Annotated in this window: 105 protein-coding genes and 1 riboswitch (2 of these 106 running past the window's edge); of the genes, 38 read left to right on the forward strand and 67 right to left on the reverse strand. The window is 72.4% G+C overall.

The annotated features are described in order from the left end of the window. From ACGFT2_RS32190 to ACGFT2_RS32205, 4 genes are all read right to left on the reverse strand, one after another. Positions 1–35, reverse strand: partial view of a vWA domain-containing protein gene (locus ACGFT2_RS32190; protein WP_393285269.1) — the 5' portion only. The gene continues 691 nt to the left of window position 1, outside the view; the window shows 35 of its 726 coding nt (coding positions 1–35); the start codon lies at positions 33–35; the stop codon falls past the left edge of the window. Between the two features lie 151 nt (positions 36–186). Beyond that, positions 187–1650, reverse strand: coding sequence for a glutamate synthase subunit beta (locus tag ACGFT2_RS32195; protein ID WP_393285272.1), 1464 nt, complete (start codon positions 1648–1650; stop codon positions 187–189). Beyond that, positions 1643–6241, reverse strand: coding sequence for a glutamate synthase large subunit (gene gltB, locus ACGFT2_RS32200; protein WP_393285275.1), 4599 nt, complete (start codon positions 6239–6241; stop codon positions 1643–1645). The genes ACGFT2_RS32195 and gltB overlap by 8 nt, the downstream gene beginning before the upstream one ends. 434 nt (positions 6242–6675) lie before the next feature. Beyond that, the gene (locus tag ACGFT2_RS32205; RefSeq protein ID WP_393285277.1) at positions 6676–7407 is read right to left on the reverse strand and encodes a VIT1/CCC1 transporter family protein; all 732 of its coding nucleotides are present in this window, start codon (positions 7405–7407) and stop codon (positions 6676–6678) included. A 293-nt stretch (positions 7408–7700) separates the two neighbouring features. Between ACGFT2_RS32205 and ACGFT2_RS32210 the strand changes: the two genes are divergently transcribed. From ACGFT2_RS32210 to ACGFT2_RS32240, 7 genes are read left to right on the forward strand one after another with little or no spacing between them, the layout of a single operon-like run. Next, positions 7701–9617, forward strand: a complete 1917-nt coding sequence (locus tag ACGFT2_RS32210) for an ADP-ribosylglycohydrolase family protein (RefSeq protein WP_393285280.1) — start codon at positions 7701–7703, stop codon at positions 9615–9617. Continuing rightward, positions 9614–10732: an ADP-ribosylglycohydrolase family protein gene (locus tag ACGFT2_RS32215; RefSeq protein WP_393285283.1), complete on the forward strand. Its 1119-nt coding sequence runs from the start codon at positions 9614–9616 to the stop codon at positions 10730–10732. Before ACGFT2_RS32210 ends, ACGFT2_RS32215 begins: the two co-directional genes overlap by 4 nt. Before the next feature lie 8 nt (positions 10733–10740). Next, positions 10741–11952, forward strand: a complete 1212-nt coding sequence (locus tag ACGFT2_RS32220; protein WP_393285286.1) for an ADP-ribosylglycohydrolase family protein — start codon at positions 10741–10743, stop codon at positions 11950–11952. Beyond that, entirely contained in the window at positions 11940–13301 is a 1362-nt protein-coding gene (locus ACGFT2_RS32225) for an ADP-ribosylglycohydrolase family protein (RefSeq protein ID WP_393285289.1), read from the forward strand. Before ACGFT2_RS32220 ends, ACGFT2_RS32225 begins: the two co-directional genes overlap by 13 nt. Then, on the forward strand, positions 13298–14191 hold the full coding sequence (gene rbsK / locus ACGFT2_RS32230; protein ID WP_393285292.1) for a ribokinase: 894 nt from the start codon (positions 13298–13300) through the stop codon (positions 14189–14191). The genes ACGFT2_RS32225 and rbsK overlap by 4 nt, the downstream gene beginning before the upstream one ends. Continuing rightward, the gene (locus ACGFT2_RS32235) at positions 14188–15393 is read left to right on the forward strand and encodes a CaiB/BaiF CoA transferase family protein (protein WP_393285295.1); all 1206 of its coding nucleotides are present in this window, start codon (positions 14188–14190) and stop codon (positions 15391–15393) included. The genes rbsK and ACGFT2_RS32235 overlap by 4 nt, the downstream gene beginning before the upstream one ends. Further along, positions 15390–16202, forward strand: coding sequence for an HpcH/HpaI aldolase/citrate lyase family protein (locus ACGFT2_RS32240; protein ID WP_393285298.1), 813 nt, complete (start codon positions 15390–15392; stop codon positions 16200–16202). Before ACGFT2_RS32235 ends, ACGFT2_RS32240 begins: the two co-directional genes overlap by 4 nt. A 76-nt stretch (positions 16203–16278) precedes the next feature. Here the strand turns inward: ACGFT2_RS32240 and lgt are convergent, their stop codons facing one another. The 11 genes from lgt to hisI form a co-directional block, all read right to left on the reverse strand. Further along, entirely contained in the window at positions 16279–17307 is a 1029-nt protein-coding gene (lgt, locus tag ACGFT2_RS32245) for a prolipoprotein diacylglyceryl transferase (protein WP_393285301.1), read from the reverse strand. 85 nt (positions 17308–17392) lie between these two features. Next, positions 17393–18166 carry a DsbA family protein gene (locus ACGFT2_RS32250; RefSeq protein ID WP_393285304.1) on the reverse strand — a complete coding sequence of 258 codons (774 nt, stop codon included), beginning with the start codon at positions 18164–18166 and terminating at the stop codon, positions 17393–17395. Positions 18167–18273: 107 nt separating this feature from the next. Then, entirely contained in the window at positions 18274–19092 is an 819-nt protein-coding gene (gene trpA / locus ACGFT2_RS32255; protein ID WP_393285307.1) for a tryptophan synthase subunit alpha, read from the reverse strand. Beyond that, complete coding sequence (gene trpB, locus ACGFT2_RS32260; protein WP_393285310.1) at positions 19089–20372, reverse strand: tryptophan synthase subunit beta; 1284 nt, start codon at positions 20370–20372, stop codon at positions 19089–19091. Before trpB ends, trpA begins: the two co-directional genes overlap by 4 nt. 68 nt (positions 20373–20440) lie before the next feature. Then, a complete protein-coding gene (gene trpM, locus ACGFT2_RS32265; protein ID WP_393285313.1) occupies positions 20441–20647 on the reverse strand; it encodes a tryptophan biosynthesis modulator TrpM in 207 nt (68 codons plus the stop codon). Between the two features lie 22 nt (positions 20648–20669). Beyond that, on the reverse strand, positions 20670–21479 hold the full coding sequence (gene trpC, locus ACGFT2_RS32270) for an indole-3-glycerol phosphate synthase TrpC (protein ID WP_393285315.1): 810 nt from the start codon (positions 21477–21479) through the stop codon (positions 20670–20672). Between the two features lie 136 nt (positions 21480–21615). Then, positions 21616–22068 carry a DUF2752 domain-containing protein gene (locus ACGFT2_RS32275; protein WP_393285318.1) on the reverse strand — a complete coding sequence of 151 codons (453 nt, stop codon included), beginning with the start codon at positions 22066–22068 and terminating at the stop codon, positions 21616–21618. A gap of 233 nt (positions 22069–22301) precedes the next feature. Then, positions 22302–22559 (reverse strand): HGxxPAAW family protein, encoded by a 258-nt coding sequence (locus ACGFT2_RS32280; RefSeq protein WP_393285321.1) that lies wholly within the window; start codon positions 22557–22559, stop codon positions 22302–22304. Between the two features lie 203 nt (positions 22560–22762). Further along, a complete protein-coding gene (locus ACGFT2_RS32285; protein WP_393285324.1) occupies positions 22763–23401 on the reverse strand; it encodes a TIGR02234 family membrane protein in 639 nt (212 codons plus the stop codon). A 52-nt stretch (positions 23402–23453) separates the two neighbouring features. Further along, positions 23454–24932, reverse strand: coding sequence for an anthranilate synthase component I (locus ACGFT2_RS32290; RefSeq protein WP_393285327.1), 1479 nt, complete (start codon positions 24930–24932; stop codon positions 23454–23456). Positions 24933–24943: 11 nt separating this feature from the next. After that, positions 24944–25345, reverse strand: a complete 402-nt coding sequence (hisI, locus tag ACGFT2_RS32295; RefSeq protein WP_393285330.1) for a phosphoribosyl-AMP cyclohydrolase — start codon at positions 25343–25345, stop codon at positions 24944–24946. 83 nt (positions 25346–25428) lie between these two features. On the opposite strand from hisI, the gene ACGFT2_RS32300 reads away from it, so the two are divergent. After that, positions 25429–26064, forward strand: coding sequence for a TIGR03085 family metal-binding protein (locus tag ACGFT2_RS32300; protein WP_393285332.1), 636 nt, complete (start codon positions 25429–25431; stop codon positions 26062–26064). 13 nt (positions 26065–26077) lie between these two features. Continuing rightward, the gene (locus ACGFT2_RS32305; RefSeq protein WP_393285334.1) at positions 26078–26473 is read left to right on the forward strand and encodes a VOC family protein; all 396 of its coding nucleotides are present in this window, start codon (positions 26078–26080) and stop codon (positions 26471–26473) included. A 167-nt stretch (positions 26474–26640) separates the two neighbouring features. Here ACGFT2_RS32305 and ACGFT2_RS32310 read toward each other — a convergent pair whose 3' ends face one another. The 10 genes from ACGFT2_RS32310 to hisD all read right to left on the reverse strand — a co-directional run bounded on the left by ACGFT2_RS32310 (position 26641) and on the right by hisD (position 34315). After that, a complete protein-coding gene (locus tag ACGFT2_RS32310) occupies positions 26641–27858 on the reverse strand; it encodes an MFS transporter (RefSeq protein WP_393285337.1) in 1218 nt (405 codons plus the stop codon). Positions 27859–27931: 73 nt separating this feature from the next. After that, positions 27932–28519: an ArsR/SmtB family transcription factor gene (locus ACGFT2_RS32315; protein ID WP_393285339.1), complete on the reverse strand. Its 588-nt coding sequence runs from the start codon at positions 28517–28519 to the stop codon at positions 27932–27934. Positions 28520–28605: 86 nt separating this feature from the next. Next, a complete protein-coding gene (hisF, locus tag ACGFT2_RS32320) occupies positions 28606–29361 on the reverse strand; it encodes an imidazole glycerol phosphate synthase subunit HisF (protein ID WP_393285342.1) in 756 nt (251 codons plus the stop codon). Continuing rightward, a complete protein-coding gene (locus tag ACGFT2_RS32325; protein WP_393285345.1) occupies positions 29358–29753 on the reverse strand; it encodes a RidA family protein in 396 nt (131 codons plus the stop codon). Before ACGFT2_RS32325 ends, hisF begins: the two co-directional genes overlap by 4 nt. Beyond that, positions 29750–30475, reverse strand: coding sequence for a bifunctional 1-(5-phosphoribosyl)-5-((5-phosphoribosylamino)methylideneamino)imidazole-4-carboxamide isomerase/phosphoribosylanthranilate isomerase PriA (gene priA / locus ACGFT2_RS32330; protein ID WP_393285348.1), 726 nt, complete (start codon positions 30473–30475; stop codon positions 29750–29752). Before priA ends, ACGFT2_RS32325 begins: the two co-directional genes overlap by 4 nt. A 3-nt stretch (positions 30476–30478) precedes the next feature. Next, positions 30479–31123 (reverse strand): imidazole glycerol phosphate synthase subunit HisH, encoded by a 645-nt coding sequence (hisH, locus tag ACGFT2_RS32335; protein WP_393285350.1) that lies wholly within the window; start codon positions 31121–31123, stop codon positions 30479–30481. After that, a complete protein-coding gene (locus ACGFT2_RS32340; protein WP_258780527.1) occupies positions 31114–31278 on the reverse strand; it encodes a hypothetical protein in 165 nt (54 codons plus the stop codon). The genes hisH and ACGFT2_RS32340 overlap by 10 nt, the downstream gene beginning before the upstream one ends. A gap of 3 nt (positions 31279–31281) precedes the next feature. Beyond that, positions 31282–31875: an imidazoleglycerol-phosphate dehydratase HisB gene (hisB, locus tag ACGFT2_RS32345; RefSeq protein WP_030743584.1), complete on the reverse strand. Its 594-nt coding sequence runs from the start codon at positions 31873–31875 to the stop codon at positions 31282–31284. Next, a complete protein-coding gene (locus tag ACGFT2_RS32350) occupies positions 31872–32993 on the reverse strand; it encodes a histidinol-phosphate transaminase (RefSeq protein WP_393285352.1) in 1122 nt (373 codons plus the stop codon). Before ACGFT2_RS32350 ends, hisB begins: the two co-directional genes overlap by 4 nt. Beyond that, the gene (gene hisD / locus ACGFT2_RS32355; protein WP_393285355.1) at positions 32990–34315 is read right to left on the reverse strand and encodes a histidinol dehydrogenase; all 1326 of its coding nucleotides are present in this window, start codon (positions 34313–34315) and stop codon (positions 32990–32992) included. Before hisD ends, ACGFT2_RS32350 begins: the two co-directional genes overlap by 4 nt. Before the next feature lie 211 nt (positions 34316–34526). On the opposite strand from hisD, the gene ACGFT2_RS32360 reads away from it, so the two are divergent. From ACGFT2_RS32360 to ybaK, 4 genes are all read left to right on the forward strand, one after another. Next, positions 34527–36104 (forward strand): oxidoreductase, encoded by a 1578-nt coding sequence (locus ACGFT2_RS32360; RefSeq protein ID WP_393285358.1) that lies wholly within the window; start codon positions 34527–34529, stop codon positions 36102–36104. A 473-nt stretch (positions 36105–36577) separates the two neighbouring features. Further along, a complete protein-coding gene (locus ACGFT2_RS32365) occupies positions 36578–37630 on the forward strand; it encodes a hypothetical protein (protein WP_393285361.1) in 1053 nt (350 codons plus the stop codon). Positions 37631–37641: 11 nt separating this feature from the next. Next, positions 37642–38382, forward strand: coding sequence for an LON peptidase substrate-binding domain-containing protein (locus ACGFT2_RS32370; protein ID WP_393285364.1), 741 nt, complete (start codon positions 37642–37644; stop codon positions 38380–38382). Positions 38383–38416: 34 nt separating this feature from the next. Then, positions 38417–38917, forward strand: coding sequence for a Cys-tRNA(Pro) deacylase (gene ybaK, locus ACGFT2_RS32375; protein WP_393285366.1), 501 nt, complete (start codon positions 38417–38419; stop codon positions 38915–38917). A gap of 202 nt (positions 38918–39119) precedes the next feature. On the opposite strand, the gene ACGFT2_RS32380 is transcribed toward ybaK, so the two are convergent. The 4 genes from ACGFT2_RS32380 to ACGFT2_RS32395 all read right to left on the reverse strand — a co-directional run bounded on the left by ACGFT2_RS32380 (position 39120) and on the right by ACGFT2_RS32395 (position 43052). Next, entirely contained in the window at positions 39120–39746 is a 627-nt protein-coding gene (locus ACGFT2_RS32380; RefSeq protein ID WP_393285369.1) for an AAA family ATPase, read from the reverse strand. A 34-nt stretch (positions 39747–39780) separates the two neighbouring features. Further along, positions 39781–40602, reverse strand: a complete 822-nt coding sequence (locus ACGFT2_RS32385; RefSeq protein ID WP_393285372.1) for an ABC transporter permease — start codon at positions 40600–40602, stop codon at positions 39781–39783. Positions 40603–40666: 64 nt separating this feature from the next. After that, the gene (locus ACGFT2_RS32390; RefSeq protein ID WP_393285374.1) at positions 40667–41680 is read right to left on the reverse strand and encodes an ABC transporter ATP-binding protein; all 1014 of its coding nucleotides are present in this window, start codon (positions 41678–41680) and stop codon (positions 40667–40669) included. Between the two features lie 148 nt (positions 41681–41828). Then, positions 41829–43052 (reverse strand): NYN domain-containing protein, encoded by a 1224-nt coding sequence (locus tag ACGFT2_RS32395; RefSeq protein ID WP_393285376.1) that lies wholly within the window; start codon positions 43050–43052, stop codon positions 41829–41831. A gap of 225 nt (positions 43053–43277) precedes the next feature. Between ACGFT2_RS32395 and ACGFT2_RS32400 the strand changes: the two genes are divergently transcribed. Continuing rightward, on the forward strand, positions 43278–43457 hold the full coding sequence (locus ACGFT2_RS32400; RefSeq protein ID WP_393285378.1) for a hypothetical protein: 180 nt from the start codon (positions 43278–43280) through the stop codon (positions 43455–43457). A gap of 94 nt (positions 43458–43551) precedes the next feature. Here ACGFT2_RS32400 and dnaE read toward each other — a convergent pair whose 3' ends face one another. Further along, positions 43552–47091 carry a DNA polymerase III subunit alpha gene (gene dnaE / locus ACGFT2_RS32405; RefSeq protein WP_393285380.1) on the reverse strand — a complete coding sequence of 1180 codons (3540 nt, stop codon included), beginning with the start codon at positions 47089–47091 and terminating at the stop codon, positions 43552–43554. Positions 47092–47395: 304 nt separating this feature from the next. On the opposite strand from dnaE, the gene ACGFT2_RS32410 reads away from it, so the two are divergent. The 4 genes from ACGFT2_RS32410 (at position 47396) to ACGFT2_RS32425 (ending at position 52170) form a co-directional block, all read left to right on the forward strand. Next, the gene (locus ACGFT2_RS32410) at positions 47396–48721 is read left to right on the forward strand and encodes a DUF2252 domain-containing protein (protein ID WP_393285382.1); all 1326 of its coding nucleotides are present in this window, start codon (positions 47396–47398) and stop codon (positions 48719–48721) included. Between the two features lie 68 nt (positions 48722–48789). Beyond that, positions 48790–49476 (forward strand): hypothetical protein, encoded by a 687-nt coding sequence (locus ACGFT2_RS32415; protein WP_393285385.1) that lies wholly within the window; start codon positions 48790–48792, stop codon positions 49474–49476. A gap of 87 nt (positions 49477–49563) precedes the next feature. Further along, entirely contained in the window at positions 49564–50406 is an 843-nt protein-coding gene (locus tag ACGFT2_RS32420; RefSeq protein WP_393285387.1) for a thioredoxin domain-containing protein, read from the forward strand. A 93-nt stretch (positions 50407–50499) separates the two neighbouring features. Then, complete coding sequence (locus ACGFT2_RS32425) at positions 50500–52170, forward strand: alkaline phosphatase D family protein (protein ID WP_393285389.1); 1671 nt, start codon at positions 50500–50502, stop codon at positions 52168–52170. 21 nt (positions 52171–52191) lie between these two features. On the opposite strand, the gene ACGFT2_RS32430 is transcribed toward ACGFT2_RS32425, so the two are convergent. After that, positions 52192–52764 (reverse strand): dienelactone hydrolase family protein, encoded by a 573-nt coding sequence (locus tag ACGFT2_RS32430; protein ID WP_393285392.1) that lies wholly within the window; start codon positions 52762–52764, stop codon positions 52192–52194. 119 nt (positions 52765–52883) lie between these two features. Between ACGFT2_RS32430 and ACGFT2_RS32435 the strand changes: the two genes are divergently transcribed. Then, positions 52884–53990, forward strand: coding sequence for a mechanosensitive ion channel family protein (locus ACGFT2_RS32435; RefSeq protein ID WP_393285395.1), 1107 nt, complete (start codon positions 52884–52886; stop codon positions 53988–53990). Positions 53991–54146: 156 nt separating this feature from the next. Here ACGFT2_RS32435 and ACGFT2_RS32440 read toward each other — a convergent pair whose 3' ends face one another. From ACGFT2_RS32440 to ACGFT2_RS32460, 5 genes are all read right to left on the reverse strand, one after another. Next, positions 54147–55733 carry a Na+/H+ antiporter gene (locus ACGFT2_RS32440; protein ID WP_393285397.1) on the reverse strand — a complete coding sequence of 529 codons (1587 nt, stop codon included), beginning with the start codon at positions 55731–55733 and terminating at the stop codon, positions 54147–54149. A 76-nt stretch (positions 55734–55809) separates the two neighbouring features. Beyond that, the gene (locus tag ACGFT2_RS32445) at positions 55810–56277 is read right to left on the reverse strand and encodes a GNAT family N-acetyltransferase (protein ID WP_393285399.1); all 468 of its coding nucleotides are present in this window, start codon (positions 56275–56277) and stop codon (positions 55810–55812) included. Next, positions 56274–57218, reverse strand: coding sequence for an RluA family pseudouridine synthase (locus tag ACGFT2_RS32450; protein WP_393285402.1), 945 nt, complete (start codon positions 57216–57218; stop codon positions 56274–56276). The genes ACGFT2_RS32445 and ACGFT2_RS32450 overlap by 4 nt, the downstream gene beginning before the upstream one ends. A 146-nt stretch (positions 57219–57364) precedes the next feature. Beyond that, the gene (gene lspA / locus ACGFT2_RS32455; protein ID WP_393285405.1) at positions 57365–58006 is read right to left on the reverse strand and encodes a signal peptidase II; all 642 of its coding nucleotides are present in this window, start codon (positions 58004–58006) and stop codon (positions 57365–57367) included. A gap of 67 nt (positions 58007–58073) precedes the next feature. Beyond that, on the reverse strand, positions 58074–59078 hold the full coding sequence (locus ACGFT2_RS32460) for a TraR/DksA family transcriptional regulator (RefSeq protein ID WP_393285408.1): 1005 nt from the start codon (positions 59076–59078) through the stop codon (positions 58074–58076). Positions 59079–59681: 603 nt separating this feature from the next. Here ACGFT2_RS32460 and ileS point away from each other — a divergent pair. After that, complete coding sequence (ileS, locus tag ACGFT2_RS32465; RefSeq protein ID WP_393285411.1) at positions 59682–62858, forward strand: isoleucine--tRNA ligase; 3177 nt, start codon at positions 59682–59684, stop codon at positions 62856–62858. A gap of 410 nt (positions 62859–63268) precedes the next feature. Here the strand turns inward: ileS and ACGFT2_RS32470 are convergent, their stop codons facing one another. The 16 genes from ACGFT2_RS32470 to rsmH form a co-directional block, all read right to left on the reverse strand. Continuing rightward, positions 63269–64405: a DivIVA domain-containing protein gene (locus ACGFT2_RS32470; protein ID WP_393285414.1), complete on the reverse strand. Its 1137-nt coding sequence runs from the start codon at positions 64403–64405 to the stop codon at positions 63269–63271. A 52-nt stretch (positions 64406–64457) separates the two neighbouring features. Continuing rightward, positions 64458–64745: a YggT family protein gene (locus ACGFT2_RS32475; protein WP_353600731.1), complete on the reverse strand. Its 288-nt coding sequence runs from the start codon at positions 64743–64745 to the stop codon at positions 64458–64460. Between the two features lie 60 nt (positions 64746–64805). After that, on the reverse strand, positions 64806–65447 hold the full coding sequence (locus tag ACGFT2_RS32480) for a cell division protein SepF (RefSeq protein ID WP_393285417.1): 642 nt from the start codon (positions 65445–65447) through the stop codon (positions 64806–64808). 128 nt (positions 65448–65575) lie between these two features. Beyond that, positions 65576–66295 (reverse strand): YggS family pyridoxal phosphate-dependent enzyme, encoded by a 720-nt coding sequence (locus ACGFT2_RS32485; RefSeq protein ID WP_393285420.1) that lies wholly within the window; start codon positions 66293–66295, stop codon positions 65576–65578. Between the two features lie 6 nt (positions 66296–66301). After that, on the reverse strand, positions 66302–67066 hold the full coding sequence (pgeF, locus tag ACGFT2_RS32490) for a peptidoglycan editing factor PgeF (RefSeq protein WP_393285423.1): 765 nt from the start codon (positions 67064–67066) through the stop codon (positions 66302–66304). After that, a complete protein-coding gene (gene ftsZ, locus ACGFT2_RS32495; protein ID WP_393285425.1) occupies positions 67063–68271 on the reverse strand; it encodes a cell division protein FtsZ in 1209 nt (402 codons plus the stop codon). The genes pgeF and ftsZ overlap by 4 nt, the downstream gene beginning before the upstream one ends. Before the next feature lie 279 nt (positions 68272–68550). Beyond that, entirely contained in the window at positions 68551–69345 is a 795-nt protein-coding gene (locus tag ACGFT2_RS32500; protein ID WP_393285428.1) for a cell division protein FtsQ/DivIB, read from the reverse strand. A gap of 26 nt (positions 69346–69371) precedes the next feature. Further along, positions 69372–70460, reverse strand: coding sequence for an undecaprenyldiphospho-muramoylpentapeptide beta-N-acetylglucosaminyltransferase (gene murG, locus ACGFT2_RS32505; protein ID WP_393285430.1), 1089 nt, complete (start codon positions 70458–70460; stop codon positions 69372–69374). 6 nt (positions 70461–70466) lie between these two features. After that, positions 70467–71828 carry a putative lipid II flippase FtsW gene (gene ftsW / locus ACGFT2_RS32510; RefSeq protein ID WP_393285432.1) on the reverse strand — a complete coding sequence of 454 codons (1362 nt, stop codon included), beginning with the start codon at positions 71826–71828 and terminating at the stop codon, positions 70467–70469. An 85-nt stretch (positions 71829–71913) separates the two neighbouring features. Beyond that, positions 71914–73365, reverse strand: a complete 1452-nt coding sequence (gene murD / locus ACGFT2_RS32515) for a UDP-N-acetylmuramoyl-L-alanine--D-glutamate ligase (protein ID WP_393285434.1) — start codon at positions 73363–73365, stop codon at positions 71914–71916. Next, positions 73347–74417, reverse strand: coding sequence for a phospho-N-acetylmuramoyl-pentapeptide-transferase (mraY, locus tag ACGFT2_RS32520; protein WP_393285624.1), 1071 nt, complete (start codon positions 74415–74417; stop codon positions 73347–73349). Before mraY ends, murD begins: the two co-directional genes overlap by 19 nt. Further along, on the reverse strand, positions 74417–75823 hold the full coding sequence (gene murF / locus ACGFT2_RS32525; protein WP_393285437.1) for a UDP-N-acetylmuramoyl-tripeptide--D-alanyl-D-alanine ligase: 1407 nt from the start codon (positions 75821–75823) through the stop codon (positions 74417–74419). Before murF ends, mraY begins: the two co-directional genes overlap by 1 nt. Before the next feature lie 4 nt (positions 75824–75827). Then, positions 75828–77483, reverse strand: coding sequence for a UDP-N-acetylmuramoyl-L-alanyl-D-glutamate--2,6-diaminopimelate ligase (locus ACGFT2_RS32530; protein WP_393285440.1), 1656 nt, complete (start codon positions 77481–77483; stop codon positions 75828–75830). Positions 77484–77526: 43 nt separating this feature from the next. Continuing rightward, complete coding sequence (locus ACGFT2_RS32535) at positions 77527–79491, reverse strand: penicillin-binding transpeptidase domain-containing protein (protein WP_393285442.1); 1965 nt, start codon at positions 79489–79491, stop codon at positions 77527–77529. 5 nt (positions 79492–79496) lie between these two features. Then, the gene (locus tag ACGFT2_RS32540; RefSeq protein WP_393285626.1) at positions 79497–80120 is read right to left on the reverse strand and encodes a septum formation initiator family protein; all 624 of its coding nucleotides are present in this window, start codon (positions 80118–80120) and stop codon (positions 79497–79499) included. A 60-nt stretch (positions 80121–80180) separates the two neighbouring features. Beyond that, positions 80181–81137 carry a 16S rRNA (cytosine(1402)-N(4))-methyltransferase RsmH gene (rsmH, locus tag ACGFT2_RS32545; protein WP_393285445.1) on the reverse strand — a complete coding sequence of 319 codons (957 nt, stop codon included), beginning with the start codon at positions 81135–81137 and terminating at the stop codon, positions 80181–80183. Positions 81138–81491: 354 nt separating this feature from the next. On the opposite strand from rsmH, the gene ACGFT2_RS32550 reads away from it, so the two are divergent. From ACGFT2_RS32550 to ACGFT2_RS32565, 4 genes are all read left to right on the forward strand, one after another. Further along, entirely contained in the window at positions 81492–82103 is a 612-nt protein-coding gene (locus ACGFT2_RS32550; RefSeq protein WP_393285448.1) for a beta-class carbonic anhydrase, read from the forward strand. Between the two features lie 246 nt (positions 82104–82349). Then, positions 82350–83390, forward strand: coding sequence for an AAA family ATPase (locus ACGFT2_RS32555; protein ID WP_393285451.1), 1041 nt, complete (start codon positions 82350–82352; stop codon positions 83388–83390). After that, positions 83390–84751, forward strand: coding sequence for a DUF58 domain-containing protein (locus tag ACGFT2_RS32560; RefSeq protein WP_393285454.1), 1362 nt, complete (start codon positions 83390–83392; stop codon positions 84749–84751). Before ACGFT2_RS32555 ends, ACGFT2_RS32560 begins: the two co-directional genes overlap by 1 nt. Next, positions 84748–87132: a DUF3488 and DUF4129 domain-containing transglutaminase family protein gene (locus ACGFT2_RS32565; protein WP_393285457.1), complete on the forward strand. Its 2385-nt coding sequence runs from the start codon at positions 84748–84750 to the stop codon at positions 87130–87132. Before ACGFT2_RS32560 ends, ACGFT2_RS32565 begins: the two co-directional genes overlap by 4 nt. A 537-nt stretch (positions 87133–87669) precedes the next feature. Here the strand turns inward: ACGFT2_RS32565 and ACGFT2_RS32570 are convergent. The 3 genes from ACGFT2_RS32570 to ACGFT2_RS32580 form a co-directional block, all read right to left on the reverse strand. Continuing rightward, on the reverse strand, positions 87670–88053 hold the full coding sequence (locus tag ACGFT2_RS32570) for a DUF3040 domain-containing protein (RefSeq protein ID WP_393285459.1): 384 nt from the start codon (positions 88051–88053) through the stop codon (positions 87670–87672). Between the two features lie 276 nt (positions 88054–88329). Then, positions 88330–89157 (reverse strand): class I SAM-dependent methyltransferase, encoded by an 828-nt coding sequence (locus ACGFT2_RS32575; protein ID WP_393285461.1) that lies wholly within the window; start codon positions 89155–89157, stop codon positions 88330–88332. 182 nt (positions 89158–89339) lie between these two features. Beyond that, positions 89340–89903 carry an SAV_6107 family HEPN domain-containing protein gene (locus ACGFT2_RS32580; RefSeq protein WP_393285464.1) on the reverse strand — a complete coding sequence of 188 codons (564 nt, stop codon included), beginning with the start codon at positions 89901–89903 and terminating at the stop codon, positions 89340–89342. Positions 89904–90064: 161 nt separating this feature from the next. Here ACGFT2_RS32580 and ACGFT2_RS32585 point away from each other — a divergent pair, with 161 nt between their 5' ends. From ACGFT2_RS32585 to ACGFT2_RS32605, 5 genes are all read left to right on the forward strand, one after another. Continuing rightward, positions 90065–90922 (forward strand): ATP-binding cassette domain-containing protein, encoded by an 858-nt coding sequence (locus ACGFT2_RS32585; RefSeq protein WP_393285466.1) that lies wholly within the window; start codon positions 90065–90067, stop codon positions 90920–90922. Beyond that, a complete protein-coding gene (locus tag ACGFT2_RS32590; RefSeq protein ID WP_393285468.1) occupies positions 90894–92978 on the forward strand; it encodes a YhgE/Pip family protein in 2085 nt (694 codons plus the stop codon). Before ACGFT2_RS32585 ends, ACGFT2_RS32590 begins: the two co-directional genes overlap by 29 nt. A gap of 47 nt (positions 92979–93025) precedes the next feature. Next, a complete protein-coding gene (locus ACGFT2_RS32595; protein ID WP_393285471.1) occupies positions 93026–93655 on the forward strand; it encodes a TetR/AcrR family transcriptional regulator in 630 nt (209 codons plus the stop codon). Between the two features lie 570 nt (positions 93656–94225). Then, positions 94226–94828 carry a DUF4126 domain-containing protein gene (locus ACGFT2_RS32600; RefSeq protein WP_393285474.1) on the forward strand — a complete coding sequence of 201 codons (603 nt, stop codon included), beginning with the start codon at positions 94226–94228 and terminating at the stop codon, positions 94826–94828. Between the two features lie 58 nt (positions 94829–94886). Beyond that, on the forward strand, positions 94887–96395 hold the full coding sequence (locus tag ACGFT2_RS32605) for a phytoene desaturase family protein (RefSeq protein ID WP_393285477.1): 1509 nt from the start codon (positions 94887–94889) through the stop codon (positions 96393–96395). 232 nt (positions 96396–96627) lie between these two features. Here ACGFT2_RS32605 and ACGFT2_RS32610 read toward each other — a convergent pair whose 3' ends face one another. The 6 genes from ACGFT2_RS32610 to ACGFT2_RS32635 all read right to left on the reverse strand — a co-directional run bounded on the left by ACGFT2_RS32610 (position 96628) and on the right by ACGFT2_RS32635 (position 101578). Continuing rightward, a complete protein-coding gene (locus ACGFT2_RS32610; protein ID WP_393285479.1) occupies positions 96628–97557 on the reverse strand; it encodes a hypothetical protein in 930 nt (309 codons plus the stop codon). A 56-nt stretch (positions 97558–97613) separates the two neighbouring features. Next, the gene (gene metF, locus ACGFT2_RS32615) at positions 97614–98537 is read right to left on the reverse strand and encodes a methylenetetrahydrofolate reductase [NAD(P)H] (RefSeq protein ID WP_393285482.1); all 924 of its coding nucleotides are present in this window, start codon (positions 98535–98537) and stop codon (positions 97614–97616) included. A gap of 194 nt (positions 98538–98731) precedes the next feature. Further along, on the reverse strand, positions 98732–99388 hold the full coding sequence (gene thiE, locus ACGFT2_RS32620) for a thiamine phosphate synthase (RefSeq protein WP_393285485.1): 657 nt from the start codon (positions 99386–99388) through the stop codon (positions 98732–98734). A gap of 88 nt (positions 99389–99476) precedes the next feature. Next, positions 99477–99842: an Rv2175c family DNA-binding protein gene (locus ACGFT2_RS32625; RefSeq protein ID WP_393285487.1), complete on the reverse strand. Its 366-nt coding sequence runs from the start codon at positions 99840–99842 to the stop codon at positions 99477–99479. Between the two features lie 105 nt (positions 99843–99947). Continuing rightward, positions 99948–101195 carry an NAD(P)/FAD-dependent oxidoreductase gene (locus ACGFT2_RS32630; RefSeq protein WP_393285490.1) on the reverse strand — a complete coding sequence of 416 codons (1248 nt, stop codon included), beginning with the start codon at positions 101193–101195 and terminating at the stop codon, positions 99948–99950. Positions 101196–101227: 32 nt separating this feature from the next. Next, positions 101228–101578 (reverse strand): hypothetical protein, encoded by a 351-nt coding sequence (locus ACGFT2_RS32635; RefSeq protein ID WP_393285493.1) that lies wholly within the window; start codon positions 101576–101578, stop codon positions 101228–101230. A gap of 52 nt (positions 101579–101630) precedes the next feature. Beyond that, positions 101631–101742: riboswitch (TPP riboswitch) on the forward strand. Here ACGFT2_RS32635 and thiO point away from each other — a divergent pair. The 6 genes from thiO to ACGFT2_RS32665 all read left to right on the forward strand — a co-directional run bounded on the left by thiO (position 101740) and on the right by ACGFT2_RS32665 (position 107625). Next, complete coding sequence (thiO, locus tag ACGFT2_RS32640; protein ID WP_393285496.1) at positions 101740–102900, forward strand: glycine oxidase ThiO; 1161 nt, start codon at positions 101740–101742, stop codon at positions 102898–102900. It overlaps the preceding riboswitch by 3 nt. After that, on the forward strand, positions 102897–103109 hold the full coding sequence (gene thiS, locus ACGFT2_RS32645) for a sulfur carrier protein ThiS (RefSeq protein ID WP_393285499.1): 213 nt from the start codon (positions 102897–102899) through the stop codon (positions 103107–103109). The genes thiO and thiS overlap by 4 nt, the downstream gene beginning before the upstream one ends. A gap of 2 nt (positions 103110–103111) precedes the next feature. Next, on the forward strand, positions 103112–103918 hold the full coding sequence (locus ACGFT2_RS32650) for a thiazole synthase (protein ID WP_393285502.1): 807 nt from the start codon (positions 103112–103114) through the stop codon (positions 103916–103918). A gap of 85 nt (positions 103919–104003) precedes the next feature. After that, positions 104004–105929: a Stk1 family PASTA domain-containing Ser/Thr kinase gene (gene pknB, locus ACGFT2_RS32655; RefSeq protein WP_393285505.1), complete on the forward strand. Its 1926-nt coding sequence runs from the start codon at positions 104004–104006 to the stop codon at positions 105927–105929. Between the two features lie 248 nt (positions 105930–106177). After that, positions 106178–107056: a deoxyribonuclease IV gene (locus tag ACGFT2_RS32660; RefSeq protein WP_393285507.1), complete on the forward strand. Its 879-nt coding sequence runs from the start codon at positions 106178–106180 to the stop codon at positions 107054–107056. Positions 107057–107133: 77 nt separating this feature from the next. Beyond that, entirely contained in the window at positions 107134–107625 is a 492-nt protein-coding gene (locus tag ACGFT2_RS32665) for a DUF4396 domain-containing protein (RefSeq protein ID WP_393285510.1), read from the forward strand. Positions 107626–107637: 12 nt separating this feature from the next. On the opposite strand, the gene ACGFT2_RS32670 is transcribed toward ACGFT2_RS32665, so the two are convergent. Beyond that, on the reverse strand, positions 107638–108270 hold the full coding sequence (locus tag ACGFT2_RS32670; RefSeq protein WP_393285512.1) for a sulfite oxidase-like oxidoreductase: 633 nt from the start codon (positions 108268–108270) through the stop codon (positions 107638–107640). Positions 108271–108444: 174 nt separating this feature from the next. Between ACGFT2_RS32670 and bfr the strand changes: the two genes are divergently transcribed. Beyond that, complete coding sequence (gene bfr / locus ACGFT2_RS32675; protein WP_393285515.1) at positions 108445–108930, forward strand: bacterioferritin; 486 nt, start codon at positions 108445–108447, stop codon at positions 108928–108930. 52 nt (positions 108931–108982) lie between these two features. Here the strand turns inward: bfr and ACGFT2_RS32680 are convergent, their stop codons facing one another. Together ACGFT2_RS32680 and ACGFT2_RS32685 are read right to left on the reverse strand one after the other, a co-directional pair. Further along, positions 108983–109207: a bacterioferritin-associated ferredoxin gene (locus tag ACGFT2_RS32680; RefSeq protein ID WP_393285518.1), complete on the reverse strand. Its 225-nt coding sequence runs from the start codon at positions 109205–109207 to the stop codon at positions 108983–108985. A 132-nt stretch (positions 109208–109339) separates the two neighbouring features. Beyond that, a complete protein-coding gene (locus tag ACGFT2_RS32685; protein WP_393285521.1) occupies positions 109340–110692 on the reverse strand; it encodes a class II 3-deoxy-7-phosphoheptulonate synthase in 1353 nt (450 codons plus the stop codon). Positions 110693–110799: 107 nt separating this feature from the next. Here ACGFT2_RS32685 and ACGFT2_RS32690 point away from each other — a divergent pair, with 107 nt between their 5' ends. Further along, positions 110800–110856, forward strand: a complete 57-nt coding sequence (locus ACGFT2_RS32690) for a trp operon leader peptide (protein ID WP_353600867.1) — start codon at positions 110800–110802, stop codon at positions 110854–110856. Positions 110857–110957: 101 nt separating this feature from the next. Beyond that, the gene (locus ACGFT2_RS32695; RefSeq protein WP_393285524.1) at positions 110958–112820 is read left to right on the forward strand and encodes an anthranilate synthase family protein; all 1863 of its coding nucleotides are present in this window, start codon (positions 110958–110960) and stop codon (positions 112818–112820) included. A gap of 56 nt (positions 112821–112876) precedes the next feature. Here the strand turns inward: ACGFT2_RS32695 and ACGFT2_RS32700 are convergent, their stop codons facing one another. The 3 genes from ACGFT2_RS32700 to macS all read right to left on the reverse strand — a co-directional run. Then, positions 112877–113905 carry a 6-phosphofructokinase gene (locus ACGFT2_RS32700; RefSeq protein ID WP_393285527.1) on the reverse strand — a complete coding sequence of 343 codons (1029 nt, stop codon included), beginning with the start codon at positions 113903–113905 and terminating at the stop codon, positions 112877–112879. A 111-nt stretch (positions 113906–114016) separates the two neighbouring features. Continuing rightward, complete coding sequence (locus ACGFT2_RS32705) at positions 114017–114694, reverse strand: response regulator (protein ID WP_393285530.1); 678 nt, start codon at positions 114692–114694, stop codon at positions 114017–114019. Next, positions 114691–115343, reverse strand: the 3' portion of a protein-coding gene (gene macS / locus ACGFT2_RS32710) for a MacS family sensor histidine kinase (protein ID WP_393285533.1). The gene runs 574 nt beyond the window's last position; the window shows 653 of its 1227 coding nt (coding positions 575–1227); its start codon lies off the right edge, out of view; it ends in the stop codon at positions 114691–114693. The genes ACGFT2_RS32705 and macS overlap by 4 nt, the downstream gene beginning before the upstream one ends.

The following is a 115343-nucleotide window of genomic DNA, read 5'->3' on the forward strand; positions in this document are numbered from 1 at the left end:
GTCTCCTCCAGCTTGCGCAGGCTGATCGCCGCCATGGTCCCCCCTGGGCCGTCCGGTGGCCGAGCCTACGGGATTACCGGCCGGGCGCGGACATGCAACGACGCCTGCCCGGTCGTCCGGTCGGGGACAGGAGGGCAGGCGCCGTCTGTGTTCCGTACGCCTTTGTACGGGACGTCTTCGGGGCCGTCAGACCGCCAGAGCGCGGTCCGTCGGGCGGATCGGGGCCGGCAGGTCGCTGGCTCCGGTCAGGTGGCGGTCGACGCCGCGGGCGGCCGAGCGGCCCTCCGCTATCGCCCACACGATCAGAGACTGGCCGCGGCCGGCGTCACCGGCGACGAACACCCCCGGCACGTTGGTCTGGTAGTCGGCGTCGCGAGCGATGTTACCGCGCTCGTCCAGCTCCAGGGCGAACTGGTCCACCAGGCCGTTCTCCCGGTCGGTGCCGGTGAAGCCCATGGCGAGGGTGACCAGCTGGGCCGGGATCTTGCGCTCGGTGCCCGGCTTCTGGGTCAGCTTGCCGTCGACGAACTCGACCTCGGCCAGGTGCAGCCACTGCACGTTGCCGTCCTCGTCGCCCTCGAAGTGGGTGGTGGAGGCGGAGTAGATCCGCTCGCCGCCCTCCTCGTGGGCCGAGGTGACCTTGTACAGGAGCGGGAAGGTCGGCCACGGCTGGCTGGCCGGGTGCCGCTCCTCGTTCGGGCGGGGCATGATCTCCAGCTGGGTGACGGAGGCCGCGCCCTGGCGGTGGGCGGTGCCCACGCAGTCCGCACCGGTGTCACCGCCGCCGATGACGACGACGTGCTTGCCCTCGGCCGAGAGCGGGGTGGTGACGTAGTCGCCCTCCTGGACCTTGTTGGCCAGCGGCAGGTACTCCATCGCCTGGTGGATGCCCTTCAGCTCCCGGCCGGGGACGGGCAGGTCACGGGCGGTGGTGGAACCGGCGGCGATCACGATCGCGTCGTACCGCTTCTTCAGGTCGCGCGCGTTGATGTCGCGGCCGACCTCGACACCGGTGCGGAAGCGGGTGCCCTCCGCGCGCATCTGCTCGATACGGCGGTTGATGTGCCGCTTCTCCATCTTGAACTCGGGGATGCCGTACCGCAGGAGGCCGCCGATGCGGTCCGCTCGCTCGTACACGGCGACCGTGTGGCCGGCCCGGGTCAGCTGCTGGGCGGCGGCGAGGCCCGCCGGGCCGGAGCCGATGACGGCGACCGTCTTGCCGGACAGCCGCTCGGGGATCTGCGGGGCGACGTCCCCGGTCTCCCACGCCTTGTCGATGATGGAGACCTCGACGTTCTTGATGGTGACCGGCGTCTGGTTGATGCCGAGCACACACGCCGACTCGCACGGGGCCGGGCAGAGGCGACCGGTGAACTCCGGGAAGTTGTTGGTCGCGTGCAGGCGCTCCTGGGCGGCCGCCCAGTCCTCGCGGTAGGCGTAGTCGTTCCACTCCGGGATCAGGTTCCCCAGCGGACAGCCGTTGTGGCAGAACGGGATGCCGCAGTCCATGCACCGGCTGGCCTGCTTGCTGATGATCGGCAGCAGGGAGCCGGGGACGTAGACCTCGTTCCAGTCCTTGACGCGCTCACCGACGGGACGGGACGCGGCGAGTTCGCGTCCGTGGTTGAGGAAGCCCTTCGGGTCAGCCATTGCTCGCCGCCTCCATCATCTTCTCGGTGATCTCGGTCTCGGAGAGACCGGCTCGCTCGGCGGCGTCCTTGGCGGCGAGCACTGCCTTGTACGTGCTGGGGATGATCTTGCTGAACCGCTCCGCTGCCGCGTCCCAGTCCGCGAGCAGCTTCCCGGCGACCGTCGAACCGGTCTCCTCGGCGTGGCGGCGCACCACGTCGTGCAGCCACTGCTTGTCCGTGTCGTCCAGCGCCTCGACCGCTCCGGCGTTGCCGGCGTTGACGTTGTCCCGGTCGAGGTCGATGACGTAGGCGATGCCACCGGACATGCCGGCCGCGAAGTTGCGGCCGGTCGGGCCGAGGACGACCGCGTGGCCACCGGTCATGTACTCGCAGCCGTGGTCGCCCACGCCCTCGGAGACCACCGTCGCGCCGGAGTTGCGGACGCAGAACCGCTCGCCGGTCCGGCCGCGCAGGAACAGCTCGCCGCCGGTGGCGCCGTAGCCGATGGTGTTGCCCGCGATGGTCGAGTACTCGGCGAGGTGGTCGGCCGCGCGGTCCGGGCGGACGACGACGCGGCCGCCGGACAGGCCCTTGCCGACGTAGTCGTTGGCGTCGCCCTCCAGGCGCAGCGTGACACCTCGCGGCAGGAAGGCGCCGAAGGACTGGCCGGCCGAGCCGGTGAAGGTGATGTCGATGGTGTCCTCGGGCAGGCCCGCACCACCGAACTTCTTCGTCACCTCGTGGCCGAGCATGGTGCCGACCGTGCGGTTGATGTTGCGGATGGCGACCTGGGCGCGCACCGGCTGGGCCTCGGTCGCGTCGGAGGCGGCCAGGGCGTCGGCGGCGAGCTTGATCAGCTCGTTGTCCAGCGCCTTCTGCAGCCCGTGGTCCTGGGCGATCACCTGGTGGCGGACGGCGCCGTCGGGCAGGTCGGGCACGTGGAACAGCGGCTCCAGGTCCAGGCCCTGGGCCTTCCAGTGGTCGACCGCGCGCTCGACGTCCAGCACCTCGGCGTGGCCGACGGCCTCCTCGATGGAGCGGAAGCCCAGCTCGGCGAGGAGCTCGCGGACCTCCTCCGCGATGAAGCGGAAGAAGTTCACCACGTACTCGGCCTTGCCGTTGAAGCGCTCGCGCAGCGTCGGGTTCTGCGTGGCGATGCCGACCGGGCAGGTGTCCAGGTGGCAGACGCGCATCATGATGCAGCCGGAGACGACGAGCGGAGCGGTCGCGAAACCGAACTCCTCGGCGCCGAGCAGCGCGGCGATGACGACGTCACGGCCGGTCTTGAGCTGGCCGTCGGTCTGGACGACGATCCGGTCGCGCAGGCCGTTGAGCAGCAGGGTCTGCTGGGTCTCGGCGAGGCCCAGCTCCCAGGGACCGCCCGCGTGCTTCAGGGAGGTCAGCGGGGAGGCACCCGTGCCGCCGTCGTGGCCGGAGATCAGCACGACGTCGGCGTGCGCCTTGGACACACCCGCGGCGACCGTGCCCACGCCGACCTCGGAGACCAGTTTGACGTGGATCCGCGCCTGCGGGTTCGCGTTCTTCAGGTCGTGGATCAGCTGCGCGAGGTCTTCGATGGAGTAGATGTCGTGGTGCGGCGGCGGCGAGATGAGGCCGACGCCGGGCGTCGAGTGACGCGTCTTCGCGACCCACGGGTAGACCTTGGGGCCGGGCAGCTGGCCGCCCTCGCCGGGCTTGGCGCCCTGGGCCATCTTGATCTGGATGTCGTCCGCGTTGACCAGGTACTCGGAGGTGACGCCGAAGCGGCCGGAGGCGACCTGCTTGATCGCCGAGCGGCGCGCCGGGTCGTACAGGCGATCCGAGTCCTCGCCGCCCTCACCGGTGTTGGACTTGCCGCCCAGCTGGTTCATGGCGATGGCGAGGGTCTCGTGCGCCTCCTTGGAGATGGAGCCGTACGACATCGCGCCCGTGGAGAAGCGCTTGACGATCTCGCTCGCCGGCTCGACCTCGTCGATGGAGATCGGCTGGCGGCCGGACTGGAAGCCGAACAGGCCGCGCAGCGTCATCAGGCGCTCGGACTGCTCGTTCACCCGGTCCGTGTACTTCTTGAAGATGTCGTACCGGCCGGTGCGCGTGGAGTGCTGGAGCCGGAAGACCGTGTCCGGGTCGAACAGGTGCGGCTCGCCCTCGCGGCGCCACTGGTACTCGCCGCCGATCTCCAGCGCGCGGTGCGCGGGAGCGATGCCGGAGGCCGGGTAGGCCTTGGCGTGGCGGGCGGCGACCTCCCGGGCGATGACGTCGATGCCGACGCCGCCGATCTTGGTGGCCGTGCCGTTGAAGTACTTCGTCACGAAGGTCTCGTCCAGGCCGACGGCCTCGAAGACCTGGGCGCCGCGGTAGGAGGCGACGGTGGAGATGCCCATCTTGGACATGACCTTCAGGACGCCCTTGCCGAGGGCGTAGATCAGGTTCTTGATGGCCTTCTCGGGCTCGAGGCCGTTCAGGAAGGTGCCCGCGCGCAGCAGGTCCTCGACGGACTCCATCGCCAGGTACGGGTTGACGGCGGCGGCGCCGAAGCCGATGAGCAGGGCGACGTGATGGACCTCGCGGACGTCGCCGGCCTCGACCAGCAGGCCCACGTGGGTGCGCTGCTTGGTGCGGATGAGGTGGTGATGGACGGCCGCGGTGAGCAGCAGCGACGGGATCGGCGCGTGCTCGGCGTCGGAGTGCCGGTCGGACAGGACGATCAGCCGGGCGCCGTTGTCGATGGCCGCGTCGGCCTCGGCGCAGATCTCCTCGATCCGCGCGGCGAGCGACTCGCCGCCGCCGGAGACCCGGTACAGGCCGGAGAGGGTTGCGGCCTTGAAGCCGGGCATGTCGCCGTCGGCGTTGATGTGGATGAGCTTGGCCAGCTCGTCGTTGTCGATGACCGGGAAGGGCAGCAGGACGGACCGGCAGGAGGCGGCGGTCGGGTCGAGCAGGTTGCCCTGCGGGCCCAGCGAGCTGCGCAGGGAGGTGACCAGCTCCTCGCGGATGGCGTCCAGCGGCGGGTTGGTCACCTGCGCGAACAGCTGGGTGAAGTAGTCGAAGAGCAGCCGCGGGCGCTCGGACAGGGCCGCGATCGGCGAGTCCGTGCCCATGGAGCCGATCGGCTCGGCGCCGGAGCGGGCCATCGGCGCGAGGAGGATGCGCAGCTCCTCCTCGGTGTAGCCGAAGGTCTGCTGGCGGCGGGTGACCGAGGCGTGGGTGTGGACGATGTGCTCGCGCTCGGGCAGGTCGCCCAGCTCGATCTCACCGGCCTCCATCCATTCGGCGTACGGCTTCTCGGCCGCGAGGGACGCCTTGATCTCGTCGTCCTCGATGATGCGGTGCTCGGCGGTGTCGACGAGGAACATGCGGCCGGGCTGCAGGCGGCCCTTGCGGACGACCTTGGCCGGGTCGATGTCGAGGACGCCGACCTCGGAGCCGAGGACGACGAGGCCGTCGTCGGTGACCCAGTAGCGGCCGGGGCGCAGACCGTTGCGGTCGAGCACGGCGCCGACCTGGGTGCCGTCGGTGAAGGTGACGCAGGCGGGGCCGTCCCAGGGCTCCATCATCGTGGAGTGGAACTGGTAGAAGGCGCGCCGGGCCGGGTCCATGGAGTCGTGGTTCTCCCACGCCTCCGGGATCATCATCAGCACGGAGTGCGGCAGCGAACGGCCGCCGAGGTGCAGCAGCTCCAGCACCTCGTCGAAGGAGGCCGAGTCGGAGGCGTCCGGCGTGCACACCGGGAAGATCCGCTCGAGGGCCTTGTCGTCCGAGCCGAGGAGGTCCGAGGCGAGCTGGGACTCGCGGGCGACCATCCAGTTGCGGTTGCCCTTGACGGTGTTGATCTCACCGTTGTGCGCGACGAAGCGGTACGGGTGCGCGAGCGGCCAGGACGGGAAGGTGTTCGTGGAGAAGCGCGAGTGGACGAGCGCGATCGCGGAGCCGAAGCGCCGGTCGGACAGGTCGGGGAAGAACGGTTCCAGCTGGCCGGTGGTCAGCATGCCCTTGTAGACGATGGTCCGGGCGGACAGCGAGGGGAAGTACACCCCCGCCTCGCGCTCGGCGCGCTTGCGCAGGACGAACGCCTTGCGGTCCAGCGCGATGCCCTCGCTGGCGTGGTCGGCGACGAAGACCTGACGGAAGACCGGCATGGTGGAGCGGGCGGTGGCACCCAGCAGCTCCGGGGCGACGGGGACCTCGCGCCACCCGAGGACGGTGAGGTCCTCCTCGGCCGCGATCGTCTCGATGCGTGAGACGGCGTCCTCGGTCCCCTCCCCCGGCAGGAAGGCGATGCCGACGGCGTAGGAGCCGGCGGCGGGCAGGTCGAATCCGGCCACCTCACGGAAGAAGGTGTCGGGAACCTGGGACAGGATGCCCGCGCCGTCGCCCGAGTCGGGCTCGGAGCCGGTGGCACCGCGGTGCTCCAGGTTGCGCAGCACGGTGAGCGCCTGCTCGACCAGCGTGTGGGACGCCTCGCCGGTAAGGGTGGCGACGAAACCGACACCACAGGCGTCGTGTTCGTTGCGGGGGTCGTACATACCCTGGGCAGCAGGGCGAGCATCCATGAACGACCAGTTTCGGCCGTTCGAGGAATGCTGGGACGGCTGGCGCGGCGTACGCATCGGCTCTCCCGTCGTCGTCATGTGGCATGTGGCAGGTGCCGAGGGACGACGTTGGCCCTCTGCGTGGAGTGCAAAATTTCGTGCAGGTTACATGATGGAGCGGTTCTCGGGAAGCGGATACTCCGTTCCAGCATGCGGACACCACGGGGGTCCATGGCGCTCTGCCGCACGGAGCGGCACTGTGCCCAGAGGGCGGTCAACGTACGAGGGGGGCCGGCACGGACGAGATCGATCGGATCGGTGTCCGTGGGCCCGGCGGCGGGGGGAGCGTCGTCGGCTCACCCCCACAGGAGGGTGCGTCGTCGGCTCACCCCACAGGGGGGTGCGGCAGGCGTCATTGCCCGCGGTGCTTACGGCTCATGCCCGGTGGTCATGCTTCTGAAACCAGCGGGTAACGGCTATTTATACAACGCATTGCATAAGTACCGCTTGCACTATCCTACGGCCGTTCCGAACAGATGCCCCAGGGCGTAGGTCACACCGGCCGCCGCGCCGCCGAGCGCCAGCTGCCGGAGGCCGCTGTACCACCAGCTGCGCGCGGTCACCTTGGCCACGACGGCGCCGCAGCCGAAGAGCCCGGCGAGGGCGAGGAGCACGGCGGGCCACAGCACCGCGGCCCCCAGCAGGTACGGCAGCAGCGGCAGCAGGGCGCCGAGTGCGAACGAGCCGAACGACGACACGGCGGCGACCAGCGGTGACGGCAGGTCGGAGGGGTCGATGCCCAGCTCCTCGCGCGCGTGTATCTCCAGGGCCTGCTCGGGATCCCGGGACAGCTGGCGGGCGACCTGCCGGGCCAGCTCGGGCTCGACACCGCGGGCCACGTAGAGCGCCGCCAGCTCGTCCTCCTCGTCCTGCGGATGCTTGCGCAGCTCGCGGCGCTCGACGTCGAGTTCGGCCTCGACCAGCTCACGCTGGGAGGCGACGGAGGTGTACTCCCCGGCCGCCATCGAGAAGGCGCCGGCGGCGAGGCCGGCGAGCCCGGTGACGACGATCGTCTGCTGGCCGACGGAGCCACCGGCCACACCGGTCATCAGGGCGAGGTTGGAGACCAGGCCGTCCATCGCGCCGAAGACGGCGGGGCGCAGCCAGCCGCCGTTCACGTCCCGGTGCGTGTGGTTGTCGCGGTGCGCCTCGTGCAGCGCGGCCTCGGTGTCGATGATGGCCATGCGGCCCCCCGGATTAGCTAAGCCAAAGCTAACTTTGGACGAGTTCTACTTTTTGACAACTAGAACTCTATGCCGATCATTCCCCGGCCGCCAGCAAGGAAAGGCTCGGCTAACCTGCGGCTTTACCTTCTTTGCTCATTCGTGCATTGATGAGCTCAAATGCCGAGCGGGTGACTACGGGCCGGCGAGGGCTGGAGGCGCCGCCTGCCGTGGCACACATCCGCAAAGGGTCCCGGGTTCCGCTGATCGAGGCCGCCCAGGGACCCGTGGTCCTTGTCCGAGGAGGCCGCCCCATGGCATCGATCGCCTGCACTCCCCCGGTCCCGGCGCCCGGGGACGCACCGGGGCTCCGTGACCGGGCCCGTGGAGCGCTGCTCGGCCTGGCGGTCGGGGACGCGCTGGGGGCCCCGGCGGAGAACCTCAGGCCCTCCGAGATCCGCGCGCGCTGGGGCCGGATCACCGGGTACGTGGCCGAGAAGCCGTCCGGTACGGACGACACCGAGTACGCGATCTTCTCCGGTCTCCTCCTGGCCCGGCACGGCTCGGCGCTGACCCCGGCCCACGTCGAGGCGGCCTGGCACGAGTGGATCGCGGACCGGGCCGAGGGGCCCTTCCGGGGCGCGGGCTTCAGCGAGCGCGGCACCCTCGAGAACCTCCGGCGGGGTCTGGCCGCGCCCATCTCGGCCCAGCACCGCCATGCCTGGAGTGACGGTCTGGCGATGCGCGCGGCGCCCTTCGGGGTGTTCGCCGCCGGGCGCCCCGGTGAGGCGGCCCGGCTGGTGGCGATCGACGGCTCCATCAGTCACGAGGGCGAGGGGATCTACGGCGGCCAGGCGGTCGCGGCGGGTGTGGCGGCGGCGATGGCGGGAGCGCCGGTGCCGGTGGTGGTCGCCGCCGCGCTCGCCGTCGTCCCCGACGACTCCTGGACGGCCCGCTCCCTGCGGCGCGCCGTGACGGTGGCCCACCGCGGCGAACGGGCGGTGCGCTCCGCTGTCGTCATCGGCGGCTACCCCTGGACCGACCTGGCCCCGGAGGCGGTCGCGCTCGCCTTCGGCGCGTACGCGGCGGCCGACGGCGACTTCCGTGAGGCGGTCCTGACGGCCGTCAACATGGGCCGCGACGCGGATACGACGGCGGCGGTGGCGGGCGCGCTGTCCGGTGCGGCCCAGGGGCTGTCGGCGATCCCGCCGGCCTGGGCGGCCGCGATCGGGCCGGCCCGCGGCCGATGCCTGCCGTCCATGGCGGGCCACCACGTCCTGGACGTGGCCGAACTGCTGGTACCGGGCGAGGGCGGAAAGTGGGGAGCGGACGTCGTACTACCGGAGTCCCTGCCGCCGGAACTGCTGACGCTCGTCGCGAGCGACCGGCGAGAGGCCCGCGCCGCACTACCGGAACCCCTGCCTACGCCACTGCCGACACCGGCCGCGGGCGAGATGCGGGGAAGTGAGGGCGCGTTGCCGGAAACCTCGCCCGCACGACCACCGACGCCGATCACGGACGAGATGCGGGAGACCGAGGGCGCGCTGGCGGAGGCCGTGTTCGCGGAGCCGGCGGTGCCGTACGACAGCGCGAGGCGCGGGACGGACGGCGCGGCGCCGGAGGACTCGCCTCCCCCGGCACTGACGCCCGCCCCCCAACCGCCTGAGCTGCCGCCGCCCCCGACGCCCACTTCCCTGCTCACCGAGCCACCCCCGTCCCCTACGCCCACTCCCCAACCCACCGAGCTATCCCCACCCCCGACGCCCACCCCCCAACCCCCTGAGCTGCTCCCAACCCCGACGCCCACTTCCTTGCTCACCGAGCCGGCCCCACCCGCGGCACCCGCCCCCCAGCCCACCGAGCTATCCCCACCTCCGACGCCCACCCGCCAGCCTCCCGAGCCACCCCCACTCCCGACGCCCACTTCCCAGCCCAGCGAGTCGGGTGGTGGGTGGGCGGAGGGGCGAACGGACAGCGGGCCGAGCCACCCCGCGCACGGCGAGAGCGGAAGGCGGACGGACAGCGGGCCGAGCCACCCCGCGCACGGCGAGAACAGAAGGCAGACGGACAGCGGGCCGAGCCTCCCCGCGCACGGCGAGAGCGGAAGGCAGACGGACAGCGGGCCGAGCCACCCCGCGCACGGCGAGAGCGGAAGGCGGACGGACGGCCGGCCGGGGCTCCTCGTGGGGGCCGGGGACCCCGGCGCGGCCGAGAGCGAGCCGGGGTCGTGACGCCACGCCGTATCGAGGGCCTGCTGCTCGGTCTCGCCGCGGGAGACGCCGCCGGCTGGCCCGCCGCCCGGCACCGCGCCGCCCGTATGCCCGAGTGGACCCGCCGCCTGACCCGGGAACTGGACACGTTCGCCGAGCAGAACGCCACCACCACCCTCCCCGTCCCGATCGCCCTGAACCAGCCCCCCGAGCCCCTCCGCCTCGGCCCTTCCGACGACGCCGAGTGGGCGGCCTTCGCCGCCGAGGCGGTCCTGCGCGCCGGCGACGACGACGTGCTCGGCGACCTCAGCCGGGAACGCCGTATGCGCGCCGCGATCGACCTCACCTGGACCGCCGTGGCCTCCGAGGTCGCCGCCGCGGCGGACCGCGCCCCCGAGATCGAGTCCGCCGTCCTCCCGCTGCGCGCCCGCATCTCCGTCCGGGCGGGCCTCGGCAACCTCGCCACCGGCCTGCGGCCGCCCGCCACCGGCCACGACAACCCGCACTACTTCGACGACGCGGCCTGTGTCCGCGCCTGCGTCCTCGCGGTGGCGCACCCGGGCGACCCCGCAGGCGCCGCCGACCTCGCCGAGTTCGACGCCCGCTACACCCAGGACGGCGACGGCGTGCACGGCGCCCGCGCGATGGCCGCGGCCCTGGCGCTGGCGCTGACCGGCGCGGACACCGGCACGTGCGTGACCGCCGCCCTCGCCGAACTCCCCGGGGACACGGAGATCGGCCGCAACGCCCGCCACGCACTCGCCCTGGCGCGGGACGGCGAGTCCGCCTTCGCCCTCGTCCCGCTCCTGGAACACCAGATCGTCGACCACGTCTACAGCTACGGCATCGCCGCAGCCGAGACCGTCCCCGTCGCCCTGGCCCTGGCCACCGCCGCCCGCGGCCGCATCGCCGAAGCCGTCCCCGCCGCCGCCTGCCTGTCCCGGGTCGCGGACTCCGCCCCCGCCCTCGCGGGCGCGCTGACCGGCGCCGTCGGCGGTGGCGAGGCGATTCCGGGGACGTGGCGGGACGCCTGCCGCACCCTGTCCGGCTGCACCCTGCCCCGCCTCACCGGCACGGACCTGGTGGAACTCGCCGGGCTCCTGGAAGCCGCACAACCGGCCTCCGCAGGAGGATGATTCGGGATATGACGCCCGAAGAACCCAAAGTGCCTGAAGAGGTCACGGGAGAAGAGAGCGGCGGCCCGCCTCCGCCCACGCTCGACGAGCGGATCACCGGCGCCCTGGTCGGGGCCGCCGTCGGCGACGCCCTCGGCGGCCCGGTCGAGGGCTACTCCCCCGACCAGATCGCGGAGCGCCACGGCGGCCGGATCCACGGCGTCGTCGGGCCCTGGCACGGCGACGACTGGCGCACCGCCCGCCCCATCGCGCCGTACCACAAGGGCGACGGACACGTCACCGACGACACGTTGATGACACACGCGCTGATCCGCGTCTACGAACGCGTCCGCGACCACCTCGACGCCTACGCGATCGCCGGCCACCTGGTCCCGGACCTGATGACCAACCCCCGCTGGATCCCGGAACTGCAGACCGAGACGCTGCCCCTGCACCGCGTCTTCCTCGCCGAGAAGTGGCTGGTTGCCCGGCTCGCCTACGGTCACGTCGACCCCCGGGAGGCGGGCGTCGGCAACATCGTCAACTGCGGCGCGGCGATGTACATGGCGCCCGTCGGCCTGGTCAACGCGGCCGGGCCGGCCGCCGCCTACGCCGAGGCGCTGGACGTCGCCGGTGCGCACCAGTCGTCGTACGGCCGCGAGGCGGCCGGTGTCTTCGCCGCGGCCGTGGCCGCCGCCGCCACCCCGGGTGCGACCCCGGACTCGGTCGTCACCGCCTGTCTGTCGCTGGCCAAGGACGGCACCCGCGCGGCGATCGAGGCGGTCTGCGAAGTCGCCGCGCGCCACCGGGACTTCGAATCGGCGCTCGGTCCGCTGCGCGCGGCGGTGGCCCCGTACGACACGGTCGGCCCGGACTACCGCTCCCCCTCGCTCGCCGCCCGCCGCCCCTCCCGTCTGCACTCCATCGAGGAACTCCCCATCGCCCTCGGCATGTTGCTGGTCGCCGGCGGCGACTTTCGGCACGCCGTCCTCGGTTCGGTCAACTACGGCCGTGACTGCGACTCGATCGCCACGATGGCCGGTGCCCTCGCCGGCGCCCTCGGCGCACCCGTGCCCGAGGACTGGGCGAAGACGGTCGCGGAGGCGAGCCGGCTGGACCTCTGGGAGCCGGCCCGCACGCTGGCCACGGTGACCCGCGAGATCTTCGAACGGGACGTGCGCCGCAGGCGCGCCCACGAGCGGGCGTTCAGCGCACTCGGAGGCCGCCCGTGCTCCGGCTGACCTGGGTCCAGCCGGAGGACCTCCTGGGCCACGAACTGCGCCAGGCCCGCCTGGACGGCCGGGAGCCCTCGGCGATCGAGGCGAGATGGCGGGCGGCGGGCGGCCCCGACGCCCCGCAGCGGGCGGGAGCCTCCGCCCACCGCGTGTCCCGCTACCTGCGCCTGCTGGCCGAGGACCTGCTGGACGAACTGGCCGACCTGCCCAGCGGGCTGGCCGAGGACGAGCCGACGGACCTGGCCCGGATCAGGGCCGCGTGTCCCGACTGGCCCACCGTACGGCTCGGCGCTCCGCTCGCCCCGGCCGCCCTGGAGGCCGCCTGGCTGGGCCGGGCCGTCGGCTGCCTGCTGGGCAAGCCGGTCGAGAAGCTCCCCCTGGAGGGCGTCCGTGCCCTCGCCCGGGCCACCGGCAACTGGCCCCTCACCACCTACTTCACCGCCAAGGGCGTCCCCGGGTCCCTCCTGGAGGAGTACCCGTGGAACCGCCGCTCGGCGCCGACCTCCCTCGCCGAGAACATCGACGGCATGCCGGAGGACGACGACCTGAACTACCCCCTGCTCAACCTCCTGCTCCTGCAGCGCCACGGAAGGTCCTTCACCACCACGGACGTGGCCCGCCTCTGGCTGGAGGAACTCCCGCCCGGCCGCACCTTCACCGCCGAGCGCATCGCCCAGCGCAACCTCCTCAACGGGGTCGAACCCCCGTACACGGCACGCCACCGCAACCCGTTCCGCGAGTGGATCGGCGCCCTGATCCGCGCCGACGTGCACGGCTGGACCAACCCGGGCGACCCGGGGACCGCCGCCGGCCAGGCGCACCGCGACGCCGTCCTGACCCACACCGCCAACGGCGTGTACGCGGCCATGTTCACGGCCGCCGTCATCGCCACCGCCGCCACCGGGACCCACGACGTCCACGCCTGCCTCCGCACCGGCAGCACGGTGCTCCCGCCCCGCTCCCGGCTGGCGAAGGCGGTCGACCACGCCGTCCGGCTTGCCCGGTCGACCGAGGACTTCGACGACGTCGTGGACACCCTGCACGCCCTCTACGAACCGGCCCACCACTGGGTCCACGCCGTCCCCAACACCGCCCTGATCGCCGCCGCCCTCACCCACGCGGACGGCGACTTCGCCGGCTCCGTCTGCCGTGCGGTGTCGGGCGGCTGGGACACCGACTCCAACGGCGCCACGGCCGGCAGCATCGCCGGCCTCCTCGCCGGCACGCCCCACGCGCTGCCCGACCACCTGCGGGCCCCGCTGAAGAACCGGCTCGCCAGCACCGTCGCCGACTTCGACGGCACCGGCTTCGACTCCCTCGCCCACCTCACCCACCTGGAGGCGACCCGCACATGACTCACATCGCCGTCCTCGGCAGCACCAACATGGACCTCGTCACCTACGTCGCGAAGGCCCCGCAGCGCGGCGAGACCGTGACCGGCCGGGAGTTCCGCACGATCCCCGGCGGCAAGGGCGCCAACCAGGCGATCGCCGCCGCCCGTGCCGGTGCGACCGTCTCGATGATCGGCGCGGTCGGCAACGACGCCTTCGGCGTGCGCCTGCGCGACACACTGGAACACTCCGGCGTGGACACCGACTTCCTGCGCACCGTCGAGGGCCCCTCCGGCACCGCGCACATCGTGGTGGACGACGAGGGCGGCAACTCCATCGTCGTCATCCCCGGCGCGAACGGCACGGTCGACCACCTCTCCCCCGGCGACGAGGGCCTGATCGCCTCCGCCGACGCCCTGCTGCTCCAGCTGGAGATCCCGCTCGCCGCGGTCGTCGCGGGCGCGGAGGCGGCCCGCCGGCACGGCATCCGTACGGTCCTCACCCCGGCCCCGGCGCGGCCGCTGCCGCCCGAACTGCTCGCCGCCACCGATCTGTTGCTGCCCAACGAGTACGAGGCGGTCACCCTCACCGGCCGCACCGACCCGCGCGAGGCGGCGGCGGCCCTGCTGGACCTGGTGCCGCAGGTCGTGGTCACCCTGGGCGCGACCGGCAGCCTGTACCTGGCCCGGGGCACCGAACCGCTCGTCGTCCCCGCCCCCCGGGTGACCGCCGTCGACTCCACGGGAGCGGGCGACACCTTCGCCGGGGCGCTGGCGGTGGCCCTGGCCGAGGAGAAACCGGTACGGGAGGCGCTGTCCTGGGCGTCCGCGGCGGCGGCGATCTCCGTGCAGCGGGCCGGGGCGTCGGTGTCGATGCCGTACCGCCCGGAGATCGACGACCAGTGCACCGCATGAGCACGCCGGCGGATACGCCCCCGGCCCTCGCCGGTCTGCGGGTGCTGGACCTCGCGACGCTGTTCGCGGGCCCGCTGTCCGCGACCCTGCTCGGCGACTTCGGCGCCGAGGTGATCAAGGTCGAGCATCCCCGCCGCCCCGATCCCTCGCGCGGCCACGGACCCGCCCGGCAGGGCGTCGGCCTGTGGTGGAAGGTGCTCGGCCGCAACAAGCGCACCATCACCCTCGACCTGTCCACGCCCGGCGGCCGCGGGACCCTCCTCCGGCTCGCCGCCACCGCCGACGTGGTGATCGAGAACTTCCGCCCCGGAACCCTGGAGAGATGGGACCTAGGCTGGGACGAACTGTCCGCGGCCAACCCGCGGCTGATCCTGGCCCGGGTCACCGCCTTCGGCCAGTTCGGTCCGTACGCCCACCGCCCGGGCTTCGGCACGCTCGCCGAGGCGATGAGCGGTTTCGCCGCCATGACCGGGGAGCCGGACGCGCCTCCGACGCTGCCGCCCTTCGGGCTCGCGGACTCCGTCGCGGGCCTGGCGACCGCCTACGCCGTGCTGACGGCACTGGCCGCGCGGGAGCGCACCGGCACCGGGCAGGTGGTCGACATGGCGATCATCGAGCCGATCCTGTCGGTGCTCGGCCCCCAGCCGACCTGGTACGACCAGCTCGGCCATGTGCAGGAGCGCACCGGCAACCGGTCCGCGAACAACGCCCCGCGCAACACCTACCGCACCGCCGACGGCGCCTGGATCGCCGTCTCGACCTCAGCTCAGTCGGTGGCCGAGCGGGTGATGCGGCTGGTGGGCCGCCCGGAACTGGCCGGGGAACCGTGGTTCGCCACGGGCGTGGAGCGGGCCGCGCACGCCGACGTGCTGGACGAGGCGGTCGGCTCCTGGATCGCCGCCCGCACCCGCGCCGAGGTGCTGGCGGCCTTCGAGAAGGCGGAGGCGGCCGCGGCCCCGGTGCAGGACGTCCGGGACGTCTTCGCGGACCCCCAGTACCAGGCCCTGGACACCGTCACCACCGTGAGCGATCCGGAGCTGGGACCGCTGCGCATGCAGAACGTCCTCTTCCGGCTCTCCGCCACGCCCGGCGCGATCCGCTGGGCCGGCCGCCCGCACGGCGCCGACACGGACGCCGTCCTGGGCGAACTGGGCCTCGGCCCGGCCGACATCGCCGCCCTGCGCGCGGAGGGCGCCCTGTGACCCGGTTCCCGCTGACCTGGCTCTACGCCCCCGGCGACCGGCCGCACGTGGTGGCCAAGGCGCTGGCCGCGGGCGCCGACACGGTGGTGATCGACCTGGAGGACGCGGTCGCCCCGGACCGCAAGGACTACGCCCGCACCGCCACGGCCGACCTGCTCCGCTCGCCCCAGCCGGTCCCGGTGCACGTCCGCGTCAACGCCCTGGACACCCCGTGGGCGGCCGCGGACCTCGCGGCACTGGCCACGCTGCCGGGCCTGTCCGGGCTACGGCTGCCGAAGGTGACCTCGCCCGGCCAGATCAGGCAGGTCGCGGTGGCCACCCCGCTCCCCCTGTACGCGCTGCTGGAGTCGGCTCTCGGCATCGAGCACGCCTATGCGATCGCCGGTGCCCACCCGTCGCTGCGGGGCATCTCCCTCGGCGAGGCGGACCTCAGGGCCGACCTGGGCCTGCGGGCCGACGCGGGGCTCGACGGGCCGCGCTCGCGGGTGGTCGTCGCCGCCCGCGCGGCGGGTCTCGCCCCGCCGTCCCAGTCCGTCCATCCCGACATCCGCGACCTGGACGGCCTCGCCGCGTCCTGCGCCCGCGGACGTGCCCTCGGCTTCCTGGGGCGTGCCGCGATCCATCCCCGGCAGCTTCCGGTCATCGAACGGGCCTATCTGCCCACCCCGGCGGAGATCGAGCAGGCCGAGACGATCATCAAGGCGGCGGCGGAGGAGCAGGGTGCCCAGGCCCTCCCCGACGGCCGCTTCGTCGACGCGGCGGTGGTCACGGCGGCCCGGCGGACCCTGTCACTGGCCCACCGGCGCTGACCGGTCGGGCGGTCGCCCCGGCACGACGAGGGCGCCCGGGTCGTCCCGGGCGCCCTCGGTGTCGCATCGGCGCAGGTCAGCTCCTCTTCGCAGCCGACTCGGCGGCCTCGTCCTCCACCTTCTCGGCGTTCTCCGGCTTCCCGGCGTCCTCCGGCTGCTCCGTCTTCTCGGCTGCGGACCCGTCCTCGGCCCTCGCCTCGGTGGCGCTCCCGGCGCTCCCGTCGCTCTCGGCGCCGTCGGCCGGGCCACCGGAGACCTCGTCGGCCGGACCGCCGGAAGTGGCGTCGGGCACTCCCCGCTCCACCACCGCTTCGCGTCCCGGCCGCTTCCCGGCGGAGACCACGATGTAGGTCACGGCGAGCAGGAAGACGATCAGCGCGGTCCAGTCGTTCAGCCGGAGACCGAGGATGTGGTGGGCGTCGTCCACGCGCATGTACTCGATCCAGCCGCGGCCCACGCAGTACGCGGCGACGTACAGGGCGAAGGCCCGGCCGTGGCCCAGCTCGAAGCGGCGGTCGGCCCAGATGACGAGGAGGCCGACACCGATGCACCACAGGGACTCGTAGAGGAACGTCGGGTGGTAGTAGCCCGGCACCCGGCCGCCCTCGGCGGAGGTGATGTGCAGCGCCCAGGGGACATGCGTCTCCCGGCCGTACAGCTCCTGGTTGAACCAGTTGCCCCACCGGCCGATGGCCTGCGCGAAGGCGATGCCCGGCGCGACGGCGTCGGCGTACGCGGGCATCGGGACGCCCCGGCGGCGCGCGCCGATCCAGGCGCCCAGGGCGCCGAGCGCGATGGCGCCCCAGATGCCCAGGCCGCCCTCCCATACCTTGAAGGCGTCCACCCAGTCACGGCCCTCGCTGAAGTACAGCTCGTAGTCCGTGATCACGTGGTAGAGCCGGCCGCCGACCAGGCCGAACGGCACGGCCCAGACCGCGATGTCGGCGACCGTCCCGGACCGTCCGCCGCGGGCGATCCAGCGCTTGTTGCCGAGCCAGACGGCGAAGAAGACGCCGATGATGATGCAGAAGGCGTAGCCGCGCAGCGGGATGGGGCCGAGATACTGCACCCCGTGCGACGGGCTGGGAATGTAGGCAAGTTCCATGGCAGGTCCGACGCTACCGTGCCGGGCCACGGGGACCGCAAGCAGCCCGGCTACGGGTCCATAACGGGAGGCGCGGGAAACACGCTCACCGCTTGTCGGCGTCCTCCACCATCTGCTTGAGCTTGGCCGGGGTCATCGTCTGGTCCTGGTAGATGTTCTTGCCGCCCAGCAGGACCGTCGGCGTGCCGGAGAAGTTGCCGGACTTGAAGGCCTTGTGGGACTTGTCCACCCAGTTGTCGTGGGTGCCGTCCTTCACGCACTTCCGGAAGGCGGGCGTGTCCAGGCCCTTCACCTTGCCGGCCAGCTCGATCAGCCTGGCGTCGCTGCCGAAGGCGTCGTCGGTCTCCTTGGGCTGGTTCGCGTACAGCACGTCGTGGTAGTCGCGGAACCTACCGGCGTCCTGGGCACAGGCGGCGGCGTTGGCCGCGCGCAGGGAGCCGCTGCCGCCGAGGTTGCCGTCGATCAGGCGGACGAGGTGGTACTCGACTCTGAGCTTGCCGGCGTCGGTCAGTTCGTGGAGCGTCGGCCGGTACGCCGCCTCGAAGGCCTGGCAGGCCGGGCAGCGGAAGTCCTCCCAGACGGTGAGCGTGGACTTGGCGCCGTCCTTGCCCACCGGGATGGCGAGGCTGTCCTTGCCCTGCGCGCCCGAGGGCGCCACGACCGGGCCCGCGCTGCTCCCCTTGTCCTTGCCGGCGTTGGCGGCGACCACGCCGATCACCGCCGCGAGGCCGAGGACGCAGACGACGCTCGCGCCCACGATCAGCGTGCGCCGGCGCTTCTCCGCGGCCTTCTGCTTCTCGCGCTCGACCGTCATCCGTTCCCGGGCCGTGCGCTTTCCGTCACGGTTGTTCTCGCTCACACCCCCAGAACGAACCGGGGCGGCGCAGCGCGCCTCCCCGGTCCGAGGTCCACCCGTTCGAGTGACCGGATCCTCCGTCGTGAACGGCTGCGGATGGTCACCGCCGGTCAGGCCTGGCCGCGCACGCCCTTCGCCAGCTCACCGGCGAGCCGGCGGACCTCCGCGAGGCCCGAGGCGTGGTCCGGGGCGTCCAGCATCCGCTTGACGAACGCCGAGCCGACGATGACGCCGTCGGCGAAGCCGGCGACCTCGGCGGCCTGGGCCGCGTCGGAGACGCCGAGCCCGACGCAGACGGGCAGCGCGGTGCCGGTGCCACGGGTGCGCTCGACCAGGTCCTGGGCCTGCGTGCCGACCGACTCGCGGGTGCCGGTGACGCCCATCAGCGAGGCCGCGTAGACGAAGCCGCTGCCCGCCGCGGTGATCTGGGCGAGCCGCTCGTCCCTGCTGCTGGGGGCGACGACGAAGACGGTGGCGAGGCCGTGCTTGTCGGCGTGCTCCCGCCACAGGGCCGACTCCTGGACCGGCAGGTCGGGCAGGATGCAGCCCGCGCCGCCCGCCTCGGCCAGCTCGGCGGTGAAGCGCTCGACGCCGTAGCGGTCGATGGGGTTCCAGTACGTCATGACGAGCACGGGCTTGCCGGTGGCCTCGTGGGCCTCCCGGACCGTGCGCATGACGTCCGCGATTCTGACACCGCCGCGCAGGGCGATGTCGTCGGCGGTCTGGATGACCGGTCCGTCCAGGACCGGGTCGCTGTGCGGCAGGCCGACCTCGACGACGTCGGCGCCGCCGTCGAAGACGGCCTTGATCGTCTCGATGCCGCCGTCCACCGTGGGGAAGCCGGCCGGCAGGTAGGCGATGAGGGCGGACCGGCCCTCGGCCTTGGCGGCCGCGAGGGTGTCCGTCAACAGCTGGATGTTCCCGCTCACTTGGCGTCCCCCTCGATCTCGGCGGTGTCGGCCGCGTCGGCGGCCACCTCGGCGTCGGTGTCGTACAGGCCGAAGTAACGGGCGGCGGTGTCCATGTCCTTGTCGCCACGGCCGGACAGGTTGACGACGATCAGGCCGTCCTTGCCCAGCTCCTTGCCGACCTCCAGGGCGCCGGCCAGGGCGTGGGCGCTCTCGATGGCCGGAATGATGCCCTCAGTGCGGGACAGCAGGCGCAAGGCCTGCATGGCGGCGTCGTCGGTGACCGCGCGGTACTCGCCGCGGCCGGAGTCCTTCAGGAAGGAGTGCTCGGGGCCGATGCCCGGGTAGTCCAGGCCCGCCGAGATCGAGTACGGCTCGGTGATCTGGCCCTCGTCGTCCTGCAGGACGTAGGAGCGGGAGCCGTGCAGGATGCCGGGCTCGCCCGCGGTCAGGGTGGCCGCGTGCTCGCCGGTCTCGATGCCGTGGCCCGCGGGCTCGCAGCCGATGAGCCGGACGCCCGTGTCGGGGATGAAGGCGTGGAAGAGGCCGATGGCGTTGGAGCCGCCGCCGACGCAGGCGATGGCCGCGTCCGGGAGGCGGCCGGCCCGTTCGAGCAGCTGGCGACGGGCCTCGACGCCGATGACCCGGTGGAAGTCGCGGACCATGGCCGGGAAGGGGTGCGGGCCGGCGACGGTGCCGAACAGGTAGTGGGTGCGGTCGACGTTGGCGACCCAGTCGCGGAACGCCTCGTTGATGGCGTCCTTCAGGGTGCGGCTGCCGGACTTCACGGCGACGACCTCGGCGCCGAGCATGCGCATGCGGGCCACGTTCAGGGCCTGGCGCTCGGTGTCGATCTCGCCCATGTAGATGGTGCAGTCGAGGCCGAAGAGCGCGCAGGCGGTGGCGGTCGCGACGCCGTGCTGTCCGGCGCCGGTCTCGGCGATGACCCGCGTCTTGCCCATGCGCCTGGTGAGGAGGGCCTGGCCGAGCACGTTGTTGATCTTGTGGGAGCCGGTGTGGTTGAGGTCCTCGCGCTTGAGGAAGACCCGGGCACCACCGGCGTGTTCGGCGAACCGGGGCACCTCGGTGAGGGAGCTGGGGCGGCCGGTGTAGTTGACCAGCAGGTCGTCCAGCTCGCGGGCGAACTCCGGGTCGTGCTTGGCCTTGTCGTACTCGACGGCCACCTCGTCCACGGCGGCGACGAGGGCCTCCGGGATGAACTTGCCGCCGAACGCGCCGAAGTAGCCCTCGGCGCTGGGGATGTGACCCTCCGGGTCCGGGATGAAGAACTCGCTGGGCATGCGGAAACCTCACGGTGAGTGCGGAAGAAGAACACGGATCGCCGTGGGGCGGAGGATGTCGAACGGCCTCAGGTGGTGTGCGGCCGGCCGCGCAGTTCCCCGCGCCCCCTCGGGGCGCGCTGCCATCGGCGACCGTTCACCTGCCCGGGTTCGTCGCCGATGACGTACCGCACACGACGGCCGTGGACGCGCCTCGCCGGGGCGCGGCAGCCCCGCGGCCGGCAGCCGCGCGCGAGGCGGGCGTACCGGTCCACGGTCGTCATGGTGGGAGTCATCGTGACCAAGCCTAGCGGGGGGTCAGCCGCGCCCGTGCCGGAGTGCCGGGTGCTCGCCCGCGGCCACCAGGTCGGCCACCGCCGCCTTCGGGTCGCGGCCGGTGACCAGCGACTCGCCGACCAGCACCGCGTCGGCGCCGGCGTTGGCGTAGGCGATCAGGTCGTGCGGTCCGCGCACCCCGGACTCGGCCACCGTGACGACGCCCTCCGGGATCTCCGGGGCGACCCGCTCGAACGTGCCGCGGTCGACCTCCAGCGTCTTCAGGTTGCGCGCGTTGATACCGATGATCTTGGCGCCCGCGTCCACGGCCCGCTCGACCTCGTCCTCGTCGTGCACCTCGACGAGCGGGGTGAGCCCGATGGACACGGCACGCTCGATCAGCGACTCCAGGGCCGGCTGGTCGAGGGCGGCCACGATCAGCAGCGCGAGGTCGGCTCCGTACGCCCGGGCCTCCCACAGCTGGTACGACGTGACGATGAAGTCCTTGCGCAGGACCGGGATGTCCACGCGCGCGCGGACCGCCTCCAGGTCGGCCAGCGAGCCGCCGAAGCGGCGCTGTTCGGTGAGGACGGAGATGACGGCCGCGCCGCCCGCCTCGTAGTCCGCGGCCAGTCCGGCCGGGTCGGCGATCGCGGCCAGCGCGCCCTTGGAGGGGCTGGAGCGCTTGACCTCGCAGATCACCTTGACGCCGTCGCCCTTGAGGGCGGCCACCCCGTCCTTGGCGGCGGGGGCCTGGGCCGCGCGCTCCTTGAGCTCGTCGAGGCTCACGCGTGTCTGCCGCTCCGCGAGGTCGGCACGGACTCCGTCGATGATCTCGTCGAGCACACTCACGCGAGCGGCCCCCTTCCTGGCGGTGTTTCCTTCGGGTTTGGAGAACCCGCAGTCACTGCGATGGTATCCGCAGGAGCGCGAAGGCCTCGCATCCGGTGGCGGGCGGTCCCACCACCTGGACATTTCGCCCGGCCGGTCAGGGGTGCAGCCAGCTTCCGGCCGGAAGGTTGCGGACCACGGTGAAGGCCAGCAGCAGCGCACCGGTCACCCACAGCTGTGCCGGTCCGAGGTCGAGCCGGGCCGGCCGGCCCCGTACCGCACGGATCACCCAGACGGTCCACAGCACCGCGCAGACCAGATAGCCGGCCACACCCGCCGCGTTGTCCCGCAGGGCGGCGAGGAGGTCGCCGTGGACGAAGGCGTGCGCGCTGCGCAGCCCGCCGCACCCGGGGCAGTACAGGCCGGTGAGGCGGTACAGGGGGCAGACGGGGTAGTGGCCGGGTTCACCGGGGTCGACGGCGCCGACGTACGCGAAGGCCGCGGCGGCGGCCGTGAACAGGCCGGCCGGAACGGCGAGCCGCCGCCACACCGGGGCGGCCGGGGCCGGGCGGGGAGTCGGCGGTGGGACCGTGCGGCTGTCGGCGTTCACGCCGGCATTCTGCCCCGCCGCCCGGCCGCACGCGCGCCGGGAACAGCCGACGGTGCACGAGACAGCGGCCGTGCCGTCAGGCCACCTGAATCACGGGGCCCACGGGCCGGGGCACACGCGCGGGGCCGGCACGAGGGCCCGGCGGGTGCGCGGCCCGGCACACGGCGAAGGGCGGCCCCGCATCCCTGTGGATGCCGGGCCGCCCTTCGGGGAAACCTGGGGTGCCGCGGGGGTCAGCCCTTGGCGCCGGCCGGCTCGGGGGTCGCGACGGGAGCCTGGTGCGGGAGTGCACGCTCCTGCTTCGGCTGACCGAGACCCATGGCACGCATGATCATGCCGACGACACCGCCGAGGACCACGATCACCATGCCGGCCCAGAAGCCGACGGGCTGGGCCATCACCATGAACGCGCCCGAGACGCAGAAACCGATGAAGGCGATGGTGACGCCGGTCCAGGCGGCCGGGGTGTGACCGTGGCTGCTGCCCGCCATGACTTTGCTCCTCGTTGCTGTGTACGTGTCGAAGTACGTGTGCGTACGGGTTCCGGGCCCGCCCGTCACCGTCCGAGCCGGACGTTCGCCGTCCATTGTCCCGTACGCGCACGCCCGCCGGACGCGGGGGTGGCGTCTGTTTCGCCACACCACCCGCGCGGACCGTACACCCGTCGCCCGGGCCGGCCCGTTCGGCGAACCGCTCAGGCCCCGGTCGGGTCCTCGCCCCGGTCCAGGGCCTTCCAGATCTCCTCGGGGCGCTCCGGGTCGACCGGCCGGGCCTTGCGGCGGGGGCGCTCGGCGCCGCGCTCGTAGCGGCCGGACATGGCGGGCCACATACTGCCGTAGCGCAGCGCGAGCAGGCCGGCGATCAGGATCAGGACGCCGCCGACGGCCGCGACGTACGGCCAGCCCGTGTGGCTGAGCGCGCCGACCGTGGCGGAGGTGTCGCCGCTGACCTCGGCCGCCCGCTGGTCCAGCGCGGAGCTGTCGGTGGCGGCCGCGACGGCGGCGAGGGCGATGCCGGCCCCGGAGAGCGCGAGGAGGGCGGCGACCAGGAGGCGGCCGGCCCTGCGGACGGCGAAGACGGCGACGAGCGCGGCGAGGCCCACTATGGCGAGGGCCGCGGGGACGCCGGTGACGTCGCTGCCCTTCACGGTCAGCGGGAACGCGCCACCGGCGACCGTCGCGGTCCCCTCCGCCCAGCGTTGCCGGGTGGCGAGCAGCGCCACGGCCGCGCCGAGGGCACCGCACAGGAGGGCCACGGCGAGGCTGCGCCGGCCGGACCGGGCGGGTGCGTCGGCTTCGGAACGAGGGTGCGGAACAGCAGTCACGTACTCCACTATCGCCTGAACCCCGGGCGAAGTGTCACCCGGGGCTCGTATGAGAAGCGCCCTACTTGCCCAGCCGGTTGGCGGTGTGCACCGCCCGCAGGACCGCGGCCGCCTTGTTGCGGCACTCCTGGTCCTCCGCCACCGGGTCGGAATCGGCGACGATGCCGGCTCCGGCCTGCACGTACGCCGTGCCGTCCCGCAGCAGGGCGGTACGGATGGCGATCGCGGTGTCGGAGTCGCCGGCGAAGTCGAGATAGCCGACGCAGCCGCCGTACAGCCCGCGCCGGGACGGCTCGAGCTCGTCGATGATCTGCATCGCGCGCGGCTTGGGGGCGCCGGAGAGGGTGCCGGCCGGGAAGCAGGCGGTGAGCACGTCGAAGGCGGTGCGGCTCTCGGCCACCCTGCCGGTGACGGTGGAGACGATGTGCATCACGTGCGAGTAGCGCTCGACGGACATGAAGTCGACGACCTCGACCGAGCCGGGCTCGCAGACCCGGCCGAGGTCGTTGCGGCCGAGGTCCACCAGCATCAGGTGCTCGGCGCGCTCCTTGGCGTCGGCGAGCAGTTCGTCGGCCAGGGCCTGGTCCTCCTGCGGGGTGGCCCCGCGGGGCCGGGTGCCGGCGAGGGGATGCACCATCGCCCGCCCGTCCTCGACCTTGACCAGGGCTTCCGGCGAGGAGCCGACGACGTCGAACCCCTCGAACCGGAAGAGGTACATGTACGGCGAGGGGTTGGTCGCCCGGAGGACCCGGTAGACGTCCAGCGCGCTCGCCGTGCACGGCGTCTCGAACCGCTGGGAGGGCACGACCTGGAAGGCCTCGCCCGCGCGGATGCGTTCCTTGACGTCCTCGACGGCCGCCCGGAAGTCGGAGCCGCCCCACAGCGCGGTGAACTCGGGCAGCTCGGAGGGGGGCAGGACGGCCGGGGGCTGGGCCACCGCGCGCGTGAGGTCGGCCTCCATGGCGTCGAGGCGGGCCACGGCGTCGGCGTAGGCCTCGTCCACGCCGGTGTCGAGATCGTTGTGGTTGATCGCGTTGGCGATCAGCAGGACCGAGCCCTCCCAGTGGTCCATCACCGCGAGATCGCTGGTCAGGAGCATGGTCAGCTCGGGCAGCCGCAGGTCGTCGCGCTCGCCGGGGCCGATCTTCTCCAGGCGGCGGACGATGTCGTAGCCGAGGTAGCCGACCATGCCGCCGGTGAACGGCGGCAGGTCCCCCTGGTGGGGGGTGTGCAGGGTCTGGAGCGTGGCGCGCAGGGCGTGGAGCGGGTCGCCGTCGGTGGGGACGCCGACGGGCGGGGTGCCCAGCCAGTGGGCCCGTCCGTCCCGCGCGGTCAGGGTCGCGGCGCTGCGGACGCCCACGAACGAGTACCGGGACCAGGAGCGGCCGTTCTCCGCGGACTCCAGCAGGAAGGTGCCGGGGCGCTCGGCGGCGAGTTTGCGGTACAGCGCGACCGGGGTGTCACCGTCGGCGAGGAGCTTGCGCGTGACCGGGATGACACGCCGGTCGGCGGCCAGCTTGCGGAAGGTCTCGAGGTCCATGACCGCTGACCTTACTGATCCGAACGGGCGGGGCCGGAATCGGCGTCCTTCAGCAGGACGTCCTCGTCGAAGCAGGTGCGCGCTCCGGTGTGGCAGGCGGCGCCGACCTGGTCGACCTTGACGAGCACGGTGTCGGCGTCGCAGTCCAGGGCGACCGACTTCACCCACTGGAAGTGCCCGGAGGTGTCGCCCTTGACCCAGTACTCCCGGCGGCTGCGCGACCAGTAGGTGCAGCGGCCGGTGGTCAGGGTCCGGTGCAGCGCCTCGTCGTCCATCCAGCCGAGCATGAGCACCTCGCCGGTGTCGTACTGCTGGGCGATGGCCGGGAGGAGCCCGTCGGCGCTGCGCTCGAGGCGGGCGGCGATCTCCGGGTCGAGGCTGCTGGGCCGGGGGGTGCCGGTCGTACTGGTCATGGGTGCCATTGTGCCGCGCCGCGCCGACACGGCCGGGGCCGCGTCCACTGGGCGGACCGATCACCTGGTCGTAGGCTGACTGCATGTCGACCTTCGCCAAGCGTGAACGGCTCCTGCTCGCCGACCTCTTGGAAACCGTCGGGCCGGACGCCGAGACCCTCTGCGACGGCTGGCGGACCCGGGACCTGGCCGCGCACGTGATCGTGCGTGAGCGCCGTCCGGACGCGGCCGGCGGTTCGTTCGTCAAACAGCTCGCGCCGCGCCTGGAGCGGGTGATGGCCGAGTACACCGCGAAGCCGTACGAAGAGCTGATCCAGCTGATCCGCACCGGCCCGCCGCGGTTCTCGCCCTTCCAGCTCAAGCAGGTGGACGAGGCGGCCAACATCATCGAGTTCTACGTCCACACCGAGGACGTCCGCCGTGCCCAGCCGGACTGGAGCCGGCGCGAGCTGGACTCCGTCTTCCAGGACGCCCTGTGGTCCCGGCTGGAGCGCACGGCCCGGCTGGTGGGCCGGGGGGTGCCGACGGGCCTGGTGCTGCGCCGCCCGGACGGCCAGACGGCGGTGGCGCACCGGGGCGCTCCGGTGGTCACGGTGACCGGTGAGCCCTCGGAGCTGCTGATGTTCGTCTTCGGCCGGCAGGACGCCGCCGCGGTCGAGGTGAACGGCGACGCCGAGGCGATCGACCGGCTCCACGCGTCCAAGCAGCTGGGCATCTGAGAGGGGTCACCCCGTGATCAAGGTGGCGATGACGGGGGTGTACGTGGACGACGTCGCGCAGGCGCACGCCTTCTACACGGGCGTCCTCGGCTTCGAGACGCGTACCCACCTGGACCTCGGGGACGGCACGCTGTTCGTCACCGTCGGGGCGCAGGGGGCCCAGCCGGACGTCCAGCTGCTGCTGGAGCCCGGGCGGAGTCCCATCGCGGAGCCCTACCGCGGCGCGCTGTACCAGGCTGGCATCCCCTGCATCGTCCTCTCCGTGGACGACATCCGGGCCGAGTACGCGCGGCTGAGCGGCCTCGGTGTCCGGTTCACGCACCGGCCGCGGGAGCAGGGGCCGGTGCTGGCGGCGGTCTTCGACGACACCGTGGGCAACCTGGTGCAACTGGTCCAGTCGAAGGAGTGAGCGGTCGGCGGGAGGCCGGTGAGCGGTCGGCCGGGGAGTTCGGTGAGCCGTCGGCCGGGCAATCCGGTGAGCCGTCAGCCGGTGGATCCGTAACGGTCGGCCGGGCAATCCGGTGAGCCGTCGGCCGGTGGATCCGTCAGCGGTCGGCCGGGCAATCCGGTGAGCCGTCAGCCGGGGAGTTCGGCGCGGCGCAGGCCCGGCACCACTAGGGCGACGACTCCGCCGAGGCCGCATACGGCGGCGCTGACCACGAAGACCGGCCCGAGGCCCCAGGCACCGATCGCGGCCGCCGCGAACGGCATGCTCAGCGGGGCCAGGCCGAGGCTGACCAGGCCGGAGACGGCGGTGACCCGGCCGAGGTAGGCCGGATCGGCCCCGGTCTGCAGCAGCGCCCCGCACAGGGCGCCGCTGAGCCCGGCGAGCAGGCCCACGGCCAGGGCCACCCCGACGACGGCGGCGAGCGCGGGGACGAAGGCGAGGGCGCCGATGGCCACCGCGCCCGTGACGCACGCGCACCCGATGACCAGACCGGCCCGGGGCACCCGGCCCCGCACGGTCAGCAGCAGCGAGGCCGCGCCCGCGCCGGCACCGAACCCGGCGAGCACCCAGCCCATGCCGGAGGCTCCCCAGCCGCGCTGCTCGGCGAGCAGGGTCAGGCCGACGTTGAGCGGGCCGACGAAACCGAGGTCGCCGAGGGCGATGGCCAGCATCAGCGGAGCCAGGACGCGGTGGCCGCGGATGTAGCGCAGGCCCGCGGCGAGGTCGCTCAGAGCGGTGGTCCGGCCAGGACCGGGCAGGTCGTCCTGGGGCAGTTCCCGGACGCGCACGCATATCAGCAGCGGGACGGAGACGGCGATGAGCAGCCCGGCGAGCAGGAAGGCCCCCGAGGCTCCGCCGACGGCCACGCCGATGCCGCCGAGCGGGGCGCCGATCACGGTCGAGAAGCGGATGGCCAGGCCGCGCATGCCCTGGACCCGGGCGAGCTGGTCCTTCGCGGTGAGGCGGGCCGGAAGCGCGCCGACGGCGGGCATGAAGACCGCGTCGACCGTGCCGAAGACCAGCGCCAGCAGGGTGAGCGGCCACAGGCCGGGACCGGCCAGGAACAGCAGGGCGGCAACGGCGAGGACGGCCGCGCAGCGCACGGCGTCGCTGCCGATGACGACGCGGCGCGGGCCCAGCCGGTCCGCGAGCACTCCCCCGCCGAGCATCAGCACGGCCCGGGGCAGTGCGCTGACGGACATCACCACCCCGGCCTGGGCCGGGCTGCCGGCCTGTACGGCGGCCCAGGACAGGGCGATGTAGTAGACGCCGTCGCCGAGCATGGAGGAGGTGTAGGCGGTGAGCCAGCGCAGGACGTTGGGATCCCGGTGGGCCGCGCGTCCCACGGGCGGGGGGTCGCCGGTACGAGCGGGCCGGTCACGGTGTCGTTGACGGTGTCGGTCACGGACGGGCCCTCTCTCAGACGCGGAACGGGAAGCCGTACATGTGGAGCGCGACGTGTTCGCGCCGCTCGGTCCCGCCCGCTGCTTCGGCGGCCCTGCCCTGTTCGTCGTACCGGCGCAGGAGCGCCACGAGTTCGTCCTTCAGCGCGGTGAGTTCCGTCGGGGTCAGCCGCATCCAGGACTCGTTGTCGATCGCGGCGGTGTTCCATTCGGGACTCCACGTGGCGCGTTCGTCGAGGTAGCGGCGGTAGCGGTCGGTGCGCTGGTCGTGGAAGAGCCGGGTGGCCGCCAGATGGGCCGCCGCCCTGCCCGGTTCTCCCCGGAAGTCCTCGTCCTGGATGCTCACCCCGTCCGAGGCGGCTTGCCACCACCGCTCCCGTGCGTCGCCGCTCTGCGGCCGCGCCTCCTCGATCAGCCCGTGCTCGGCGAGCTTGCGCAGGTGGTAGCTGACCAGGGAGACGGCCTCGTCCACACGCTCGGCGAGCTGCGAGGCCGTGGCGACCCGCTCGACGCACAGCAGCCGGTACAGGTCGGCGCGCAGCGGATGGGCGAGGGCCTTCAGCGTGCCCACGTCGGTGATCCTGCGGTTCTCTTCGCTCGGCATGCGCTCACCGTAGATACGAAAGAGAAGTTGCGCAACGAATTTTGCGCAACTTCTCTTTCGTATCGTCGGTCCGGTCTCAGCGCGGGTCAGCGCACCGGGTGCCCCGCTTCGCGCAGCGTCTGCTTCACCTGGCCGATGCGCAGGTCGCCGAAGTGGAAGACCGAGGCCGCCAGCACCGCGTCCGCGCCCGCCTCGACGGCCGGCGGAAAGTCGGTCAGGCTGCCCGCGCCGCCCGACGCGATCACCGGGACGCCGACGTGCTTGCGGACGGCGGCGATCATCTCCAGGTCGTAGCCGTCCTTCGTGCCGTCCGCGTCCATGGAGTTCAGCAGGATCTCCCCGGCGCCCAGCTCGGCGGCCCGGTGCGCCCACTCGACGGCGTCGATGCCGGTGCCCCTGCGGCCGCCGTGGGTCGTCACCTCGAAGGAGCCGGGACCGGTGCGGCGCGCGTCCACCGACAGCACCAGCACCTGCCGGCCGAAACGCTCGGCGATCTCGCGGATCAGGTCCGGGCGGGCGATGGCCGCGGTGTTCACGCCCACCTTGTCGGCGCCCGCCCGCAGCAGCTTGTCCACGTCCTCGGCCGTGCGGACCCCGCCGCCGACCGTCAGCGGGATGAACACCTGCTCGGCGGTGCGGCGCACCACGTCGTAGGTCGTCTCCCGGTTGCCGGAGGAGGCGGTGATGTCCAGGAACGTCAGCTCGTCGGCGCCCTCGGCGTCGTACACCTTGGCCATCTCGACGGGGTCGCCCGCGTCGCGCAGGTTCTGGAAGTTGACGCCCTTGACGACCCGGCCGTCGTCCACGTCCAGGCAGGGGATGACTCGTACGGCCAGCGTCATGCCGGCCCCCCTCGGAACGCCTCCACCTCGACCTCGACGACCAGGCTGGGGTCCACGAAACCGGAGACGATGATCATCGATGAGGCGGGCCGGACGGTGTCGAACAGCGCCTTGTGGGCGCGCCCGACCTCCTCGACGTCGCGCGCATGCGTGAGGTACATGCGCGTGCGCACGACATCGTCGCGGCCGAGCCCCAGCTCCTCCAGCGCGGCCAGCGCCACGTTGAAGGAGTTGACCGCCTGCTCGTACGGGCCGCCCCCGGCGATCTGGCCGTCCACGATGGACGTGCAGCCCGAGATCAGCACCAGGCCGTTCGGCAGTTCCACCGCGCGGGAGTAGCCGAACTGCTCCTCCCAGGGCGCGCCGGTCGACACGCGTCGTACGTCACTCACCGGGCCACCGCCTCCAAGGCCTCTTCCAGGGTGAACGCCTTCGCGTACAGGGCCTTCCCGACGATGGAGCCCTCGACACCGAGGGGTACCAGCTCGGCGATGGCGCGAAGGTCGTCCAGGGACGACACGCCGCCGGACGCCACGACCGGGCGGTCGGTGGCGGCACAGACGTTCTTCAGCAGTTCCAGGTTCGGGCCCTGCAGGGTGCCGTCCTTGGCGATGTCGGTGACGACGTAGCGGGCGCAGCCCTCCTTGTCGAGCCGCGCGAGCGTCTCGTAGAGGTCGCCGCCGTCGCGGGTCCAGCCACGGCCGCGCAGGGTCGTGCCACGCACGTCCAGGCCGACGGCGATCCTGTCGCCGTGCCGGGCGATGACCTCGGCGACCCACTCGGGGGTCTCCAGAGCGGCGGTGCCCAGGTTCACCCGGGTGCAGCCGGTGGCGAGGGCGGCGGCGAGGGTGTCGTCGTCGCGGATGCCGCCGGACAGCTCCACCTTGATGTCCATCGCCTCGGTCACCTCGGCGATCAGCGCACGGTTGTCACCCGTGCCGAAGGCGGCGTCCAGGTCGACCAGGTGCAGCCACTCGGCGCCGGAACGCTGCCACGCGAGGGCGGCCTCCAGCGGCGAGCCGTAGGAGGTCTCGGTCCCGGACTCGCCGTGCACGAGTCGGACGGCCTGGCCGTCGCGGACGTCGACGGCCGGGAGGAGTTCGAGCTTGGCCATGGTCTACAGGGTTCCGATCCAGTTGGTGAGGAGCTGGGCGCCGGCGTCGCCGGACTTCTCGGGGTGGAACTGGGTGGCCCACAGGGCGCCGTTCTCGACGGCGGCCACGAAGGGCTTGCCGTGTGTCGACCAGGTGACCTTGGGGGCCGCGATCACCGGGTTGTGCGCCTCCATGGCCCAGTCGTGGACGGCGTAGGAGTGCACGAAGTAGAAGCGGGCGTCGGCGTCGAGGCCGGCGAACAGCTGCGAGTCCGCCGGGGCGTCCACGGTGTTCCAGCCCATGTGCGGCACCACGTCGGCCTGGAGCGGCTCGACCGTGCCGGGCCACTCGTCCAGGCCCTCGGCCTCCACGCCGTGCTCGATGCCGCGCGCGAAGAGGATCTGCATGCCGACGCAGATGCCCATGACCGGGCGGCCGCCGGACAGCCGGCGGTCGATCACCCAGTCACCGCGGGCGGCGCGCAGTCCCTGCATGCAGGCGGCGAAGGCGCCGACACCCGGCACGAGCAGGCCGTCGGCCTCCATCGCCCTGTCGAAGTCGCGCGTGACCTCCACGTCGGCGCCCACGCGGGCCAGGGCCCGCTCGGCGGACCGGATGTTGCCGAAGCCGTAGTCGAAGACCACGACCTTCTTGGTGCTCAATTCCACACCTCCAGCCGCATGACGCCCGCGACGAGGCACAGGCCCGCGCCGATCGAGAGCAGCACGATGAGGCTCGCGGGCATCTTCTGCTTGGCGAAGGAGATGATGCCGCCGACGAGGAAGAGGCCGACGACGATCAGGAGGGTCGACAGACCGGTCATGGGTTAGAGCGCGCCCTTCGTGGAGGGGAGGATGCCGGCCGCGCGCGGGTCGCGCTCGGAGGCGTAACGCAGCGCCCGGGCCAGCGCCTTGAACTGGCACTCCACGATGTGGTGCGCGTTGCGCCCGTACGGCACGTGCACGTGCAGTGCGATCTGCGCCTGGGCGACGAAGGACTCCAGGATGTGCCGGGTCATCGTCGTGTCGTACTCGCCGATCATCGGCGCCATCTTCTCGGGCTCGGTGTGCACGAGGTAGGGGCGGCCGGAGAGGTCGACGGTGACCTGGGCGAGGGACTCGTCCAGCGGGACCGTGCAGTTGCCGAAGCGGTAGATGCCCACCTTGTCGCCGAGCGCCTGCTTGAAGGCGGCACCCAGCGCGAGGGCGGTGTCCTCGATGGTGTGGTGGGAGTCGATGTGCAGGTCGCCGTCGGTCTTCACGGTCAGGTCGAACAGACCGTGCCGGCCGAGCTGGTCGAGCATGTGGTCGTAGAAGCCGACCCCGGTGGCGATGTCGGTCCGCCCGGTGCCGTCGAGGTCTATCTCGACCAGGACCGAGGTCTCCTTGGTGGTGCGCTCCACGCGTCCTACGCGGCTCATACCTGGGACTCCTTCTTCACTTCACGGACCGCGTCGAGGAACGCGTCGTTCTCTTCGGGGGTTCCGGCGGACACCCGCAGCCATCCCGGCACGCCGTTGTCCCGGACCAGGACACCGCGGTCGAGGATCTTCCGCCAGGCCTCGTGGGCGTCCTCGAACCGGCCGAACTGCACGAAGTTGGCGTCGGAATCGGTGACGGCGTAGCCGATCGCACGCAGCTCGGCGACCAGCCGGTCCCGCTCCGACTTCAGCTGCTCGACATAGCCGAGCAGCGTGTCCGTGTGCTCCAGCGCGGCCAGGGCGGTCGCCTGGGTGATCGCCGAGAGGTGGTACGGCAGCCGGACCAGCTGGACGGCGTCCACCACCGCGGGGTGCGCGGCGAGGTAGCCGAGGCGGAGCCCGGCCGCGCCGAACGCCTTCGACATGGTGCGGGAGACGACCAGGTGGGGGCGGTCGGCCAGCATCGGCAGCAGCGAGTCGCCGTGACTGAACTCGACGTACGCCTCGTCCACGATCACCATCGACGGCTTGGCCGCCTGGGCGGCGTCGTACAGCGCGAGGACCGTCTCCGGCGGCACCGAGTTGCCCGTGGGGTTGTTGGGGGTGGTGATGAAGACGACGTCCGGCCGGAGCTCGGCGACGGCCCGCTCGGCGGCGGCGACGTCGATCCCGAAGTCCTCGGTGCGCGGACCGGGGATCCAGCCCGTGTTGGTGCCGCGCGCGATCAGCGCGTGCATCGAGTACGACGGCTCGAAGCCGATCGCCGTGCGGCCCGGCCCGCCGAAGGTCTGCAGCAGCTGCTGGATGATCTCGTTGGACCCGTTGGCCGCCCAGACGTTCTCGACGCCGAGCGGGTGCCCGCCGGTCCTGGTCAGATACGCGGCCAGCTCGGTGCGCAGCTCGACCGCGTCCCGGTCGGGGTAGCGGTTCAGGCCGCGGGCGGCCTCGCGCACCCGCTGTGTGATCCGCTCGACCAGCGGCTCGGGCAGCGGGTAGGGGTTCTCGTTGGTGTTCAGCCGTACGGGGACGTCCAGCTGGGGCGCGCCGTAGGGGGACTTGCCGCGCAGCTCGTCGCGGATGGGAAGCTCGTCCCAGGGGGACGACGGGTTGCCGGTCACTTGCTCTCGGGTACCTTCCAGCCGAACCTCGCCTTGATCGCCGCGCCGTGTGCCGGCAGGTCCTCCGCCTCCGCGAGCGTGACCACGTGGTGCGCGACCTCGGCCAGCGCGTCCCTGGTGTAGTCGACGATGTGGATGCCGCGCAGGAAGGACTGGACGGACAGGCCCGAGGAGTGGCAGGCGCAGCCACCGGTGGGCAGGACGTGGTTGGACCCGGCCGCGTAGTCGCCGAGCGAGACGGGGGCCCAGGGTCCGATGAAGATCGCGCCGGCGTTCCTGACCCGGTCGGCGACCGCCGCGGCGTCGGCGGTCTGGATCTCCAGGTGCTCGGCGCCGTACGCGTCGACCACCCGCAGGCCCTCCTCGATGCCGTCGACCAGCACGATCGCGGACTGCCTGCCCGCGAGGGCCGGGCGGATCCGGTCCTCGACGTGCTTGGTGGCCCCGACCTGCGGCTCCAGCTCCTTCTCGACCGCGGCCGCCAGCTCGGCGGAGTCGGTGACGAGGACGGCGGCGGCCAGCGGGTCGTGCTCGGCCTGGCTGATCAGGTCCGAGGCGACGTGCACCGGATCGGCGCTCTCGTCCGCGAGGATCGCGATCTCGGTGGGTCCGGCCTCGGCGTCGATGCCGATCTTCCCGGTGAAGTAGCGCTTGGCCGCGGCCACCCAGATGTTGCCCGGGCCGGTGACCATGTTCGCGGGCGGGCAGGACTCGGTGCCGTGGGCGAACATCGCGACGGCGGTGGCACCGCCGGCCGCGTACACCTCGTCCACGCCGAGCAGGGCGCAGGCGGCGAGGATCGTCGGGTGCGGCAGGCCGCCGAACTCGGCCTGGGCCGGGGAGGCCAGCGCGATGGACTCGACGCCGGCCTCCTGCGCGGGCACGACGTTCATGATCACGGAGGACGGGTAGACGGAGCGGCCGCCCGGCGCGTACAGCCCGACGCGGTCGACCGGCACCCACTTCTCGGTCACCGAGCCGCCGGGCACGACCTGCGTGGTGTGCGTCGTACGGCGCTGCGCGCGGTGGACCAGCCGGGCGCGGCGGATGGACTCCTCGAGGGCGGCGCGCACGGCCGGGTCGAGAGCGGCGAGCGCCTCGGTGAGCGCTCGGGCCGGGACACGGACGGATTCCAGCCGTACTCCGTCGAACTTCTCGGCGAAGTCGATCAGCGCCGCGTCGCCCCGATGATGCACGGCTTCACAGATCGGACGCACCTTCTCCAGGGCGGCCGCCACGTCGAAGTCGGCTCGGGGCAGCAGGTCGCGCAGGGCGGGGCCCTCGGGGAGGGCGTCGCCGCGCAGATCGATTCGGGAGATCACAGTCCCAATTCTCTCAGACCGGCGTCCGGAGCCGTTCGCGCGTATCAATGGCTGATACAGAACATGGGCCAAATGCTGGTACATAGGGTGGCCGGAACCCGGAAGACCATCCTCACGCATGGTGTTCGAGGCGTCACGCACCGGGCATGAACGCCAGTACGACACATGTGACCCACGAGTAGCCCGGACGGGCGAGGAGGAAGGAAGAGCGGTGACCGAGGGGACCGGCCCGCGCGCCGGGGACCTGCCGGACGACCTGACCGCGGCCGAGGCGGGCATGTGGCAGGCCTTCCGCAACGGCAGCGTGTACGACCTGAGCAGCGGGGACGCCGTGGTGGACGATCCCCACGGCGGTCATCCCTGGGGGCCCGGGCGCACCGTGCGGGCGCGCATCGTGTGCTGGCTGCTGCTGGACGGCCCGCCCGCCCTCGCGGGCCGGGTGGCCGCCCTGAAGCTCGTCGGCGTACGGATCACCGACACCCTGGACCTTGCGGGCGGCACGGTCACGCCCTATGTGGAACTGCGCGGCTGCCGCTTCGACGAGGAGGTCAGGCTGCCGGAGGCCCGGTTCACGACCGTGCGCCTGGTGGACTGCTCGGTGCCCCGCCTGGAGGCGGCGCGGGTGCACACGGAGGGCGACCTGCACCTTCCCCGCTGCCGCTTCCAGAACGGGGTCCGGCTGACCGACGCGCACATCGGCACCGATCTGCTGCTCAACCAGGCGATCGTCTACCGCGACCGCAGCGGGCGGTCGATCGCGGCGGACGGCATGACCGTCGGCCAGGACCTGCAGGCGGAACTGCTGGAGTCGCACGGCGAGCTGAGCCTGCGCGGCGCGAAGATCGGCGTCTCGCTGAGCCTGCGCGGCGCGAGACTCGCCAACCCGTACTCCCGGCTCGCCCTGAACGCGCCCCAGCTGACGGTCGAACGCACCCTGTACCTCACCCCGGCCGGCGTGGGCAGCCCGCTGCTGAGCGGCACGACACCCGCGCGCGGGACGCGCATCCAGAGCTTCGAGTGCCGGGGCGGGGTGCGCCTGGACGACGGGCGGTTCGGGGACGCCGTCGACCTGGAGCGGGCCCGGTTCACCCTGACCGAGGACCAGGAGCTGTCGCTGCGCCGGGTGCAGACGCCCGAGCTGCGGTTCCTCGGCGACAAGCCGCAGCACGGCAAGGTGGCGCTGTCCGGCGCCCGGATCGTGAACCTGGTGGACCGCGCGGGCAGCTGGCCGGAGGCCGGCAATCTGCACATGGCCGGGTTCGCCTACGAGAACCTGGTCCCGCAGGGCCCCTTCCCGCTGACCCGGCGCCTGGACTGGGTGTCGGCGGCCACCGCCGAGTACGCCCCGGAGCCGTACGAGCGGCTGGCCTCGGTGCTGCGGGCGGCCGGGGAGGACGAGGACGCGCGCGAGGTGCTGCTGGCGAAGCAGCGCCGGCGCCGCGAGACGCTCCCGCTGGCCGGGAAGTTCTGGGGCTACGTCCAGGACTGGACGGTCGCCTACGGCTACCGTCCGGGGCGGGCCGCGGTGTGGATGGCGGTGCTGTGGGCCGCGGGCACGCTCACGTTCGCCCACGCGGACCATCCGCCGCTGAACCACGACGGGCACCCGTCCTGGAGTCCGGCGCTGTTCACCCTGGATCTGCTGCTGCCGGTGATCGATCTGGGCCAGGCCGGCCAGTGGCGGCTGCGCGGCGGCTGGCAGTGGCTCGCGACCGTGATGATCCTTCTCGGCTGGATCCTGGCGACGACGGTGGCGGCGGGGGCGACCCGCCTGCTGCGGCGGAGCTGACGCGGCGCCCGGCGGACAGCACGGTCACGAAAGCGGGGGCGGGAACGAACCATCGTCTGGCAGCCCCCTGCCCGACGGACGCCCACTCCGCCGCACGCAGCCGGTGTCCGACGGACCCTCACTCGCCACACGCACCCCTGCCCGACGGACGCCCACTCCGCCGCACGCAGCCCATGTCCGACGGACGCCCACTCCGCCGCACGCACCCCAAGCCCGACGGACGCCCACTCCGCCGCACGCAGCCCGTACCCGACGGACGCCCACTCTCCGCCACACGCGCCCCGTGGCCGCCGGACGCTCGTCCACGGCACGGCGGACGGCGACCCACCTCACCCCGGGGGACGCTCACCCGCACCATCCGCACCACCCGCCACCCACCATCCGGCCACCTTTACTCGTCCTTGACCGTCGGGCGTACAACCTTCCGTGACTTGCCGTGATCCTCTGGCGCAGTCTCGACCGGCGGACTTTCAATGGTCGACACCATGGCTCTGCTGCCCTCGTTCATCCGCCCCACCCGGATGTCCAAACGCTCCGCGCGCCCGGCCGGCCGACCGCCGGCCGGGGACGAGGCCGTGCTCGACGCGCCCGACGACCGTCTCTCGCCCGCTCTGGTGGCCGCCGGGCGGGGCGAGTACGCGGCCGCCGCCGAGCTGCTGGCCGCGACCCGCGCTGCGGCCGACTGGGAGAACCGCGACCGGTACGTCAGACGGCTCGCCGCCTTCGCCCGCTCACGCCCCGAATGGTTCGAGGAGTGGCGTGCGACCGCGCCCGACGGCCCCGACGCCCTGCTGCTCGGCGCCCAGCTGGCGGTGGACCGCGCCTGGCCCTCCCCGGCCCGCGCCGAGCTGCTGCGCGAGGTGAGCCCGCTCATCACGGCCGCCGCCCGCGCCGACGACCGCGACCCGGTGCCCTGGCGGATCGCGCTCGACCACGCGCGCGGCTCCCTGGCCGGGCACCGGTACTTCGAGGAGGTGTGGGAGGCGGCCGTCCGGCGCGCCCCGCACCACTACGGCTGCCACGCGGCCGCCCTGCGCTATCTGGCCGCGCTCTGGCACGGCTCGCACCACGAGTGCTTCGACTTCGCGGACCGGGCGGCGCAGGACGCCCCGGCCGAGTCGCTCGTCCAGGCGCTGCCGGCCCGGGCGGCCCTCGGTTACCTGACCGACGGCTGCGGTCCCGAGGTGCCGCGCCGGCGGCTGGACGCGGCGGCGGACCGGGCGGTCGCGCTCTCCGGCCGGTTCCCGGCGGCCGACCCGTGGCCCGCCGAGGTCCGCAACAAGCTGCTGTACGTCCTGCTGCGGCTGGGCCGCCCGGAGGACGCGCGCACCCAGCTGCGCCTGATCGGCCCGTATGCCACGTCCTTCCCCTGGGACCGGCTCTCGGACGACCCGCTGGGACACTTCCTGCGCGTGCGCGAGCACCTCCTGACGGCCGGTTCGCAGCCCGTCCCGGCCGGGCTGATTTGGGAGAGCGCTGACCCGCTGGACGGGCACGGCGGACACGTGTGCGCCGGTGACCACTAGGCTGGGGCGCCGTGACCACCGCCCGTCTCCCGCTCTTTCCGCTGAACTCGGTGCTGTTCCCGGGGCTCGTGCTGCCGCTGAACGTCTTCGAGGAGCGATATCGCGCCATGCTGCGCGAGCTGCTCAAGACCCCCGAGGACGAACCGCGCCGATTCGCCGTCGTGGCCATCCGCGACGGCCACGAGGTGGCGCCGAGCGCCCCGGGCATGCCGGATCCCACGGCACAGCCCGAGCGGGGCCCGGCCGCCGGGTTCGGCCCCGACCCCCTGAAGTCTTTCCACGGGGTGGGCTGTGTGGCGGACGCCGCGACCATCCGGGAACGGGCCGACGGCACGTTCGAGGTGCTGGCGACCGGCACGACCCGGGTGCGGCTGCTGTCCGTGGACACCTCGGGCCCCTTCCTGACGGCGGAGGTGGAGGAGCTGCCCGAGGAACCCGGCGACGAGGCCGGGGCGCTGGCCGAGGGGGTGCTGCGGTCCTTCCGCCAGTACCAGAAGCGCCTGGCAGGGGCCCGCGAACGCTCGCTGTCCACCGGCGCCGACCTGCCGGACGACCCGAGCGTGGTGTCGTACCTGGTGGCCGCAGCGATGGTGCACGACACGCCCACCAAGCAGCGGCTGCTGCAGGCCCCGGACACCGCGTCCCGGCTGCGGGACGAGCTGAAACTCCTTCGCGCCGAGACGTCCATCATCCGTAATCTGCCGTCGTTGCCCGCTTTCGAGCTGACGCGGACGCCGACGAGCCTGAACTGAGCGACACCGGGAAGACCGAGGCCGAGACACTCCGATGGCGAAGAAGCCGAAGAAACAGCAGTCCGGGGGCACGCCCGCGACGGTGGCCCTGACGGCGGCGGGCGTGGAGTTCACCGTCCACTCCTACGACCACGATCCGGCGCACCCCTCCTACGGCGAGGAGGCGGCGGAGGCGATGGGCGTCTCCCCCGCCCGCGTCTTCAAGACCCTGGTCGCCGACGTGGACGGCGAACTGGTCGTCGGCGTCGTCCCGGTGGCCGGCTCGCTGGACCTGAAGGCCCTCGCCGCGGCGGTGGGCGGCAAGCGGGCGGCCATGGCCGACCCGGCCCTCGCCGAGCGCACCACGGGCTACGTCCGCGGCGGCATCTCCCCGCTCGGCCAGCGCAAGAGGCTCCGCACGGTCCTCGACGACTCGGCACCGTCCCACCCGACGATCTGCGTCTCGGCGGGCCGCCGGGGCCTGGAGGTGGAGCTGGCACCGGACGATCTGGCGAAGCTCACGGAAGCGGTACTGGCGCCCGTCGGACGGGCCTGAACGGAACGCCACCGCCGCCGGCCCGGGGACCTGGCGGGGTGCCACCGCCGCCGGCCCGGGGACCTGGCAGGGTGCCACCGCCGCCGGCCCGGGGACCTGGCAGGGTGCCACCGACGCCGGCCGGGAGGACCCGAGCAGGCTGCGGAACGGCCGGCGCAGCGGAGGAAGACGGCTACGGGGCCGGCCGGGCGGGGCCGGCCGGTCACGGTGTCTCGGGGTCCCGTGGCCCGAACAGCGCCATGAGGCCGAGGTGCACCAGCAACGCGGCGAGCGGCCAGGCCAGCAGCGCCCCCTTCGCCGCGAGCTTCAGCGGCGCCGAGAAGGTGACCCCCTTGCCCACGGCCCTCGCGTGCGCGAGCACGTCGGACTCGGGGCCCAGCCACACCCCCAGCCGCCAGGCCAGCACGGAGCCGAGAAGCCCGCCGAGGCCGAGGGCCACGACGAGCGGCACACCCCCGCGCCGCCGCCACAGGAAGACGACCACCGCGCTGACCAGTCCGAAGGCCAGAGCGAGCAGAGTGAACGTTCCGTCCACTCCGGCCGCCTGCTCCCCCTCGGTGTCCTTGAGGTAGACCACCCAGCTCTTGCCGACCTCGTCGCCGACCAGCGGCACGTGCGGCGCCAGCCACCACCACAGCAGTCCCAGCAGTGCCCCGCCGAGCGCCACCGCCACCGTGATCACGGCGGCCTCCCGCACTTCCGTCTTCATCCCGGGGCCGTCCTGTTCGTACACGTCCGCGCCCGGCGCCCCGGCAGGCGGGGAAGTCCGCCAGACCTGGTGCGCGGAGTTGTCGTGCGGCGGCGGAGGCGGAGTCAGCGGTGCGGTCACCCTGACATCGTGCCAGGTCGCGCTGTGCGCCGCGTCACCGGACGGCGGCCCTGCGGTACGCCCAGGTCGCCACCGCCAGCGAGACCACTCCGACACCCGCGCACACCCCCAGGTCAACGAGGACGACGGCCCAGTCCGGGTGTGCCCCGAAGGTCCGGGCGTACGCCTCCACGCCGTAGGTCGAAGGCAGCAGATCGCGGGCCAGACGCACGATCTCCGGCATCCGGTCGGCGGGCAGCACACCCAGCAGCAGCGCCGCCGACATGCCCAGCTGCCCGAGCAGCGTGGCCAGCTCCGGCCGGGGCGCGAGCAGCCCGCAGGCGGCGCCGAGCCCGGCCAGCGCGGCACCGGCGAGCGGGATCACGGCCAGCAGAATCCACAGGTTGGACAGCGGCAGCCCGAACAGTGCGCAGCCGAAGAGGGCGGTCACCAGGGTCCCCGGCACGGTGAAGGAGGCGTACGCCGCCGCCGCGCCCAGCACCACCGCGGCCGGCGGCACCGGCAGGGTGGCGTAGTGATCGAGCCCGCCGCTGGCCCGCAACTGCCCGAAGTACTGCGACAGCAGGTTCAGCGCCACGTACGCGACGACCAGCACGGAGGAGCCGGCCACCACGGACTGGGCCTCGCTGCCGCTGTCGACGACGCCGCGCATCATCACGGCGATGCCCACGGACTGGAAGGTCGCCACGAACAGCAGCGGGATGCGGGCCACCCGGGCCCGGGAGAGCTGTGCGCGGTAGACGGCCACCAGCGAGGGCCACAGCCGCACGGGCGGACCCAGCTCGGCCGCGGCCGGTGCCGCCTCGGGCACGGCCCGGGCGCCGCCCCGCAGAACCTCGGCCGGTACGACACTCACGACGAACTGTTCCCCTTCGCTACGGCAGTCGCGCACATCCATACGCATTCCGCGGCCCGCGCGCTCATGTCTTCACCAGCCCCTGACGGGCCGCGCCGCCCAGTGCCAGGTAGACGTCCTCCAGGCTGGGAGTGGCGAGCGTGAAGTCGTCCAGGGCGGCGAACGCGGCCCCGCCGGTCACGGTGGCGACGACGGCACGGGCCTCCTCGGGCGCCAGCCGGAGCGTCCAGCGCCGGCCGGACTCCGCAGCCCGCTCGCGCAGCACCGCGACCTCGGGCACCTCCAGCGGGGCGCGCTCCCGCCACACCAGCTCGACCCGCACCTCGCCCGCGACCCGTTCCTTGAGCCCCGCCGGGGTGTCGCAGGCGATGACCCGGCCCTGGTCGAGCACGGCGACCCGGTCGAGCACCGTCTCGGCCTCGATGACGTTGTGGGTGACCAGCAGCACGGTTGCACCGTGCTCGGCGCGCCGCCGGTCGAGGGCCGCCCAGACCGCGCGCCGGGCCACCGGGTCCATTCCGGTGGTCGGCTCGTCCAGCACGAGCAGCGGCCGCCGCCCGACGAGGGCGGCGGCGAGGCAGGCCAGCCGCCGCTGTCCGCCGGACAGCTTCCTCAGCGCCCGCCCGGCGATCGGGGTGAGCCCCAGCTCCTCCAGCACGGCGTCCCGCTCGGCCCGCGCCCGCCGTACGTCCAGGCCGCGCAGGCGTCCGGTGGTCTCGGCGGCCAGCGAGACCGTCAGTTCGTCCAGGGCGGAGGACTCCTGACCCAGGTAGGCGAGGATGCGCGCGGCCCGCTCGGGGTGCTTGACGATGTCGTGGCCGAGGATCTCCACGCGGCCGGCGTCCGGCCGCAGCAGCCCGGTCAGCTGGCGCACCAGGGTGGACTTGCCCGCGCCGTTCGGCCCGAGCAGCCCGAACACCTCGCCGCGCCGCACGTCCAGCTCGACCTCGTCGGTGGCCCGGACCTCGGGAGTGCCGGTCGTCCCGCGCCGCCCCTTGACGGCCGGGTAGGTCTTGCTGAGCCCGCGCACGCGTACGACCTCGTCATGCCGAGGTGCCGGTACCGCGCGCGTATTCACAAGGGACGAGACTACGGGGTCGGGGGCCTTTACTCGCCTTTGGGTCCACCTCCGCACGCGACCCGCGAGAAATTCCGGCACACCGGCGCCCGGCCACACCTGAGAGGCCCGTCGGCACCGTCCGCGCCGTCGGTACCGGCGGGCGCGCTCACTCGCCGGTCCCCGCGTGCTCGGCGGCGGCCGGGACGTCGACCTCCCGCCAGAACCCCGCCCGAATGGCGTAGCGGTCGTGCTCGTCGATCTGGTCGTCCTTGTGGGCCAGCAGCCCGAACCGCGCCGCGTACCGCAGCAGCTCCCCGTCGATGCGGTGCGGGATGCGCGGGTACATCTGCGAGAGCTTCTGCAGCTGGGGCTGGTCGCCGAGCCGGGACATCCAGCGGCGGGCGAAGACCTGGCCCACTTCGTAGGGGTCGCCGCCGACCGTGGTGATGTCCTCCTCGCGGTCGGCCCACCGCTGCTCGGCCGTGGTGAGCTGGGCCAGCGTCGGCATGGAGGCGACCTCGGGCGGCTCGGGGACGGCGCCCGGGCGGTCCACCCAGCCCTTGTCGGAGGACCAGCGCAGGGTCGCCGTCGTGGGGGGCTGCGCGGGCTGGAGGCCCGGTGCGCGCAGCGCGGCGAGGTCCTTGGGGGTGGGCACGCCCTTGGGGGCGGGGACCCGCTCCTGGGCGCCGTTCCCGGTGGAAGGGCCGCCCGGGGGGTGCGCGCCCTGCTCGTCGGCGGGCCCGTCGGCGGTGGAGGCGAGCGCGGACTCGGGCAGCGGCGCCGAGAGGATCGCGGCGATCTCGGGCCGGGGCACGGGCGGCGGCGCGCAGACCCCGGTCAGCTCCTTGGCCCGGACGGCCTGGGTGATCCACGCGCGGTCCAGCACCCGCCGCTCGTCGGCCTCGGCGACCAGGTCCTCGGACTGGTTGTAGTCCCCGTCGGCGGCCTGGACGGCCCACAGGTGGACGGCGACGCCGTGCTCCTTGGCGGCCATCATGCCGGGCAGGAGATCGCCGTCACCGGTGACGAGGACGACGTCGGAGCAGGCGCGGTTGCGGGCCAGCTCGGTCAGCTCGGCGTGCATGGCCGCGTCCACGCCCTTCTGCGCCCAGCGCCCGTCACTTCGGGTGAGTGCGCCGAGGCGGACGGTGACCCGGGGCATCACGCGCAGCCGCCGGTGCTCCGGCTGGGGGACCCGGTCGGGGGCGCCGTCGAACCAGTAGATGCGCAGCAGGGGCCGCTCGGTCTCCGCCTCCGCGCGTTCGCGCAGCGCCTGGATCAGCGCGGCGTGGTCGACGGTGATCCGGGACCGCGAGGGCTCGCCGGCAAGGAGGCTGGCGGCGGCTCCCAGCAGATACCCGGCGTCCACCAGGACGATGCAGCGGTCCACGCGACTCACCCTCTTCCCGGGAGGTTTTGCTTCGGACTTGCTCCGAGTCTGCCCGACCGCGCGGGGGTTAACGGCCCGAACTCGATCATCGGCGTGGCGTTTGTGGCTCCCGCTCGCCCACCTTCCCTGTCACACACGGTAATTATCCGACATGCGCCTGATATCAGCCTATGTGAATCTGGATCCGGCCCTGGCCCCTAGATCCCCCACAGGAGGCAGATCACCATGGCCAAGAACAAGAACCGCAAGCAGGCTGGCCCGCAGAACCGCGCCCAGCAGAGCGAGCACGCTCAGGAGCGCGCACAGCGTCCGTCGGCGGAGGAGCAGGAGTCTCCGATGGCGGGCGTCGCGGGTAGCCCCGCGGATGTTGCGCGCAAGAAGCACAAGAGCTTCGGCCACAACTAAAGGGCAGTTGAAGCCCAGCATGCACAGAGAAGGGGCGCACCCTCCAGGGTGCGCCCCTTCGCACGTCGTCGTTCCGGCCCGCCGGGGCGTCGCTCTAGCCCGCCAGGCAGGACGGGCCGAGCAGCACCTTCAGGTCGCCGAAGAGCGCCGGGTCGGGCTTGACCCGGTGCCGGTCCAGGCGCAGCACGGTGGTCTTGCGCGGGCCCTGGAGCTTGATGCGGACCTCGCTGTCGCCCTTGTGGTGGCTGAGGATCTCGCCGAGCCGGCTGACCATGGGCGGGGTGACCCGGGTGGCCGGGATGGTGAGGATCACCGGCGCGTTGGTGCCCGCGTTGGACAGGTCGGGGACCATCAGCTCCATGGCGACGAGCCGCGGCACGTCCTCGCGCTTGTCCAGCCGGCCCTTGACGAACACGACCGCGTCCTCGACGAGTTGGGTCGACACCAGCTGGTACGTCGCCGGGAAGAACATGCACTCGATGGAGCCCGCGAGGTCCTCGACGGTGGCGATCGCCCAGGCGTTGCCCTGCTTGGTCATCTTGCGCTGCAGGCCCGAGATGATGCCGCCGATGGTGACGACGGCGCCGTCGGAGTGCTCGCCCCCGGTGAGCTGGGAGATGCCCGCGTCGGCCTTGTCGGCCAGGACGTGCTCCAGGCCGAAGAGCGGGTGGTCGGAGACGTAGAGACCGAGCATCTCGCGCTCCTGCGCGAGCAGGTAGGTCTTCTCCCACTCGTCGGTGGTGAACTCGACGTCGAGGCCGAAGCCGGGCTCGCTGCTGGTCTCCTCGCCCATGCCGCCGAAGAGGTCGAACTGGCCCTCGGCCTCCTTGCGCTTGACCGCGACCACGTTGTCGATCATCGGTTCGTACTGCGCGGTGAGGCCCTTGCGGGTGTGGCCCATCGAGTCGAAGGCGCCGGCCTTGATCAGGGACTCGGTGGTGCGCTTGTTGCAGACGACCGCGTCGACCTTGTCGAGGTAGTCGGGGAAGGAGCTGTACTTCCCCTTGGCCTTGCGGCACTTGATGATCGACTCGACCACGTTGGTGCCGACGTTGCGGACGGCGGAGAGGCCGAAGAGGATCACGTCGTCGCCCTGGGCGGCGAAGTTGGACTCCGACTCGTTGACGTTCGGCGGGAGCACCTTGATGCCCATGCGGCGGCACTCGTTGAGGTAGATCGCGGACTTGTCCTTGTCGTCCTTGACCGAGGTGAGCAGCGCCGCCATGTACTCGGCGGGGTAGTTCGCCTTCAGATAGGCGGTCCAGTACGAGACCAGGCCGTACGCCGCCGAGTGGGCCTTGTTGAAGGCGTAGCCGGCGAAGGGGACCAGGACGTCCCACAGGGCCTGGATCGCCTCGTCGCTGTAGCCGTTCTTGCGGGCGCCGGCCTGGAAGATGGTGAAGTTCTTGGCCAGTTCCTCGGGCTTCTTCTTGCCCATCACGCGGCGCAGGATGTCGGCCTCGCCGAGCGAGTACCCGGCGATGATCTGGGCGGCCTTCTGCACCTGCTCCTGGTAGACGATCAGGCCGTAGGTGACGTCCAGGACCTCCGTGAGGGGCTCTTCGAGCTCCTTGTGGATGGGGGTGATCTCCTGGAGCTTGTTCTTGCGCAGCGCGTAGTTGGTGTGCGAGTCCATGCCCATCGGGCCGGGACGGTAGAGCGCCGACACGGCGGAGATGTCTTCGAAGTTGTCGGGCTTCATCAGGCGCAGCAGCGAGCGCATGGGGCCGCCGTCGAACTGGAAGACGCCGAGGGTGTCGCCGCGCTGGAGCAGTTCGAAGGTCGTCGGGTCGTCGAGCGGGAGGCTCAACAGGTCGATGTCGACGCCCTTGTTGGACTTCACCATCTTGACGGCGTCGTCCATGATCGTCAGGTTGCGCAGGCCGAGGAAGTCCATCTTCAGCAGGCCGAGCGACTCGCAGCTCGGGTAGTCCCACTGCGTGATGGTCACGCCGTCGGTGTGCCGCACCCACACGGGGACGTGCTCGGTGATGGTCTCGCTGGACATGATGACGCCGGCCGCGTGCACACCCATCTGCCGGACCAGGCCCTCGACGCCCTTGGCGGTGTCGATGACCTTCTTCACGTCCGGTTCGTTCTCGTACATCGCCCGGATCTCGCCCGCCTCGCTGTAGCGCGGGTGGGAGGGGTCGGTGATGCCGTTGAGGTCGATGCCCTTGCCGAGGACGTCGGCGGGCATGGCCTTGGTCAGGCGGTCGCCCATGGCGTAGGGGTAGCCCAGGACGCGCGCGGAGTCCTTGATGGCGTTCTTCGCCTTGATCTTTCCGTAGGTGCCGATCATGGCGACCTTGTCGGCGCCGTACTTCTCGGTCACGTACCGGATCACCTCGACGCGCCGGCGCTCGTCGAAGTCGATGTCGACATCGGGCATGGAGACGCGCTCGGGGTTGAGGAACCGCTCGAAGATCAGGCCGTGCGGGATGGGGTCGAGGTCGGTGATGCCCATGGCGTACGCGACGATCGAACCGGCCGCCGAGCCACGGCCGGGGCCGACCGCGATGCCCTGCTTCTTGGCCCACATGATGAAGTCGGCGACGACGAGGAAGTACCCCGGGAACCCCATCTGGATGATGACGTCCATCTCGTAATCGGCCTGCTTCTGGCGGTCGTCGGGGATGCCGCCGGGGAAGCGGCGCTCCATGCCGCGGCGGACCTCCTCCTGGAACCAGGTGACCTCGGTGTAGCCGTCGGGGATGTCGAACTTCGGCATGAGGTTGCGGGACTCGAACATGCCGGAGGTGTCGATCTGCTCGGCGACCAGGAGGGTGTTGGCGCAGCCCTCCTGCCAGGCGTCCGAGGAGTCGATGGCGTACATCTCGTCCGTGGACTTCAGGTAGTAGCCGGTGCCGTCGAAGCGGAAGCGGTCCGGGTCGGAGAGGTTCTTGCCGGTCTGGATGCACAGCAGCGCGTCGTGGGCACCCGCCTCGTGCGCGTACGTGTAGTGGGAGTCGTTCGTCACCAGCGGCGGGATGCCGAGCTTCTTGCCGATGGCGAGCAGCCCGTCGCGGACGCGGTGCTCGATGTCGATGCCGTGGTCCATCAGCTCCAGGAAGTACCGGTCCTTGCCGAAGATGTCCTGGTAGTCGGCGGCCGCCTTGAGGGCCTCCTCCTCCTGGCCCAGCCGCAGCCGGGTCTGCACCTCGCCGGAGGGGCAGCCGGTGGAGGCGATGAGCCCCTCCGACCACTGGGAGATGGTCTCCTTGTCCATCCGGGGCCACTTCTGCAGCCAGCCCTCGGCGTAGGCGTCCGAGGAGAGGCGGAAGAGGTTGTGCAGGCCCGTCGCGTTCGCCGCCCAGATCGTCTTGTGGGTGTAACCACCCGAACCGGACACGTCGTCCCGCTTCTGGTGCGGCTGGCCCCACTGGATCTTGCGCTTGTTGCGCCGTGACTCGGGGGCGACATACGCCTCGATCCCGATGATCGGGGTGACCCCGGCCTTCTTCGCACTGTGGAAGAAGTCGTACGCCCCGTGCAGGTTGCCGTGGTCGGACATGGCGATGTGCGTCATGCCCATCTCGTTGCAGGCGTCGAACATGTCCTTGAGCCGCGCGGCACCGTCCAGCAGCGAGTACTGGGTGTGGACGTGCAGGTGCGTGAAGGGCGGCTTCGACACGGTTTCGGCCTCCAAGATCGAACAGGTGCGGCGCGAAGCGCCTCGTTGCGGAGCGGTGGTCCGGAGACGGGCGGGCGAACGGGCGCCGACGATCTTCCGACCGGCCGCGGACCGACTGCCGACAGTCTGGGGGACAGCGTCGAAGTCTATGCCCCGGCGCTGACACTCGGCGGGCTTCCCCGCGTACCTTCATCCGGGAACCGGGCACTCCGGCGTGGCGTCGCCCGTTGAGGACGGCGGAAGCGCCGTCGTACCCATTCACGCACATTCACGCACACCGTCCTGCACCAGGAGGCACCCCGCGATGTCGGTCCCCCAGCTCAACGACGAGCAGCGCGGCGAGGAGATCCTCGCCGTCTTCGACACCGCCTTCGGCCGGCTCCTGGCCGCCGACCCGGCCGCGTTCCGGGTGAAGTTCCGGAAGATGGCGGCCTCCGCCTTCGCGTTCTACCGGGGCACGGCGGCCCTCTTCTACCACGACGTCGACGCGGAGAAGCGCGGCGGCCCGTACCTGGACGACCGCACCTCGCGCGTGTGGATCCACGGCGACCTGCACGCCGAGAACTTCGGCACCTACATGGACTCCAACGGCCGCCTGGTCTTCAACGTCAACGACTTCGACGAGGCCTACGTCGGCCCCTTCACCTGGGACCTCAAGCGCTTCTCGGCCTCCATCGCCCTCATCGGCTACGCGAAGGCGCTCAGCGACGAGCAGATCACCGAGCTGGTGACGGTCTACGCCACCGCCTACCGCGAGCGGATCCACGCCCTGGCCACCGGCGCCAAGAGCGACGAGGTGCCGCCGTTCACGCTGGACACCGCGCAGGGTCCGCTGCTGGACGCGCTGCGTGACGCCCGCGCGCTGACCCGCTTCGGGCTGCTGGACTCGATGACCGAGATCCGCGACTTCGAGCGCCGGTTCGCGGCCGGCGGCGGCTCCATCGAGCTGGACGCGGCGACCCGCTACAAGGTCCTGGCCGCATTCGACGGCTATCTGGAGACGCTGCCGGACTCCTCGCTGGCCCGCCCCGACTCCTACCGCGTGAAGGACGTCGTCGGCCGCCGGGGCATCGGCATCGGCTCGGCCGGCCTGCCGTCGTACAACATCCTCCTGGAGGGTCACAGCGACGCCCTGGAGAACGACGTCGTGATCTACATCAAGCAGGCCCAGACCCCGGCCGTCTCCCGGCACATCACGGACCCGGCGATCGCCGGGTACTTCCAGCACGAGGGCCACCGCACGGTGATCTCCCAGCGCGCCCTGCAGGCGCACGCCGACCCGTGGCTGGGCTGGACCGAGCTGGACGGCTCCGGTCAGCTGGTCGCCGAGGTCTCGCCGTACGCGGTCGACCTGGACTGGGGCGACATCGACGACCCGGAGGAGATCGCGGCCGTCGTCGCCGATCTGGGCCGGTCCACCGCCACCATGCACGCGGCCGCCGACGACACCTCCGGCGAGTCCCTGGTGCCGTTCTCCACCGAGCGGGCCATCGACGCGGCGCTCGCGGCCGACGAGGAGGGCTTCGCCCCGCTCCTGGTCGAGTTCGCGCACGGCTACGGCGCACGCGCGCGTGCCGACCACCAGATCTTCCTGGACCTGTTCCGCAACGGCCGGATTCCGGGCCTGTAACCTTCGCGGACTCACAGGCACCCTTTAGGGGTCCCTTAACCGCGTACGTGACAGACTCTCCTCTCGCTATGGACATATCCGGGACCCAGCTCAGAGCCGTGCGCGCGGCGCTGTTCACGGCCTTCGTCGTGACGCTCAGCACCGCGTCGCACGTGCTGCTGTCCCGGGCGCCCCTGCCGGCGGCGACCGTGGTCACGGTGAGCGCCGGAGTGTTCGTCACCGCGTACGCGCTGGCGGGCCGCGAGCGCGGCTTCGGCCGGATCGCGGCCCTGCTGATCCCGCTGGAGCTGGCCGCCGACACGGTATTCACCGGCGGCCAGCACACCTGCTACGGCCGGGCGGGCGGCCCCATCGCGGGCCCGCTGCACGCGATCGGCCTCGACGTGCTGTGCGAGGGGCGGGTGGGTACCCCGCTGGCCCGGGTGGCCGGCGGCCCGGACCGCGCGGCCGCCCTGCTCTCCGAGGCCGGCCCGCACTCCGCCTGGCTGCTGCTCGCCGCGCACGTGGGGGTGGGCCTGCTCGCCGCCGCCTGGCTGCGCCGGGGCGAGCGGGCGCTGACGCAGCTCCTGAGCGGGGTCGCCGGCGCCACCTTCCGACCGCTGCTGCTCGCGGTGGCCGCGGTCGCGGTACGGCCCGCCCCGGTCCGCCGGACTCCTCGTCCGGCACCGCGCCGCGCCGCCGTCCGCGACCGGCATCTCGTGCATTCCCCGGGACGGCGCGGACCACCGTGCCCGGCCGTCGCCGCCTCCGCCTGAGCGCCGAGCGACGACGGCTGAGCACAGCCGGTCCCCCACACGTATCCCGCGTACGACCTGTGCGCGTCCCACATGGAGATCACCAGCATGAGCAAGCGGAACAGCCAGACGGCGAAGACGGCGGCCCGGGAGCGGCTGCGCGAGGAGCGCGAGCGGCAGGCCAGGCGCGACAAGGCCAAGCGGCAGGTCGTCGTGGCCGCCTCGGTGGTGGCCGTGCTCGCGGCGGCCGGCGGCATCGGCTACGCCGTCGTCCAGGCCAACAAGCCCAGCTACTGGGAGGGCCTGAAGGACGGCAAGGTCACCGCCCCGGCCAACACCACGGGCACGAAGGGCACCACGGTCGTCCTCGGCAAGGACAGCGCCAAGAAGACCCTGAAGGTCTACGAGGACCCGCGCTGCCCGGTGTGCGCCCAGTTCGAGCAGGCCGTGGGCCCGACCGTGAAGAAGGACCTCGACGCCGGCAAGTTCAAGATCCAGTTCACCGGCGCCACGTTCCTCGACGGCGACTCGCTGAAGGCCGGCAAGATCGGCGCCAACGGCGAGGGCTCCAAGAACGCGCTGAGCGCGCTCGGCGCCGCGCTGAACGTGTCCCCGGACGCGTTCCTCGAGTACAAGAGCGCGCTCTACTCCGCGAAGTTCCACCCGCAGGAGACCGTCGACAAGTTCAAGAGCGACGACTACCTCCTCGAAATCGCCGCCACCGTCCCGGCCCTGAAGAACAACGCCAAGTTCGAGCAGGCCGTGAAGAACGGCACCTATGACGCCTGGGCGCTGGCCATGTCGAAGAGCTTCGACACCAACAAGGACGGAGTCACCGGCACTCCGGGCTTCGTCATGGACGGCAAGCGGCTGACGGCCGACGGCAAAAACGCCCCGCTCCTGACCGTGGCCGACTTCGACCGGGTGGTGGGCGCGGCCCTCAAGGGCTGACATCCCGCCGGGACCTCGATGAATCCGTGAAGAGCGGGCGAACTTTCGGAGTTCGCCCGCCTTGACGCATACCGATCAGTAACCTGATCGTCCGTGACCAGTCGATACAGACCAGCCGAGGCACCTCAGAGCCTCAACTCCTCCTCGCCCCGCCGCCGTACGGTCGTCAAGGCCGCGGCGGCGACCGCTGTCCTGGCCGGCCCGCTCGCCGCCGCACTTCCGGCCCGCGCCGCCACGGACGCCCCCGCCTTCCTGCACGGTGTCGCCTCCGGTGACCCGCTGCCCGACGGCGTCCTGCTGTGGACCCGGATCACCCCCGTCCCGGAGGCGATACCCGGCTCCGGGACGGGCCCGGACACCGTGGTGAGCTGGATCGTCGCCAGGGACAAGGCGCTGACGGACGTCGTCGCCAAGGGCTCCACCACCGCGACGGCCACCTCCGACCACACCGTGAAGGCAGACATCCGCGGTCTGCAGCCGGCCACCGACTACTGGTTCCGTTTCTCGGCCGGCGGCACCGACTCCCCGGTGGCGCGCACCCGCACCGCGCCGGCGGCGGACGCGGCCGTCCCCGGCCTGCGCTTCGGCGTGGTCTCCTGCGCCAACTGGGAGGCGGGCTACTTCTCCGCATACCGTCACCTCGCGGCGCGCAGCGACCTGGACGCGTGGCTGCACCTCGGCGACTACATCTACGAGTACAAGTCCGGCGAGTACGGGACCCGCGACAGGGTCGTCCGCCCGCACGCGCCGGCGAACGAGATCCTCACCCTCGCCGACTACCGCATCCGGCACGGCAGGTACAAGACGGACCCCGACCTGCAGGCGCTGCACCTGAAGGCGCCGGTCGTCGCGATCTGGGACGACCACGAGTTCGCCGACAACGCCTGGTCCGGCGGCGCGGTCAACCACACCGAGGGCGCCGAGGGCACTTGGGCGGCCCGTCAGGCCGCCGCCAAGCAGGCCTACTTCGAGTGGATGCCGGTGCGCCCGGCGATCGCGGGCACCACCTACCGCCGGCTGCGCTTCGGCAAGCTCGCCGATCTGTCCCTGCTGGACCTGCGTTCCTTCCGCTCCCAGCAGGCGGCCACGGCCAGCGGCTCGGTGGACGACCCGGACCGCACGCTCACCGGGCGCGCCCAGCTCGACTGGCTCAAGGCCGGTCTGAAGGCCTCCGACACCAAGTGGCGGCTGGTCGGCAACTCGGTGATGATCTCGCCGTTCTCCTTCGGCTCCCTCTCCGCGGACCTGTTCAAGCCGCTCGCCAAGCTGCTCGGCCTGCCGCAGGAGGGCATCGCCGCCAACACGGACCAGTGGGACGGCTACACCGACGACCGCCGTGAGCTGCTGAGCCACCTGCGGTCCAACGCCATCGGCAACACCGTCTTCCTGACCGGCGACATCCACATGTCGTGGGCCAACGACGTGCCGGTCGACGCCGGGACCTACCCGCTCTCCGCCTCGGCGGCCACCGAGTTCGTGATCACCTCGGTGACCTCCGACAACCTCGACGACGTGGTGAAGGTCCCGGAGGGCACGGTCTCCGCGATCGCCGCGCCGGTCATCCAGGCCGCCAACCGGCACGTGCACTGGGTGGACACCGACCGGCACGGCTACGGCGTCCTGGACATCACCGCCGACCGGGCGCAGATGGACTACTACGTCACGTCCGACCGCACGAACGTGAACGCCACCTCCGCGTGGGCGCGTTCGTACCGCACCCGCAGCGGCACGCAGAAGGTCGAGCGGACCTACGACCCGGTGTAACCGCCCACCAGGGCGCCGGGCTCAGCCGAGCGAGTCGAGGAAGCCGAGCGCCACCCGCCAGGTGGCCTCGGCGGCCTCCGCGTCGTAGTCGGGCGACTCGGGGTCGGTGTAGAGGTGCCCGGCGCCGGGATAGCGGTGGATCTCCACGTCGGCGCCCGCCCGGCCCATCTGCAGGTACCAGGCGCTCAGCCAGTCGTCCGTCTCGAACGGGTCCGGCTCGGCCACGTGCAGCTGCACCGGCAACTCGTCCGCCTGCGCGTTCGGGGCGAGATCCGAGGTGCCGTGCAGGAGCAGCAGCCCGCGCGCCCTGCCGTCGCCGAGGGCGAGGGTCTGGGCGACGGAGGCGCCGAGCGAGAACCCGGCGTACACCAGCCCCCGGTCCGAGTAGGGCGCGGCCGCCAGCACGGCCCGCTTGAGCAGTTCCTCCTTGCCCAGCTCCTCCCGGTACGCCATGCCCTCCTCGACGGTGTCGAACGTGCGCCCCTCGAAGAGGTCCGGCGTCCACACCTCGTGGCCCGCCGCGCGCAGCCGGTCCGCGGCCGCGCGCACCGCGGGCCCCAGCCCGTAGGTCGAGTGAAAGAGCATGATGTTCATGAGGCCATGGTGCCAGCCGGGAGAGGGCTCGGCCGCACCGCGGCGATACCGCGGCCCTACCCAGCCGGGCCGGGAACACACATGTTCATCGTCCCCAGAGCCGGGTTAGGCGCCCAGGCATGGAGAACGTACTCCGCCCCCTGATCGTGCTCGGTGGCTCGGTACTGCTCACCCTCGCGATCGGGTGGGCCACCGACCGGCTATTGCGCACGGCCGACGAACGCAGCCCCGACTCCCCGCTGTGGGAGCTGCTGCGGCGCGGCCGCATCCCCTACCAGCTCGTCCTGTGCACCGCACTGCTCAGAGGCTCCTACGACCAGGCGAAGCTCCTGGAACGGCATCAGGTCGGCCTCGGCCGGACGCTGACCCTGGTGCTCATCGGCTCCGCGGCCTGGCTGGCGATCCGGATCGCCGCGGCGATCGTGGAGACCTCGTACAGCCGATACGCGCGCGCCCACCGCGACGCGGCCCGGGTACGCCGGGTGCGCACGCAGGTGGAACTGATCATGCGGGTGGTCTCCGCGATCGTGATCGTCGTGGCGATCGCCTCGATGCTGCTCACCTTCCCGGCGATGCGCGCGGCGGGCGCCTCACTGCTGGCCTCGGCCGGCATCCTGGGCATCGTGGCCGGTGTGGCCGCCCAGTCGACGCTGTCGAACATGTTCGCGGGCCTGCAGATCGCCTTCGGCGACATGGTCCGCATCGGCGACACGGTCGTCGTGGACGGCGAGTGGGGCACGGTCGAGGAGATCACCCTGACGTTCCTGACGGTACGCACGTGGGACGAGCGCCGGATCACCATGCCGGTGTCGTACTTCACGTCCAAGCCGTTCGAGAACTGGTCCCGCGGCACCCCGCAGATGACCGGCACGGTGTTCTGGTACCTCGACCACAGCGCGCCCGTCGAGGCGATGCGCGAGAAGCTGCGCGACATCCTGCGCCAGTGCCCGGCCTGGGACGGCCGCGCCTGCAACCTGGTGGTGACCGACACCACGGCCAACACCATGGAGGTGCGGGCGCTGGTGACCGCGAAGGACGCCGACGACATCTGGACGGTACGGATCACGGTCCGCGAGCAGATGATCACCTGGCTGTCGACGGAGCACCCGTACGCGCTGCCCCGGGTCAACACCTCGGAGGCGGTGCTCCCGCCGTACCGGGTCCCGTCCCCCGACGGCTCCTCGCTCCGCAAGGCCTACGAGTTCCCGCGCACGGGCCGCGGCTGACCCGGGACCGTACGGGGGGGTCGGCCGCACGGACCGCGGCTGCCCCCCCGGACCGTACGAGGAGTCGGCCGCACGGACCGCGGCTGACCCTGACCCGTACGGGGGGTCGGCCGCACGGACCGCGGCTGCCCCCCGGACCGTACCGGGGGGGCAGCCTCAGCGCAGGCTGCGCACGTCGAGATGCCGAAGCACCCGGTCCACGATCTCCGGATCGGCCCCCGGTTCGCTCCGCGCCGCCAGCACCTCGTGCCGGGCGGCGCTGAGCATGTCGGACTGGATGCGCCGGATCCGCTTGAGCCGCTTGACCCGCTGGCCCTGCGCCTCGCGCCGCTCCTCCTCGCCCATGTCCGGGCTGATCCGGATGCCGATCTCGAAGGCCCGGCGCAGCATCTGCTCGGACAGATCCTCGGGCAGGTCCTCCACCTGCTCGATCTCCCGCAGCCGGCGCTTCGCCGCCTTCGCGGCCCGCACCGCCAGCTCCTTCTCGATCTCCTTCTCCCGCTCGGAGTCGGCCCGCACCCCGAGCCGTTTCACCAGCCAGGGCAGCGTCAGTCCCTGGAGCACCAGGGTGGCGACGATCACACCGAAGGCGATGAAGATGATCTCGTCCCGGTCGGGGAACGGCGCCCCGGCGTCGGTCTTCAGCGGAACGGCCAGCGCCAGCGCCACCGAAGCCACCCCGCGCATCCCGGACCACCACATGACGATGGTCTCCCGCCAGCTCACCGGGATCTCCTCGTCGTAGTCCCGGCGGGCGTGCAGCCGCTTGGTCAGCCAGGTGGCGGGCAGCAGCCACAGCAGCCGTACGACGATCACCACGCCCGCGACGGCCGCCGCCCAGCCGAGCATCTCGGCCCACCGCCCCTGGGCGGTGCGGATGGCGTTGTGCAGCTCCAGGCCGATCAGCCCGAAGGCGACGCCGGTGACGAGGGTGTCGATGATGTCCCAGAAGGTGTGCCCGGCGAGCCGGGTCATCACGTCGTCGGCGCCGGTGGCGTACTCGGCCAGGAAGAGGGCCGTGGTGAGCACGGCGAGCACGCCCGAGCCGTGCAGCTTCTCCGCCAGCACGTAGGAGGCGTACGGCACCAGCAGGGTCATGCCGATCTGCAGGGTCGGATCGCCGAGCAGGTCCATCAGCCGGTTCGCGCCCCAGCCGAGCGCCAGCCCCACGGCCACCGCGACGACGGCGGACAGCACCAGGTCGAGACCCGCCTGCCAGGGCGAGAAGGAGCCGCTCACCGCGGCGGCGATCGCCACGTGGTACAGCACGATGGCGGTGACGTCGTTGAAGAGTCCCTCGCCCTCCAGAATCGACACCAGGCGGCGCGGCAGCCCGAGTTGCCCGGCGACGCTCGTCGCGGCGACCGGGTCGGGCGGGGCGATCAGGGCGCCGAGCGCGATGGCGGCGGCGATCGGCAGGCCGGGCACGATCGCGTTCGCGACGAGCGCGACGCACACCATCGTCACGAACACCAGGGCCACGGCCAGCAGGAAGATCGGGCGGACGTTGGCCGCGAACTGCCGCCAGGAGGTCCGGCGTACGGCGGCGTAGAGCAGCGGCGGCAGCAGCGCCGGCAGGATCAGGTCGGGCGGGATGTCCACGTTGGGCACGAAGGCGGCCACCGCCAGGGCCCCGCCGAAGAGTGTCATGAGCACCGGCGCCGGCACTCCGAACCGGTCCCCCACCGGAACGCTCACCAGCGCCCCGAGCAGCAGGACGAACAACAGGGCCAACTGGTCCACGGCCGGCGCTCCGAGGGGTCGACGATCACACGGGAAGGCTCCAGCCTGCCATCAGCCCGGCGGGAAAGCGTGGCTCTTACAGGGCGCGGCGCATCGCCCGGTGCGGTATCCCCGCGTCCGGGAACTCCGGGCCGTACGCCGCGTACCCGAGCTGCTCGTAGAAGCCGAGGGCGTGGGTCTGGGCATGCAGGTCCACCGCCGTCAGGCCGTGCGCGCGGGCCGCGTCCTCGATGGCCCGCACCAGTGCCGCCCCGACCCCCAGCCCGCGCGCCTCCCGGGAGACCGCGAGCCGCCCGAGGGAGCCGACCGCCGGGTCGCCACCGGTCTTCCCGGCCGCCGCGGCACCGTGCAGCAGCCGCCCGGTGCCGAGCGGCACGCCGTCCTCGCGGACCGCCAGCACGTGGACGGCGACGGTGTCGTGGGCGTCGTACTCGATGTCCTCGGCGACGCCCTGCTCGACGACGAAGACCTCCTTGCGGACCGCGAAGCAGGCCTCGCGGTCGGCGGGGTCGCCGGCGACGCGGACGGTGTACGGCGTGCTCACGCGTACGTCTCCTCGCGGACCTGGTCGAGGGCCTGCCGCAGGTCCTCGGGGTACTCGCTGGCGAACTCCACCCACTCCCCGTCCCCGGGGTGTTCGAAGCCGAGCCGCACGGCGTGCAGCCACTGGCGGGTCAGGCCCAGCCGCTTGGCGAGCGTCGGGTCGGCGCCGTAGGTGAGGTCGCCGACGCAGGGGTGGCGGTGGGCGGCCATGTGGACGCGGATCTGGTGGGTGCGGCCGGTCTCCAGCTTCACGTCCAGCAGGGAGGCGGCGCGGAATGCCTCGACGAGGTCGTAGTGGGTCACGGAGGGCTTGCCCTCGGCCGTGACCGCCCACTTGTAGTCGTGGTTCGGGTGGCGGCCGATCGGGGCGTCGATCGTGCCGCTCGTCGGGTCGGGGTGGCCCTGGACCAGCGTGTGGTAGCGCTTGTCGACCGTGCGCTCCTTGAACTGGCGCTTGAGCGAGGTGTAGGCACGCTCCGACTTCGCGACCACCATCAGTCCCGAGGTGCCGACGTCGAGGCGGTGCACGATGCCCTGCCGTTCGGCGGCGCCCGAGGTGGAGATCCGGTACCCGGCGGCGGCGAGACCGCCGATGACCGTGGGGCCGGACCAGCCCGGCGACGGGTGCGCGGCCACGCCGACCGGCTTGACGATCACCACCACGTCCTCGTCGTCGTGCACGATCTCCATGCCCTCGACGGGCTCGGCGAGCACCTGCACCGGCGCGGGCGCCTGCGGCATCTCGACCTCGAGCCAGGCGCCGCCGCGCACCCGCTCGGACTTGCCGACCACCCCGCCGTCCACCTGGACCTTGCCGGCCGCGGCCAGCTCGGCCGCCTTGGTACGGGAGAAGCCGAACATGCGGGAGATGGCGGCGTCGACGCGCTCGCCCTCCAGGCCGTCGGGCACGGGCAGGGTTCGGATCTCGGGGTTCGGGCTCACCCGTCGAGTATGCCGGACGGACCGGACGCCCCCGAACGGGCCTGTGGAAAACCTCCCGGCGCAGGACACCGCCCCGGTCCTGGTGGACGCCGCCGCCCCCCGTCCTGGTGGACGCCGCCGCCCCGGTCCTTGGCGGTGGTGCCGCCTCAGTCCTGGTGGACGGTGCCGTCCGGGTCCAGGCCCCGGAAGGAGAGCAGCACGATCAGGATGCCGCCGCACACGATCGCCGAGTCGGCGAGGTTGAACACCGCGAAGCCCTTGGGTGCGATGAAGTCGACGACCTCGCCCTCGAAGATCCCGGGGGCCCGGAAGATGCGGTCGGTGAGGTTGCCGAGGGCACCGCCGAGCAGCAGGCCGAGCGCGATCGCCCAGGGGAAGCTGTAGAGCTTGCGGGCCAGCCGGATGATCACCACGATCACGGCGGCCGCGATGAGCGTGAAGATGATCGTGAAGGCCGCGCCGAAGCCGAAGGCGGCCCCCGGGTTGCGGATGGCGTGCAGCTCCAGCCAGTCCCCGACGACCTGGATGGGGGCGTGGTGCTCCAGCTTCGCGACCACGAGCAGCTTGCTGATCAGGTCGACGGCGTACGCGAACGCGGCCACCGCGAACAGCACGGCGATGCGGCGCCCGCGCCCGGTCCGCCGCTGCGCCGAGGTCTCCCGCGCGTCCGTGCCGGGCACCCCGGCCTCGCGGGACGCCCCGGCTCCGGCGGCCGCCGCGGCCGCCGTCCGCTCGCCGCTGTCGCCCGGGGTCTTCGGCGTACCGATGGTGCGCTCCGCCTCTGCCACGTGAGTCCCTCAACCTAGGTGCCTGACTGAGGACGAGACTACGGCACGCCCCCCGAGGCCCCCACGCTCAGGAGCGCCGTTCCTGCTTCTGCTTGCACTCCACGCACAGCGTGGCCCTCGGGAAGGCCTGCATCCGGGCCTTGCCGATGGGGTTCCCGCAGTTCTCGCACAGTCCGTAGGTGCCCGCGTCCAGCCGCTCCAGGGCCCGCTCGGTCTGGGTCAGCATCTCGCGTGCGTTGGCGGCCAGCGCCATCTCGTGCTCGCGTGTGATGTTCTTGGTGCCGGTGTCGGCCTGGTCGTCGCCCGCGCCGTCGCCGGAGTCCCGCATCAGGCCGACGAGGGAGGCCTCCGACGAGCTGATCTCCTCCCGCAGCCGTTCCATCTCGGACTGCAGCTCCGCGCGCGCCTCCTCGACCTCTTCCGGGGTCCAGGGGTCCTCGCCCGGTCGCACCGCCAGCTCGCCGGGCTCCGCCGCACCCGCCCGCGCCTTGGGAACGCCGGTCTCCGCCGTGGCCGTGCCAGGAGTCTTCTTCGCAACCACCGTCGTGGCTCCCGTCTGCTCCGCGGCCCGCGCCGCGACCGGTTTCTTGGCCGTGCTCTTCGCGGCCGTCTCCGTGGAGACGTGCTCGCCGCCCGACTTCCCGCCGACCGCCCTCCCCGCCGTCGGCTCCTTGTGCGTCACCGCCCCGTCGGCTCCCGGCCTCTCCTCGGCGGCCTTCCGGGCCGCCACCTTCCCGGCCGGCTTCCCGGCGGCGTCCGCCTTCTTCGCCACCGCCTTCTTCACCGCGGCCTTCTTGACCGGCGCCTCCTTGGCCGGCGCCTTCTTGGCCGCAGCCTTTTTCACCGCGGCCTTCTTCACCGCAGCCTTCCTGACCGGCGCCTTCTTGGCCGCAGCCTTCCCGGCCACCGCCTTCTCGGCGTCTGGAGTGCCCGCGGAGGCCTTGCCGGATGGTGCCCTCTGCCGGGCGGCCTGCTCGGCCTCGCCACCGGAGGCGGCCGTACCGGCGGAGGCGACCGCGCCCCTGGACCGGACGGTCGCCGGCTGCTGTACGGCGGTCTTTTTCGCCACCATGGCCGCGGCCCCTTCACATATTGTGATTTCGCACGCGAATCGTGCTGGGACGATAAATCGACTTGAGTCCCGCGGCAACGGGGCACACCGCCCGATTCGCCCGCCCGCACCCCCGCGCAGCGGGCCTGCATCCGTTGTGCCCAGCTCCCCGGCGGGTAATCCGCCCGGGTGGGGCTGTGCGGAGGCGAGCGCCCGTCCCCTCGCCATTCGGGTCACCCCGGCCCGCCCCGGGCCGCCGCTCCCGGGAGCCGGAAAACCGGTCCGCCGCTGTCCGCGCGGCGCCGTACACTGGGCGGAGCGAGAAGCGTGGATGGGGACGAGTAGCGGCGTACGCAGCCCAGAGCGACCCGGGGACGGTGTGAGCCCGGGGGCGAGCGCGACGTGAAGATCACCCCGGAGCCGCCGGAGGAAAGCCGCAGCCGACGGGCGACGGCGAGTAGAACCGGCTTCGCGACCCCAAAGAGGGGGCTCACCGGCGTGTACGGCGCGGCGGAGGGCCAAGGAGGGTGGTACCGCGGGAGCGCGCCGCACACGGCGTAGACAGGATCGAAGGCTCTCGTCCCTCCGACGGAAGACAGCAAGTCCGTTGGAGGATGCTCGCAGATGACAGCGCCGACGTACCGCCAGGTGCCCGCACAGGTCGACCTGCCCGCTCTTGAGCACGCCGTGCTCGACTTCTGGCGCGACCAGAAGATCTTCGCCAAGAGCCTGGAGCAGTCCGAGGGCCGCCCCGAGTGGGTGTTCTACGAGGGCCCGCCCACCGCCAACGGCATGCCGGGCGCCCATCACATCGAGGCGCGCGTCTTCAAGGACGTCTTCCCCCGCTTCCGCACCATGCGCGGCTACCACGTGGCCCGCAAGGCCGGCTGGGACTGCCACGGCCTGCCCGTCGAGCTGGCGGTCGAGAAGGAGCTGGGCTTCTCCGGCAAGCAGGACATCGAGGCGTACGGCATCGCCGAGTTCAACGCCAGGTGCCGCGAGTCGGTGACCCGGCACACGGACGCCTTCGCCGAGCTGACGACCCGCATGGGCTACTGGGTCGACCTGGACGACGCCTACCGGACCATGGACCCGGAGTACGTCGAGTCGGTCTGGTGGTCGCTGAAGGAGATCTTCACCAAGGACCTGCTGGTCCAGGACCACCGGGTCGCCCCCTGGTGCCCCCGCTGCGGCACCGGCCTGTCCGACCACGAGCTGGCCCAGGGCTACGAGACGGTCGTCGACCCGTCGGTGTACGTCCGTTTCCCGCTCACCTCCGGCCCGCTCGCCGGCGAGGCCGCCCTCCTGGTGTGGACGACGACCCCCTGGACCCTGGTGTCCAACACGGCGGTCGCCGCGCACCCGGACGTCACCTACGTCGTCGCGACGAACGGCGAGGAGAAGCTCATCGTCGCCGAGCCGCTGCTCGCCAAGGCGCTCGGCGAGGGCTGGGAGACCACCGGCCGGACGTTCACCGGCGCCGAGATGGAGCGCTGGAGGTATCAGCGCCCCTTCGAGCTGGTGGAGTTCCCGAGCGTCGGCGAGGGAACCGACGGGCACAGCGCCGAGCCGGCGCACTTCGTGGTCAACGCCGAGTACGTCACCACCGAGGACGGCACGGGCCTGGTCCACCAGTCCCCCGCGTTCGGCGAGGACGACCTCAAGGTCTGCCGTGCCTACGGCCTGCCCGTGGTCAACCCGGTCCGCCCCGACGGCACCTTCGAGGAGGACGTGCCCCTCGTCGGCGGCGTCTTCTTCAAGAAGGCCGACGAGAAGCTCACCGAGGACCTGGCGCAGCGCGGCCTCCTCTTCCGCCACCTGCCGTACGAGCACAGCTACCCGCACTGCTGGCGTTGCCACACCGCGCTTCTCTACTACGCGCAGCCCTCCTGGTACATCCGCACGACGGCGATCAAGGACCGCCTCATCCAGGAGAACGAGAAGACCAACTGGTTCCCGGAGACGGTCAAGCACGGCCGCTTCGGCGACTGGCTGAACAACAACATCGACTGGGCGCTGTCCCGCAACCGCTACTGGGGCACCCCGCTGCCGATCTGGCGCTGCGAGGACGACCACCTCACCTGCGTCGGCTCGCGCGCGGAGCTGACCGAGCTGACCGGCACCGACCAGTCGAACCTCGACCCGCACCGCCCGTACATCGACGAGGTCACCTTCGCCTGCCGCCACGACGGCTGCGGAAAGACGGCCACGCGCGTACCGGAGGTCATCGACGCCTGGTACGACTCGGGATCCATGCCGTTCGCGCAGTGGGGCTACCCGTACAAGAACAAGGAGCTGTTCGAGAGCCGCTACCCGGCGCAGTTCATCTCCGAGGCGATCGACCAGACCCGCGGCTGGTTCTACACGCTGATGGCCGTCGGCACACTCGTCTTCGACAGGTCGTCGTACGAGAACGTCGTGTGCCTCGGCCACATCCTCGCCGAGGACGGCCGCAAGATGTCCAAGCACCTGGGCAACATCCTGCAGCCGATCCCGCTCATGGACCAGCACGGCGCGGACGCGGTGCGCTGGTTCATGGCGGCCGGCGGTTCCCCGTGGGCGGCCCGCCGGGTCGGCCACGGCACCATCCAGGAGGTCGTCCGCAAGACCCTGCTGACGTACTGGAACACGGTCGCCTTCCAGGCCCTGTACGCCCGTACGTCGAACTGGGCGCCCGGTGCGGCGGACCCGGCCCCGGCCGAGCGCCCGCTGATCGACCGCTGGCTGCTGTCCGAACTGCACGCGCTCACCGACCAGGTGACCCAGGCGCTGGAGGCGTACGACACCCAGCGCGCCGGCAAGCTGCTGTCCGCGTTCGTCGACGACCTGTCGAACTGGTACGTCCGCCGTTCCCGCCGCCGTTTCTGGCAGGGCGACAAGGCCGCGCTGCGCACGCTGCACGAGGTGCTGGAGACGGTCACCAAGCTGATGGCGCCGATCACCCCCTTCATCACCGAGCGGGTGTGGCAGGACCTCATCGTCCCGGTCGGCCCGGGGGCGCCGGAGTCGGTGCACCTGGCCTCCTGGCCGGAGGCGGACCTCGGGGCGATCGACCCGGAGCTGTCGCGGCAGATGGTCCTGGTACGCCGGCTGGTCGAGCTGGGCCGTGCCACGCGTGCGGAGTCGGGTGTCAAGACGCGCCAGCCGCTGTCCCGCGCGCTGATCGCGGCCGCCGGCTTCGAGTCCCTCGACCCGGAGCTGCACACCCAGATCACGGAGGAGCTGAACGTCTCCTCGCTGGCGTCCCTCTCGCAGGTCGGCGGCTCGCTGGTCGACACGACCGCCAAGGCCAACTTCCGTGCGCTCGGCAAGCGGTTCGGCAAGCGGGTGCAGGACGTGGCGAAGGCCGTCGCGGCCGCCGACGCCGCCGCGCTGTCCCTCGCCCTGCGTGAGGGCACGGCCTCGGTGGAGGTCGACGGTGAGACGGTCGCCCTCGCACCCGACGAGGTGATCATCACCGAGACTCCGCGTGAGGGCTGGTCGGTGGCCTCCGACTCGGGCGCCACGGTCGCCCTGGACCTGGAGATCACCGAGGAGCTGCGGCAGGCGGGCCTCGCCCGTGACGCGATCCGGCTTATCCAGGAGGCCCGCAAGAACAGCGGCCTGGACGTGGCCGACCGGATCGCGCTGCGCTGGACCTCGACGGACGCCGCGGTGATCGCGGCGCTGACCGAGCACGCGGAGCTGATCGCCGACGAGGTGCTGGCGGCCGACTTCGGTCAGGGTGAGGCCGCCGACGGCTTCGGCGAACCCTTCACCGACGAGGGGCTGTCCCTCACGTTCCGGCTCCGCAAGGCGTAAGGGGCACGGCGCGGGCGCACCCGCGGTGAGTGAACGCGAGGGCGTGAGCGCGGGGGCGTAGCCGCCCGGTCGTCGAGAAGGGCCCGGTCTCCGGTTCGGAGGCCGGGCCCTTCCGGCAGGTGCGCCCGTACACAGTGACCGTGCGCGGTTCCCCGCGCCCCCGAGGTCGGTTCCCCTCACGATGACCGCGCGGCTCCCCGCGACCCTGAGGTCCGTTCCCCTCACGATGACCGCGCGGCTCCCCGCGACCCTGGAGTCGGTCTCCCTCACGATGACCCGTTCGATTCCGCGCGCCCCCGGGCCAGTCCGCCTCAACGCGCGTAAAAAGGGCGGGACCCCGGGTGGTGAATCCGGGGTCCCGCCCTGAACGCTGCCGACGCCTATGGCGTACTACACACCGTGCCCGGTGCTCAGTTGTCGTCCTCGTCGATCAGGAACCCACGCATCGGCGAGGGAGCCTGGCCCATCGGGGACGGACCCTGCGGACGGACCGGGGCCATGGGCTGGGTCATGGCCGGGCTCATCTGCTGCTGACCGCCGTAGGACTGGGCGGACGGAGCGGACGGGCCACCCATGCCCTGGTTGCCGCCGTAGGACGGGGCGCTCGCGCCGGCCGGAGCCATCGAGGGCGCCGGGGACGGCGGCAGCGACGCGGTGGCCGGGGTGCGCGGCGGGGCCAGGGAGTCGTCGGCCTGGGTCTCCAGCTGACGCAGCTGGGACTCGAGGTACGACTTCAGACGCGTGCGGTACTCGCGCTCGAAGCCGCGCAGGTCCTCGACCTTGCGCTCCAGCGTGGCGCGCGCGGACTCCAGGGAGCCCATGGCGACGCGGTGCTTCTCCTGCGCGTCCCGCTCCAGCGCGTCGGCCTTGGCACGGGCGTCCCGCTCCAGACCCTCGGCGCGGCTGCGGGCCTCGCCGACGATCTTGTTGGCTTCGGAACGGGCCTCGGCGATCGCCTGGTCGGCGGTCTGCTGGGCCAGCGAGAGGACACGGGCGGCGCTGTCGCCACCGGGGCCCTGACCGGGGCCGCCCATCGGACCGCCCATCGGGCCACCCATCGGGCCACCCATCTGCTGCTGCATGGGCGGCTGACCACCCATGGGGCCCTGACCCATCGGACCCTGACCCATCGGACCCTGGCCCATCGGGCCGGGACCCTGCGGGCCGCCCTGACCGCCGGGGCCGGCGGGCAGCTGCGGGGCACCGCTCGGCAGCTGCGGCGGACCACCCATGGGGCCGCCCATCTGCTGCTGCGGCGGACCCGATATGCCGGCGGGCACCGGCTGGCCCGGACCTCGCATGCCCTGCTGCTGCTGAGGATGCTGCTGGTCCTGCTCCGGCGGCTTGCGCATGTTCTGCTGGTTCTGGGCAGCAGCGCGCGTGGCCGCGGCCAGCTTGGCGCGCAGGTCCTCGTTCTCGCGGAGCAGACGGGTCAGTTCGGCTTCGACCTCGTCGAGGAAGGCATCGACCTCGTCCTCGTCATAGCCTTCTCGGAGGCGGACGGTCGTGAACTGCTTGTTCCGCACGTCCTCGGGGGTCAACGGCATCTCTTCACCTCAACGTAGTCATCGGCAGTCGGCAAGACCGTATCGTCCACATTCATCTCGCTAGGCTCGTCAGGGAGATGAGGATGTAGACGATGATCATCAGTACGAAGAAGGACAGGTCGAGCGCCACGCCCCCGAGACGCAGCGGCGGGATGAACCGCCGCAGAAGCTTCAGCGGTGGATCGGTGACAGTGTAGGTGGCCTCCAGTACGACCACCATCGCCTTGCCGGGTTGCCACGAGCGGGCGAACTGGAAGACGTAGTCCATGACCAGCCGGAAGATGAGCACGACGAGGAACACCAGCAGCGCGGTGTGGACCACCAGTGCGAACACGCTCATGGTCTGCGCTTCCCTCTCCCCTGCTCCGTGCTCTTCCGTACTTCGATCCGGTCGTGCTTCTCAGCTCTGGTTGAAGAACCCGCCCTCTGCGATGCGGGCCTTGTCCTCCGCCGTGACATCGACGTTAGCAGGAGACAACAGGAACACCTTCTGCGTCACCCGCTCGATACTGCCGTGAAGACCAAACACCAAACCGGCCGCAAAGTCGACAAGTCGCTTCGCGTCTGTGTCATCCATCTCAGTCAGATTCATGATCACCGGAGTGCCTTCACGGAAGTGTTCCCCGATGGTACGGGCCTCGTTGTAGGTCCGCGGGTGCAACGTGGTGATCCGGTACGGCTCTCGTTCCGACACGACCTTGGGCATGATCACCGGCGCGTTCTTCTCCAGGGACTGACGTTCTTGTGTGATGGATGCCACGGGCGCGATCCGCGCCGGGCGCCCCGATTCCGCGGCGAGCGAAGTCGCGCGGGCCATCGGCTCGCGCGGCGCGGGCGGTTGCACGATTCGCACCTCTTCGCCCCTTTGGGGCTGATGTGCGCCGTGCGGCTGGTGTGACGACTCATGCCGTCGGTGTTCCCGCTCCGGCTCCGGATCCAGTTCGGGCTCGAAGTCGTCGTCGGGATCGAATCCGCGGCCGTCGTACCCATCGTCCTCCACGAGGCCGAGGTAGACCGCCATCTTGCGCATCGCGCCGGCCATGCTCTGAGTCCTCCGCTCTGTGGTGGATCGACTGACGACTGCCAAGTGCCCGCGATCCACGAGGTCGTTGTGCCCGTCTGCACAGGCATTGACCATATTTTCTGCTGTGGTCCGACTTCTTGGCGACGTTACCCGAGCCTGGGGCGGACACCGAGTACCGCGGTGCCGACGCGCACATGTGTCGCCCCGGCGGCCACGGCCTGTTCGAGGTCCGCGCTCATCCCTGCCGACACCATGGTTGCAGCCGGATGGGCGCGGCGCAGGTCAGTCGACAAATCAATGAGCCGCTGGAACGCCGCCTGTTCGCGCCCCGCGTACTCCCCACTGAGCGGGGCGACGGTCATCAGGCCGTCGATCCGCAGGCCGGGCGAGTCCGCGATGAGGGCGGCCAACTCTTCGATTCCGTCCGGCGCCACGCCACCGCGCTCACCCCTGCCGCTCGCCTCCGCGTCGAGCGCGACCTGCACGAGGCAGCCCACCTCTCGCCCGGTGCGCACGGCCTCCTTCGACAGCGCCGTGACCAGCCTGGCCCGGTCGACGGACTGCACGACATCGGCGTAACCGACCACGGAACGGACCTTGTTGGTCTGCAACTGGCCGACGAAGTGCCAGGTCAGCGGCAGATCCGCGCAGGCCGCGGCCTTCGGCGCCGCGTCCTGGTCGCGGTTCTCGGCGACATGGCGCACGCCGAGCCCGGACAGGATCCGCACGTCGCTCGCGGGGTAGGTCTTGGTGACCACGATCAGGGTCACCTCCGCCCGTTCACGCCCGGCGGCCGCGCATGCGGCGGTGATGCGCTCCTCCACATTCGCCAGATTCGCGGCGAGTTCGGTTCTACGGTCCGTCATGTCCCATCAGTCCAGCCATACATAGCCGGCGAGCCGCCCGGTGGTGCGGTCGCGGCGGTACGAGAAGTGATCCGCCGACTCCAGCGTGCACACCGGCGACTGCTCCCGGTCGCACACCCCGAGCCGATCGAGCTGCGCGTGCACGCCGGCGCTCACGTCGACCGCCGGCGTGCCCCAGCTGGTCTCGGCGTGCGCCGCCGGCTCGACGGCGGCGACGTCGGCGCGCATCTGTTCCGGCACCTCGTAGCACCGGCCGCACACGGCCGGTCCGGTGCGGGCGACGATCCGGTCCGGTTCGGCGCCGAGCCCGACCATGGCGCGGACGGCGGCGGGCACGATCCCTCCGACCATGCCGGGGCGGCCCGCGTGGGCCGCGGCGACGACCCCGGCGACGGGGTCGGCCAGCAGCACCGGCACGCAGTCGGCGGTGAGGACGGCGAGGGCGAGTCCGCGGCGGGTGGTGACGATCGCGTCGACCTCCGGTACCGGGCTCCCCCACTCCGGGCTTCGCTCGAGCGGGGGGACCGGCGTGCCCCACGGCTCGTCGACCACGGCCACGTCGGCGCCGTGCACCTGGTTCATCCAGACGACCCGGCCGGGATCCAGGCCCAGCGACTTGGCCGCCAGCTCCCGGTTGTCCCGTACCGCCTCGGCGGTGTCGCCGACCGCTCCGCCGAGATTGAGCTGCTCATACGGAGCGGCGCTCACCCCGCCCCACCGGTCGGTGAAGGCGAAGTGGGCGCCGCCCACGCTCTCGCGCTGTCCTATCACTTGAGGAAGTCCGGGACGTCCAGTTCCTCCGCCGCGCTGTCCGCGTAGGTACGGGGGGCGGGCGTGACCGGCGGGACGACCGGGATCTCGGCCACCGGCTCGGGCGCGGACTCCGTCTCCTCCTTCGGCTTCACGCTGCCGAGCGAACCGAAGGACGGACGGCTGGGCTCGGCCGGCCGGGCGGGGGCGGGCTCCTCGCGGCGGGGCGCGGAGGAGGTGGAGGCCGAGCCGAGGACGTTGTCCCGGCGGGCCGGCGGCTGGCCGCCGTCGAAGCCGGCCGCGATCACGGTGACCCGGACCTCGTCGCCGAGGGCGTCGTCGATGACCGCGCCGAAGATGATGTTGGCCTCGGGGTGGGCGGCCTCGCTGACCAGCTGGGCCGCCTCGTTGATCTCGAACAGGCCGAGGTCGGAGCCACCGGAGATGGAGAGCAGCACGCCCCGGGCGCCGTCGATGGACGCCTCCAGCAGCGGCGAGGAGATCGCCATCTCGGCCGCCGCCACCGCGCGGTCGTCGCCGCGGGCCGAGCCGATGCCCATCAGGGCCGAACCGGCCTCGGACATGACCGACTTGACGTCGGCGAAGTCGAGGTTGATCAGGCCGGGGGTGGTGATGAGGTCGGTGATGCCCTGGACACCGGAGAGCAGGACCTGGTCGGCGGACTTGAAGGCGTCCAGGACCGAGACCTGGCGGTCCGAGATGGACAGCAGCCGGTCGTTGGGGATGACGATGAGGGTGTCGACCTCTTCGCGGAGTTCGGCGATGCCGTCCTCCGCCTGGTTGGCGCGACGCCGGCCCTCGAAGGTGAACGGGCGCGTGACCACGCCGATGGTGAGGGCGCCGAGCGAGCGCGCGATGTTGGCCACGACGGGCGCGCCGCCGGTGCCGGTGCCGCCGCCTTCTCCGGCCGTCACGAAGACCATGTCGGCCCCCTTGAGGACCTCCTCGATCTCCTCGCGGTGGTCCTCGGCGGCCTTGCGGCCGACGGCCGGGTTGGCTCCGGCGCCGAGTCCGCGGGTGAGTTCGCGGCCGACGTCGAGCTTGACGTCGGCGTCGCTCATCAACAGCGCTTGCGCGTCGGTGTTGATGGCGATGAACTCGACGCCCTTGAGACCGACCTCGATCATCCGGTTGATGGCATTGACACCACCGCCGCCGACACCGATGACCTTGATGACTGCGAGGTAGTTCTGCGGTGCTGCCACGTCGAAGGCCTCTCGCCTCGAATTACGTTGTCGCCGCCGTGCGGTGCCCCGCACGTGGACGACAGATGCCGAATGGGACGGTCCGTAGCGCCGACCCGAACCCTAACGTTGAAGTTTAGGGTTACCAGTGTGTCTGTTCCCTGGAGTCTTCTGAACAGGACACTAAGTCGACAAGTGGCGCCCGTTCAACGAACACGCCGAACCTCCCGTTTTTCTTTTCACCCTATGTGATCAGCCATAGCAGTGCCCAACCAGGGTGCTGGCCTGCGCTGATGTGCGTCAACTCCCTGATGACGCAGGGGCGGTGGGGACGCTGACATCGAAGTACCGCGCGCCGGGAACTGCTTTCATGAGAGCTGTGAGGGTCCGTGCCTTGGCGCGGCCGTTCTCGCCGCTGCCCCATGCCACCGTGCGGCCACCCCTCAACTCCAGCGAGATTGCGTCGAAGGAGCGGACCCGGACGGTCCGGGTGTCCCGTGCCACGGCGGCGGGCAGGGCGCCGGCGACCCGGACCGCCTCGCGCACCAGCCGGTCGGTGCCGAAGCGCCGGAAGGCGGCCGCGCCCGAACCGGTGCGGGCGACGGACAGTTCCAGCATCGGGACGCCGATCGGCGCGCGCGGGACCGTGGCGAACCGGACACCTTCGTCGTCTACCTCGACGAAATCGGCGCCCTTGCGGATCAGCAGGGCAGGAGTGCGCTCGGTCACCTTCAGGCCGATGCCGTGCGGCCAGGCCCGGACCACGTCGACGGTGTGGATCCGCGGCAGCTTCCGGCGGAACCGGGCTTCGAGGGCATCGGTGTCGATGGAGACCATCGGCGCCCCGACGGGCACGGCCGCCGCCTCGCGCACCTGCGCAGGGGTCAGTACGAGCGTGCCCGAGACCGAGACGCGCTCGACGCGCAGCCAGTGGGAGCCGTACAACGCCCAAGCGCCACCGGCTCCGAGGAGCAGCAGGATCACGGCCAGGGCGACGATCGCGAGGAGGCGCCGTCTTGCGCGTCTGCGGGCGGGCGGCGGGCCGGACGACTCCTGCTGGCGTTCACCGCGCTCGGCGGTCGTCGGTCCGGCCACGCTCACTGCCCTTTCGTCATACGGTCCTAACGGCGCGAGGCGATCGCCTCGTACACCATGCCGACGAGGAGTTCGTCGGCGTCCCGGCGGCCGAACTCGCTTGCCGAGCGGGACATCTCGTACAGCCGGTGCGGGTCGGCGAGCACGGGCAGCACGTTCTGCTGCACCCACTCGGGCGTCAGCTCCGCGTCGTCGACGAGGAGTCCACCACCGGCCTTGACCACCGGCTGGGCGTTCAGCCGCTGCTCGCCGTTGCCGATGGGCAGCGGGACGTAGGCGGCCGGGAGCCCGACGGCGGAGAGTTCGGCGACGGTCATCGCGCCCGCGCGGCAGAGCATCAGGTCGGCCGCGGCGTACGCGAGGTCCATCCGGTCCAGGTAACTTACCGGGATGTAGGGGGGCATCCCCGGCATCTGCTGCACGTGCGGCAGTTCGTTCTTCGGTCCGACCGCGTGCAGGATCTGGATTCCGGCCTGCTGCAGCCACGGGGCGACCTGCTGGACCACCTCGTTGAGGCGGCGGGCGCCCTGGGAACCGCCGGAGACCAGCAGCGTGGGCAGGTTGGGGTCGAGCCCGAAGCGGGCGCGGGCCTCCGGGCGGGCGGCGGCCCGGTCCAGAGTGGCGATGGAGCGGCGCAGCGGGATGCCGATGTAGCGGGCGTCACGCAGCTTGCTGTCCGGGGTGGAGACGGCGACCCGTGCCGCGTACCGGGAGCCGATCTTGTTGGCCAGGCCCGGGCGGGCGTTGGCCTCGTGGATCACGATCGGCACCCCGAGGCGCTTGGCCGCCAGGTAGGCGGGCAGCGCGACGTAACCGCCGAAGCCGGCGACCGCGTCCGCCTTGGTGCGCTCCAGGATCTGCTCGGCGGCCTTGATGGTGCCGCGCAGCCGGCCCGGAACGGTGATCAGCTCGGGGGTGGGCCTGCGCGGCAGCGGCACCGCCGGAATCAGCGCCAGCTCGTAGCCGCGCTCGGGCACGAGCCGGGTCTCCAGACCGCGCTCCGTGCCCAGGGCCGTGATCCCCACGCTCGGGTCCTGCCTGCGCAGGGCGTCCGCGAGGGCGAGCGCGGGCTCGATGTGGCCGGCGGTCCCCCCACCGGCGAGTACGACATGCACCGAAATTCACCGCTCTCCGGACGAACGCGCCGCCGAGGCACGCCGTCTCATCGTGTTCCATCTCCGAGGCCCCCGCTCGGCACCGGGACCTCCCGCCCGCTTTCTACCAAAGCGAGGTTGCCGCACCGCAAGGGCCGCCCGCACAGCGGGCTCGTCGCGCGCGAAGGCGATGAGCAGCCCGATGGCGAACATGGTCGGCAGCAGCGCGGACCCTCCGTAGGAGAACAGCGGGAGGGGGACGCCGGCGATCGGCAGCAGGCCGAGCACCGCACCGATGTTGATCACCGCCTGGGCGGTGATCCAGGTGGTCACACCTCCCGCGGCATACCTCACGAAGGGGTCCTCCGTGCGTCCGGCCACGCGGATACCCGCATAGCCTAGAGCCGCGAACAGGGCGAGCACCGACAGTGTCCCCGCCAGGCCCAGTTCCTCGCCGGTGACGGCGAAGATGAAGTCGGTGTGGGCTTCTGGGAGTTGGCCCCATTTTTCCACACTCGCGCCGAGGCCGGAGCCGAAGAGTCCGCCGGAGGCGAGAGCGTAGATGCCGTGCACCGCCTGCCAGCAGTCGGCGACCCCGGACTTCGGCTCGGTGGCGCCGATGCAGGCGAGGCGGGCCATCCGGTTCGGGCTGGTCTTGATCAGGACCACACCGATCAGCGCGGCGACCGACAGTACCCCGGCGAACAGCCTGGTCGGCGCGCCCGCGAGCCACAGCAGGCCGAACAGGATCGCTGTGAGAATGATCGCGGTGCCCATGTCGCCGCCGAGCATGATCAGCCCGAGCAGCATGAAGGCGACCGGTACCAGCGGCACCAGCATGTGCTTCCACTGGGCGAGCAGCTTCCTCTCCTGCTTGCGGGCGATCAGGTCCGCGCCCCACAGCACCAGGGCCAGCTTGCCGAACTCGCTGGGCTGGATCTGGAAGGAGCCGCCGAGGGAGATCCAGTTCTGGTTGCCGTTGACCGCCATCCCTATCCCGGGCACCTGCACCAGGACCATCAGGAAGACGGCGCCGGCCAGGATCGGGTAGGCCAGCGCCCGGTGCAGCCTGACCGGCATCCGGGATGCGGCGAACAGCAGCGCACCGCCGATGAGCGCGGCGAGGGCCTGCTTGCGGAAGAAGTACGACCCGGGCAGCGAGAGCTGCAGCGCGGTGATCTGGGAGGCCGAGTAGACCATCACCAGGCCGAGCACGGTGATCAGTACGCTGCCGCCGACGATCAGGTAGTACGCGGTCAGCGGGCGGTCCCAGGCCCGCCGCGCGCGCAGACCGAGCCGCTGGAAGGGGTTCTCTCGCGGCAGGCGTGGGGTGGGAGGCCGTTTGACGGCCCGCTGGACCGGAGGACGACCTGTACGGCTACCGGGCATGACCGGCTCCTCCCGACCTCAGCCACATTCGAGTCACCCGTTCCTCCAAGGGTCCCGAAGCACCCTATGTGGCCGAGACCCGCCGTCAGGCGCCTGCTCCGAGTTCGCGGACCGCCGCCGCGAACGCGTCACCGCGCTGGTTGTAGTTGGTGAACATGTCCATGGAGGCGCAGGCCGGGGCCAGCAGCACCGTGTCGCCGGGCTGAGCGAGCCGCTTCGCTTCCGACACCGCCTGGAGCATCGCCCCAGTGTCGGTCCGGTCGAGGTCGACCACGGGTACTTCCGGGGCGTGTCGCGCCAGGGCCTCGCGGATGAGCGCCCGGTCGGCACCGATCAGCACGGCACCGCGAAGCCGCCCGGCCGACCTGGCGACCAGTTCGTCGAAGGTCGCGCCCTTCGCCAGGCCACCCGCAATCCATACGATCGGTTCATATGATGCCAACGATGCTTCAGCGGCGTGGGTGTTGGTCGCCTTGGAGTCGTCGATGTACGCGACCCCGTCGATGTCGGCGACGTGCGCGATGCGGTGCGCGTCGGGGCGGAAGGCCCTGAGGCCGTCGCGTACGGCCGTGGCGGGCACCCCGTAGGCGCGGGCGAGGGCCGCCGCGGCAAGGGCGTTGGCGATGTTGTGCGGGGCCGGCGGGTTCACGTCGGTGACCTCGGCCAGCTCCTGGGCGTTCTTGTGCCGGTCCTCGACGAAGGCGCGGTCCACGAGGATGCCCTCGACGACGCCGAGTTGGGAGGGAGCGGGCGTACCGAGGGTGAATCCGACGGCCCGGCAGCCCTCTTCCACGTCGGCGCCGCGCACCAGCTCCTCGGTGCGCTTGTCGGCCACGTTGTAGACGCAGGCGACCTGATTGCCCGCGTAGACACGGCCCTTGTCGGCGGCGTAGGCCTCCATGGAGCCGTGCCAGTCGAGGTGGTCCGGGGCGAGGTTCAGCACGACGGCCGAGTGGGCGCGCAGCGAGGGCGCCCAGTGGAGCTGGTAGCTGGACAGCTCCACGGCGAGTACGTCGAGATCGCGGTACTCCTGCTCGCCGAGGACGGCGTCCAGCAGGGAGACGCCGATGTTGCCGACGGCGGCCGTGCGCAGGCCCGCCGCCGTCAGGATGGAGGCGAGCATCTGCACGGTCGTGGTCTTGCCGTTGGTGCCCGTCACGGCCAGCCAGGGGGCCGCGCCGGGTCCCCTGAGCCGCCAGGCCAGCTCCACGTCGCCCCAGACGGGCACACCCGCCTCACCCGCCGCCAGGAACAGCGGCTTGTCCGGCTGCCAGCCGGGCGCGGTGACGATCAGCTCGGTGCCCTCGGGCAGGGTGGCCCCGTCGCCGAGGCGCACGGTGACGCCGAGCGCCCGGAGCTCCTCGGCCTGCTCACGCGCGCGTGCGTCGTCGCCGTCGTTGACGACCGTGACGATCGCCCCGCGCGCGTGCAGGGCCTTGGCCGCCGGCACACCGGAGACGCCGAGCCCGGCGACGGTGACGTGGCGGCCCCGGAAGTCGAAGGGCTCCGAGCTGGAGGTCACTTGTCCGCTGCCCATCCCGCGTAGAAGAGGCCCAGTCCGACGATCACACAGATTCCCTGGATGATCCAGAAGCGGACCACCACCAGGACCTCGGACCAGCCCTTGAGTTCGAAGTGGTGCTGGAGTGGTGCCATCCGGAAGACCCGCCTGCCGGTGAGCCGGAACGAGCCGACCTGGATGACGACCGACATGGTGATGAGGACGAACAGACCGCCCATGATGGCCACCAGCAGCTCCGTGCGGGAGAGGATGGCCAGGCCGGTGAGGACACCGCCGAGGGCGAGCGAACCGGTGTCGCCCATGAAGATCTTGGCGGGCGAGGTGTTCCACCACAGGAAGCCGAGGCAGGCTCCCATCAGCGCGGAGGCGACCACGGCGAGGTCCAGCGGGTCGCGCACCTCGTAGCAGGCGCCCGGGTTGGTCAGGGTGCCCGCGTTGGCGCAGGACTCCTGGAACTGCCAGACGCCGATGAAGGTGTAGGCGCCGAAGACGAGGACGGAGGCGCCGGTGGCCAGACCGTCCAGACCATCGGTCAGGTTCACGCCGTTCGACATCGCGAGGATCATGAACAGCGCCCAGACGACGAACAGCACCGGGCCGATCGACCAGCCGAAGTCGGTGATGAACGACAGCTTCGTGGACGCAGGGGTGTTGCCGCGCGCGTCGGAGAACATCAGGGACAGCACCGCGAAGGCGATGCCGACGATCAGCTGGCCGGCCATCTTCGCCTTGGCGCGCAGGCCCAGCGAGCGCCGCTTGACGATCTTGATGTAGTCGTCGAGGAAGCCGACCAGGCCCATGCCGGCCATCAGGCCGAGGACCAGCAGGCCGGAGTAGGTCGGGGGGTAGCCGGTGATGAGCTTGCTCAGGAAGTACGCCGCGATCGTCGCCAGGATGAAGGCGATACCACCCATGGTCGGCGTACCGCGCTTGCTGGCGTGCTCGCGCGGGCCGTCGTCACGGATGTACTGGCCGTAGCCCTTGCGGGCGAGAAGCTTGATCAGCAGCGGGGTGCCGACCAGCGTCAGGAAGAGGCCAATGACTCCTGAGAACAGGATCTGCTTCATCATCGGGCGGCAACCTCACCCTCGGCACCGGTCTCGACGAGCGCCTGGGCAACGCTCTCGAGCCCCACCGAACGGGACGCCTTCACGAGCACGACGTCCCCCGGGCGCAACTCGCTGCGCAACAGGTCGATCGCCGCCTGTGCGTCGGACACGTGCACCGACTCCTCACCCCACGAACCCTCGTTATATGCGCCCAGTTGCAGCCAGGAGGCCTCAATCCCCCCGACCGCGACGAGCTTGCTGACGTTGAGCCGGACGGCGAGCCGTCCGACGGCGTCGTGCTCGGCGAGCGCCTCGTCCCCCAGCTCGGCCATCTTGCCGAGCACCGCCCACGTGCGGCGCCCCTTGCCCATCGCCGCGAGCGCCTTGAGGGCGGCCCGCGTGGACTCGGGGTTGGCGTTGTAGGCGTCGTTGACGATGGTCACGCCGTCCGGGCGCTCGGTGACCTCCATGCGCCAGCGGGAGAGGGAGCCCGCCTCGGAGAGCGCGGTGGCGATCTCTTCCGCGGACATGCCCAGCTCATGGGCGACGGCGGCCGCGGCGAGCGCGTTCGACACGTGGTGCTCACCGTACAGGCGCATGGTCACATCGCTTGCACCGGAGGGTGTGTGAAGTCTGAAGGCGGGCTGTCCGGTGTCCGTGAGTCGCACGTTCTCGGCGCGTACGTCCGCTTCGGCCGACTCTCCGAAAAGGACCACCTTCGCCTTGGTACGGGAGGCCATGGCGCGGACCAGCGGGTCGTCGGCGTTGAGGACGGCCGTCCCGTCCTCGGGCAGGGCCTCCACCAGTTCGCCCTTGGCCTGGGCGATCTGCTCGCGACCGCCGAACTCTCCGATGTGGGCGGTGCCGACGTTCAGGACGAGTCCGACCTTCGGCGGGGTGAGGCCGGTGAGGTAGCGGATGTGGCCGATGCCGCGGGCGCCCATCTCCAGCACGAGGAACTTCGTCTCCTCGGTGGCGGCCAGGGCGGTCAGCGGCAGCCCGATCTCGTTGTTGAGCGAGCCGGGGGTGTAGATGGTCGGCGCCGCGCGCTGGAGCACCTGCGCGATGAGGTCCTTGGTGCTGGTCTTGCCGGCCGAGCCGGTCAGGGCGACGAGGGTCGCGCCGAGCCGGCGCACGACGTGCCGGGCGAGGGCGCCGAGGGCGGTCTGCACGTCCTCGACCACGATCGCGGGCACGCCGACCGGGCGGGACGCCAGTACGGCGACCGCTCCCGCCTCGACGACCTGCGGTGCGTAGGTGTGGCCGTCCACGCGCTCACCGACGAAGGCGGCGAACAGGCTGCCGGGCACCACCTCACGGGAGTCCCGGACGACCGGTCCCGTGACCTGGACGGACGGATCCGGTATGTCGTGCGTCTGCCCGCCGACGACTGCTGCGATCTCGGCGAGGGAGAGGGCGATCACAAGTTCATCCCTGGGTCTTCTGGATAGCTTCGCGAAGCACCTGGCGGTCGTCGAAGGGACGGATCACGCCGGCGATGTCCTGGCCCTGCTCATGACCCTTGCCCGCGACCAGCACGGTGTCACCGGCCTGGGCACGGCCCACGGCGGCGGCGATGGCGGCGGCCCGCTCCTCGAAGAGGAGCACCTCGCCGCGTTCGTGCGCGGGCACGGAGGCCGCGCCCTGGAGCATGGTCGCGAGGATCGCGAGGGGGTCCTCGGAACGGGGGTTGTCCGATGTCAGTACGGCCGTGTCGGAGAGCCGGGCCGCGGCGGCGCCCATCGCGGCGCGCTTGGTCCGGTCGCGGTCACCGCCGCAGCCGAGGACGATGTGCAGGCGCCCCTTGGTCACCTTGCGCAGCGCCTTGAGCACCGACTCGACCGCGTCGGTCTTGTGGGCGTAGTCGACGACCGCCAGGTAGGGCTGCCCGGCGTCGATGCGCTCCAGCCGTCCGGGCACGCCCGGTACGGCGGCGATGCCGTCGGCGGCGGCCTGCGGGTCGAGGCCGGCCGCGGCGAGGGCGACCACGGCGGCGAGGGTGTTCGCCACGTTGAAGGGGCCGGCCAGCGGCGACCTGGCGTGCACGCGCTCGCCGTTCGGGCCGAGGACGGTGAACGTCGAGTCCATGGGACCGACCTGGACGTCCTCGGCGCGCCAGTCGGCGTCGGGGTGGCCCTCGGCGGAGAAGGTGACGACCGGCACGCTCGCCTCGGCGGCGAGCCGGCGGCCGTACTCGTCGTCGGCGTTGACCACGCCGAGCCTGCTGCGCTCCGGCGTGAACAGCTGCGCCTTGGCCCGGAAGTAGTCCTCCATGTCGGAGTGGAACTCCATGTGCTCCGGGCTCAGGTTCGTGAAGACGGCGATGTCGAAGACGCAGCCGTCGACCCGGCCGAGGACCAGGGCGTGGCTGGAGACCTCCATGGCGACCGCCTCGACACCGCGTTCGCGCATGACGGCGAACAGGGCCTGCAGGTCGGTGGCCTCGGGGGTGGTGCGCTCGGACTTGATGCGCTCCTCGCCGATGCGCATCTCCACCGTGCCGACCAGGCCGGTGGAGCGTGCCGTCTTCAGGCCGCCCTCGACGAGGTAGGCGGTGGTGGTCTTGCCGGAGGTGCCGGTGATGCCGATCTGGAGCAGGTCGCGGCCGGGCCGGCCGTAGATGGTCGCCGCGAGTTCACCCATCACCGCGCGCGGGGCGTCCACGACCAGGACGGGCAGGCCGGTCGCGGCGGCGCGCTCGGCGCCCGCCGGATCGGTGAGCACGGCGGTCGCGCCGAGGCTCGCGGCCTGGGTGACGAAGTCGGCGCCGTGCAGGCGGGCGCCCGGCAGGGCGGCGTACAGGTCACCGGGGCGGACGGCGCGCGAGTCGTGGGTGATCCCCGTGATCGCTGCGGAGCCGGCCGGAGCCGCGGCACCCAGCTGATCGGCCAGTTCCGCGAGGGGTGTGGCGGAGACCTGGGCCGGTCGCGGCGGTCCCGGATATGTCACGGAAGCGCCCTTCTGGGTGGTTTGGGACTGATCAGCGTGTGGCACGGCGGTGAGCGTACCGGGCGCACCCGCTCCGGGGCGAAGCGAGGGGTTGGCGGCGCCGTGGTTCCCGGGGTCCGGGGTGATCGTTGTCACGAGTTCGTCCTGGGGGTCTTGCCGCTGTGCTGAGCGGTGCTGATCAGGGCTTGTAGGTCACGGGCAGGTTGGCGGCCTTCGCCCCGGTGGGTGGGACCTGAAGGGTCTTCAGGGCGAACTCCATCACCTGCTTGTAGATCGGGCCGCAGATCTGACCGCCGAAGTAGCTGCCGGAGGTCGCGTTCTGGATGGCGCAGTAGACGGTGATGCGGGGGTTGTCCGCGGGGGCGAAGCCGGCGAACGACGAGGTGTAGCCGCGGTACCTGCCGGTGGCCGGATCCACACGGTTGGCCGTGCCGGTCTTGCCCGCGACCCGGTACCCCGGGATCCGTGCCTTGATGCCGGTGCCCTGCTCGTCGTCCACGACGGACTCCAGCATCTGGGCCACCGCCTTGGCGGTCTTCGCGCTGACGACGCGCCTTTCCTCGGGTTTCGGAGCCGGGGCGAAGCGCCCGTCCGCGCCCTTGGCGCCGCGCACCAGCGACGGCTCGACCCGGACCCCGCCGTTGGCGATGGTCGAGTACACGGAGGCCGCCTGCATGGCGTTGATGGAGAAGCCCTGGCCGAACGGGATCGTGTACTGCTGCGAGGTGGACCATTTCTGCGGCGGCGCGAGGATGCCGCGGGTCTCGCCGGGGAAGCCGAGGCCGGTGTAGCCGCCGATGCCGAACCTGCGCAGGTACGAGTAGAGGACCTTGTTGGCCGCCGGCTGCGTCTTGCCGAGTTCGCCGGTGGCCAGGATGGTGCCGATGTTGCTGGACTTGGCGAGCACGCCGTTGAGCGTGAGGTACCAGGTGGCGTGGTCGATGTCGTCCTGGAAAAGCCGGTCGCCCCGGTGCAGCCGGTTGGGTACGACGACGCGGGTGAGCGGGGTGGCCACCTTCTGCTCCAGCACGGCCGCCATGGACATCACCTTCGCCGTGGAGCCGGGCTCGTAGGCGTCCTGGAGGGCCGCGTTGCCCATGGCGTCGCCGTCGGCCTTCGACAGGTCGTTCGGATCGAAGCCGGGCGAGTTGGCCATGGCCAGGATCTGGCCGGTGCGGGTGTCCTGGACGACGACGTAGCCGCGGTCCGCCCTGGACTTCCTCACCTGCTCGCTGATCGCGTTCTGCGCGGCCCACTGGATGTCGCGGTCGATGGTGAGTTCGATGTCCGAGCCGGGCACGGCGGGTGTCTCCGTGGAGCCCGCCGTCGGCACCTGCCGGCCGCCGGACTGGGCGTAGCGGACCTTGCCGTCCTTGCCGGCGAGCTGCTTGTCCAGCGCCTGCTCGATGCCGCCGCCGCCCTGGCCGTCGGCGTTGACCCAGCCCAGTATTCCGGCGGCGAGGTCGCCGTTGGGGTACACGCGCTGGCTGCTGGGGTCGGCGAAGACACCGGAGAGGACGTTGACGGTGGTGTGGTCCGTCTCGGACTTCTTGGTGAGCGCGCTCTTGAGGTCCTTGATCTGCTTCCAGACCTGCGGGGTCTGCCGGTTGGCGAGACGCGCGTAGCGGGAGTTCCTGTTCTCCGGCCGGAGCTTCTTGACCAGGGCGGCCTGGTCCTGGCCGAGGATCGGCGCGAGCAGCGCGGCGGCCTGCTCGGGGCCGTTGGCGATCTTCAGCTGCTTGGCGCTGAACATCGTCGGGTCGGCCGTGATGTCGTACGCGTCCTCGCTGATCGCGAGGGCCACGCCGTTGCGGTCGGTGATCCCGCCGCGCGCGGCGGCCAGCGTGTGCACCACGTAGCGGTTCTGCTCCGCCCGTGCCGCGTAGGCGCTCGCGTCGACGGCCTGGACCTGCAGCAGCCGCACGACGAAGGCGAGGAGCACCAGGGTCAGGGCGAGGCTGACCAGGCGCAGCCGGGGCCGGGGGCTGCCGAGCCGCAGGGGGCGCGGGGGCATGGGCCGGGCGCCGGCCGGGCGGCGGGCGGGCCGGGCGCCGGGCCCGGGCTGCCGCCGGACGGCACCGCGCGGCCGGGGAGGCTTCGCAGGGCCGGGTACCCGGCGGCGCGGCGGTTCCCTGTCGGACACTTCCGTCACCTGCCGGGGGTCGGGGTGGAGGCTGGCTGGAGGGTGGTGAGGGCCGGGGCGGGCGGCGCGGCCGGGGCGGCCGCGGGGCTGCCCTGGGGCGGGGCGGGCGCCGCGCCGGGACCCGGGACGGCTGCCGGGCCCGGGACCCCTGCGGGGCCGGCGGCCGGGGGCAGGGCCTCGGGGGCGACCGGAGCGGTGAGGGCGGCCGCCTCCTCGGGAGCGGCGGCGCTGGGAACGCCCATGACCCTGCCGTCGGGGCCGAGGAAGGCCGGGTCGCCGCCGGGGACCATACCGAGGGCGCGGGCACGGCGCTGCAGGGCGTCGGGGGCCGAGTAGGCGTCGATGTCCCGCTGGAGGGCCTGTTCCTGGTCGGTGAGGCTCTTGGTCCGCTTCTGCAGGTCGGCGAGTTTGAACGAGCCCTCGCTCAGCGCCGAGTTCAGCACCAGCAGCCCGATCAGGCCACCGCCCAGGAGGAGGACGACGAGCAGGACGAAGGGAGTGCGGGCCGCCTTGGCGCGGCCGGCCGGGAAGAGCCGGGCGAGCTGGGCCGCCCTCCCCCTCAGCGCGGGTTTCGCCTTCGGCTTGGGCTCGCGTTTCGCTTTCGCCTTGGATTCGCCCGTCCTGCCCAGTTCGGGATTCCTACTCACCACTCCCCCAGTGAGTTGGGGAAACCAATCGACCCGTCTCACTCACTCGGCGTCCTCCCTGATGCGTTCGGCACCCCGCAACCGGGCCGGTGCGGCCCGGCGGTTCTCGGCGACCTCTTCCTCGGTGGGAAGTTCGGCACCACGGGTGAGCAGCTTGAGTCTCGGCTGGTAGCGCTCGGGCACGACCGGCAGTCCGGGCGGCGCCGTGGACGTGGCTCCGGCCGCGAACACCTGCTTGACCAGGCGGTCCTCGAGCGAGTGGTACGACAGCACGGCCACGCGTCCGCCGACGGCGAGTGCCCTGACGGCGGCGGGGATCGCCCGCTCCAGGACGGACAGTTCGCCGTTGACCTCGATGCGCAGCGCCTGGAAGGTGCGCTTGGCCGGGTTGCCACCGGTGCGCTTGGCGGCCTGCGGCAGCGCGTCCCGGATCAGCTCCACGAGCCGGGCGCTGTTGTCGAACGGCTCCTTCTCCCGCTCGCGGACGATCGCGGAGACGATCCGCTTGGCCTGCTTCTCCTCGCCGTACGCGCGCAGGATGCGCACGAGTTCCCCGGCGGGGTAGGTGTTGAGGACCTCGGCGGCGCTGATGCCGGTCGTCTGGTCCATGCGCATGTCCAGGGGGGCGTCCTGGGCGTAGGCGAAGCCGCGTCCGGCCTCGTCGAGCTGCATGGAGGAGACGCCGAGGTCGAACAGCACGCCCTGCACGCGCGGGATGCCGAGCCGGGCGAGGACGTCGGGCAGCTCGTCGTAGACGGCGTGCACCAGGGTGGCGCGGTCCTGGTGGGCCGCCAGCCGCTCGCCGGACAGGCGCAGCGCCTCCTTGTCCCGGTCGAGGCCGATCAGCCGCGCCTCGGGGAACCGGCTCAGCAGTGCTTCGCTGTGGCCGCCGAGGCCGAGGGTGCAGTCGACGACCACCGCTCCCGGCCGCTCCAGGGCGGGCGCCAGCAGGTCCAGGCACCGCTGGAGCATCACCGGGACGTGTCGACTCTGGCTCAAGGGGGCCTCTCAGTTCCGGCGGGCCGTACGCACCGCCGGGCCCCCGCCCGCTCGTGAACGAAGGGCCTGCCGGCGCCGGAAGCGTCAGCCGACCGGGAGCGGGGAGAAGGCCGAGTCGTGCGTACGCGCCGCGCACGCGGGGAGACGGCCCGGACGGGTGCCGGGGCCTCCAGGGGTTTCACCAGCAGGAAGAGCCACGCCTCCCGCTTCGCGTCACTTTAGTCCACCCTGTCTCGCGGTCAATCAACCGGCCTGCGCGTCGCGCGGCCCCGCAGGGCCGGAGCCGCGATTCGGTCGATTCACCCGTCCGGCCCCCATTCGCCCCCCGTGTGGGGTACCTCACAACAACCCGCGATGACGTTCTTTGTCCGCTCTCACAGCAGGCCGGGGTGTCACGTGACCAGTAACGTCGTCGGCATGACGACTTCTGCGGCAGTACCCACTGGATCCGAAGACGCCATAGCGTCCGGCGGCACTGTGACGGACCGTCTCGTGGAGGCGAACCGGCGTTACACCGAGGCCTTCACCGACCCCGGCATGGACGCCCGTCCGGTCCTCCATGTGGCCGTCGTCGCCTGTATGGACGCCCGGCTGGACCTGCACAAGGCGCTCGGCCTCCAGCTCGGCGACTGCCACACGATCCGCAACGCCGGCGGTGTGGTCACCGACGACGTCATCCGCTCCCTGACCATCAGCCAGCGCAAGCTCGGCACGCGCAGCGTCGTGCTCATCCACCACACCGGCTGCGGTCTCGAGGCCCTCACCGAGGACTTCCGCACCGACCTGGAGATGGAGGTCGGCCAGCGTCCGGCGTGGGCGGTGGAGTCCTTCCGGGACGTCGACCAGGACGTGCGGCAGTCCATGCAGCGGGTGCGCACCTCGCCGTTCCTGCTGCACACCGACGACGTGCGCGGCTTCGTCTTCGACGTGCGCACCGGTCTGCTGCGCGAGGTCGACCCGGCCTGACCGGCGCGCCGGTCGGCACTCCCGAGCGGAACCGCCCTCGCCGTATCGGAAGTCCGGTCGGAAAAGACGTAAGGCCGACATCGTGCGGGCAGTTGTCCACAGGCGAGTGACACGAATCGGTAACGGCAGCAAGAATGCGGGGAGTGGCGTCACGCGGAACTGCTTCCGTGTGATGCCCGTGTTTCGGGGTGGGCCGGTTTGCATCGCAGAGCGTCGGCCCGGAAAGAACGGGCCGAGGAGGGCCGGGTGACGACCTATGACGATCGAGCGAGCCTCACTGAACTGACCGCCACGGTGGAACGGGTGCGCGGTTCGGTGGAGGGCGTGATCGAGGGGAAGCCCGAGGTCGTCCGACTCGCGCTGACCGTGCTGCTCGCCGAGGGCCATCTGCTGATCGAGGACGTCCCCGGCGTGGGCAAGACGATGCTCGCCAAGGCGCTGGCACGGTCCATCGACTGCTCGGTGCGGCGCATCCAGTTCACGCCGGACCTGCTGCCCTCGGACATCACGGGTGTGTCCATCTGGGACCAGCAGCGCAGGGACTTCGAGTTCAAGCCGGGCGCCATCTTCGCGCAGATCGTGATCGGCGACGAGATCAACCGCGCCTCGCCCAAGACCCAGTCCGCGCTGCTGGAGTCCATGGAGGAGCGGCAGGTCACCATCGACGGGCAGACCTACGAACTGCCCAGCCCCTTCATGGTGGTGGCCACGCAGAACCCGGTCGAGATGGAGGGCACCTACCCGCTGCCCGAGGCCCAGCGCGACCGCTTCATGGCCCGGGTCTCCGTGGGCTATCCGAGCGTCGACGCCGAGCTGCAGATGCTCGACGTGCACGGCGGTGCCAGCCCGCTGGAGGACCTGCAGCCGGTGGCCCACGCGCACGAGATCGTGAAGCTCGTCGAGGCCGTGCGCGGCGTGCACGTCTCCGAGGCGGTCCGCCGGTATGTGGTCGAGCTGGTCGCGGCCACACGCAGTCACCCCGACCTCAGACTCGGCGCCTCGCCGCGCGCGACGCTGCATCTGCTGCGCGCGGCGAAGGCGTCCGCGGCCCTCGCCGGCCGGGAGTACGCACTCCCGGACGACGTCCAGGCGCTGGCCGTCGCGGTCCTCGCCCACCGCCTGCTGCCCACCGCCCAGGCCCAGCTCAACCGCCGCACCGCCGAGCAGGTGGTGCTGGAGATCCTGCAGCACACCGCGGTGCCCTCGGCGCCAGGCCGGCCGAGCGGCTTCGGCGGGCTCGGCCGGAGCGTGCCGGCCTATCCCCAGCAGCCTCCGCGGGGACTGTGATGAGCGCCGGGGGGACGGGGCTGCCGGAGGCCGACCGCGGGGAGGCGGGCGGCGTCCGTACCGCCCTGGCGGGGCTGACCACCCGCGGCCGTTCCTTCCTGGCGGCCGGCATCGCCGCCGCGATCTGCGCGTACGTACTGGGCCAGAGCGACCTGCTGCGGGTCGGTCTGCTGCTGGCCGCGCTGCCGCTGATCTGCGCGACGGTGCTGTACCGCACGCGCTACCGGGTGGCCGCCGGCCGCCGGCTCGCCCCCGCGCGCGTGCCGGCCGGCAGCGAGGCCCGGGTGCACCTGCGCGTCGACAACGTCTCCCGGCTGCCCACGGGCCTGCTGATGCTCCAGGACCGTGTGCCGTACGTCCTCGGGCCGCGGCCCAGGTTCGTGCTGGACCGGGTGGAGCCGGGTGGCCGCCGCGAGGTGTCCTACCGGGTCCGCTCCGACCTGCGCGGCCGCTATCCGCTGGGCCCGCTGCAGCTGCGGCTGACCGACCCGTTCGGGATGTGCGAACTGTCCCGGTCCTTCTCGACGCACGACACGCTGACCGTGATCCCGCGCGTGGACCCGCTGACCCCGGTCCGGTTCGGCGGCGAGGCCAGGGGGTACGGCGACGGGCGGCAGCGCTCGCTGGCCCTCGCCGGCGAGGACGACGTGATCCCGCGCGGGTACCGCTACGGCGACGACCTGCGCCGGGTGCACTGGCGCTCCACCGCGCGCTACGGCGAGCTGATGGTGCGCCGCGAGGAGCAGCCCCGGCGCTCCCGCTGCACCGTGCTGCTGGACACCCGGGGCGGCGCCTACGAGGGCGCCGGTCCCGACTCGGCCTTCGAGTGGGCCGTCTCGGGCACCGCTTCGGTCCTGGTGCACATGCTCGAACGCGGTTTCACCGTCCGCCTGCTGACGGACGCCGGCAGCTCGGTGCCCGGCGAGGGCGCCGACGGGTTCGCGGGCGCCGGGCAGGAGACCGCGGACGCGGCCGGCCTGATGATGGACACCCTCGCGGTGATCGACCACTCCGACGGCACGGGCCTGTCCCGGGCGTACGACGTGCTGCGCGGTGGCAATGAGGGGCTGCTGGTCGCCTTCCTCGGCGACCTGGACGAGGAACAGGCGGCGACGGTCGCCAAGATGAGCCGGCGCAGCGGCGGTGCCGTCGCCTTCGTGCTCGACCCCGACACCTGGGTGCGAGAGCCGACGGACGTGCCGCGGCCGGGCGACCGGCACGCCGAGCGGTTGCGCCTGCTGCGCGAGTCGGGCTGGACGGCGCTGAGCGTGCCGCGCGGCGCCTCGCTCGACGGACTGTGGCGGCAGGCGGACCGGGAGCGGTCGGGCCTGGCCGTCGCGAGCGGGGAGGCACTGGGATGAGCGGGCGGGCACGACTTGCCCTGTGTGCCGCCGCGGCCACGCTGATGGCCTCCTGCGCGCTGCTGCCCGTGGTGGCCGAGCCGACCTGGCTGCTGCAGCTGGTCCCGCTGGTGGCGGTGCAGACCGGGGTGGGTGCGGCGGCCCGGCGGGTGCCGCTGGGCCGGCCGCTGACGGTGGCGGTGCAGGCGCTGGTCACCCTCATGCTGCTGACCCTGGTCTTCGCCCGGGAGCACGCGCTCATCGGGCTGATTCCCGGTCCGGACACCTTCCGGTACCTCGCCGATCTGTTCCGGCAGGGCTCGGACGACGTCGGCCAGTACGCGATACCGGCGCCGCTCACCGACGGCATCAAGCTGATGCTGATCGGCGGCGTGCTGCTGATCGGCCTGCTGGTGGACACGCTCGCGGTGACCTTCCGCAGCGCGGCCCCGGCCGGCCTGCCGCTGCTCGCGCTGTACTCCGTGGCGGCGGGGCTGTCCGACGGCGGAGCCGACTGGCTGTGGTTCCTGGTGGCGGCGGCCGGCTACCTGATGCTGCTCCTCGCGGAGGGCCGGGACCGGATCGCCCAGTGGGGCCGCGTCTTCGGCGGCGCGCCCCGCTCCCCGGGCGACCCGGAGCCCGGCGCCGCCGCCCCGGTGCGGACCGGACGCCGGATCGGCGCGGTCGCGCTGGGGGTGGCCCTGGTGGTGCCGCTGGCCCTGCCCGCGATGCAGGGCGGCCTGCTGGACCGCGCCGGCACGGGCGTGGGGGCGGGCAGCGGCCATGGAGGCGGGGGCTCCTCGGTCAATCTGCTGGTGTCGCTGCGTGACAACCTGAACACCGACGACGACCGCCAGCTGCTGTCCCTGCGGACCAGCACGGACGACGTCTCCGACCTGTACCTGCGGATCATCTCCCTGGACGACTTCGACGGCACCACCTGGAAACCGGCCCAGCGGCACATCGTCGGGGTGCCGGACGAGTTCCCCACGCCCGCCGGCCTGAGCGAGGACGTCAAACGCGGCACGATCAGCACGACGGTCAGGGCAGCGGACTGGTACGCCCAGGACTGGCTGCCGATGCCGTATCCGCCGAGCGGCGTGAAGATCAGCGGCCGGTGGCGCTACGAGCCCGTCGGGATGACCCTCGTCGGCGACCACGGCCAGGACACGCGCGGCAAGTCGTACCAGGTGACCAGCCTGGATCTGCGGCCGACCGCGGCGCAGCTGGCCTCCGCGCCGGAGCCGCCGGCGAGCCTGAAGCGCGAGTACACGCAGGTGCCGTCCTCGCTGCCGAAGGTGGTGGCCCGCACCGCCGAGGAGATCACCTCGGGCGCGACGAGCCACTACGACCAGGCCGTCAAGCTCCAGGACTACTTCACCGTCACCGGCGGTTTCCGGTACGACACCCAGGTGCAGGTCGGCCGTGGCCCGAACGCGATCGCCAACTTCCTCGAGGAGAAGGAGGGTTTCTGCATCCACTTCTCCTTCGCCATGGCGGCGATGGCCCGTACCCTCGGCATCCCGGCCCGGGTCGCGGTGGGCTTCGCGCCCGGCACCCCGCAGGGTGACGGCACGCTCGCGGTGAACCAGAAGGACGCGCACGCCTGGCCCGAGCTGTACTTCGAGGGCGTGGGCTGGACCCGTTTCGAGCCGACCCCCACCCGTGGCACCACGCCGTCGTACACCCAGCCGGACACGCCCGGCACCTCGCGTCCGGACCAGGCTCTGCCGTCCAAGAACGCGTCCTCGGCACCTTCGGCGGCGGCCTCACCGAGCGAGAGCTGCGCGGGCCGGCTGCGTGAACTGCAGGCCTGCGACAGCCCGTCGGCGGCGGCGGCCCCGTACGGCGGGGACGACCGGCCGTTCCCCTGGTGGGGGCTGCTGACCGGGCTGGCCGTGCTGGTGCTGCTGGCCCTCGTCCTGGCACCGCTGCTGTGGCGGCAGCGGGTGCGATCGCTGCGGCTGGGCGCCCATCCGCGGGACCCGGACGGCGCGGCGGCGCACACCCTGGCCGTCTGGCAGGAGCTGACGGACAGTGCGTGGGACTACGGCATCGCACCGGAGGATGCGCTGACCCCGCGCAGGGCGGCCGACCGGATCGTCCGGCTGGGGCACCTGGATCCGGTGGCCGGGGCCGCGGTGCACCGGGTGGCGGACGCGGTCGAGCAGGTGCTGTACGCGCCTGTGCCGCGGCCGTCCGCGGGGGCGGCACAGGATGTGCGCCGGGTCGCCGACGCGCTGCGCGCCTCGGTCGGCACCAGGACCCGGCTGCGGGCGCGGTTCCTGCCCCGCTCGGCCGCGCGGGTGCTCTGGGCGGCGGCTGCCCGCTGGACGGACCTCAGAACCCGGGCGGCGGCGGCCCGTCCGACGCTGCGCCGGCCGTCGGGACAGCGCGGCTAGTCCCACGGCGGGCGCCCGCTACCTGCGGCGCGGAGGTTCTGCGGCGCGGGGACCCTGCGCGCGGGGGCCTGCGGCGCAGGGGTTTGCGGGCCCGAGGGTTTGCGGGAGCAGGGATTTGCGGGCACAAGGGTCCCGCAGCGCGGGGGCTCGCGGGCGCGGGGGGTTTGCGGGCGCGATGGCTTTGCGGCGAGGAGGTCTGCGGGGGCGGGGACTGTGCGGGCGCGATGGTCCTGCGGCGGGGAGGTCTGCCGGGGCAGGGAATGTGCGGGCGCGATGGTCCTGCGGCGGGGAGGTCTGCCGGGGCAGGGAATGTGCGGGCGCGATGGTCCTGCGGCGGGGAGGTTTGCGGGGGCAGGGGTTTTCGGGCGCGGGGCGGAGTCCCGGGTGGGCGGCCGGCCGGTTCCGCCTGTTCATGCGTGAGGGGTGACCACCGGGCGGTGGTCACCCCTCACGCGTATGTCGCTGTTGCCGGGCCGGGAGAGCACGCGGTGCGCCGGTCGACGGCAGGTCGTCCGCCGGCGGCGGACCGCGGCGCGCTCAGCGACCCTGCTCGTCCCGGCGGCGCTGCCAGCGCTGCTCGATCCGGTCCATCACGGAGCGCTTCGGCCGTGCCTGGTGGCCGGCGGCGGCCGCGGGCTGCTCACCCGGCTTCGGGGCCTTCCGCCAGCCGGTGACGGCGAGTACGGCACAGCCCAGCATGACGAGGAAACCCACCACACTGACCCAGATCAGCTGCGCGACCATTCCGGCCATGAGGAGTGCGATACCCACGAGGAAGCCTGCGACCGCCTGGTAGACCCGCCGCCGGGTGTACGTACGCAGCCCGCTTCCCTCGAGCGCCGACGCGAACTTGGGATCTTCGGCGTACAGCGCTCGCTCCATCTGCTCGAGCATGCGCTGCTCGTGCTCCGAGAGCGGCACGGAGTCCTCCTCATCGTGCAGTCGCCGGGGCGACCCGGGGGGTCCCTTCAGGATAGGCAGGGAATCGCCCCCGTGAAACCCGCCCCTCTGCGCCAACAGCCAACCGGAACCCGACGTGGGCGACCCGGCTCGCTGAGGCTTCCATTCCCCGGCGGCCGACCCGTCATGCCGGGTGGTGCACCTCGATCATACGGCGCAAACCCCTCGTTCGGGGGGCTTGTGGCGTACTCCATCCGCCGTCGAGCCGCTGATCAGCGGCTCGCCCCGGTCGTGCGCTCAGGCTCCGGCGGCACCCGGCGTCTCACCGAGCACATGCAGCTGGGTGGCGACGGAGTGGAACGCGGGCAACTCGGCCGCCGCGGCCTCCAGCTCGAGCAGCGCGTCGAGGGCGCCGGGCTCGGTGTCCACCAGGACGCCGGGCACGAGGTCGGCGAAGACCCGGACGCCGTGCACCGCGCCGACCCGCAGGCCCGCGCCCTCGACCAGCGCGGTGAGCTGCTCGGCGGTGAAACGGCGGGGCATCGGGTCGCCGGTGCCCCAGCGGCCGTCGGGGTCCCGGAGGGCCTGCCCGGCCTCCTTGAAGTGGCCGGCGAGGGCGCGGGCGAGCACGGCGCCGCCGAGGCCGGCGGCGAGCAGGCTGAGGACACCGTCGGGGCGCAGCGCGGCCACGGCGTTGCGCAGGCCTTCGGCCGGGTCGTCCACGTACTCCAGCACGCCGTGGCACAGCACGGCGTCGTAGCCGCCGCGCTCGACCACGTCGAACAGGCCGTGGGCGTCGCCCTGTACGCCCTTGACCCGGTCGGCGACGCCGGCCTCGGCGGCGCGGCGCTCCAGCGCGAACAGCGCGTTCGGGCTGGGGTCGACGACGGTGACGCGGTGGCCGAGGCGGGCGAGGGGCACGGCGAAGTTGCCGCTGCCGCCTCCGGTGTCGAGGACGTCCAGGGCCTCTCGTCCCGCGGCCTTGACCCGGCGGTCGAGGGCGTCCTGGAGGACCTCCCAGACCACGGCGGTCCGCAGGGAGGCGCGCGGGCGGGAGGGGTCGGAGCGCAGCGGCGTCGTCTGAGGGCGGTGGGGGGAGACGGGCGGGCGCATCGGGTCCGACACGGCAGTTGACTCCTCGGCGCGGCACCGCCTGTGGCCGGCGGCGTGAACGGGACACCTCCCCGGTCCGGGTGCGGGGGACGGGAAGGCTTCAGGCTCTTCCCACCCTATTGCCTCCGGCGCCGTACCCGGTCACCGCGGCGGCGGTGGACCGGGTCCGTCTCGTACGGCGGACGAACCGGTGGTCAGCCCGTGTCCGGAAGGCCGCCGGGCGTCCCGCCGCCGTCCCGTTCGCCACCTTCCTGACGGGGCTGGGGCAGGATCGGCTGCAGGACGAGCATCCGCTCCACGATGCGGATGAACATCGCCACGTCGCGCATGAGGTCGTCGGCGTCCCGCTGCCGGGCGGCGTCCCGGATGCCGGCCTCGGCGCGGGCCCGGCGGGCGGCGCCGGAGGCGAACAGGGCGCTCCATTCGGTCAGCTCCGGGGCGATCTCGGGCAGTACCTCCCAGGCGCTGCGGATCCGGGCCCGGCGGCGCGGGGAGGTCTCGGGGCGGCCCCGGGCGGCGAGGACGGCGGCCGCGGTGCGCAGGGCGGCGAGGTGGGCCGTCGCATAGCGCTCGTTCGGCGTGCTCAGGACGGTGGCCTCGTCCAGGGCGGAGCGGGCCTGGGCGAGCAGGTCGAGGGCGGCGGGCGGAGCCGTGGCCCGGCGGAGCACGGGGTGCACGTCGCTCGCCGGGCCGGTCAGTGAGGGGGCAGGGCCGGTGGCGCGGTGCCGACGGGCGGCGGCTGCGGACGAGTTGGCCATGACGAACCTCCTGTCGTCTGGTGACGGCACGGGTGCCGTATGTGCCCATCGTGCGGTATGGCACTGACAATCCGTTCTGACCTGGGCCTTTGCTTCGATCGACCGTTCGGGCGTATTTTTGTACTGACCAGTCAGTTCAAATTCGTCAGGCAGGGGGGCTCGTGGACGGCGTCGACGTCACGGCCGAAGGCCTCGGACTCGAAGGGCCTCGGGGGTGGGCCTTCCGCGGCATCACCTTCGATGCGGAGCCGGGCTCGCTGATCGCGATCGAGGGACCGTCCGGCTCCGGCCGTACGTGCCTGCTGCTCGCGCTCATGGGACGCATGAAGCCCACCGAAGGAGTGGCCGCGGTGGGCGGGTTCAAACTTCCCCGGCACATGGCGGCCGTGCGGCGGGTCGCCGCCGTGGCCAACGTGAGCGGGGTGACCGATCTGGAGCCGGCCCTGACCGTGGGCGAGCACCTGCGCGAACGGGCCCTGCTGCAGCGCAGGTTCGGCGATTCGCTGCGCGAGGTGCTGCGGCCCCGCCCGCAGCGCGCCCACGAGGAGCGGCTGCGGATCGACGCCGCTCTGGGCGCGGCCGGACTCGACCTGGAAACCCTTCCCAAGGGTTCCCGGACGGCCGTGCGGGACCTGGAGCGGCTCCAGGAGCTGCGGCTCTCCGTGGCCCTGGCCGTCATGGGCCGGCCCCGGCTGCTCGGTGTCGACGACATCGACGTGAAGCTCTCGGACGCCGAACGCGTCGAGGCCTGGGACCTGTTGCGGTCCCTCACACGCGCGGGGACGACGGCCGTGGCCGTGTGCCGCACCGCTCCCGAGGGCTGCGTGGCCGTGTCCACCGTCCGGCGCGCGGACACGACCGACCCGGCGGACGGCCCGAGCGAGCCGCAGGACGGCGAGCCGACGGACGACCGCGGCGAACCCGGGAACGGCGAACCGACGGCCGGCGGCCCGGGCAGCGACGGCGGCGAGCCGAAGGAGGATGCCCGTGATGCGCTCACCGAGGCTGGCCGCGCTTGAGCTGAGGCGTTTCGGGCGGGGGACGCTGCCGCGCGCCGCCCTGGTCGCGCTGCTCGTGCTGCCCCTGCTCTACGGCGCCCTGTACCTGTGGTCGTTCTGGGACCCCTACGGCCGGCTGGACCGCATCCCGGTGGCCCTGGTGAACGACGACAAGGGGGCGACGGCGGCCGGGAAGAAGGTCACCGCCGGCGACGACATCGTCGACGGGCTGCGCGACAGCCGGACCTTCGAGTGGCACGAGGTGAGCGACGAAGAGGCCCGCAAGGGCGTCGAGGACGGCACGTACTACCTGTCGCTGACCATGCCGGCCGACTTCAGCGGGCGGATCGCGTCCAGCTCGGGCGACTCCCCCGAGACCGGCGCCCTCCAGGTGCGCACCAACGACGCGAACAACTACATCGTCGGGCAGATCTCCCGCACGGTCTTCAACGAGGTGCGCTCGGCCGCTTCCACGAAGGCCTCCCGGACGTTCCTGGACAAGATCTTCGTGTCCTTCTCCGACATCCACGACAAGACCACCACGGCCGCCAGGGGTGCCGACAAGCTGAACACCGGCATCGGCAAGGCGGAGAAGGGCTCCAAGGACCTCGCCGACGGGCTGAAGGACGCCAAGGGCGGCAGCGGCAGGCTGGCCAAGGGGATCGCCAAGCTCGACAAGGGCGCCGGAGACCTGCAGGACGGCTCCCGGCAGGTCGCCGACGGAACCCAGACGCTCGCCGACCGGGTCAACGGCGTCTACGCCGACGCGGGTCCGTTCCTGAAGAGCAACGAGAAGACCATCGGGGACACCGCCGGGCTGGTCGCCGACTCGGCCGAGGCGGTCGCGGACAACCTCGACGTCCTGGTGGAGCACGCGCCGGGCGCCGCCAGGGCGGCCCACGCCTCCTCCGCCGTCCTGGACGGGATCTACGAGGCGCGCTGCGAGACCGCGCCCCTCCCCGACCCGGCCTGCCCGGAACTGAAGCGCGCCAAGAAGGCCGCCGCCGAGGTGGCCACCGTCGCCGACGACCTCAACACCCTCATCGCGGACCAGAACGGCGACCTGAAGACGATGCGGGACAACCTGGGCACCTTGCGCAAGCAGGCCGAGGCCCTCCAGAAGCGCGCCCCCCACCTCGCCGAGGACACCGCCGACGCCGTCAAGAAGATCAACAAGCTGAACGCCGGCGCGCACAAGGTCGCCACGGGCGCCGAGAAGCTGCACACCGGGCTCGGCACCGCCCACACCGGCGCGGACGAGCTGGACAAGGGCATCGGCACCGCCGAGTCCGGCGCCCGGACCCTGAACGGCGGCCTGTACAAGCTGTCCGACGGCTCGGGGAAGCTGGCCGGCGGACTGCACGACGGCGCGAAGAAGATCCCGGACTACGGCCAGCGGGACCGCGACCGGCGTACCGGCGTGATGGCCGACCCGGTCCGGCTGGCCTCCCACGATCTGCACCACGCGCCGAACTACGGCACCGGCTTCGCCCCCTACTTCATCCCGCTGTCCCTGTGGGTGGGCGCGATGGTGGCCTACATGCTGATCTCGCCGCTCAACCGGCGTGCCCTAGCGGCCGGTTCGTCCGCCTGGCGGATCGCGTTCGCCGGCTGGCTGCCGGTGGTCGCGGTGGGCGCGGCGCAGGTGGCCGCGCTGATGGCCGTACTGCACTGGGCGGTCGGTCTGCAGATGCTGCACGCGGCCGGCACGATCGGATTCCTGTGTCTGGTCACGGCCTGTTTCGCGGCGCTCGTGCAGTGGCTCAACGCCCGCTTCGGGGCGGCCGGCCGGATCCTGGTCCTCGCCCTGCTGATGCTCCAGCTGACCTCCGCGGGCGGCACCTATCCCGTGCAGACCAGTCCGGGCTTCTTCGGGGCGATCCACCCGTTCCTGCCGATGAGCTACATCGTGGAGGCGCTGCGCCGGCTGATCACCGGCGGCGGGCTCGGGCCGGTCTGGCAGGCGTGCGCGGTGCTCGGGGCGTTCACCCTGGGCGCCCTGGCGCTGACCGCCCTCACGGCCCGGCGGCGTCAGGTGTGGACGCCGTCCCGGCTGCACCCGGAGCTGACCCTGTGATCGCCGGGGAGCCCCGGCACGCGCGCGCACCTGTGAGAATCGGGGCCATGGAACGCAGCAACGCCAGGTCCGGCGGCAGCACGCGCCGCGAGGCCACCCGGCAGAAGCTCTACGAAGCGGCCGTCACACTCATCGCCGAACAGGGCTTCTCCGCCACCACGGTGGACGAGATCGCCGATCGGGCCGGGGTCGCGAAGGGCACGGTCTACTACAACTTCGCGAGCAAGTCGGTCCTCTTCGAGGAGTTGCTGCGGCACGGCGTGGGCCTGCTCACCGCCTCCTTGAGGGAGGCGGCGGAGCTGACGGCACGCTCGGGTGGCGGCAAGGTGGACGCGCTGGACGCGATGATCCGCGCGGGACTGGTCTTCATCGACCGCTACCCGGCCTTCACCCAGCTGTACGTGGCCGAGCTGTGGCGCACCAACCGGGCCTGGCAGTCCACCTTGATGGTGGTCCGGCAGGAGGCAGTCGCGGTGGTCGAGGGGGTGCTGCGCGAGGGCGTGGCCACCGGTGAGTTCAGCGACGAGATCGACGTGCAGCTGACGGCGGCCGCGCTGGTCGGCATGGTGCTGGTGGCGGCGCTGGACTGGAAGGCGTTCCAGCCGGAGCGCTCGCTGGACGACGTCCACGCGGCCCTGTCCCGGCTGCTGCAGGGCCGGGTCAGCGGCAGGGTCTAGACGCCCCTCGGGTGTCCCCGCGCAAGGACGCGCAAGGACGCCCGTCGCGCGCCGCGTGCCCCGTCCCGCCGATTGCCCGGGTACCCCGCGCGTGGGCACGCGTCCGCCCAGCCGTGCGGGCACGCGTCGGCCCCCCGGTGCGGGCACGCGTGCGCGTGGGCACGGCGTTCGCCCGCCGTGTGGGCACGCGCCGGGTACCCCCGCGCACGGGTGCGCGAAGAGGCGCCGGTCCGCTGCCGGACCGGCGCCTTCCCGTCCCCCGTGACTCCCCCGTACCTTCTTCCCGCACTCCCCCGTACGGGCTTCGTGCGGACCCCCGTGGTGGTCTTCCCCGGGACCCCCTGTTCTCGCTTCCGCCGACGCATCGGCGGAAGGAGCGTCCGGCGGGCGGCACCGTTCCGCCGCCCCGTGCCGGCGGTGCCGGGCCGCGCCCCGGCCGTGGCTCCACTCTCTCGCGCCCGGGGGCCCGGCCCCATCCGCGCGCGTACTCATCCTGGCGTCTAGGTACGGGTACTCAGCCGTCCGCGCGGGGCCGGGACTGCGGACCGCGCACTGACTACGATCGCGTGCGTGTCCGTACTCCCTCTCGTCTTCACCAGCGGCTGGGCCAGCGGCATCAACGCCTACGCGGTGGTGCTGCTGCTCGGCCTGTTCGGCGTGACCGGGGTGAGCGACGACATCCCGCAGACGCTGCAACGGCCCGAGGTGCTCATCGTCGCGGGTGCGCTGTTCCTGTGCGAGGCGGTCGCCGACAAGATCCCCTACGTCGACTCGGCGTGGGACTCCGTGCACACGCTGGTCCGGCCGCTCGCGGGTGCCTGGGTGGGCGCGCTGCTGGCCGGCCAGAGCGGCTCGCTCTCCGATGTGGCGGCCGGGCTGCTCGGTGGTTCGACGGCGCTGGCCAGCCACACGGTCAAGGCCGGGACGCGGATGGCGGTCAACACCTCGCCCGAGCCGTTCAGCAACTTCGCGCTGAGCATCGCCGAGGATCTCGGAGTGGGCGCCGTCGTGGCGTTCGCGATGTTCCACCCGGTGGCGGCGGCGGTCATCGCGGGCGTCCTGCTGGCCGGCGGGCTGCTGGCACTGGTGTTCCTCGTCTCGCGCATCCGGCGCTTCCTGCGCCGCAGGGCCCAGCGGCGGGAGGAGCGGCGCCTGGCGTCGCGAGGGTCCTGACCTGTGCCGACAGCGCCCGGCGACCGGGTTGTCGGTGGCGGTCGATAGAGTCGCGGGCATGGCACGGATTGCGGTGATCGGCGCTGGGATGGGCGCGATGGCGGCTGCCGCCCGGCTGGCCGTCGCGGGCCACCGGGTGGTGGTGTACGAGCGCACGGAGACGTACGGCGGCGCGGTGCGCCGCTTCGAGCGGGACGGGTTCGCCTTCGACACCGGTCCGGGGCTGCTGACGCTGCCCGCCGTGTACCGCGACCTGTTCCTCAAGACCGGCAAGGAGCCGCTGGAGGACTGCGTCGAGCTGGTCCAGGTCGACCCGGCCGCGCGCCATGTGTTCGCGGACGGCACCGAGGTCGTCCTGCCGAACGCCTCGCGCGCGGGGGTGGTCGCGGCCCTGGACGAGGCGCTGGGCGCCGGGGCGGGCGAGCGCTGGGGCGACTTCCTGGTGCGGGCCCGCGAGACCTGGGACCGCACCCGCCGTCCGCTGCTGGAGGAACCGCTGTGGCCCAACTGGCAGGTGCTGCTGGACAGGGAGCCCTATCCGGGGGTGCCGTACAAGCGGCGGCTGCGCACCCGGCGCGCGATCAAGCTGTTCGAGATCGGCAGATGGGAACTGCGCGACCCCCGGCTGGCACAGCTGCTGGACGGCTACGCGCTCGCGTACGGCGTCGACCCCGGGATCGTCCCGGCGAGCGCGGCCGTGCTGCCGTACATGGAGCACGCCTTCGGCACCTGGTACGTGCGCGGTGGCATCCGGGAGCTGGCGCGCGCGGTGTACGAGCGCTGCCTGAAGCGGCGGGTCGAGTTCGTCTTCGGCGCCGAGGTGACCCGGATCCTGGAGAAGGACGGCCGGGCGGCCGGGGTGGAGCTGGCCGACGGCACGGTGGGAGAGGCGGACTTCGTCGTCGGCGCGGGGCCCTGGCGGCTCGGCGGCCTGGTCCCGGGCAGAGAGCTGTACGGCGCGCAGGACGTGCCCCCGGACCCCGAGGACCAGTACCCCGGCCGGGTGGTGGTGTGTCTGGCGCTGCGTGGCGCCCGGGAGCCCGGCGCGGTGCATCGCACGGTGGTGCACTCGGCCGACGGCGACGGCGACCTGGACCTGTTCCGGCACGGGGTGCTGCCCGACCTGCCGACGGCCGTCGTGGACCGGCCGGACGACCCGGCCCTGCGGCCCGGCGGTGAGCACGAGTCCGTGGTGCTGACGGCGACGGTCCCCTCGGCGACGGAGTACGACTGGGCCGCGCCGGGCGCCGCCGACGCCTTCGCGGACCGGCTGGTCGCCGCCGCCGAGCGGGCCGTGCCGGGATTGCGCGAGCGGGTGCTGTGGCGCGAGGTCCGCACGCCTGTGGACACCGAGCGGGAGACGGGCGCCACGGGCGGCGCGGTTCCGCCGCCGGCGCTGGCCGCGCCGGAAGGCGTGCTGCACCCGGCCAACACCACCGCCCTCCCGGGTCTGTTCACCGCCGGCGGCTGGTCCCATCCCGGCGGCGGACTGCCGCACGCGGGCATGTCGGGGGCGCTGGCGGCCGGACTGATCGTGGAGGGGCCGGAGTTCCGCGGCTCGCAGTGATCCGTCGCCGGGGCCCGCCGCGGAAGCGGTAAGGCTCATCGCCTCCGGCGCCTCGGCGGCACGGCTCGTCGCACCCCGCGCCCCCGAAGCGGTACGGCTCGTGGATTCCGATTCCGATTCCGTTTTTGATACCGCGGAAGCGGTGCGATTCGTCGCACCCCGCGCCCCCGAAGCGGTACGGCTCGTCGCGCCCCGCGCCTCGAGGGCGGCGCGGCTCGTCGTGCCCCGTGCCTCAGAAGCGGTACTGCTCGTCGTACCCCGCGCCGGGCTGCGGCTGTTGCTCGCCCGTCTGGTACGGGTACGGCTGCTCCTGCGGGAGTTCGCCGCCGTAGCTCTCGTCGGTGCGCTGCTGCGGCACCCACACCCCGCCGGCCGGGGTCCCGCCGTAGCCGCCGGTGGCGTACGGGTCCTGGGTGTAGCCCTGCTGGCCGAACTGCTGCTGCCCGTAGCCGGTGTCGCCGGTGTCGTACGGGGTGCCGCCGTAGGCCTGGGTGCCGATGTACGGGTCGGAATAATTGGCGTAGGCCTGCTGGCCGCCGGTGTCGTAGCCGTAGCCCTGCTGGCCGTAGCCGGAGTAGTCGTAGGCGTAGGTCTGGTCGGCGCTCTGGGGCTGGGCGGCGCTCGCGGGCGCGGCGGTGTCGCCGTAGACGCCGTAGGACCCGGTGTCGTCGGGGAGGGGCTGGGGCGCGTAGACGGAGGTGGCCTCGGCGCCGGGCTCCCCGGCGGCGCGGGCCGGGGTGAAGACGTCGTCGCGGTCGTAGTCGTCGTAGTCCGGGCGCTCAGGGTCGTAGCCGGCGTCACCGTGGTCGGCGCTCTCCGCGGTTCGGGGGGCGAGGACGTCCTGCGCCGGCTCCTGGCGCTCCGTCCTGCCACGGCGGCGCTTGCTGCCGCCGCCCGTCTCGCCGTCGGGACGCTTGACCGCCCAGCCCGCGGCGAAGCCGCGGCGGAACGACAGCGTGACGTAGGTCTGCCCGGTCGCGAAGGCGATCGCACCCAGCCCGATCACGATGACGGACGGCATCAGCACGCCGAGCACGACGCCCAGGAAGCCGACGAACGCGAGCAGCCGCCAGCGCAGCCGCGCCTTGTACTGCAGCAGCACCTCGCCGAGCAACCACAGTGCGACGACGCCGAATGCGATGTAGAGGACCGTCCAGCCCATGTACGCCCCTCTCCCAGTGGCCGCTACGCAGTGTGTCGTACCGCGAGGTGACCGGTCTAGGCCCGCGGGGGATGGTGCAGGCCCAGGTTCTCGTAGATTTCCAGGGTCGCCGTGGAGTTGTTGAGCGTGATGAAGTGCAGTCCGGGTACTCCCTCGGCCAGCAGCCGCGCACAGAACTCGGTGGCGAACTCGATACCGATGGAGCGTACCGCCGCCGGATCGTCCTTGGCTGTGAGGATCCGCTCTTTCAGGGCGTCCGGGAAGATCGCGTTGCTGAGCTTCGGCAGCCGTTCCAGCATCTTCACGCTGGTGACCGGCAGGATCTCGGGGATGACCGGGGTGTCGCAGCCGGCCGCGGTCACCCGGTCCCGCAGCCGCAGATACGACTCGGGCTGGAAGAACATCTGTGTGATGGCGTAGTCGGCTCCCGCGCGGCACTTGTCCACGAAGCGGTTCACATCGGTGTCCCAGTCCGTGGAGCGCGGGTGCATCTCCGGGAACGCGGCCACGCCCACGCAGAAGTCGCCCGACTCCTTGATGAGTCGCACGAGTTCGGCCGCGTAGGTCAGTCCCCGGGGGTGCGCGACCCACTCGCCCATCGGGTCACCGGGCGGGTCGCCGCGCACGGCGAGCATGTTGCGGATACCGGCGTCCGCGTACTGGCCGATGATGTTGCGCAGTTCGGCGATGGAGTGGTCGACCGCGGTGAGGTGGGCGACCGGGGTGAGGGTGGTGTCGGCGACGATCTGCTGGGTCTCCTTGACCGTGCCCGCGCGGGTCGAGCCGCCGGCGCCGTAGGTCACGGAGACGAAGTCGGGGGCGACCGCCTCGACCCGCCGGAGCGCGCTCCACAGGTTCCGCTCGCCCTTGGGGGTCTTCGGCGCCGAGAACTCGAACGAGTACGTCGCCTTGCCGGTGGCCAGGATGTCACGCACGGTGCGCGCGCGATCAGTCCTGGTGGATGCGGTTCCGAGGGCCATACCCGCAGGTTAGCCACGGGTGGACGGTCCCCCAACCGGACGCCGGACATTTGGCCGATTTGTCGCTTTCTTGTCCAGCAGGTGGACGGAAGCCGTCGTCGCCCCGTGGCCACACGGCGGTCGGCGGGCGGCGCATGGTGGGCGGCGGCCGGCGCATGGTGGGCGGCGGACCGTGGGCGGCGCTCCCGGAACCGCTACCGCCGGCGGGCCGCCCGCAGCCGCTTGGCGAACTCCGCCGCCGCGGCGCCCGGGTCGTCCGCCTCGGTGATCGCGCGGACCACGACCACCCGGCGGGCGCCGGCGTCCAGCACCTCGTCCAGATTGCCCAGGTCGATGCCGCCGATGGCGAACCAGGGGCGGTCGGTGCCGAGAGCGGCCGTGCTGCGGACCAGGTCCAGGCCGGGCGCCGGCCGGCCGGGCTTGGTGGGGGTCGGCCAGCACGGGCCGGTGCAGAAGTAGTCCACGCCCTCCTGGACGGCGGCCGCTGCGGCCTCCTCCTCGGCGTGCGTGGAGCGGCCGATCAGGACGCCGTCGCCGAGAAGCGCGCGGGCCGCCGGGACGGGCAGGTCTCCCTGGCCGAGATGCAGCACGTCGGCACCGGCGGCGTGGGCGACGTCCGCCCGGTCGTTGACCGCGAGGAGCTTGCCGTGCCGGGCGCACGCCTCGGCGAAGACCCGGAGGTGCTCCAGCTCCTCGGCGGCCTCCATGCCCTTGTCGCGCAGCTGGACGATGTCGACACCGCCGGCCAGGACCGCGTCGAGGAACTCGGCGAGGTCGCCCTGGCGCGCACGGGCGTCCGTGCACAGGTACAGGCGGGCGTCGGCGAGCGCGGCGCGGGCGGTGTCGGACATGCGTGGGTCCCCCCATGGTCGGTGTGCCCGGTGGTGGCCGGTGGCGTGCGGGCTCGGTGCCGCACGCCACCTCCTGGCGCGGTTCGGCTCAGACGGCGAGCGCCTGGGCGCGGCGCTTCACCTCCGTGCCGCGATTCTCGCTCAGGGCCTCCGCGGGGGTGCCGGGCAGGGTCGGGTCCGGAGTGAAGAGCCATTCCAGCATCTCTTCGTCCGTGAAGCCGTCGTCCCGCAGGAGCGTCAGAGTCCCGGCGAGGCCCTTGACGACCTTGTCCCCGTCGATGAAGGCGGCGGGGATGTGCAGTGCCTTGTTCTCACCTCGGCGTACGGCGATGAGCTGGCCCTCCTTGACCAGCTGCCGCACACGCGTCACCTCGACGCCGAGCTGTTCGGCGATGTCGGGGACGGTGAGCCAGGCGGGGACGAGAGCATCGATCTTCGTGTCAATCTCGGTCACGGAATCTAGCCTGCCATCCCCCACCGACAGTCGGAAGTCAGGCAGGTCCACGTGAGCGCCCCGGGGGACGCCGCCGGGGGCTTTGCGAGGGTCCGCCGCGGCGGGTCACGGCGTGGCCGGCCGGTCCGCGGTGGCGTCCTTCAGGGGCCGGGCCGGGTCGCCGAGGGCCCCGGGGTCCATGTGGCGGCCCGCCTCGATCAGCCGTCGGCCCTGGGCCAGATCGCGCGGCCGGCCCACGGCCAGCAGGGCCACCAGCCGGTCCGCGCGCAGCCAGCACACCGTCCAGGCCGGACCCGTCGGATCACCGCGCCACACCAGGCGGTCGGCAGCCGCGTGATGGCCCGCGTACTGGACGAAGCGGCCGAACTGCTCGGACCAGAAGTACGGCACCGGGTCGTAGACCGCGGGCGTCTCGCCCAGGATGTTCGCGGCGACCGTGCGCGGACCCTGCAGGGCGTTGTCCCAGTGATGGACGAGCAGTCGTTCGCCGTAGCGCGCGGAGGGGAAGGAGGCGCAGTCGCCGACGGCGTACACGTCGGCCACTGTGGTGCGCAGGCGGGCGTCGGCGAAGACCTCGCCGTGCGCGCCCAGCTCGACGCCGGAGCCGGCCAGCCAGCCGGTGGCGGGACGGGCGCCGATGCCGACGACCACGGCGCCGGCGGGCAGCCGCGTGCCGTCGCTGAGCACCACCGCGCCGGGCTCGACGCGCTCCACGCGCGCCTGGGTGCGCAGTTCGGTGCCGCTGTCGGCGTACCAGGCGGCCATCGGCGTGGCCACCTCGGCGGGCAGGGCGCCGGCGAGCGGCCGGTCGGCGGCCTCGACGACGGTCACGGCGCAGCCCGCCTGCCGGGCCGCGGTGGCGAACTCGGCGCCGATCCAGCCGGCGCCGACGACCACGATGTCGTGCTGCCGCTCGAGCACGGGCCGCAGCCGCTCGGCGTCGTCCAGGGTGCGCAGCAGGTGCACGCCGGGCACGCCCTCGGTGCCCGGCAGGGTGATCGGCTCGGCGCCGGTGGCGAGGACCAGGACGTCGTAGGGCACCGGGCCCGCCTCGGTGTCCAGCTCGTGCTCGGCGGGGCGCACGCCCAGCACCTCGCAGCCGAGCCGCAGCTCGACGCCGAGTGCCTCGAAGTCCACGTCGAAGGCGGAGCCCTCGGCCTTGCCGAGCAGGACGGCCTTCGACAGCGGCGGCCGGTCGTAGGGCTGGTGCGGCTCCGCGCCGATGACGGTCACGGTGCCCGTGAAGCCCTGGTCCCGCAGGGCGACCGCGGTCTGCACCCCGGCCATGCCCGCGCCCACGACGACCACGCGCCGCTCCTCTGCCGGGCTCTCTTGCGCTGTCTGCTCGCTCACCCGGTCACCTTAGACACGTGACGGCGCGTCAGTCAGTGGGCGTGCTCGGTGACCTGCTCCACAACACTCGTACCGGCACCGGTCTGCGACTCCCACTCCCAGGTCTCCTCCAGCCGCACGCGGCCGTCGGGCAGCTCGGTCACCCTCGACACGCAGTGCCCCGAGGACGTCGTCCCGTCCGTCTTGAGCTGCACGTAACGGAAGTCCAGCCGGTCGCCCTCGCGCGTGCCGACCAGATGCCCGCGCGCGACGTCGCCGCCCGCGTAGTCGGCCCAGATCGCGCCGGCCTCCTCGTGGTACGAGAACCGGGTACGCGTACCCACCTGACCTGGGGCCTGATCCGCGACCGGGGCGAGGATCAGTCCGTCGAGCGAGCGGGCCATGACCGGGGCTCCCTTACGTGTGACGAGCGCTGCGGGCTAGGCTGGCCACGGTACAAGCACTCGCGGGAGCCCGGACGCACCGGGCTGAGAGGGAGGCTGGCGGCCTCCGACCGTACGAACCTGATCCGGGTCATGCCGGCGAAGGGAGGGGCTGGACGCCCATGTCCTCACGTACGTCCGACGTCCTCGTCATCGGGGGCGGAATCATCGGCCTGGTCACGGCCTGGCGTGCGGCGCAGCGGGGGCTCGCCACGGCCGTGGTCGACCCCGCGCCCGGCGGCGGGGCCGCCCAGGTCGCGGCCGGGATGCTGGCCGCGGTCACCGAGCTGCACTACGGCGAGGAGCGGCTGCTCGCCCTGAATCTGGAGTCGGCCCGCCGCTATCCGGACTTCGCCGCCGAGCTGGCCGACCTCACCGGCCACGACCTCGGCTACCGCCGCTGCGGCACCCTCGCGGTCGCGCTCGACGCCGACGACCGCGCCCACCTGCGGGAACTGCACGCGCTCCAGCAGCGCTCCGGCCTCGCGGCGGAGTGGCTGACGGGGCGGGAGTGCCGGCGCCTGGAGCCGATGCTGGCGCCGGGGGTGCGGGGTGGCCTGCGGGTCGACGGTGACCACCAGATCGATCCGCGGCGACTCACGGCGGCCCTGGTGACCGCGTGCGAGCGGGCCGGGGTGGTCTTCCACCGGGACTGGGCCGAGCGGCTCGACGTGGTGCGGGACCGGGCCGCCGGTGTCACCACGACGGACGGCACCGGGCTGCGCGCGGACCGGGTGGTACTCGCCGCGGGGAGCCTGAGCGGACGGCTCGCGGGGGTGCCGGAGGCGCTGCTGCCGCCGGTGCGGCCGGTGAAGGGGCAGGTGCTGCGGCTGACCGTGCCCGCCCGGTTCGCGCCCTTCCTGAGCCGCACCGTGCGGGCCGTGGTCCGCGGCAGCCATGTCTATCTGGTGCCTCGCGAGAACGGCGAGCTGGTCGTCGGTGCCACCAGCGAGGAGCTGGGCTGGGACACGACGGTCACGGCCGGCGGTGTGTACGAGCTGCTGCGCGACGCCCACGAGCTGGTGCCGGGCATCACCGAGCTGCCGCTCACCGAGACCCGCGCCGGACTGCGGCCCGGCTCCCCGGACAACGCGCCGCTGCTCGGGCCGTCCGGCCTGGACGGCCTGCTGCTGGCCACCGGGCACTACCGCAACGGGGTGCTGCTCACGCCGGTCACGGGGGACGTCATGGCGCACGCGCTGGTCACCGGTGATCTCCCCGAAGAAGCCCGCCCGTTCACGCCGAAGCGATTCGGCGCCGTCCTCTCGGAGCAGCCCGTATGACCCCCTCCGTCACCATCTCCGTGAACGGGGAGCGCCGGGACGTCGCCCCGGGCACCCCGCTCGACTCCCTCGTCGAAACGCTCACCGCGGCGCCCTCCGGGGTGGCGGCGGCCGTCAACGAGACCGTCGTCCCGCGCACCCGCTGGGCGGCCACCGCGCTCACCGAGGGTGACCGCGTCGAAGTCCTCACCGCCGTCCAAGGAGGCTGACCATGGCCGACGATCCCTTCGTTCTCGGCGGAGTGCCCTTCGGTTCCCGTCTGATCATGGGCACGGGCGGCGCGCCCAGCCTGGACGTGCTGGAGCGGGCGCTGCTCGCCTCCGGCACGGAACTGACGACGGTCGCGATGCGGAGGGTGGACCCCTCCGTGCACGGCTCCGTGCTCTCGGTGCTGGAGCGCCTCGGCATCCGGGTGCTGCCGAACACGGCGGGCTGTTTCACCGCCGGGGAGGCCGTGCTGACCGCCCGGCTGGCCCGGGAGGCGCTGGGCACGGACCTGATCAAGCTGGAGGTCATCGCCGACGAGCGGACCCTGCTGCCGGATCCGGTGGAACTGCTGGAGGCGGCGGAGACGCTGGTCGACGACGGGTTCACGGTGCTGCCCTACACGAACGACGACCCCGTCATCGCGCGCAGGCTGGAGGACGTGGGCTGCGCCGCGGTGATGCCGCTGGGCTCGCCGATCGGGTCCGGGCTCGGCATCCGCAATCCGCACAACTTCCAGCTGATCGTCGAGCAGGCGCGCGTGCCGGTGATCCTGGACGCGGGGGCCGGTACGGCGTCCGACGTGGCGCTCGCGATGGAGCTGGGGTGCGCCGGTGTGATGCTGGCCTCGGCCGTCACCCGGGCACAGGAGCCGGAGACCATGGCCGCGGCGATGAAGCACGCCGTGGAGGCGGGCCGGCTCGCCCGGCTGGCGGGGCGGATCCCGCGCCGTCATTTCGCCGAGGCCTCCTCCCCCACCGAGGGGCGCGCGCACCTGGACCCCGAGCGCCCCGCTTTCCGGCCGAGCCGGTAGCGCGACAGTCACAGCTCTGCTGCATTCCGTCCCCGGGAAAGCACGGGGGACGGGAGCACCGGCCGTCCCTCGTACACTCGCCTGCGTGGATACGACCCTTCAGGACCCCCTCGTCGGGCAGGTGCTCGACGGCCGATACCGCATCGACGCGCGGGTCGCGGCCGGCGGGATGGCCACGGTCTACCGGGCCCTGGACACCCGCCTGGACCGCGTTCTCGCGCTGAAGGTGATGCACCCGGCACTCGCGGGGGACGGGTCCTTCGTCGACCGGTTCATCCGTGAGGCGAAGTCCGTCGCCCGGCTCGACCACCCCAACGTGGTGCAGGTCTTCGACCAGGGCACCGACGGGTCGTACGTGTATCTGGCGATGGAGTACATCGCCGGCTGCACCCTGCGCGACGTGCTGCGCGAGCGGGGCGCGCTGCAGCCGCGGGCCGCGCTGGACATCCTGGAGCCGGTGCTGGCCGCGCTCGGCGCCGCCCACCGGGCCGGGTTCGTGCACCGGGACATGAAGCCGGAGAACGTCCTGATAGGGGACGACGGCCGGGTCAAGGTGGCCGACTTCGGGCTGGTGCGCTCGGTGGACACCGTGACCAGCACGACGGGTTCCGTGCTCGGGACGGTGTCGTACCTCGCGCCCGAGCAGATAGAGCGGGGGACCACCGATCCCCGCGTCGACGTGTACGCGTGCGGTGTCGTCCTCTACGAGATGCTGACGGGCGGGAAGCCGCACTCCGGTGACTCCCCCGCCCAGGTGCTGTACCGGCACATACACGAGGACGTGCCGCCGCCCTCGGCGCTCGTGCCCGGACTGCCGTTCGAGCTGGACGAGCTGGTCGCGTCGGCCACCGCGCGCAACCCCGACGTCCGCCCGCACGACGCCGTGGCACTGCTGGGCCAGGTCCGCGAGGCGCGCCGGGCGCTGACCGAGGAGCAGCTGGACGCGCTGCCGCCACAGGCGCTGACCGCGGAGCACGACAACGCCGAGGACCGGACGAGTGTGATCCCGCGGGCGCTGACGGTGCCCCGGCCGCTACCCGTCGGCGAGGACGCCGCGGCGGACGGCGTCCACCGCACCACCCGGCTGCAGTCCCCGCCCGTCCCCGGCCGGCGGCGCCCGGCGCGGCCCAGGCGGGCGACGGTGGCCGTGCTCGCGGCCGTGCTGCTGGCGCTCGGTGTGGGCGCCGGGGTCTGGTACATCAACTCCGGCCAGTTCACGAAGGTCCCGCCGCTGCTGACGAAGACGGAGGCGCAGGCGCGGGAGCGGCTGAGGTCGGCCGGGCTGGACGTGGGTGAGGTCAAGCGGTCGTACAACGACACCGTCGACCGCGGCACCGTCGTCAGCACCGACCCGGCGCCCGGCACCCGGATCCGGGACCACGACTCGGTCGCGCTGACCGTCTCGCTGGGCCCGGAGACGGTGAAGGTGCCGGATCTGCGAGGACGGTCGCTCGCCGGGGCGCGGGCGCGGCTGAAGTCGGCCGGGCTGGAGCCGGGGATGGTGACCCGGGAGTTCAGCGAGGACGTGGCCAGGGGGTCCGTGATCGCCACGGCACCGCGGGCCGGCACCGAGCGGCACGCCGGTTCGGCGATCGCCCTGACCGTCAGCAAGGGCAGCCCGATCGACGTTCCGGACGTCACCGGCGACGACCTGGACAGCGCGAAGCAGGAGCTGACGGACGCCGGGCTGAAGGTGCGGGTCGCCCCGCAGCGGATCGACTCCGAGTACGACAAGGGAGCGGTCGCGGCGCAGAGTCCGCGTGACGGCGGCCAGGCCGCGGAGGGCGACACGGTGACGCTGACGCTGTCCAAGGGCCCGGAGATGATCGAGGTGCCGGACGTGGTCGGCGACAGCGTGGACGACGCCCACGACGCCCTGGAGGGCGCCGGCTTCGAGGTGGACGAGGACCGCGGCCTGCTCGGGCTGTTCGGCGACACCGTGAAGAAGCAGTCGGTGGAGGGCGGCGACAAGGCGCCCAAGGGGTCGACGATCACGATCACCATCCGGTGACGACGATCACGATCACCCTCCCGGCGACCGGGGCCACCGTCACCGTCGGGTGACGACGGCCACCTGGGACCGTGGTCCGAGGGCTGTGGTCCAGGGAGCCGGGGTCCAGGAAGCCGGGGTCCAGGGGCCGGGGTCCGCGGGCCGTAGTCCAGGGGGCCGTGGTCCAGGGGACCGAGGGCCGGGGTCCTGGGGGCCGGGGTCCAGGGGGCGGGGGCCAGGGGACGGGGCGGGCGTGACACCCTGAACGGGTGAGTCCTGACCAGTCCCCCCTGCCCCGCAACCCCGTCGGCGGCCACGTCCCGGTGGCCGGCGGCCTGCACTCCGTGGGGCTGTCGTACGCCCGTGGACTGCGGGCGGAGACCGTGCAGGTCTTCGTCGCCAACCCGCGCGGCTGGGCGACGCCCGCCGGGAACCCGCGCCAGGACGAGGCGTTCCGCGCGGCGTGCGCCGAGGAGTCGATCCCGGCGTACGTGCACGCCCCCTATCTGATCAACTTCGGCTCGCACACCGAGGCGACCGTCGAGCGGTCCGTCGAGTCCCTGCGGCACTCGCTGCGGCGCGGACGCGAGATCGGTGCGCTGGGTGTGGTCGTGCACACCGGCAGCGCGACCGGCGGGCGGCCGCGGGAGGTCGCGCTGCGGCAGGTGCGCGAGCGTCTGCTGCCGCTGCTGGAGGAGCTGACCGAGGACGACGACCCGTTCCTGCTGCTGGAGTCGACCGCGGGGCAGGGCGCCTCGCTGTGCTCGCGCACCTGGGACTTCGGGCCGTACTTCGAGGCGCTGGACGCCCACCCGAAGCTGGGCGTGTGCCTGGACACCTGCCACATCTTCGCCGCCGGGCACGATCTGACCGGTCCGAACGGTATGCACCAGACCCTGGACCTGCTGGTGGACACGGTCGGTGCGGGCCGGCTGAAGCTGATCCACGCCAACGACTCCAAGGACGTCGTCGGGGCGCACAAGGACCGGCACGAGAACATCGGCGCGGGCCACATCGGCGAGGACCCGTTCCGCGCTCTGATGACGCATCCGGCGACGGCGGGCGTTCCGCTGATCATCGAGACGCCCGGCGGCAGCCAGGGGCACGCCGCGGACGTGGAGCGGCTGAAGAAACTCCGGGATCACTGAGTCGTTCCGGAATACCCCCCAGGGGTATACGGTTCCTGCTGTGGAGCAGGAACCGTCACTCGGCATGGGGGAACGCCATGGACCACTCGACCCACATCGGCCACGACCACGACCACCACGCACCGGCGCCCGGCGCCGACTGGGCGACCGCCGTCCGGGCCACGCTGCACTGCCTCACCGGCTGCGCCGTCGGCGAGGTGCTCGGCATGGTCGCCGGCACGGCGTTCGGGTGGGGCAATCTGCCGACCACGCTGCTGGCGGTCGCCCTGGCCTTCCTCTTCGGCTACTCCCTCACCCTGCGCGGGGTGCTGCGGGCCGGTGTCGGCTTCCGCACCGCCTTCCGCGTGGCGCTCGCCGCGGACACGCTGTCCATCGCCGTGATGGAGCTGATCGACAACGGCGTGATCCTGGTATGGCCGTCGGCGATGGACGCGACGCTCGGCGAGCCGCTGTTCTGGATCTCGCTGGCGCTCTCACTCGTGGTCGCCTTCGCGGTGACCACCCCGGTCAACAAGTGGACGATCGGGCGGGGCAGGGGACACGCGGTGGTGCACCGGTACCACCACTGAGCGGGCCGGGGGTCACAGCTCGGGGCCGTCCCCGGGCTCCTCCTGGTAGGAGTAGCGCTGTTCCTTCCAGGGGTCGCCGAGGTTGTGGTACCCGCGCTCCTCCCAGAAGCCACGGCGGTCGGCCGTCATGTACTCCACGCCACGGACCCACTTCGGGCCCTTCCAGGCGTACAGGTGGGGCACGATCAGGCGGACCGGGAAGCCGTGCTCGGCGGTGAGGAGTTCGCCGTCCTTGTGGGTGGCGAAGATCGTGCGGTCGGAGGCGAAGTCCGCCAGGCGCAGGTTCGAGCTGAAGCCGTACTCCGCCCAGACCATCACATGGGTGGCGTCCGGCGCCGGCGGGGCCAGGTCCAGGATCGCGCGGGCGGGGACGCCGCCCCACTCCGCACCGACCATGCTGAACTTGGTCACGCAGTGCAGATCGGCCACCACGGTGGCGTAGGGCAGGGCCGTCAGCTCCTCGTGCCCCCAGGTGTGCTTGTCACCGTCGGCGGTGGCGCCGAAGACCCGGAACTCCCAGCGCTCGGGCCGGAACTTCGGGACGGGTCCGTAGTGCGTGACCGGCCAGCCTCGCTGGAGCCGCTGCCCCGGCGGAAGCTCGGTCCCTGCCGCTGCTCCAGACTCTCGCTCCACCGGATGACCCATGTATCCATCCTGACAGACCTGGGGCGATGCCCTTGACCACCCTCCAGCAAAGCGGACAGACAGCATTAAGGCGGTACTTACTCACTAAGTACGCACTTACTGGACGATCTTCTTCGCCGATGCAATCATGCGGCGCTAGCGGCCTGGTCCGACTACCCGAAGGAGTCCATCGCAATGCAAGGCGACCCCGAGGTCATCGAGCTGCTCAACGAACAGCTGACCGCCGAGCTGACCGCGATCAACCAGTACTTCCTGCACGCCAAACTGCAGGACCACAAGGGATGGGCGAAGCTCGCGAAGTACACCCGGGCCGAGTCGTTCGACGAGATGCGGCACGCGGAGATCCTGACCGACCGCATCCTGCTGCTCGACGGCCTGCCGAACTACCAGCGGCTCTTCCACGTCCGGGTCGGCCAGACGGTCACCGAGATGTTCCAGGCCGACCGGCAGGTCGAGGTCGAGGCCATCGACCGGCTGCGCCGGGGCGTCCAGGTGATGCGCGAGAAGAACGACATCACGTCGGCGAACATCTTCGAGGCGATCCTGGCCGACGAGGAGCACCACATCGACTACCTGGACACCCAGCTGGAACTGGTGGACAAGCTGGGCGAGGCGCTCTATCTCTCGACCGTCGTCGAGCAGAGCCAGCCCGACTCCTAGGGTCCGGGCACCGGAGGCTTCTCCACGCACCGAGCGGCCGCGGGCAGGGACGCTAGGCGGCGTCGTCCAGTCGCGCGAGCGCCGGGACGTGCTGGTCGATCAGCTCGCGGCGCGGGCAGGCCCCCCGGCCCAGCAACGCCTGGATCCGCCGTACACAGCCGCCGCAGTCGGTGCCGGCCTTGCTGGCCGAGGCGATCTGCCGGGGCGTGCAGGCGCCGTCCTCCGCATGCTGCTTGACCTGCGCCTCGGTCACCCCGAAGCAGCTGCAGACGTACACGCGGATCCACCTCCCGACGGGGTCACGGATGCCATCTCCTGTTCGGTGAGGCAAACCTAACCTTACCCATCCCCCGCCGGACGCAAAAGAGAGAGGGGCGCGGATCGTCTGTGATCCGCGCCCCACCCGGGCTCACTGGTCCCGGTACATCTCCGCCACGAGGAACGCCAGGTCCAGCGACTGGCTGCGGTTCAGCCGCGGGTCGCAGGCCGTCTCGTAACGCTGGTGCAGGTCGTCGACGAAGATCTCGTCGCCGCCGCCCACGCACTCGGTGACATCGTCGCCGGTCAGCTCCACATGGATGCCGCCCGGGTGGGTGCCGAGCGCCTTGTGGACCTCGAAGAAGCCCTTGACCTCGTCGAGCACGTCGTCGAAGCGGCGGGTCTTGTGCCCGGAGGCCGCCTCGAAGGTGTTGCCGTGCATCGGGTCGGTCACCCAGGCGACCGTCGCGCCGGAGGCCGAGACCTTCTCCACCAGCTCGGGGAGCTTGTCGCGGATCTTGCCGGCGCCCATGCGGACGATGAAGGTCAGCCGGCCCGGCTCCCGCTCGGGGTCGAGGCGGTCGATGTACTGCAGCGCCTCCTCGGCCGTGGTGTTCGGGCCGAGCTTGATGCCGATCGGGTTGCGGATCTTCGAGGCGAACTCGATGTGCGCACCGTCCAGCTGCCGGGTGCGCTCACCGATCCACACCATGTGGCCGGAGACGTCGTACAGCTTGCCGGTGCGGGAGTCGACCCGGGTCAGGGCGGACTCGTAGTCCAGCAGCAGCGCCTCGTGCGAGGCGAAGAACTCGACGGTCTTGAACTCCTCCGGGTCGGTGCCGCAGGCCCGCATGAAGTTCAGCGCGTTGTCGATCTCGCGCGCCAGCTGCTCGTAGCGCTGGCCCGACGGCGAGGTCCGCACGAAGTCCTGGTTCCAGGCGTGCACCTGGCGCAGGTCGGCGTAGCCGCCGGTGGTGAAGGCGCGCACCAGGTTCAGCGTGGACGCCGAGGCGTGGTACATGCGCTTCAGCCGCTCCGGGTCCGGGACGCGGCTGGCCTCGGTGAAGTCGAAGCCGTTGACGGAGTCGCCCCGGTAGGTCGGCAGGGTCACGCCGCCGCGGGTCTCGGTCGGCTTGGAGCGCGGCTTGGAGTACTGCCCCGCGATCCGGCCCACCTTCACCACGGGCACGGAGGCCGCGTAGGTCAGCACGGCGCCCATCTGCAGGAGCGTCTTGAGCTTGTTGCGGATGTGGTCGGCGGACACCGCGTCGAAGGCCTCGGCGCAGTCGCCGCCCTGGAGGAGGAACGCCTCGCCCTTGGCGACGGCCGCCAGCCGGGCGCGCAGCTGGTCGCACTCGCCCGCGAAGACGAGCGGCGGATACGACTCGAGGTCCGCGATCACTGCGCGCAGAGCCTCGGTGTCGGGGTACTCGGGCTGCTGCGCCGCGGGCAGGTTTCGCCAGGTGTTGCCAGCGCTCGGGCTGGTCTTAGCGTTCACGGTCACCTCCCAAACCTTACGGGGTCGCGTCGGATGTTATTTCTTCCGGCTCGAAGGATGAGACGGGGCGATCGTCCCGTGGACGGCCGCCCGGGTGCGGTAGGGTCTTCCGCATGTTCGCGCTTTCGATCCAGAACTGGTGGTGGACCGCTCTCCCGGCGGCCCGCTGATCGCGCGTACAACCAGACTTCGCGAAGGCCGCCCGAGGGGCGGCCTTCGGCGTTTCCGGGGTCGTTCCTCTCCGTCAGAAGATCGAGAAGGAGCCCGACCCGTGAACCTGCAGGACCTGCTGTCCGACCACCGCCCCTTCGCCCTGCTGCGCCGCCGCACCCCCGGCCGCGCCGAGCAGCCGGTGGAGGTGCTGATCGGCCCGGTGACCGCCCACGACCGGCTCGCCGACCTGCCCGGCGAGGGGCTGGCGCTGATCCCTTTCCGGCAGATCCGCGAGCGCGGTTTCGACGTCCGCGACGACGGCACCCCGCTGCTGGCCCTCACCCCCGAGGAGTCCCACGAGGTCCCGCTGGCCGAGGCCCTCCGGGCGCTGCCGGAGCACGAGGTGCGGGTCGAGGGCGGCGGCTTCGACGTCGGCGACGAGGAGTACGGCGAGATCGTCGGGCGGGTGCTGGCGGAGGAGATCGGCCGGGGCGAGGGCGCGAACTTCGTGATCCGCCGGACGTACGAGGGCGAGATCCCCGGCTTCGGGCGCGCCGACGCGCTGGCCCTGTTCCGGCGGCTGCTGACGGGCGAGCGCGGCGCGTACTGGACGTTCGTGGTGCACACCGGCGAGCGGACGCTGGTGGGCGCCAGCCCCGAGGTGCACGTGCGGATGTCCGGCGGAACGGTCGTGATGAACCCGATCAGCGGGACCTACCGCTATCCCGCCGGGGGGCCGACACCGGAGCGGCTGCTGGACTTCCTCGCCGACGGCAAGGAGATCGAGGAGCTGTCCATGGTCGTCGACGAGGAACTGAAGATGATGTGCACCGTCGGCGACCGGGGCGGGGTCGTCGTCGGCCCGCGGCTGAAGGAGATGGCCCACCTCGCGCACACCGAGTACGAGCTGCGCGGGAAGTCCTCCCTGGACGTGCGGGAGGTGCTGCGGGAGACCATGTTCGCGGCGACCGTCACCGGCTCGCCGGTGCAGAACGCGTGCCGGGTGATCGAGCGCCACGAGACCGGCGGCCGGGGCTACTACGCGGGTGCCCTGGCGCTGCTCGGACGGGACGGCGGGGGCGCGCAGACGCTCGACTCCCCCATCCTCATCCGCACCGCCGACATCGACTCGGGCGGCCGGCTGCGCGTCCCGGTCGGGGCGACGCTCGTACGCGGCTCGGACCCGGCGGGCGAGGTCGCGGAGACGCACGCGAAGGCGGCGGGCGTGCTGTCCGCCCTGGGGGTGCGGCCGTCCCGGCCGGGCGCGGAGCGGGACCGGCCCCGGCTCGCCGACGATCCCCGGGTGCGGGCCGCGCTGGACGGGCGGCGCTCGGCACTGGCGCCGTTCTGGCTGCGGATGCAGGAGCAGGCGCGGGAGCTGACCGGCCATGCCCTGGTCGTCGACGGGGAGGACACCTTCACGGCGATGCTGGCGCACGTGCTGCGCTCAAGCGGTCTGGAGGTGACCGTCCGGCGGTACGACGAGCCGGGGCTGCGCCGGACCGCGCTCGCGCACGAGGGGCCGGTCGTGCTCGGGCCCGGCCCGGGTGATCCCCGCGACCGCGCCGACCCGAAGATGCGGCTCCTGCGCGAGCTGACGTCCACGGTGGTCCGGCGGCACCGCTTCGGGGTGCTCGGGGTGTGCCTCGGGCACGAGCTGATCGCGGCGGAGCTGGGCCTGGACCTGGTGCGCAAGCAGGTGCCCTGTCAAGGGGCGCAGACGCGGATCGACCTGTTCGGGCGGCCGGAGACGGTCGGCTTCTACAACAGCTTCACGGCCCGTTGCGACGACGGGACGGCCCGGGAGCTGGCCGCGCACGGGATCGAGGTGAGCCGGGCCGGCAACGGCGAGGTGCACGCCGTGCGGGGGCCCGGGTTCGCCGGGGTGCAGTTCCACCCGGAGTCCGTGCTGACCCTGAACGGGGCGGCGGTCGTGCGCGAGCTGATCGGCGGGCTGCGCGCGGCGAGCACGCCGAGGTGAGGGACGGGCCCGGGAACAGCGGTCCCGGGCCCCGCCACGGCACGGCCGGGGGGCCGTCAGCCGAAGAACACCCCCACCTCCTCGTACAGCGCCGGGTCCACGGTCTTCAGCCTGGCCGTGGCCTCGGCGATCGGCACCCGCACGATGTCGGTGCCGCGCAGGGCGACCATCTTGCCGAAGTCGCCGTCGCGCACGCAGTCGATGGCGTGCAGACCGAAGCGGGTGGCGAGCCAGCGGTCGAAGGCACTGGGGGTGCCGCCGCGCTGGATGTGCCCGAGGACCGTGGTGCGCGCCTCCTTGCCGGTGCGCCTCTCGATCTCCTTGGCCAGCCACTCGCCGACCCCGGAGAGCCGCACATGCCCGAAGGAGTCCTGCGACGCGTCCTTCAGGACCACCTCGCCGTCCTTCGGCACGGCGCCCTCGGCGACGACGACGATCGGCGCGTACGACGCCTTGAAGCGGGAGGTGATCCAGGCGCACACCTGGTCGAGGTCGAAGCGCTGTTCGGGGATGAGGATGACGTTGGCACCGCCGGCCAGGCCCGAGTGCAGCGCGATCCAGCCGGCGTGGCGGCCCATCACCTCGCAGACCAGGACCCGCATATGGGACTCGGCGGTGGTGTGCAGGCGGTCGATCGCCTCGGTGGCGATGTTGACCGCGGTGTCGAAGCCGAAGGTGTAGTCGGTGGCGGACAGGTCGTTGTCGATGGTCTTCGGGACGCCGACACAGGGCACCCCGTACTCGTCGGCCAGCCGCGCGGCCACGCCGAGGGTGTCCTCGCCGCCGATCGCGACGAGGGCCTCGACCTCCTGCTTGGCCAGGTTCTCCTTGATGCGGCGGATACCGTTGTCCAGCTTGAGGGGATTGGTCCGCGAGGAGCCGAGGATGGTGCCGCCACGGGGCAGGATGCCGCGCACCGCGGGGATGTCGAGCCGGATCGTGTCGTTCTCGAGCGGACCCCGCCAGCCGTCCCGGAAGCCGACGAAGTCATAGCCGTACTCCTGCACGCCCTTGCGCACGATGCCCCGGATGACGGCGTTGAGCCCGGGGCAGTCGCCGCCTCCGGTCAGTACTCCGACCCGCATGAAAGTGTCCCTTCGCCGCGCTTGCCTGACGCTCAGTCACGCTAATGGTGATTCGCGTCACATCGGGAGAGGCGGGGAGGGTGATTCCGCCACGTTTCCGTGACGGCCGCTCTATTCGTCGTCCAGTCCGCGCTCGATCGCGTACCGCACCAGCTCGACCCGGTTGTGCAACTGGAGCTTGCCGAGGGTGTTCTGGACGTGGTTCTGCACCGTGCGGTGGGAGATGACGAGCCGTTCGGCGATCTGCTTGTAGCTCAGGCCCTTGGCGACCAGCCGCAGCACCTCCGTCTCCCGGTCGGTCAGCCGGGGGGCGCCCGGCTCGTCGGTGCCGGCGGCGGGCGCGGGCTCGGAGGCCAGGCGGCGGTACTCGCCGAGCACCAGTCCGGCCAGACCCGGCGTGAACACCGGGTCGCCGACCGCGATACGGCGCACCGCGTCCAGCAGTTCCTCGGTGGAGGCCGACTTCAGCAGATAGCCGGTGGCGCCGGACTTGACCGCCTCCAGGACGTCGGCGTGCTCGCCGCTCGCCGAGAGGACCAGCACGCGCAACGCCGGATCGTGGGCGACCAGTTCCCTGCAGACCTGGACGCCGGGCTTGGCGGGCAGATTGAGGTCCAGCACGAGGACGTCGGGCACGGCGGCCTTGGCACGGCGGACCGCCTGGTCGCCGTCGCCCGCGGTGGCGACCACCTCGAAGCCGGACTCGCCGAGGTCCCGGGCGACCGCGTCGCGCCACATGGGGTGGTCGTCCACCACCATGACCCTGATCGGGCCCTGCTGCCGTGTCATCGCTGCTCCGCCTTCTTCCCCCGCGCCCGTCCGGCGCCCTTCGGTACCTTCAGTTCGACTTCCGTGCCCTGCCCGGGGACGGAGATCAGCTCGGCGCTGCCGCCGAGGTCCCGCAGCCGTCCGCGGATCGACTGGGCCACCCCGAGCCGGCCCTCCCCCTCGGCCTGGGCGAGCCGGCCCACGGGGATGCCGGGCCCGTCGTCCCGGACGGTCACGACGACCTCGTCCGGCTCGTCCTCGACGAGGATCCAGGCCCGGGCCTCCGCGCCGGCGTGCCTGCGGACGTTGTCCAGCGCGGCCGCGACCGCGGCGGCCACCTCCCGGGCCGCGGCGGCCGGCAGCACCACCGGGGCGCCGGGCTCGGCGAGGCCGACCCGGCCGGACGCATAGGGGGCGAGCAGGGCGCGCAGATCGACCGGGCCGTCGTCGTCCGGCTCCTCGACGGCCCGTACGACGGCTCCGGCGGCCGCGTCCTCCGACACCCGGGACACCGGCACCAGGCCGCCCGACACCAGCATGCGCAGGGCCACCTCCTGCTCCCCGGCCATCCGGCCCAGCTCGGCCGCCTCGCCGCCGAGGGCCGCGCCCCGGCGCTTCACCATCGCCAGCACCTGCAGCACGCTGTCGTGGATGTCCCGGGCCAGCCGCT

It is taken from the genome of Streptomyces sp. NPDC048514 (assembly GCF_043199955.1).
GTDB lineage: Bacteria > Actinomycetota > Actinomycetes > Streptomycetales > Streptomycetaceae > Streptomyces.

Coding starts and splice junctions, on each gene's coding strand:
- ACGFT2_RS32460 (WP_393285408.1), bottom strand. CDS start 59,078: ATGGTGGCGAAAAAGACCGCCGTACAGCAGCCGGCGACCGTCCGGTCC.
- ACGFT2_RS32290 (WP_393285327.1), bottom strand. CDS start 24,932: ATGGACCTCGAGACCTTCCGCAAGCTGGCCGCCGACCGGCGTGTCATC.
- bfr (WP_393285515.1), top strand. CDS start 108,445: ATGCAAGGCGACCCCGAGGTCATCGAGCTGCTCAACGAACAGCTGACC.
- ACGFT2_RS32340 (WP_258780527.1), bottom strand. CDS start 31,278: ATGACCGGTCTGTCGACCCTCCTGATCGTCGTCGGCCTCTTCCTCGTC.
- ACGFT2_RS32420 (WP_393285387.1), top strand. CDS start 49,564: ATGAGCAAGCGGAACAGCCAGACGGCGAAGACGGCGGCCCGGGAGCGG.
- ACGFT2_RS32410 (WP_393285382.1), top strand. CDS start 47,396: ATGTCGGTCCCCCAGCTCAACGACGAGCAGCGCGGCGAGGAGATCCTC.
- trpB (WP_393285310.1), bottom strand. CDS start 20,372: ATGCCCAGCGAGTTCTTCATCCCGGACCCGGAGGGTCACATCCCCAGC.
- ACGFT2_RS32435 (WP_393285395.1), top strand. CDS start 52,884: ATGGAGAACGTACTCCGCCCCCTGATCGTGCTCGGTGGCTCGGTACTG.
- ACGFT2_RS32365 (WP_393285361.1), top strand. CDS start 36,578: ATGGTCGACACCATGGCTCTGCTGCCCTCGTTCATCCGCCCCACCCGG.
- ACGFT2_RS32220 (WP_393285286.1), top strand. CDS start 10,741: ATGACGCCCGAAGAACCCAAAGTGCCTGAAGAGGTCACGGGAGAAGAG.
- ACGFT2_RS32665 (WP_393285510.1), top strand. CDS start 107,134: ATGGACCACTCGACCCACATCGGCCACGACCACGACCACCACGCACCG.
- gltB (WP_393285275.1), bottom strand. CDS start 6,241: ATGCGTACGCCGCGCCAGCCGTCCCAGCATTCCTCGAACGGCCGAAAC.
- ACGFT2_RS32650 (WP_393285502.1), top strand. CDS start 103,112: ATGGCCGACGATCCCTTCGTTCTCGGCGGAGTGCCCTTCGGTTCCCGT.
- ACGFT2_RS32400 (WP_393285378.1), top strand. CDS start 43,278: ATGGCCAAGAACAAGAACCGCAAGCAGGCTGGCCCGCAGAACCGCGCC.
- ACGFT2_RS32610 (WP_393285479.1), bottom strand. CDS start 97,557: ATGGGCTGGACGGTCCTCTACATCGCATTCGGCGTCGTCGCACTGTGG.
- ACGFT2_RS32430 (WP_393285392.1), bottom strand. CDS start 52,764: ATGAACATCATGCTCTTTCACTCGACCTACGGGCTGGGGCCCGCGGTG.
- ACGFT2_RS32475 (WP_353600731.1), bottom strand. CDS start 64,745: ATGAGCGTGTTCGCACTGGTGGTCCACACCGCGCTGCTGGTGTTCCTC.
- murD (WP_393285434.1), bottom strand. CDS start 73,365: ATGGGCAGCGGACAAGTGACCTCCAGCTCGGAGCCCTTCGACTTCCGG.
- rbsK (WP_393285292.1), top strand. CDS start 13,298: ATGACTCACATCGCCGTCCTCGGCAGCACCAACATGGACCTCGTCACC.
- ACGFT2_RS32210 (WP_393285280.1), top strand. CDS start 7,701: ATGGCATCGATCGCCTGCACTCCCCCGGTCCCGGCGCCCGGGGACGCA.
- ACGFT2_RS32205 (WP_393285277.1), bottom strand. CDS start 7,407: ATGGCCATCATCGACACCGAGGCCGCGCTGCACGAGGCGCACCGCGAC.
- ybaK (WP_393285366.1), top strand. CDS start 38,417: ATGGCGAAGAAGCCGAAGAAACAGCAGTCCGGGGGCACGCCCGCGACG.
- hisF (WP_393285342.1), bottom strand. CDS start 29,361: ATGACGCTGGCCGTACGAGTCATCCCCTGCCTGGACGTGGACGACGGC.
- ACGFT2_RS32560 (WP_393285454.1), top strand. CDS start 83,390: ATGAGCGCCGGGGGGACGGGGCTGCCGGAGGCCGACCGCGGGGAGGCG.
- ftsW (WP_393285432.1), bottom strand. CDS start 71,828: ATGCCCGGTAGCCGTACAGGTCGTCCTCCGGTCCAGCGGGCCGTCAAA.
- lgt (WP_393285301.1), bottom strand. CDS start 17,307: ATGGAACTTGCCTACATTCCCAGCCCGTCGCACGGGGTGCAGTATCTC.
- ACGFT2_RS32235 (WP_393285295.1), top strand. CDS start 14,188: ATGAGCACGCCGGCGGATACGCCCCCGGCCCTCGCCGGTCTGCGGGTG.
- thiS (WP_393285499.1), top strand. CDS start 102,897: ATGACCCCCTCCGTCACCATCTCCGTGAACGGGGAGCGCCGGGACGTC.
- ACGFT2_RS32705 (WP_393285530.1), bottom strand. CDS start 114,694: ATGACACGGCAGCAGGGCCCGATCAGGGTCATGGTGGTGGACGACCAC.
- ACGFT2_RS32485 (WP_393285420.1), bottom strand. CDS start 66,295: ATGACGGACCGTAGAACCGAACTCGCCGCGAATCTGGCGAATGTGGAG.
- ACGFT2_RS32195 (WP_393285272.1), bottom strand. CDS start 1,650: ATGGCTGACCCGAAGGGCTTCCTCAACCACGGACGCGAACTCGCCGCG.
- trpM (WP_393285313.1), bottom strand. CDS start 20,647: ATGACTCCCACCATGACGACCGTGGACCGGTACGCCCGCCTCGCGCGC.
- ACGFT2_RS32605 (WP_393285477.1), top strand. CDS start 94,887: ATGGCACGGATTGCGGTGATCGGCGCTGGGATGGGCGCGATGGCGGCT.
- ACGFT2_RS32595 (WP_393285471.1), top strand. CDS start 93,026: ATGGAACGCAGCAACGCCAGGTCCGGCGGCAGCACGCGCCGCGAGGCC.
- thiE (WP_393285485.1), bottom strand. CDS start 99,388: ATGTCCGACACCGCCCGCGCCGCGCTCGCCGACGCCCGCCTGTACCTG.
- ACGFT2_RS32635 (WP_393285493.1), bottom strand. CDS start 101,578: ATGGCCCGCTCGCTCGACGGACTGATCCTCGCCCCGGTCGCGGATCAG.
- ACGFT2_RS32565 (WP_393285457.1), top strand. CDS start 84,748: ATGAGCGGGCGGGCACGACTTGCCCTGTGTGCCGCCGCGGCCACGCTG.
- thiO (WP_393285496.1), top strand. CDS start 101,740: ATGTCCTCACGTACGTCCGACGTCCTCGTCATCGGGGGCGGAATCATC.
- ACGFT2_RS32280 (WP_393285321.1), bottom strand. CDS start 22,559: ATGGCGGGCAGCAGCCACGGTCACACCCCGGCCGCCTGGACCGGCGTC.
- ACGFT2_RS32300 (WP_393285332.1), top strand. CDS start 25,429: ATGTCGACCTTCGCCAAGCGTGAACGGCTCCTGCTCGCCGACCTCTTG.
- ACGFT2_RS32480 (WP_393285417.1), bottom strand. CDS start 65,447: ATGGCCGGCGCGATGCGCAAGATGGCGGTCTACCTCGGCCTCGTGGAG.
- ACGFT2_RS32700 (WP_393285527.1), bottom strand. CDS start 113,905: ATGCGGGTCGGAGTACTGACCGGAGGCGGCGACTGCCCCGGGCTCAAC.
- ileS (WP_393285411.1), top strand. CDS start 59,682: ATGACAGCGCCGACGTACCGCCAGGTGCCCGCACAGGTCGACCTGCCC.
- ACGFT2_RS32415 (WP_393285385.1), top strand. CDS start 48,790: ATGGACATATCCGGGACCCAGCTCAGAGCCGTGCGCGCGGCGCTGTTC.
- hisB (WP_030743584.1), bottom strand. CDS start 31,875: ATGAGCCGCGTAGGACGCGTGGAGCGCACCACCAAGGAGACCTCGGTC.
- ACGFT2_RS32315 (WP_393285339.1), bottom strand. CDS start 28,519: ATGCCGAGCGAAGAGAACCGCAGGATCACCGACGTGGGCACGCTGAAG.
- ACGFT2_RS32590 (WP_393285468.1), top strand. CDS start 90,894: ATGCGCTCACCGAGGCTGGCCGCGCTTGAGCTGAGGCGTTTCGGGCGG.
- mraY (WP_393285624.1), bottom strand. CDS start 74,417: ATGAAGCAGATCCTGTTCTCAGGAGTCATTGGCCTCTTCCTGACGCTG.
- metF (WP_393285482.1), bottom strand. CDS start 98,537: ATGGCCCTCGGAACCGCATCCACCAGGACTGATCGCGCGCGCACCGTG.
- hisI (WP_393285330.1), bottom strand. CDS start 25,345: ATGACCAGTACGACCGGCACCCCCCGGCCCAGCAGCCTCGACCCGGAG.
- ACGFT2_RS32550 (WP_393285448.1), top strand. CDS start 81,492: ATGACGTTCTTTGTCCGCTCTCACAGCAGGCCGGGGTGTCACGTGACC.
- priA (WP_393285348.1), bottom strand. CDS start 30,475: ATGGCCAAGCTCGAACTCCTCCCGGCCGTCGACGTCCGCGACGGCCAG.
- ACGFT2_RS32470 (WP_393285414.1), bottom strand. CDS start 64,405: ATGCCGTTGACCCCCGAGGACGTGCGGAACAAGCAGTTCACGACCGTC.
- ACGFT2_RS32580 (WP_393285464.1), bottom strand. CDS start 89,903: ATGGCCAACTCGTCCGCAGCCGCCGCCCGTCGGCACCGCGCCACCGGC.
- ACGFT2_RS32670 (WP_393285512.1), bottom strand. CDS start 108,270: ATGGGTCATCCGGTGGAGCGAGAGTCTGGAGCAGCGGCAGGGACCGAG.